Source organism: Mycobacterium sp. SMC-17, from assembly GCF_045310915.1.
Classification (GTDB): Bacteria; Actinomycetota; Actinomycetes; order Mycobacteriales; family Mycobacteriaceae; genus Mycobacterium.
Genome location: NZ_JBJIAK010000009.1, coordinates 1 through 114,150, shown reverse-complemented (window position 1 = coordinate 114,150; position 114,150 = coordinate 1). Strand labels below are relative to the sequence as shown.

Sequence of the window (114,150 nt, the reverse complement as noted above, 5' to 3'; positions counted from 1 at the left end):
GCGGCCCGTTCTTGCGAAGGTCCTTGAGCCACTGTGGCGGATCGGCCTGCAGCGCCGCCAGGTCGGCGCGGGTGATCGCGTTCTCCTGGAACTCGGCAGGTGTCGCGGGCAAGTACACGTCCAGCTTCTTCGCCGCGGTGGCGGGTTTCATGGACTGCGCGTTGGGCCTGCTCATGGGCATCAGCCTATCGGTAGGTCGCTGCGATGACCCCGTACGATCCGCGACGTGGAGTTTTCGACTCTGGATCTCGCGACCCGCAAGTTCTGGCGGGCCACCGGCAGAGGCGTCGACCTCGACGGCGTCGATGCCTGGCTGCAGGCGCCACTCGGGTCCCGGGGCGGCGGGAACAACTGGCTGCGTGATGAAGCGGCCCGCCGCGGTGGCGCGCTGCGCGACGACGACCCCGACGCCGGTTTGCAGCCCGATCTCGAGGGACTGTCCGGGTCCGGATTCGATGCCGCGGCCGTCCACCCGATGATTCACGACTTCTACACCCACACGGCGCGCTGGCGGATGGAGGTGTGGAGCAGCTGGTCACCGTTGTTCTGGCCGGGCGGCGAATTGATATCGCGCATGTTCGGTAAGCGGGTACAGCAACTGGCGCTACCGATGCGTCCCCTTGACGTGGCACGCGGCATCGATGGTCGGGTCTCGGTGATCACCGACGGCACCGGCGCGCAGGTCGCGGCCGGCTGGATCCGGACCTTGCGCGGCAACGGCGACACCGTGTTCAGCGGATGCTATTCGCGCAGAACGCTTCCCGGTGCCGACCGGGCCAGCGTGCACGTGACGTTCCCGTTGGAAGAGGGCAACGTCCAGGTCTTCCTGCGGCCGCAGCACCTGCCGGACGGCGGTCTGCGGTTGTCTTCCCCGGCCGGCCCGTGGGGCGCTGACGGGGCGTACGTCCTGGTGCGCGACCGCGGGCGCTACTTCGCGCGGCGGGTACCCGTGCATGAGACGTTCGACCTCTACGTCGACCGTGAGCAGGTACTTCGCACCGACCATGTGCTGCGGATGTGGAACCTGCCGGCCGTCCGCCTGCACTACAAGCTGGAACGCCGCGGGACGTAACCGGTACGCCCGTCCCAGTAGCCGTGTTCGGACAGCGGCCGGAACCGGTAGGTCGCGAACTCGCGGTGGAAGTCGCGGCGCCGGCGCTCGGCCATCGCATCGGCATGTCGAGCCGGGTCGGCGACCTCGGTCACACCACCCCGGCCGTGCACCATCCCAGTCATCGCCCGCACCGAGGTCCAGATCGAGAAGGTCGAGATCGAACGGGGCGGACGCATCGCGGCCAACGCCAGGGTGGCGTCCGGATGGTCGCGCACCAATCGCTCGACCGGCTTGCCCCACGTGAGGAAGCGCGGGACTTCGGGCAGTCGCATCCGGGCCAGGGTGACGGCGACGACGGGCTCGTCATCGTCGGAAGCCTCGGCCTCCTGCGGTAGATCGGGGAGCGCCACGAGCGTGGACCAGCGCCGCAGAAACGTCATCCGGACATGCCAGCCCGTGGCGAACCGCGCGCCCGCACCGGCCAGGAATGCGTCGATCGCGGCCTCGTCCTCCCACCGGGCGAACATCGCCAGCCGCCGCAACTGCAGCCGGTCGGGGGAGATGGTCGGGGCGCCGAGCCGCATCAGGGACAGACATTCGGCGTAGCGCAGCCCGGCCACCCGGTCGGGCGGCGGTGGTCGCCGCAGCAGCGGCACCGTCGCCGTGACAGGCAGCTCGACGAGATGGAACGTGAAGACGCCGAGCTCGGTCATGCCTCAATTATCGGCGCTGACCACGAACCGCCCGACGCGCGTTTGGGTAGCGTGATCGCCGTGACACCGTCCTCGTCGGCCTCATTGACTCTCGGGTACGTCCCCGGTGGGACGCCCGCGAAGTGGGCGCGGATCTGGGCCGAGCGTCATCCCGAGTCGGCGCTGATTCTGCATCCGGTCTCGGCGGCCGATGCGGCCGACGCGCTGCGGGCCGGCGCCGTCGACGTGGCGCTGCTCCGGCTGCCGGCGGACACGACGGGGCTGGCCGTCATCGCGCTGTATGAGGAGACGACGGTGGCTGTGGTGCCGACCGATCATGTGCTCACCGCGGCCGACGAGATCACCGCCACGGACCTCGACGGCGAGCCGATCCTCGTGCCGCTCGACGACGTCGTCGGCTGGGCGGATGCCCCGGGAAACGCGGTCGAGTACCGGCCCGAAACCACAGAGGGCGCAATAGAACTCGTCGCGACCGGCATGGGTGCCCTCATCGTGCCGCAGTCGCTCGCGCGGCTGTATCACCGCAAGGATCTCACGTACCGGCCGATCACCGACGCGCCCACCTGCCCCGTCGCACTGGCCTTTCCGGAAGGGGAACAGTCGGAACTGGTCGAGGAGTTCATCGGCATCGTGCGGGGCCGGAAGGCCAGTTCGTCGCGGGGCCAGGCCGAGCCGGCGCCGAAACGCAGCGCGCGCGAGAAGACCCTTGCCAAGCAGGCGGCCCGGGCGGCTGCCGGGAAGAGTGCCGTGGGCAAATCGGCCCGAAAGTCAGGCCAGGCCAAGCGCGGTCGGCGCTGACGCCGTTGTAGCCCCTGGCGTTTGCTCAGCGCTACTACACTCCCAGGCCATGAGCAGACCGTCGGCGGGCGCAGGTAAACGCACCACCGCGCCACGATCCGCGACATCACGAGCTCCGCGTACGATCCGTGGTCTCGATGCCGAGCAGCGTCGAGTTCACCGCCGGGAACAACTGCTGGCGTCCGCGTTCGAGTTGATCGCGCGCGACGGTTATGCCAACACCTCGATCGAGCAGATCTGCCAGAACGCGTTCGTGGGAAACAAGGCGTTCTACGAGACATTCGACAGCAAGGAAGACTGCTACATCGAGTTGCTCCGGCAGATCGCCGAGCGAATCGAACGCCAGGTTGTCGAGATCCTCGAGGACACCACCGCTGACAACGACGATATGGTCGAGCGGCTGCTGTCGGCGTTTGCCCACGCCCTGGTCGACGACCCCAGGATCGCGGTGGTGGCGTTCGGGGAATGCGCAGGCATCTCGCCACGGGTCGAGCGGCAGCGCCGCGAGAATCGGCGTTGGACCGCAACGTTTGTCGAAGAGTTGTGGCGGCGTCGCGAGTTCCCAGAGATCGCGGACCTCGCCACGATCGACTTTCATGCGCTGGCGGTCTTGACGGTCGGCGGTCTGTTCGAGGCGGTTGCCGACTGGCTGCACGATTACGAGCCCGACACCGAATCACGGCCGAGCATCGACACTCTCATCGGGAATCTGACGAGCTTCATGGCGGTGGTCCGGGCGGGTATCGCCGCCTCGGTGCGCTGATCGCCGGCCGCGCCATACTCCGGCGCACCCGATCGCGCACCGGTTTGACAAGAGTTCTTGTTTTTGACAAGAGTTCTTGTTCTGAATGAGTGGTTGCTATAACGTCCTGCGGCTATGGGGGTCAATTCAACACAATTGCAATCACCGCGACGGACGACCACGGTCCTGGCGAGGGGTGTCGCGGTCGGTATCGCCGCAGCGGCTGTAGTCGGCGTATCGACGCCGGCCGCGCCGATCGTGTCGCAGGCCGCCGTACGGCTCGTCGACACCACGATCGGCATCGGGGGATCGTTCGACCCCCTCGGGCTGAGCATCCCGATGTTCTTCTACGGAACGGCTGTCCCCCAAGGAGATTCATTCCACGTTGTGCCATACCCGGGGCAGATCAACGTCGAATGGCCGATCATCTCCGCGCTGCCGGGCTTGTCCGGCGTCCCCTACTGGCCGCACTCGCTGAAACAGTCCGAACGCATCGGAGCCGGCTATCTCGAGCAGGACATCGCCAAACAGGCATCTGGCGAGAAGATCACCATCCTCGGCATGTCACAAGGCGCGCAGGTCGCCGAGATCGCGCGCGCCGACATGGCCAAGGACCCGACCTATGTTGCCCACGCCGGCGACTACAGCTTCACCCTCATCGGCGATCCGTACCAACCGAACGGCGGCATCCTGTCACGCTTCACCTCGTGGAGTCGTGTGCCGATCCTCGGTGATCTGTTTCCGCTCGGACGACCGGGGCCGTCCGACAGCCCATTCCAAACCACCGTCTACCAGAACCAGTACGACGGATTCGCTGATTTCCCGGCGTATTTCAACCCGCTGGCCGTCGTCAACGCCTTGCTGGGCATCATGTTCGAACATGTCCTTCCCGGCTATGCGCTGGAGCCCAAGACCAGTTCCAACACCGTCAGCACCACCGTGGGCAACACCACGTACGTGACTTTCCCGCAGCGCCTGCCGCTGCTGGCGCCGCTGCGCCTTGCCGCGTCCCTGATCGGGGCGCAGCGCCTCGTCGACGCCATGGACCCGGTCCTGCGCGTCATCATCGAAAGCGCTTATGACCGCACGGCGGATCCCAGTCAGGTCAAGCAATTCAGCTGGATAACGCCACAGGCCAAGATCTCTGCCGCCCTCAAAGAATTGCCCGGGGCGCTCGCGCAGTCGATGCAGATTCTCCGCACCGGTAAGTACACGCCCACCTTGCCGCAACCCACGGTGGATGCCACCGAACCGGTGACGCCCACGACCGATCACCCGGCGAAGCAGGTGGACAACTCACCGCTGGCCAAGGCGATCCGGCAATCGGTGGTGAATCTGACTGCGGCGCTGACGAATATCACCCGTCCGGTGGCCAAGCTGTTGCAGGTGGTCGGCGGCCAGAAGCCGACGTCGGCGCAAGCGCCGAGCGCCGCCGCAGCCGTCGCCGCCTCGTCGACCACGACCCCGCAGGCGCTACCCAGCGGCGGAACCCGGCTTCCGGTAACGGTAACCACGGCGCCGCAGACGAAAGCGACCACGCTGCAGACGAAGCCGACGGCCGCTGTATCGGAGCGGGCGACGACGCCGGCTGCGCCACCTTCGTCATCTGCCGGGCAAGCGAAACCGGCAAAGTCCGGAAAGCTGCGCCGATCAAGGGCAGATTCCGTCGAGTCCGACCGGGCGCCCCGCGACCAGCGGGAGCAATCCGCCGGCCCCGGCCGTGCGGTATCTGACGCCGACACGTCAGCGCCAAGCATCAAAGCCCCGGCGCCGACCGCCAAAGCCGGCGACCGGAAAAGCGAATCCACCAGGAGCACAACCAAATACGACGCGCCCGCCGGCGCGAAGGCCGATCACACGCCGTCAGGCAAGGGCGCGCGGCCGGCCGCGTAGTCAGGTGTGTGCCGGCCCCTCGGCCTTCTTGTACAGCGACTTGAGCAGCACATCACGAAAGACGCGGCTGTCGACCGCGCGGCGGCCGGCCTCGGCCACCCACGGGATGCCGGCCAGCTTGTGAAAGAACCGGCCACGCCGGTACTCGCGTCCCCACGCCGCCTCGATGCGCTGCTGGTAGTTGGTGAAGTCGTCGGGACCGCCGTTGGTCAACGCGGCGACGGCGCATTCGCCTGCGGCCAAACCGGATTCGAGTGCTTTCGAGATGCCCGCACCGGAGGCCGGCTTGCCGGCGCCCAGCGCGTCACCGGCGAACAGGACGCCGGGCTGCCACGGCGGCCATGCGGTGAACCCCATGGGCAGGCGCCAGGCCCGCACGCTCCGGTTCTTCTTCAACTCGTCGATCGACGGCAGCGCCCAGTCGCGCGGCAGCGTGTGCAGGAAGTCGCCGAGGAACCGGGTGGCGTTGATGGCCTGCCAGTTGCGGTAGCTGTTGACGTAGCCGAGGCCAATGTTGAAGGTGCCGTTGCCCATCGGGAACACCCAGCCGTAGCCGGGCAGCTGGTCACCGTCGAACAGCAGCTTGAGGTAGATCTCCAGCGCGTCGGAGTCGGGACGGTCGGCCGGCATCTCGGCGCGAATGGCGATCGCCGAATAGCCGTGATAACTCGAGTCGACATGCAGCGCTCGTTTGATCGGGGAGTAGGCGCCGTCGGCTGCGATCACGGCGTCCGCGTGCACCGTCTCGCCATCCTTGAGGACCACTCCGGTGACCCGGCCGTCGTCGTTGCGCTCGACACCGGCCACCTCGCCACCCTGGCGGACTTCCGCGCCCGCGGCCGCGGCATGGCCGAGCAACAGCGCATCCAGGTGGGTACGGCTGACGGTGCAGCCGTGGTCGGGCATGCCGGGGCGGCGCGGGAACGACAGCTCCCATTGGTGCGGGCTGAACACCGTGACCCGATTGATCCGGTGGAACCGGGCGACCTCGTCCGCCAGGCCCATCTTCTGCAGGTAGCTGACTCCGCGGGCCGTCAGGCCGTCGCCGCACGGCTTGTCGCGCGGGAAGGTCGCCTTGTCGATGACGAGCACGCTGGCGCCGGTTTGCGCGGCCTGCCACGCAGCCGCCGATCCGGCGGGACCTCCGCCGGCGACGATGACGTCGTACCGCTGCACCATGTGATCAATTCCTTGTCGGGCCGGTACTTTCGGGCGAGGCCTGACGCCGATGCTACGCGTGCAGCCTGTTGATCCGCTGGCTGTGACGAGGCGTCCGAAGGTGTGACATGCGCCGCGCCGGGCAGTCTGAGCAGGTCAGATTTGGCCCGCCCGGTACAGTGGCGGGGTGCGCAGGCCATCTCTTCCACGCACCGGCATCCAGGCCGGGGTGAAAGTTCCTGGTGTGCCGGGCGTGAACGTTCCGTCGGTCACCGTGCAGGTGAAGGTCACTCCGCCCAAGGGTGCGCCCGAGAAGGTCGACGCCCGTAGCGAGCGCTGGCGCGAACACCGGCTCAAGGTCCGCGAGGAGATCGTCGACGCCGCTTTCCGCGCGATCGACCGGCTCGGCCCGAACGTCAGTGTGCGGGAGATCGCCGAAGAGGCCGGCACCGCCAAGCCCAAGATCTACCGGCACTTCGCCGACAAATCCGACATGTTCTCGCAGATCGGCGAGCGGATGCGCGACATGTTGTGGGCGGCCGTCATTCCGTCCATCGACATCGAGCACGATTCGACCGGGCAGATCATCGGCCGCGCCGTCGAACACTATGTGGACCTGGTGGACCAGCACCCCAACGTGGTGCGCTTCCTGCTGCAGGGCAGGTTCGCCGACCAGTCCGCTGCCGCGATGACGACCGTCAACCGCGGCCGCGACATCACCCTGGCGATCGCCGCCATGATCAGCGGCGAACTCAAGGACATGGATCTGGATTCGGCCATCTTCGAGCTGGCGGCGTTCACGCTGTTCGGCGCGGCCGCATCGGCGACCGACTGGTGGCTCGGCGGTAGTGATGAAACTCCGCGCCGGCTGCCCCGCGACCAGTTCGTCGCGCACATGACCACCATCATGATCGGCGCCATCAACGGCACCGCCAGGCTGCTGGGGGTCCGTTTCGACCTGGATCTGCCGGTGCATGACGCGGTCCGCCGCGAATAAAACGTGGGCTGACCACCTCGCTCTAACTGGTGCGTTGACACCTCGATGGTCTGACCGGACACTGTGAAGTATCCGGTACCGCCGTTCCCAGGAAAGAGCAGGTTCATGACGGTTTCCGAACAGTCCGCCGACGTCGAGGTCGCCGCCGAGCCGATCGTGACGCGGGCGGTGATCATCGGGTCCGGTTTCTCCGGGCTGGGCATGGGCATCGCGCTGCGCAAACAGGGCTTCGGTGCGCGCGACTTCCTGATCCTGGAGAAGGCCGACGAGGTCGGCGGCACCTGGCGCGACAACACCTATCCCGGCTGCGCGTGTGACATCCCGTCACACATGTACTCGTTCTCCTTCGAGCCGAAGGCCGACTGGACGCACATGTGGTCGTTCCAGCCCGAGATCCTCGACTACCTCAAGGGCGTCACCGACAAGCACAACCTCCGCCGCAACATCCGGTTCAACACCCACGTCGACCGCGCGCACTGGGACGAAGACGAGCGGCGCTGGCACATCTACGACACCGACGGCCAGGAGTACATCGCGCAGTTCCTGATCTCCGGAGCGGGCGGGCTGCACATCCCGTCGGTGCCCGAAGTTCAAGGTGTCGACGAATACCTCAATGCCGGTGGTGCCGCTTTCCATTCCGCGCAGTGGGACCACAGCGTCGACATCACCGGCAAGCGTGTCGCGGTGATCGGGACCGGCGCCAGCGCCATCCAGATCGTGCCCGCGATCGTCGACCAGGTGTCCGAGTTGCACTTGTACCAGCGCACCCCGGCGTGGGTCATGCCCCGGCCCAACAACGCCTTTCCGGAATGGATGAAGAACACCTTCCGCCGGGTGCCGGGGACCCGGGCGCTCATGCGGGACGCCATCTACTGGATTCACGAAGGCGTCGGCTTCGCGATGACCAAGCAGCCGCGACTGCTCAAAATCGGTGAGCTGCTGGGCAAATGGAACATCAACCGCAGCATCAAGGACCCCGAGCTGCGGCGCAAGTTGACCCCGAACTACGTGGCGGGCTGCAAGCGAATCCTGAACTCCGACACCTACTATCGCGGCATCGCCAACCCGAAGACACAGGTCTTCACCGAGGGTATCGAGCGGATGACCGCGGGGGGCATCGTCACCCGTGACGGCGTCGAGCATCCCGTCGACGTGGTGGTGTGGTGCACCGGTTTCCACGTCACCGACTCGTACACCTACGTCGACATCAAGGGCCTGGGGGGCGAGGACCTGGTCGACCGGTGGAATCGCGAAGGCATGGCGGCGCACCGCGGCATCACGGTGGCGAACATGCCGAACCTATTCTTCCTTCTCGGTCCGAATACCGCACTGGGCCACAACTCGGTGGTGTTCATGATCGAGTCTCAGATCCGCTACGCCGCGCAGGCCATCGCCGCGGCCGACAAGGCGGGCGCCGCCGCGCTCATGCCGAGCCGCCGCGCCCAGGACGAGTACAACGCCGAATTGCAGCAGAACCTGGCCGGCACGGTGTGGAGCACCGGTGGTTGCCACAGCTGGTACATGGACGAGCACGGCGTGAACCGCACCCTGTGGAGTGGCATGACCTGGCAATATTGGCTCGAGACCCGGAAATTCCAGTCGACGGAGTACGAGTTCATCCGCTGAAGTGGCTTCGTGGGCGCGACACGCGAACACAATGTCTAGCGGTCCCTGGTGTGGGTAGATACCAGGGGTAGTGTCTGTGGTGCCGATCCGGCAAACAGAGTTCCAGGCGAAATGGGGTCACGGTGTCTGAAGGTATGAAGCTGATCGACCGGGCCTCCGCGATCAACTGGAACCGCGTGCAGGACGAGAAGGACGCGGAGGTCTGGGACCGTCTCACGGGCAACTTCTGGTTGCCGGAGAAGGTGCCGGTGTCCAACGACATCCCGTCCTGGGGCACCCTGACCGACAGCGAAAAGCAGCTCACCATGCGGGTTTTCACGGGCCTGACGCTGCTCGACACCATCCAGGGCACCGTCGGCGCCGTCAGCCTGATCCCGGATGCGCTGACCCCGCACGAGCAGGCCGTCTACACCAACATCGCCTTCATGGAGTCGGTGCACGCCAAGAGCTACAGCAACATCTTCTCGACGCTGTGTTCCACCGTCGAGATCGACGAGGCCTTCCGCTGGTCGGAGGAGAACCCGAACCTGCAGCGCAAGGCCGAGATCGTCATGAAGTACTACAAGGGTGACGAGCCGCTCAAGCGCAAGGTGGCCTCGACGCTGCTCGAGAGCTTCCTGTTCTACTCCGGCTTTTACCTGCCGATGTACTGGTCCTCGCGCGCCAAGCTCACCAACACCGCCGACATGATCCGGCTGATCATCCGTGACGAGGCGGTGCACGGCTACTACATCGGCTACAAGTACCAGCGCGGCCTGACGATGGTCGACGAGGCCAAGCGGACCGAGCTCAAGGACTACACCTACGAGCTGCTGTTCGAGCTGTACGACAACGAGGTGGAGTACACCCAGGACCTGTACGACGGCGTCGGCCTCACCGAGGACGTCAAGAAGTTCCTGCGCTACAACGCCAACAAGGCGCTGATGAACCTCGGCTACGAAGCGCTGTTCCCGCGCGACGAGACCGACGTGAACCCGGCGATCCTGTCGGCGCTGTCGCCCAACGCCGACGAGAACCACGACTTCTTCTCGGGCTCGGGTTCGTCGTATGTCATCGGCAAGGCCGTGAACACCGAAGACTCGGACTGGGACTTCTAGAAACGCAGTCACGTGCTGTGATGGCGGGGCGCACTCGGGCAACCGGCTGCGCCCCGCAATCAATTGACCGGTGTTCTGGGGCAGGGGCCGTCAGGCCAGCGGCGGCACCGGGTTGATGGTGAACCCGAACTTCGTCAGCGGCTCAAGGGATTTGCGTGCCTCGGGGCTGGCCACCGCGAAGGTGATGATCGCCGTCTGATCGCTGACGGCCGATGCGAACAGCGCCATGAAATTGCGCTGCAGCGCCGAGGTCATGTCGCTGTTGGCGGTCCACTGCGTGATCCACAGGCCGTTGGTCAGGCCGGGATTCACCGCGCTCGCGCAGGTGCCCGCTCGCACCGCGCCGGGCCAGTCACGGGCGGCGATCGCCGGATCGTCCTGGTTGAAACTGCCTGGCGCACAGACGGATTTCTGCCAGTCGTTGAGGACGCCGGTGACGCCGGCGGACACGGGAGCCGGTGCCGGTGCCGGCTCGGGATCGGCCTGCGCGACGCCCGTCGGCAGCAGGGCGATGGCCACGCCGGCAAGGGCCAGCTGGGGCAGCGGAGCACGGCGGCGAGCGGACGTCATGCTCCAAGTATTAATGCGTGACAGTAAATTCCGTCAACAGGGGCAGGTCAGTCCGCGTTGGACTCCCGGTCGCCGACGAAGGCGAGCAGTGCCGCATCGCCGGAGCGGATCACGTCGACGCGCTCACCGCCGTCGCACTGGAACAGCCCGATGGTCAGTTCGTGTGCGCGGCGGCCGATGATCCGCCAGACACCGCCTGCCAGCTCCCAGCGCTGCAGGATGTCTACCGGATCGTCGGGCACAAGGGAGATTGTGGCCGGAACCCCGAGAGCAGACGTGAAAACCCCCGATGTCGGCGCGTCCAGTGGTGGGTTGACCGGGGAGCGGCGAGACTTACCGGGTGTCGACGAAGTCGCTGCTGCTTTCGGTGCTGAACTGGCTGCGTGCCGGTTACCCGGAGGGGGTCCCAGGCCCCGACCGGGTGCCTCTGCTGGCATTGTTGCGGGCCACGCCGCTGACCGAGGAGCAGGTGGCCGAAGTGGTGCGCAATATCGCCGAGGCCTCAGCGCCCGCCGACGTCGACAATCCCATCGAGCGCGACGACATCGCCGAGTTCATCGCCGACGTCACCCACCATGACGCCGGCCCGGAGAACGTCGCGCGGGTGGCTGCCAAACTGGCCGCGGCCGGCTGGCCGTTGGCGGGTATGGACCTGTTGCCTGACGCCGGCCCCGGCACAGACGGCCGATAACGCGTTACGCCGAGGATTGCAGTCACTATTTGACTGCAATCCTCGGCGTTGACGAGAAACCCGCGGCTAGATGGTCGCGGTGTCGATCACGAAGCGGTACCGCACGTCACTGGCGATGACGCGCTCGTAGGCCTCGTTGACGTACGACGCCTCGATGACCTCGATCTCCGGGGTGACGTCGTGCTCGGCGCAGAAGTCCAGCATCTCCTGGGTCTCCGGGATGCCGCCGATCAACGAACCGGCGAGCGTGCGGCGCATGCCGATCAGCGGGAACACCGGCACCTCGAGCGGCTTCTCCGGGGCGCCGAGCTCGACGAGCGTGCCGTCGGACTTCAGCAGGTTCAGGTACAGGCCCATGTTGAGGTTGGCCGACACCGTGTTGATGATCAGGTCGAAGCTGCCGGCCAGCTTCTTGAAGGTGTCCGGGTCATTGGTGGCGTAGTAGTGGTGCGCGCCCAGACGAAGGCCGTCTTCCATCTTCTTGAGCGACTGGCTCAGCACGGTGACCTCGGCGCCCATCGCGACGGCGAGCTTCACGCCGACGTGACCGAGACCGCCGAGACCGACGATGGCGACCTTCTTGCCCGGTCCGGCGTTCCAGTGCCGCAGCGGCGAGTACAGGGTGATGCCGGCGCACAGCAGCGGAGCGGCCTTGTCCAGCGGGATGCTGTCCGGGATGCGCAGCACGTAGTTCTCGTCGACGACGATGGCGGTGCTGTAGCCGCCGTAGGTGGGGGTGCCGTCGCGGCCGGTGGCGTTGTAGGTGCCGATGTTGCCGCCCTTGCCGGTGCAGTACTGCTGCAGGCCGGCCAGGCAATTCTCGCACTCGCGGCACGAGTCGACGAAGCAGCCGACGCCGACGTGGTCGCCGACCTTGTACTTGGTCACCTCGGAGCCGACGGCGGTAACGACACCGGCGATCTCATGGCCGGGTACGACGGGGTAGTTGGCGGGGCCCCATTCGGACTTGACGGTGTGGATGTCCGAGTGACAGATGCCCGCGAACTTGATGTCGAATGCCACGTCGTGCGGGCCGATGTCACGGCGCTCGATGGTGGTCTTGGTCAGCGGGCTGGTCGCTGAGGTCGCGGCGTAGGCGGAAACGGTCGTGGTCATGCGTATCAGTCCTCTTCATTCTCGGCTTGCCTAGCGGCGGTTACCTACTACAAAAGATTAGCGAAGGTAACGAAATGTGGGGCAGTGCGTCAGGCCCTCACCACACTCAACGGCGCCCGGCGCCGAACTAATCCCGGATCCGGCTGTGAATTTCCGGTCAGAGCCCGGCGGCGCGGAAACCGGCGTTGAAGCTCACGCGCTCGTAGGTGGCGACCCCGGCGTGCACGTACGGGTCGCTGGCGGTGAGGGCGTCGGCTTCCTCGGCCGTCATGTCCGAGGCGATGAGTACGGCGCCGCCCTGCGACTCGAGCCGGCCGGCAAGAAGGATGCGGCGCTCCTCGACCAGCTTGCCGAGCCACTCCAGATGCGCGGGTCGCGCCTGGTCGACGACGTCCAAGGGCTGCGTGTAGGTGATGTTCAGTACGTGAAACACGCTAAGAGGTTATCCGGGGCCGGTGTGTTGTTCGATGACCTGCCTGGTGCGCTCGCGTAGGGCGGGTGTTTCGGCGTCGAGGACGCCCAGCACGCGCACGCCGGCATCGGCGACCTGCATGGGCAGATCGCATCGTTCGGGGCCGTGCGGCACCGACCACATGTTGACGAGCGATTCGACCAGCCGGAACGGTAGGTCGGCCGCCGCCGGATGGACGCCGGTGTCCTGCAGGACTGTCCGGCTCAGAGTCAGATAGTACTGTCGCAGGCGCTCGCGGTCGGACCAGAATGGCTCCAGGCGATCGGCGCGCAGTTCGGGAAGCAGGTAGAGCGCGCCCAGATTCCAAGTGCCACCGAGCAATTGGCCACCGTCGAACGCGGCCAGGGCGTGCAGGTGCTCGGTTGCCGACAATGCCGGCGTGGCGCTCTGCAGGCTCGGGATGAACGCCAGTGTCGGGGTGACGGTCTGGCTCAGCACGGCGCACAGGATGTCGTCTTTGGTCTTGAAGTAGTGGTACAACGACGCCTGCCTGATGCCGACCGAATCGGCGATGGTGCGCGTCGACGTACCCGCGTAGCCCAGGGTGGTGAACAATTCGCTTGCGGCATCGAGGATTTCGTCTCGGCCGGTGACGCCCGGGCGCCGCTGGGGCCGCAGTCGAGGCCGTCCTGTGTGGGTGGTCGACATCCATTCATCGTGGTCCACGCCGGCGGGCATCGATACCGGCGGCCAGTATCTGTCACGCGACAGAAACCTACGATATCGGCCGATTACCTGAGGGCCCCGGTTGCTTACATCGTGCTTACTTCGGCGACACCATGCGCGATGGTCCGGGGAGAAAACTGTCAACTGACAGGCCAGCGGTCACGGACGTCCCACGGCATGGCGATCAGAACGCAGGAGAGCACACATGGGCACTGCTGTATCGGTGGTGGACGCCACGCAGGTCGCCACTGTGTCGTCGAACCCGGACGCGGTGGCGACTGTGGCGGGTCTGCATGTCACGTTCCCGCGCAACGGCCGCGAGGTGCACGCGCTGCGCGGCGTCTCGCTGACCGTTCAGCGTGGCGAAATCCTGGGGCTGGTAGGTGAATCAGGTTCGGGGAAAAGCGTATTGGGCTTCGGCATGCTGGGGCTGCTGCCGTCGTCGGCCCGGATCGAGGGCAGCATCTCGGTGGCCGGCTCGGACATGGTGCACGGTGACCCGAAGGCGCTGCGCACGGTTCGCCGCCTCGATCTGGGTGCGGTGTTCCAAGATCCGATGACCTCGCTGAACCCGACCATGCGCATCGGCAAGCAGGTCGCCGAGGCGGCCGGCAGCGACGACGAAGCGCTGCGACTGCTGACCGCGGTCGGCATACCCGATCCAGCGCGGCGGATGCGCGCCTACCCGCACGAACTCTCCGGCGGCCTGCGGCAGCGCGTGATGATCGCCATCGCGATCGCCGGCTCACCGGAACTCATCATCGCCGACGAGCCGACCACGGCGCTGGATGTCACCGTGCAGGCGCAGGTGCTCAAGCTGCTGCAACGGCTCCGCGACGAAATCGGTTGCAGCATCGTCTTCATCACCCACGACCTCGGGGTGGCAGCGCAGATCTCCGACCGCATCGCCGTGCTCTACGCCGGCCGCATCGCCGAAGTCGGCCCGGCCGGTGAGGTTCTCGGCTCACCCGCGCACCCGTACACCCGCGGGCTGCTGCGGTCACGGCTGACGCTGGACACCGTGCGTGGCCGTCGGCTGGCGGCGCTGCCGGGGTCGGTGCCGAGCCCGCTGTCACCGCTCCCCGGATGCGCCTTCAGCCCGCGCTGTGACCAAGCCACCGACGACTGCGAGACATCCTCTCCCGAGCCGACGTCCGTCGGCCCCGGACGGGTCAGCGCCTGTCTGCTCACCCCGGAGCAGTTGGTGCGCGATCCGGCGGCAGAACCCGTCGCCGGGCCGGAACCTGTTGCCGCACAGCCGGTCGGCCCGGCCGCCACAGACCAACCCGCGGCCGTCACGGTGACCGACGTGACCAAGACCTTCACCGTGGCGCCGCACGGCAAGCTCCAGGCGCTGCGCGGCGTGACGCTGCGGGTGGGACATGGCGAGTCGGTGGCACTGGTAGGGGAGAGCGGTTCGGGAAAGTCCACGCTGCTGCGGGTGATCGCCGGTCTGGAGAAGGCGACGACCGGCACGGTCGAGGTGGCCGGGGAGCAGCGCCCACAGATGGTGTTCCAGGACGCGGGCGCCTCGCTCACGCCGTGGTTGTCGGTCGGTGAGTTGATCGCCGAGCGATTGCGCGGCCGGAAACTGTCGCGGGCCGCGCGGCGCGACGCCGTCATCGAGGTGCTCGACCGGGTGGGGTTGCCCGCGGAGGTGGCGAAGTCACGCGCCGGCCAGCTGTCGGGCGGTCAGCGCCAACGGGTTTCGCTGGCCCGCGCCACCGTCGTCCCGCCCGCTGTGTTGTTGTGCGACGAACCGACGAGCGCCCTGGACGTGTCCCTGGCCGCCTCGGTGCTCAACCTGATCGGTGACCTGCGCCGCGGTCTGGACATGTCCGTGGTGTTCGTGACGCACGACCTGTCGGTGGCCCGCGTGGTCGCCGATCGCATCGCCGTGATGTACCTGGGCCGCATCGTGGAGATCGGGCCGGCCGAAGAGGTCATCGGAAACCCGACGCACCCGTACACCCGCGCGCTGGTCGACGCGATCCCCGACCTCGGCCGCGAATCACGGGTCCTGCCAGGCGAACCGGCGAGCCCGCTGTCCCCGCCGACGGGGTGCGCGTTCCATCCGAGGTGCCCGGTGGCCGTCGACGCCTGCAGTGGCGACGAACTCGATGTCCGGCTCGTGGGCAAATCCGGTGGTACACACCAGGTCGCCTGTATCGAAGAGAAGGTGCGCTGATGGCCATCGCGATCCCCGCCCCGAGTCTGACCCGCGGTCGTGGCCGGCTGCGCCTGGCGTTGCCGGAATCTCGGTCGCTGCTCATCAACCGCGTGGGGTTCGCCCTCGTGATCCTGCTGACGATGGCCGTCGTCGCGGTGCCGCTGCTGGCTCCGCACGACCCGCTGATCCCGGTAGGGATGCCGCTGCAGGCGCCGGGCGAGCACGGGTTCCTGCTCGGCACCGACAGTGTGGGACGGGACATCCTGTCCCGGGTGCTCTACGGGGCGCGGTCGAGTTGGCTGGCCGCGCTGGCCGTGGTGGCACTGGGCCTGCTGATCGGCGGGCTCGTGGGCCTGATCGCCGGGGCGGCCGGCGGCTGGATCGATTCGACGCTGATGCGCATCACCGACGGCTTTCTGTCGCTGCCCGCCCCGGTGCTGGCGATCGCCGTGGTCGCGGCGCTGGGACCGAGCTTCCTGCACACCCTGATCGCGGTGTCCATCGTGTGGTGGCCGTTCTACGCCCGGCTGGTGCGCGGTGAGGTGGCGCGGCTGGCCGCACGCCCGCACGTCGAGGCCGCGAAGCTGGCCGGTGTCAGTCGATTTCGGCTCGCGGGCCGGCACCTGCTGCCGGGCGCGGTGCCCAACGCGCTGGTCGCCGCCAGCCTTGATATCGGCACGCTGATCCTGACCCTGGCCGGCCTGTCCTTCCTCGGGCTCGGGCAGGCCGCACCGGCACCGGAGCTCGGCGCAGACTCCGCGCGCAACCTGAGCTACTTCCTGCAGCAGTGGTGGATTCCGGTCATGCCCGGACTCGGGGTGCTCGTGCTGGCCCTGGTCGCCAACATCTCCGGCGACTGCCTGCGCAATCTCATGAAGACGACGTAGGCCGACGATCCGGTGATGAGCGCGTGAAGAGAGGTGAGTGAAAGCATGAAGACCTTCGTGGTCTCGCGGTTGGGGTCGATGGTGGCCATCCTGGTCGCCCTCACGGCAGTGATGTTCGTCCTGCAGAACATCTCGCCACTGGATCCGGTGAAGGCCCAACTGGGCGCTCAGGCCTCGGCCGATGCGGTGGCAACACGGCGCGCGGCGCTGGGGCTGAATGACCCTGTGCTGGTGCAGTTCTGGCACTATCTGTCCGGTGCGGCGACGGGTGATTTGGGCACGTCGTACCGGACCCGGCATGCGGTGATGTCCGACCTCGGCTCGTTCGTCCCGGCAACCCTGGAACTGGCACTCGCCGGCCTGCTGATCGCCGTCGTCCTCGCGGTGCTGCTGGCGTTCAGCACGACCCTGAACTGGCGCGGCGCCAACGTGCTTCGGGCAGTGCTGTTCACGGGTTCGTCGGCGCCGATGTTCCTGCTCGGCATCCTCGGCCTCATCGTCTTCTATCAAGACCTGGGCTGGGTGCCCGCCAACGGCCGCCTCGCCGTGCCGAATCCGCCGACCGGCCCGACCGGCATGCTGACCGTCGACGGTCTGCTCCACGGGCGACTCGACGTCGTCGCCGACGCCGCACACCATCTGATCCTGCCGGCGTTCGTCATCGCGATCGGCCCGGCCGTCGCGATCGGCCGGGTGCTGCGCAGCAGTCTGCTCGCCGACATCGACAGCGACTATGCGCGGACGGCGCGCGCCAAGGGGCTGTCCGAGACCCGGATCCTGGCCAGGCATGTGCTGCGGAACTCGGTCGGCGCCGCGCTGTCGATGACGGGACTCCAAGTGGGCCTGATGTTTTCGGGCGTACTGGTGGTCGAGCAGGTCTTCGGCTGGCCCGGCATCGGGCAGTACGTCGCGCAGAGCATTCCCGTCGCGGATTTCCCGGCGATCGCCGGGGTCACGCTGATGCTCGGCGCGCTCTACGTCGTCATCAACACGGTGGTGGACCTGCTGCAGGCCGCCGCCGATCCACGTATCGCAGTCACAGGAGGTTAGGTGCCGAAACAGCCGCTCATCGTAGGTAATCCCGTCCTCGTCGTCGTCGACATGCAGGAGTCCGGCGACATGCCGGCCGAGTTGGTCGGCATCGAGCACATGGCCGGTTACGGGGACCGGATCGCCCGGGCACAGCGCCTCATCGCGGCTGCCCGCGCCGCGCGAATCCCGATCGTGTTCTTCCAGGAAGTCCACCGCCCCAACGGAATCGACTTCGGTCGCGAACTCGACGGCGCGGAGGGGGAGCATTGCGTGGACGGCCGGCCGGGCACACCGCTGCATCCCGCGCTGCTGCCCGACTTCGACGGGCCCAACCATGAGTTCCACATCGTCAAACGCCGCTATTCCGGTTTCATCGGAACGGATTTCGAGATCGTGCTGTCGGGCCTGCGGGCATCGACGCTCATTCTCATCGGCGGGCTCACCGACGTCTGCGTGCACTACACCTTCGCCGACGCGCACCAGCGGGACTTCTACGTCCGCGTCGTGACCGACTGCGTGGGCGGGTCGTCGACCTATCGCCACGACGCTGCCCTGGATGCCATGGAGTACCTGCAGGCCGGTGCCATGCGCACCACCGAGGAGATCATCACCGCGTTTTCCGAAATGTGTCCGCCCGAACTGTCCAACCCCGCCCTCGAAGGAGCTGCCCGATGATGAAGAGCCACAAGGTCCCCGGCCGTGCGCGCGGAGGCTGGCGGATCGCCGCAGCCGGTGCCGCGGTGATGTTGACGCTGAGCGGTTGCGGTGGTTCGAATTCCGGCGGCGGCACGCCCAACGCCGCGCCGACCGACAAGGTTCTGCACCTGTCGTTCCTGCAGGACCCGGGGCAGCCGCCGGACCCTGACATCTACTACGCGGGCCAGGGCCTGTTGCTCACCACCAACACCTACGAAGGGCTGCTGCAGTACAAGGCCGGTGTCGACAAGGCCGTCCTGGAACCGCTCCTGGCCACCAGCTGGACGGCGTCGCCGGACAACAAGGTGTTCACGTTCAAGCTCCGTGAGGACGTCAAGTTCCACGACGGCACCCCGTTCACGTCAGCGGCGGTCAAGGCATCGTTCGACCGCCGGGTGGCCGTCAACCAGGGCCCGGCCTACATGGTCAAGGACGTGGAATCGGTCACCACGCAAGGTGATTACGGCGTCACCATCACGCTGAAGGCGCCCAACTCAGCGTTCCTCGACTACCTCGCATGTCCGTACGGCCCCCGGATGCTCAGCCCCGAAGGCCTGAAGAAGAACGCCGGCACCGACAACGCGCAGGGTTATCTGACCACCCACGACCTCGGCACGGGTCCGTTCGTGCTGACCGACGCCCAGGTGGGTTCGCACTACGCGCTGGCCGCCTTCCCCGAATACTGGGGCACCAAACCGTATTTCGAGAAGGTCGAGCTTCCGGTCATCACCGACGTCTCGGCGCAGCAGCTGCAGTTCAACAACGGCCAAGTGGCCGCGATCCTGCACGACCTGCCGTCCTCGGCGGTCCAGTCGTACCTGAACAACAAGTCGTTCACCAACTACTCGCTGCCGACCATGATGTCGAACTACGCGTACATCAACCCGCGCAAGGGCATGATGACCGACGCCAAGAACCGCGCGGCGGTGATGCAGGCGATCGACGTCGACGAACTGGTAAAGCAGACGTACTTCGGACGCGGCAAGAAAGCCGAGCAGATCTATCCGCCGAACATGATGGCCGCCGAATACGGCAAGCAATCGGTCCCGCATGACGCGTCGGCGTTGTCCGGCATCGCAGGCAAACTGCCCGCCGATCAGAAGACCGTCACCATCGGCTACGACTCCAGCAACCCCGATAACCAGTTGATCAGCAACCTGATTCAGACACAGCTGGCCGCGGCGGGGCTGACCGCCAAGGTGCAGGCGTACCCCACGTCCGAGATCTACGGCTGGGTCGGCACCGACGGGCAGTCCGCGCCGGAGATCATGACCTATCTCGGCTGGCCCGACGCGCCGTCGCCCTACACGTGGGGCCACATCTCGTGGGACGCCGACGGTGGCTTGAACTTCTTCGGGTGCTCGGCGCCGCCGGTTACCGCCGCACTCGCCGCGGGCCTGCCGACCGACGCCGATGCCGACTTCTCCACCGCTGGTGTGGAAGCCGTCAAGACCGGGTGCTGGCTCAACATCGCTGACGTCAACGACTTCATGGTGGCCCAGCCGTGGCTCAAGGGCGTCGAACAGGCACACGTGGTCACCAACCCGAATTCGCTGCGGCTGAACGCCCTTTCGGTCGGCTGATGGCCACTCTCGTCGGCAAGCCCGGGGTCAGGCGGATCATCCTGCTGACCCTGGGCTGGGAGGAACTGCCGAAATCGGTGTCGGTGTACGGCGCACCGCCGGAGGAGCGCATGCGGGAGCCGGTGCCCGGAGTGTTGCTGCAGACCGACGGCGGCTGGGTGTTGCTCGACACGGGATTCAACACCGCGCTCGTACGGGACCCGGCACTGTACCGGCGGTTCTTCCCGACCGTCGAGTACCGCCCGGTGCTGCCCGGACCCGGTGAGCCGATCGAGCAGCGGCTGGCGGAGGTCGGGGTGGATTTCGACGAGATCCACACCGTCGCCGTCAGCCACCTGCATCACGACCATGCCGGCGGGCTCAAGCTGTTCGCCGGAAAGGTCCCGGTGCACGCCCAGCGCCGTGAACTCGAGTACGGGCTGTCGAATCACCCTGAGCCTGAACGCAACGCGATCAACCGCATCGATTTCGACGACCCGAACATCGAGTGGCACCTGGCCGACGGGGAAGCCGAGATCGCCCCGGGCATCACCGCGGTGCCGACCTATGGGCACACGCCGGGGCACCAGAGCTTCGTCGTCGAACTCGACCCGTCCGTCGGCGGTGACGGCTTCGTCTTCGCGTTCGACGCCGCCGACCTCACCGAGAACATCGAGCACGAGCTCGCCATCGGCGGGTTCATCGACGTCGACCCGCAGGACACCATCGAGCCGATCCGCCGACTCAAGAAGTTGGCCGCCGACAGGGGGTTTCAGCTGATTCCCGGCCATGATCCACACGTGTGGCCCGAGCTCACCGACCATTTCCAGCACAGGTTCGGTGGACTGTGATGGAGTGTGTGCTGCGCGCCGATCGGGTGCTAGTCGACGGTCACCAGATTCCGGCCGCTGTGGGGATCGATAGTGGTCACATCGTCTTCGTCGGTGACGTCGACGCCGATTGCGTTGCGGTGGAAGACCTCCGGTTGCCCGAATCGGTGGTGCTGCTGCCGGGTTTCGTCGATACGCACGTCCACATCAACGAACCTGGTACCGACTGGGAGGGGTTCGCGACCGCCACCGGGGCGGCGGCCGCGGCCGGCATCACCACCGTGGTGGACATGCCGCTGGACTGCGACCCCGTGACCACGAGCGTCGCGGCGCTGGACACCAAAAAGGCCACGGCAGAGGGTAATTGCCACGTCGATGTCGGCTACTGGGCCGGGGTGGTGCCGGACAACCTGGACGGTCTGGCCGATCTGGCGCGGGCCGGGGTCCGCGGTTTCAAGTGCTTTCTCGCGGATTCGGGCAACCCAAACTTTCCGCACCTGAGCCCGCCGCAATTCCGGGATGCCATGCGGCGCATCGCCGAACTGGGCTCGGTGCTGCTGGTCCACGCCGAGAGTCATGGAGTGATCGATGCCGGTCCAGTGCCGGCGGGCCGGGCATACCGGTCGTTCCTCGCGTCGCGACCCGAAGCCGCCGAAGACGATGCCGTGGCATTGGTGATCGACGCCGCGGCGGCGACCGGGGCCCGGGCGCACATCGTGCACGTCTCCAGCGCCACGGTGCTGGCCCGATTGGTCGAGGCCAAGCGGGCCGGCATTTCGGTGACGGCCGAAACCTGCCCGCATTACCTGACATTCGCCGCCGAGGCGGTGCACGACGGTGCCACCGAATTCGCCTGCTGTCCACCCATCCGGGATGGTGCCAACCGCGAACTGCTGTGGTCCGCGCTGCACGACGGCACGCTGGATCTGGTGGTGTCCGACCACTCGCCCTGCGCGCCGCAGCTCAAGGGCGCCGGGGATTTCGGGCAGGCATTCGGTGGGATCAGCTCACTGCAGCTGAGCCCCCGCGCGGTGTGGACCCAGGCCGCCGCACGTGGCTTCGGGCTGGCGGACGTGAGCCGGTGGATGTCGGAACGCCCCGCCGCGCTGGCCGGTTACGCCGATCGGGGCCGGATCGCGGTGGGACTGCGGGCCGACCTGTGCGCCTTCGACCCCGGCGCCCTGGATACGGTGCGGGCGGCGACGCTACGGCACCGCCATCCGGTGAGCCCGTATGACGGGGCCGCACTGCGGGGTTCGGTGCTGCAGACCTGGGTGGCCGGCACGCCGGCGTTGGTGGGGGAGCCGGCATGAGAATCCTGGTGCTCAACCCGAACACCTCGGCGGGGATGACGGCCGAGATCGCGGCCGCCGCTCGATCCGCCGCGCACACTGACACTGAGATCGTCTGCATGTCACCGTATTTCGGCTCGGCGGCAATCGACTCCGCCGCCGAGAGCTACCTTTCCGCGGTCGGGGTGATGGACCTGGTTGCCCGACTGGCCCGGTCGGGCGACTTCGACTTCGACGCCGTGGTCCTCGCCGGTTTCGGTGAGCACGGCCGCGACGCGCTCGCCGAGATGCTGACGGTGCCGGTGTTCGACATCGCCGAATGCGCCGCGCACGTCGCGCATCTGATCGGGCGGCGGTTCTCGGTGATCACCACGCTCGCCCGGTCGATCCCGCCCATCGAGGACCGGCTGCTGCTGGCCGGCCTGAACGCGCACTGCGCCTCGGTGCGCGCCTGCGGCCTCAGCACGGCAGATGTCGACGCCGACGCCGCGGGTGCTGTGCAGGCGATCGTCGACGAGGCAGCGCGCGCCATCAACGAGGACGGCGCCGACGTGATCTGTCTGGGGTGCGCCGGGATGGCCGGAGTGACGGCGGCGATCTCCGCCAAGCTCGGGGTGCCCGCGGTCGACGGGGTCGCCGCCGCGGTGGCCCTCGCACAGGCCGTTGTCGGGCTGGGGCTGTCCACCAGCAAGACCGGCGTGTTCGCGCCAGGACCGGACAACCCACGCAGCCACTGGCCGCTGTCGGAGGCGCTGGGCCTATGACCGACATCGATCTCGCCTCGCGCCTCGTCGGCGGCAGCGTGGTGGCCGCCAGCGACGAATCGTTCGGATTCAAGGAGCGGCTCATCGACCCAGCCGAACCCGCCTTCGTGCCAGGAACCTTCGACCTGCGCGGCGAAGTGGTGGACGGCTGGGAAACCCGCCGCCATGCCGGCCGCGCCGGCGACTGGGCGATCATCCGGCTGGGCACACCCGGCCGGCTGCACACCATCGACGTGGACACCCGGTTCTTCTCGGGCAATCACCCGAGTGGCTGCGCGGTGGACGCCTGCGTGCTGGCGCGCACCGACGATCCGGCAGACCCCGCCGTGGCCTGGACACCGATAGTGGAACCCACTGTGCTCAAAGCGGATTCGCACAATCTTCTGGCCGTCGCGGACCACCGGCGGTGGACGCATCTGCGGCTGCGGCTGCACTCCGACGGCGGTGTCGCGCGGCTGCGGGCATACGGCGAGGTGGTGCCGGACCCCGCATCCTGGAGCGATGTCACCGTCGAGGTTTCCGGCCTGGAGAACGGTGGCCGGGTCGAATGGTGCAGCGACAGCTTCTATTCCAGCGCCACGTCGCTGATCCTGCCGAACCGGCCGCACAACATGGGCGACGGGTGGGAGGCGCGCAGGCGCCGTGATGTCGGACCGGATACCCATGACGCGGTGATCGTCTCGTTCGCCGTGCCCGCCGACCTGCGCCGGATCGAGGTCGACACGTCGTACTTCGTGTTCAACGCCAGCCTGGAGGTGTCGGTGCTGGGCAGCCGTGGCGGTCCCGATCGTGAACATGGTTGGGGGATGGTCGCTTTCGATATCCCGGTGCTGCCCCGGACACGACTGGTCGCCGATGCGCGCCAGGTGTTCTCGGTCGACGTGCCCGACGTGGCGGCACTGCGCGTGCAGGCGTACCCGGACGGCGGGCTCGCCAGGGTGCGGGCCGTGGGGGTGCCCACCACCGACGGGCTGAGGATGCTGCAGCAGCGATGGGAGGAATCGTCATGACACCACTACTGACCGAGTGCGCCGGCCTCTGGCGCCGCACCCTGCTGATCGACACCGACGGCACCCGCGATACCGCACCAGGTGTGCTGTGGCTGCAGGGCCCGACGGCCTACGTGGACTCCCGCGGTTTCGCGGGCGTCCTGCACCAGGAGGCCGACGTCTTCCAGTGGCATCGCGAGTTCGACGCCACGACACCGGGTCCACATCCTGATGCCGGCGTAATGCACTGGGAGGGCGACATTCTCGTCGAGACCGGCGTGCACGAACACTACATCGAGCACTGGGTCCGCGACCCCGGCGAGGCAGGCCCGACAGGCGCGCTGCAGTTGTCCGGGCCCGCCGGGGCCGCGGCGCTACTGGTCCGGGCCGGCGCGACGTTCGGCTGGGCCGACCGCACCGGGGTGATCCTCGGCGCCGTGGGCGGTGCCGAGCAGCGAGCCCTCGGTATCGACTTTGCCGACGTGGCTTCTGTCGGCGACGGAATCCAGGCCAACGGCGTGCGCTGGACGGTGGACAACTCGGAAGGGAATGTGAATTCATGAGTGGCGTAACGTCATTCACGTCGGTGCCGATCATCGATATCAGCGGATTGTCGTCACCCGAGCGTGCCGAGCAGCACCGCGTGGCCGCCGAGCTCGGCCGGGCGGCGGCCGACGTCGGCTTCTTCTACATCAGCGGCACCGGCATCGACGAGTCGTTGTTCGGCGCGATGCTGGCGGCGGTGAAGGAGTACTTCGCGCTGCCGGTCGAAGAAAAGATGCGTGATTACATCGGGCTGTCCCGCTGTCATCGCGGGTATGTGCCGGTCGGCGAGGAGGGCCTGGAGGGCACCGTCCCGGACCTGAAAGAAGCGTTCGACACCGCGCTGGATCTGCCCGCCGACGATCCGGATTATCTGGCCGGCAACCCCATGCTGGGCCCCAATACCTGGCCGGACCTACCCGGTTTCGCCGAGGCGGTGACCGCGTACTACCAGGCCGTGCTGGCCGTGGGGCAGCGGCTCCTGTGGGCGTTCGCCGTCGCCCTCGGCGAGGATCCCGAGGTCTTCTCCCGGCACGCCACCAAGACGCCGAGCCAGCTGCGGCTCATCCACTATCCGTACAACCCGGACGCCCACGACAGCGTCGGGATCGGCGCGCACACCGACTACGAATGTTTCACCCTGCTCAAGCCGACGGCCCCCGGCCTCGAGGTGCTCAACGGCGCGGGCGAGTGGATCGACGTGCCACCGGTGGACGGCACGTTCGTCGTCAACGTCGGGGACCTGCTGGAGCTGTGGACCAACGGCGCGTTCGTGGCCACCAGCCACCGGGTCCGCAAGGTCGCCGAGGAGCGGTATTCGTTTCCGCTGTTCTTCAACGTCGACTACCACACCGAGGTGAAACCGCTGCCGCAGTTCGCGTCGTCAGACGCCAAGCCACGCCCCGCGCTGCGCGCGGGCGAGCATCTGTTCGCCCAGACCGCGCAGACGTTCGCCTATCTGAGACAGCGCATCGAGTCGGGCGAGCTGGTCCTGCCCGACGGCTCGCTGGAACTCGGACAGTTCGGCCAGCAGGCGTTGCAGGACGCGCAATGACTAATTGATGGGCGCGTTGAGCCAGTGCAGGTCGTCGAGCATGCCGCGCGCGGCCACGATGCCCTGGCCGGTCTGCCATACCTCGTTGTTCACCACGAACACCCGGTTGTCGCGGGTGGCGGCGAGCTTCTTCCAGGCCGGGCTGTCGAGCAACGCGGCAGCCTTGTCCTTGGCCGCCGGTGACTCGAACGACATGTAGACGATGTCACCGTCGGCAGTCGAGAAATCGGTGCCGGGCGTCAGCTTCGAGATGTCGATCTCGCGGTACGGCTTGTCGGTGAACCGTTGCGGCGCAGGGCGATCCGCGCCGATCCGGGCCAGCACGCTACCCGGGAAGTTGTTGGCGCCGAAGATTCGCATGGTGCCCTCGGTCAGCTGCACCACCGACACCTGGAAGTGCGAGGCGTCGTTCTGCCCGCCGATCCTGGAGGCGTCGGCGTTGAATCCGTCGACCAGTGCGCCCGCGGCGGCGCCGCGTCCGGTCGCCGCACCGACCATCCGTAGATCGTCCTCCCAGGCCGCGCCGGACGGACCGGTGAGTACCGTCGGTGCGATGGCCGACAGCGCGCCGTAGGTGTCCGACGTCGACGACACCTGCGAGCCGATGATCAGGTCGGGGTTGGCGGCCTTGACCGCCGCCATGTCGGGTGCGCCGCGCGTGCCGGCCGCCGGCACGTTGTGGATGACGGTGCCCAGATACGACGTCTGGCCCGACGAATCCGTCGGGGTCGCCGCGGCGACGACACGGGACTGCAGACCCAGCGCGCACAGCGCATCGAGTGCTGTGCCCGAGAGCACGACGATGCGCTGCGGGTCGGCGTTGACGTCGGTGGCTCCCGCGGCGTGGTGCACCTGACGGATGGGCGGCCCTTCATCGAGCGCTGCCGGGTTGGGCGCGCACGAGTCGTCGGGCCGGCGCTGGTTGCCGAGCACGCCCGCGGTGGCGATACGGGTGGTGCTGGTGATGGGAGCCGAGTTCGCTGCCTGCGGTTCGGCGGTGTGTCCCGAACAGCCCGTCAGGACGGTCGCGGCCGTTGCACACAGCGCGGTGAGAATCGCCGCGCTTGCGCTGGACAGCCGGGTACGGGGAGTCGGAAACTGCACGTGGCCGACGGTAACACCCGCGCGGTCGGGCCCAGATGAGGCGCGGTCGCGAGGGCCCGCGCCACGCCGGGCCCGACGGCTGGTCCAGCCAATTACGACAGTTTGTAGGACCCTCGCCGCAAGGCTGTGCGATGGGGGATAAGATCACCGGCAGACAACATGGGATGCCCCGTGTGCTCGAACCATTCGCCCGGAACATTTGGAGGATCTGTTGGTAGCCGAAGCGCCCCCAATCGGAGAACTCGAGGCTCGTCGCCCGTTCCCGGAGCGTATGGGCCCCAAGGGCAACCTGATCTACAAGCTGGTGACCACGACCGATCACAAGCTGATCGGCATCATGTACTGCGTCGTCTGCTTCGTGTTCTTCTTCATCGGTGGCCTGATGGCGCTGTTCATGCGCACCGAGCTGGCCATGCCGGGACTGCAGTTCCTGAGCAACGAGCAGTTCAACCAGCTGTTCACCATGCACGGCACGGTGATGCTGCTGTTCTACGCGACCCCGATCGTGTTCGGCTTCGCGAACCTGGTGCTGCCGCTGCAGATCGGCGCCCCCGACGTGGCGTTCCCGCGGCTGAACGCCTTCTCGTTCTGGCTGTTCCTGTTCGGCGCCATGATCGCCATCGCCGGCTTCATCACCCCCGGTGGTGCCGCTGACTTCGGCTGGACCGCCTACTCGCCGCTGACCGACGCGATCCACTCGCCCGGTGCCGGTGGCGACCTGTGGATCGTCGGCCTGGCCGTCGGTGGTCTCGGCACCATCCTGGGTGCCGTCAACATGGTCACCACCGTGGTCTGCATGCGCTGCCCGGGTATGACGATGTTCCGCATGCCGATCTTCACCTGGAACATCCTGGTGACCTCGATCCTCGTGCTGCTGGCCTTCCCGCTGCTGACTGCCGCGCTGTTCGGCCTGGCCGCCGACCGCCACCTGGGCGCGCACATCTACGACCCCGCCAACGGCGGCGTCCTCCTGTGGCAGCACCTGTTCTGGTTCTTCGGCCACCCCGAGGTGTACATCATCGCGCTGCCGTTCTTCGGCATCGTCTCGGAGATCTTCCCGGTGTTCAGCCGCAAGCCGATCTTCGGTTACACCACCCTGATCTACGCGACGCTCGGTATCGCCGCCCTGTCGGTCGCCGTGTGGGCGCACCACATGTACGCCACCGGCGCCGTCCTGCTGCCGTTCTTCTCCTTCATGACGTTCCTGATCGCGGTCCCGACCGGTATCAAGTTCTTCAACTGGATCGGCACCATGTGGAAGGGCCAGTTGACCTTCGAGACGCCGATGCTGTTCTCGGTGGGCTTCCTGATCACCTTCCTGCTCGGTGGCCTGTCGGGCGTGCTGCTGGCCAGCCCGCCGCTGGACTTCCACGTGACGGACAGCTACTTCGTCATCGCGCACTTCCACTACGTGCTCTTCGGCACCATCGTGTTCGCCACCTACGCGGGCATCTACTTCTGGTTCCCGAAGATGACGGGCCGGCTGCTCGACGAGCGTCTGGGCAAGCTGCACTTCTGGCTGACCTTCATCGGCTTCCACACCACCTTCCTGGTCCAGCACTGGGTCGGTGACGAGGGCATGCCGCGTCGTTACGCCGACTACCTGCCCACCGACGGCTTCACCACGCTGAACGTGATCTCGACCATCGGTGCCTTCATCCTGGGCCTGTCCACGCTGCCGTTCGTGTGGAACGTGTTCAAGAGCTGGCGTTACGGCGAGCCCGTCGTGGTGGACGACCCGTGGGGCTACGGCAACTCCCTGGAGTGGGCCACCAGCTGCCCGCCGCCGCGGCACAACTTCACCGAGCTGCCCCGGATCCGTTCGGAGCGCCCGGCGTTCGAGCTGCACTACCCGCACATGGTCGAGCGGATGCGCGCCGAAGCGCACATCGGTCGATCGCACCACTAGGAATCAGCCGACCCGCCCGCGCCTAAGGCGCGGGCGGTTCTGCGTTAGGGGACTTGACAGATGACGCAGGCAGGAATGCCAAACGGATCCGTGCTCATCACCGTCACCGGTCTCGACCAGCCGGGCGTGACGTCGACGCTGTTCGGCGTGCTGTCGCGGCACAACGTCGAGCTGCTGAACGTCGAGCAGGTGGTCATCCGTGGCCGCCTGACACTCGGCGTGCTGGTTGCGGTGCCGGCCGAGGTGGCCGGCGAGGTGCTGCGGGCCGACGTGCAACAGGCCATCGGCGAGCTGGGACTCGATGTCGCGATCGACAGCAGTGACGATCAGCCCGTCCTGACGGAACCGTCGACCCACACCATCGTCGTGCTGGGCCGGCCCATCACCGCCGAGGCGTTCACCGTCGTCGCCCGCGAGGTCGCGGCGCTGGGGGTCAACATCGACTTCATCCGCGGCGTCTCCGACTATCCGGTGACGGGGCTGGAGCTGCGGGTGTCGGTGCCGCCGGTGGGCGGGGCGTACACCCAGCTGCAAACCGCGCTGGCGCGCGTCGCCGTCGACGAGGGCGTCGACATCGCGCTCGAGGACTACAGCCTGGCCCGCCGGGCCAAGCGGCTCATCGTGTTCGACGTCGACTCGACGCTGATCCAGGGCGAGGTCATCGAGATGCTGGCTGCCCGCGCCGGCGCCGAGGCCAAGGTCGCGGCGATCACCGAAGCCGCCATGCGTGGCGAGCTGGACTTCGAGGAGTCGTTGCGGGAACGCGTGGCCACGCTCGCCGGGCTGCCGGCCGAGGTGGTCGACGAGGTCGCCGACCAGATCGAGCTGACCCCGGGGGCCCGCACCACGCTGCGCACGCTGCGCCGGCTGGGTTACCACTGCGGTGTGGTGTCGGGCGGGTTCCGTCAGGTGATCGAGCCGCTGGCCGAGGAACTGATGCTCGACTTCGTCGCGGCCAACCACCTCGAGATCGTCGACGGCAAGCTGACCGGCCGGGTGACCGGCCCGATCGTCGACCGCCCGGGCAAGGCCAAGGCGCTGCGGGACTTCGCCAACCAGGCCGGTGTGCCCATGGAGCAGACCGTCGCGGTCGGCGACGGCGCCAACGACATCGACATGCTGTCGGCCGCCGGGCTCGGGGTGGCGTTCAACGCCAAGCCCGCGCTGCGGGCCGTCGCCGACGCGTCGCTGAACCACCCGTATCTGGACACCGTGCTGTTCATCCTGGGCATCACGCGTGGCGAGATCGAGGCCGCCGACGCCGTCGACGGTGTGGTGCGACGCGTCGATATTCCGTAGGGATTCCCTGGCGAGGGCACACCGGGGCCGCTGTCGCGTTACAGTGGTGACTATTGATATTGATTTGCTGCGTAAGCGTGTGGGAGATGGTGACATGAAGCGTGCGGTTCTGGTTGGTGTGAGTGCTGTCGCGTTGGTCGCCGGCCCCTTGTCGGTCGTCTCTGTGACGGCGGCCGCGCCGGCCTACGCGTGCCCCTGGGGGACGGTGCCGAGCCATTTCGAAGGCGTGTGCGTCAAGGGCACGGCGAATGGCAGTGGCCCGCAGGCGGTGCCGCCGCAGACGTCCAACAGTGGGACGGGCGCACAGATCACCCAGTCGGTCGGCGGCCTGCAGACGGTCAACGGCATCCCCTGCACGCCCGAGCACATCGGCACCTGCATCGGCCTGATCCAGAGCCAGCAGTAAGTTCTCAGGGCCCCTCAGACGACGAGGGCGTGCGCGTCCGGCGTACCGGAGCCGGTGACGCTGCGCCAGGCCTGAGCCAGCACCGCAACCGATTCGTGTAGCCGCTCCTCGGGCTGTGTGAAGGGCACCCGGATGAAGCGCTCCAGGGTGCCGTCGACGCCGAATCGTGGACCCGCGGGGATGACGAGCCCCATCCGGGACGCCGCGGCCGATAGCGCTGAACTCATGGGTGCGGGCAGCCGCATCCACATCGACATGCCGCCGTGGCACGGGCTCGCCGTCCAGTCCGGAAGTTGTTCCTGCAGAAGCGAACTCACCAGCTGCCGCCGGGCCCGCAGCATGTCGCGGCGGGCCGGCAGCACGGTGTCGGCCTGGCGGAGCAGATCGGCCGAGGCGAGTTGTTCGACGATGGCGGTGCCCAGGTCGATGGTCGGCCGCACCGCGGCGATGGCGGCCAGGGTGGACCTTTCGGCGCGAATCCAGCCGACCCGCAGTCCACCCCAGAAGGACTTCGACATCGAACCGACGGTGATCACCAGGTCGCGACGGCTCTCCAGGTAGGAGGCCAGTGGCGGCGGCAGCGGCTCGTCCAGCCAGATGTCGCAGATGGTCTCGTCGATGATGGTGCGAGTCCGGGTCTCGGAGATGATGCGCGCGAGGCGCTCGCGTCCCGCGGCCGGCAGGCTCAGCCCGGTCGGATTGTGGTTGTCGACGATCAGGTAGGCCAGATTCGGTGCCAGTTGCCGCATGGCGGCTTGCACGGCATCCAGTTCCCAGCCGTCTTCGGCCATGCTGACGGGCACCGGGCGGGCTCCGGACGCGGCGATGAGCGAGATGGCGCCGTGGTACGTCGGCTGCTCGATGAGCACGCGGTCGCCCGGGCGGGCGTAGGTGGCCAGTATGAGATTGATCGCGTGCAGGGCCCCGGTGGTCACCATGATCTCGTCGGGCTCGGTGGGAAGCCCCCTGGCGCAATATCTTTCGGCGATGGCCTGGCGAAGTTCGGCGACGCCGGTGAGTTCGATGCCGATGTCGTGCAAGTGCGGTGCCAGGCGCTGGGCGGCGCGCGTGAATGCCTCGATGGTGGCGGCCGCCGGCGCCGAGGGGGCGGCGTCGGCCAGGCTCAGCGTGCCGGTCCTGGTGAGGGGGGCCGGACTGGCCGTCGGTGCGGTGGGCGGCAGCGCCGTGGTGCTGCGGGCGCCGCGGCGGGCGTTGAGATAGCCGTCCTCGCGCAGCTGGGCATAGGCCGCGGTGACGGTGGTGCGGGAGACGCGCAGGGCGTCGGCCAGCGCGCGCTCGCTGGGATACCGGGCGCCGACGGGAAGCCGGCCGTCGACGATGAGCAGGCGGATGGCATCGGCCAGGCCCAGATAGGCGGGGCCGCTGAGGCTGGAGGTGCGCCAGTTGCCCAATTCTCGTGCCAGAAGGACTTCGTCAAGTGATCTGGCTGACATCTCGATCGACATTGAAGCCAGTATCAGCCAACTGGCTATTGAATGGCAAGCCAGTTGGCGGGAAAACTGGGGCTATGCGAACGAACTGGCTATCAAAACTGGCTGAGAAGCGCGTCCGGTCGCGGCGCGACAACCGGGCCGATGTCCGCGATCTGGATGCGGCGCGGGTGCGGCACGAACTGGATGCCATCCGCGCTCGCTTCCAGGACCACCGGTGAGGGCTGACGTCGGCGTGAAGACCACGGCCGTCCGCACGGCGCTGCTGCTGGCTGGCCTGAGCGGCTACGGCCTGTCGATGGCGCTGTTCGTGCGGGCCGGCCTGGGCCTGGACCCGTGGGACGTCTTCCACCAGGGCCTGGCCAAGCACACGGGACTGACCATCGGCGGCGCGACGGCGCTCGTCGGCGTCGTCGTGCTGCTCGGTTGGATTCCGCTGCGGAACCGGCCGGGCGTCGGCACCGTCGCGAACGTCATCGTCATCTCCGTCGTGGTCGACGCGGCCCTGCTGGTGCTGCCGCAGCCGACGACGCTGCCGGTGCGCACCGCGATGATGGTCGGCGCCGTCGTGCTCAACGCCGTCAGCACGGTGATGTACATCGGTGCCGGGATGGGGCCGGGGCCACGCGACGGACTGATGACCGGGCTGGTGGCCCGGACCGGCTGGTCGGTGCGGCTGGTCCGCACCGGCATCGAGGTGACGGTGCTGGCCACCGGCTGGCTGCTGGGCGGCACCGTCGGCGTCGGAACCGTCGTGTACGCCTTGGGGATTGGGCCGCTGGTGCAACTGGTGCTGCGGTGCACCCCGACCCGGTGGCTCGCGGCCAGTGGCTGGGCACACGTGGTGGGGGACCGGGCGGCTGAACCGGCCGTGACTACGATGAGCGAGTGCCCGGCGCCCTCAACGACCACCTCGTAGAACCCGACGCCCAGCCCGATCCTGACCTGCTGATCGAATTCTCCGGGGTCACGCTGCGCCGCGGCGGGGCCACCCTGGTCGGCCCCATCGACTGGGCGGTGGAACTCGACGAACGCTGGGTCGTCCTGGGCCCCAACGGCGCGGGCAAGACGTCGCTGCTGCGCATGGCGGCCGCCGTCGAGCATCCGTCGTCGGGCACGGCTTTCGTCCTCGGCGAGCGGCTGGGCCGCACCGACATGTCCGAGTTGCGGTCTCGCATCGGGCTCAGCAGTTCGGCGCTGTCGCAGCGGATACCGGACGACGAAGTCGTGCGGGACCTGGTGGTCTCGGCCGGATACGCCGTGCTGGGCCGGTGGCGCGAACAGTACGACGACGTCGACTACAACCGTGCGCTGGACACCTTGGAGAGCATCGGCGCCGAACACCTCGCCGACCGCCGCTACGGCACGCTGTCCGAGGGGGAGCGCAAGCGGGTCCTGATCGCCCGGTCGCTCATGACCGATCCGGAGCTGTTGCTGCTCGACGAGCCGGCGGCCGGACTGGACCTCGGCGGTCGCGAAGAACTGGTGGCCCGGCTGGCTGATCTGGCCGCCGACGCCGACGCGCCGGCCACGGTGCTGGTCACTCACCACGTCGAGGAAATCCCGGAGGGCTTCACGCACTGCCTGCTGCTCTCCGAGGGGCAGACGGTCGCCGCCGGGCTGCTGCCCGACGTGCTGACGTCCGAGAATCTCTCCCAGGCCTTCGGTCAGTCGATCGCCCTGGAGTACATCGACGGGCGGTACTTCGCCCGTCGTACCCGCAGTCGCGCGGCGCACAGGAGGCGTATATGACCGAACTCGACCCCTTGCATCCCCGGCCGGCCGCGACGGTGATGCTGGTGCGCGACGGTGCGCCTGGCATCGAGGTCTTCCTGATGCGCCGCACCATGTCGATGGCCTTCGCCGGCGGCATGACGGTGTTCCCCGGCGGCGGGGTCGACGAGCGCGACCGCGATGCCGACATCGCCTGGACCGGGCCCGACCGCAGCTGGTGGGCCGAGAGGTTCGGCGTGGACCCGGTGCTGGCCGGCGCGCTGGTGTGCGCCGCCGCCCGCGAGACGTTCGAGGAGTCCGGTGTGCTGTTCGCCGGGCCGGCCGACGATCCCGACGGCATCGTCTCCGACGCGACCGTCTACCACGAGTCCCGGACCGCGCTGGAAAGCCGGGAGCTGTCGTTCGGCGAATTCCTGGCCCGCGAGAAGCTCGTGCTGCGTGCGGACCTGCTGTGGCCGTGGGCCAACTGGATCACGCCCAAAGAGGAACGCACCCGCCGCTACGACACCTTCTTCTTCGTCGGCGCGCTGCCGGCCGGCCAACGGGCCGACGGCAACAACACCGAGAGCGACCATGTCGCCTGGCGGACGCCCACGGCAGCGCTGGAGGAGTTCGCGCAGGGGCATTCGTTCCTGCTGCCGCCCACGTGGACGCAACTGAGCTCGCTGGACGGTCGTACGGTCCCGGAACTGATGAAGGACGAGCGCACCATCGAACCGATCGAGCCGGTCCTCACCATGGGTGAGGGCACCTGGGACATCGAGTTCTTCGACGCCGAGCGGTACAAGGCGGCACGCGGCGGCAGGGCGCAGTGATGGACATCGGCGAATACGTCCAGATCCACGTCACCGACGGCATCGGCACCCTGCTGCTGGCCAGGCCACCGCGCAATGCGCTGACCCGCCAGATGTGCCGGGAGATCGCCGCGGCGGCCGAAGAGCTGGGCCAGCGGTCCGACGTCACCGCCGTCATCGTGCACGGCGGTCACGAGGTGTTCTGCACCGGCGACGACGACCACGAGACCAGCACGCTCGACGCGGCGGAAGCGCGCGTCGCGGGCGCCGTCTGCCGCGCCGCCGTCGACGCCGTGGCGGCCATTCCGCGGCCCACCGTGGCGGCCGTGACGGGTTACGCGCTCGGTAGCGGCCTGACGCTGGCGCTGGCCGCCGACTGGCGGATCAGCGGCGACAACGTCAAGGTCGGGTCGACCGAGATCCTGTCGGGGCGGGCGCCGGCCGAGGGCGCGGCGGCGCGGTTGGCCGCGGCCGTCGGCGACAGCCGCGCCAAGGACCTGGTGTTCAGCGGCCGGTTCGCCGGCGCCGAGGAAGCGGTTTCCCTCGGTCTGATCGACCAACTCGTGGCGCCTGACCACGTCTACGACGAGGCGCAGAAATGGGCGCGCAGGTTTCTGGACTCGTCTCCCGAGGCGCTGGCCACAGCAAAGGCGGCGTTCGCGGTTCGCTGAACCGGTGCTCAGCGGGTGAACAGAAGTGTGGATGTGAACTCCCGGTGACCGGGCAGTTAGGCTGACCTGCATGACGAGTACCGACCAGACGTCCGAGGTCGCCGCAGCCGACGCTGCCGCCAAGGTATCCGACGTAGTTGAGCAGGCTGTTGATCAGGCGCCCAACCCGCACGCGACCGCCGAGCAGGTCGAGGCGGCCCGCCACGACACCAAGCTGGCGCAGATCCTGTACCACGACTGGGAAGCCGAGAGCTACGACGACAAGTGGTCGATCTCGTACGACCAGCGGTGTATCGACTACGCCCGCGGTCGCTTCGACGCCATCGTCCCCGACGAGGTCCAGCGTGAGCTGCCCTACGACCGCGCGCTCGAGCTCGGCTGTGGCACCGGCTTCTTCCTGCTGAACCTGATCCAGGCCGGCGTCGCCCGCCGTGGCTCCGTCACCGACCTGTCCCCGGGCATGGTCAAGGTGGCCACCCGCAACGGCAAGGCCCTCGGCCTGGACATCGACGGCCGTGTCGCCGACGCGGAGGGAATCCCTTACGAGGACAACACCTTCGACCTCGTCGTCGGACACGCGGTGCTGCACCACATTCCCGACGTGGAGCTGTCGCTGCGCGAGGTCGTCCGTGTGCTCAAGCCGGGCGGCCGGTTCATCTTCGCCGGCGAGCCCACCACGGTCGGTAACTTCTACGCCCGGCGCCTGGCCGACCTGACCTGGAAGACCACCGTCGCGGCAATGAAGCTGCCCGGTCTGGAGTCCTGGCGCCGGCCGCAGGAAGAGCTCGACGAGAACTCCCGCGCCGCGGCGCTGGAGTGGATCGTCGACCTGCACACCTTCGATCCCGCCGACCTGGAGCGCATGGCGACCAACGCCGGTGCGGTCGAAGTCGCCACGGCCAGTGAGGAATTCACCGCCGCCATGCTGGGCTGGCCGGTGCGGACCTTCGAGTCGACGGTGCCGCCGGGCAAGCTCGGCTTCAAGTGGGCCAAGTTCGCCTTCGGTGGCTGGACCACGCTGAGCTGGTTCGACGCCAACGTGTGGCGCCGCGTGGTGCCGAAGGGCTGGTTCTACAACGTGATGATCACCGGGGTCAAGCCCTCCTGAGTTGGCTGTTGCCTTCACGCTCGACGATGTTGCCTACCTGACCGGACCCGGTCAGGAGGCGCTCGCCGAGGTGGCCGCGCGGCCTCTGACCGATGCCCGCCGGGTATCCGACATCGCCTGGGCGCGTTCGCGTTTCGGTGACCGCGCGGCGGTGCTGGTCGAGACAGTGCTGCTGCGTCGCCGGGCCGTCGCCAAACTGGCCGAGCTGGGCGATGTCACCGGCTGGCTGTTCACCGACGAGGCGCTGCAGCAGGCCACCGCAGGGGCCGTCGCCGTTCATCGGGCGCGGCGGTTGGCCGGCCGCGTCGTGCACGATGCGACGTGTTCGGTCGGGACAGAGCTTGCCGCCCTGAGTAATTCGGGCGGCGCCGGCGCGGCGGCCCTGCTCGTCGGCAGCGACCTCGACGGCGTCCGGCTGGCCATGGCGCGCCACAACGTGGGTGCCCGCGCGCTGCTGTGCCGCGCCGACGCCCTCCGCCCGATCACACGGGACACGGTGGTGGTCGTCGACCCGGCCCGGCGCAGTTCGGGGCGCCGCAAGTTCGATCCCCGCGATTACGCCCCGCCATTGGACGAGCTGCTCGCGGTCTACCAGGGCCGCGACCTCGTGGTGAAATGCGCTCCCGGCGTCGATTTCGGCCAGCTGTCGGAGCTTGGATTCCGCGGCGAGGTGCAGATCACGTCGCTGGCCGGCAGCGTCCGGGAGGCCTGCCTGTGGTCACCGGGGCTGGCCCCGTCCGGCGTCACGCGCCGGGCCACGGTGCTCGACAAGACCGGCCAGGTGGCGGAGGAATTCACCGATGCCGACCCCGACGACTGTCCCTCGGGGCCTGCGGGGCGGTGGATCGTCGACCCCGACGGTGCGGTGGTGCGGGCCGGCCTGGTGCGGCACTATGCGGCGCGGCACGGCCTGTGGCAGCTGGACCCGGCGATCGCGTATCTGTCGGGCGACGAGTTGCCGCGCGGGACAAGGGGTTTCGAGGTCGTCGAGCAGATCGCCTACAACGAGAAGCGGCTCCGGCAGGCGCTGTCCGCGCACGGGGCGGCGGCCGTCGAAATCCTGGTCCGCGGCGTGGACGTCGACCCGGATGCGTTGCGCGCCAAGCTGAAGCTGCAGCGCTCGGGGGCTCAGCTGTCCGTGGTGATCACGCGCATCGGCGCCGGGGCCGCAGCCCGGCCGACAGCCTTCATTTGCCGGCCGTCGCGCTGAGATCACCTGGTCGCAGTTCATGCTCGGGACCGGCAGGGCCGACAGGTACGCTAGAACCGGTGGCGATGTGCCGCCATTCATTCATCCCTGGAGGATTCACCAGATGCGCCTTCCCGCACTCGCCGCAGTGATCGCTGCAACAGGCGCGGTCGGATGGCTCGGCATGCCTCTTGCGGCCGCGACCCCGGCGAAATGCCCGGAGCTGGGCGGCGTCGTCGACGGCTCGCGGATGTGTCAGATTCGCGACACCACCCGCGGCTACGCGCTCAACATCAGCTACCCCATCGACTACCCGGATCAGCAGGCGGTGGTCGACTACATCACGCAGACCCGTGACGGGTACGTCAACGTCGCGAAGATGCCTGGGCCGCACGAGACCTCGTACGAGCTGGACACCAGCGCGACGCAGTACACAGCGGCGATCCCACCGCGCAACACCCAGTCGGTCGTCTTCAAGACGTTCCAGGATGTCGGTGGGGCGCATCCGCAGACCTTCTACAAGACGTTCACGTGGGACCTGGTCCAGCGCAGGCCGATCACCATCGAGAACCTGTTCGCACCTGGCGCACAACCTTTTCCGGTGATCCTGCCGATGGTTCAGGGTGAACTGATCCGCCAGTCCGCGCAGCCGGTGCTGATGCCGCCCGCGGCCGGGCTGGACCCCGAGACCTACCAGAACTTCGCGATCACCAACGACTCGCTGATCTTCTTCTTCAGCCAGGGGCAGGTGCTACCGGAATCCGCCGGCGCGGTGCAGGTCACGGTGCCGCGAGCCCCGATCGAGGCGATGCTGGCCTAGGGATTCGTGCACGATTTTCCGCGGCCCGCGCGGAAAATCGTGCACAAATCCCTGATCAGGCTGGGGCGAACGCGTAGACCTGGCCGTCGCTCGTCGCGGTGACGACGCGTTTGTCGTGCCCGACGGATACTCCGACCGGCCAGCCCGTGGCGCCCGGCAGCGGATAGCTGTTCACGGTGTGGCCGTCGGCGGGGGAGAAGACCACCAATGCCTGGCCGGCCTGACCGTCGCGGACCACGACGTACCCGACTTCGGTGCCGGCGCGCGTCGACGTCGTCAGCGGCTCGACGTCGCTGCGCGTCCACGCCACCTCACCCTTGTCGCCCTTGTCCTTGACCGCGGTGAGCTTGGTCTGCGGCCCGCCGCCGGCGACCACCAGACCATCCGGCGTCACCGACGGCGGCGTCTGCGGCTGGAAGCCCAGGTTGACCGACCATTTGGCCTTGCCGTCGGCGGAGTTCACCGCCCACAGGTGCTGGTCGCGGCCGTTGACGTAGACGGTCTTGCCGTCGGCGGACAGTACCGGGCTGGCGATGGGACCGCCCCCGACCGCGGTGCTGGTCCATTCGCGCGTCAGCAGCGGCGTCTGGCCCTCGTGGTAGCGCATGCCGACGAGGACGGGGGCATCGGTGCCCGGCTGCCACAGGCCCAGCACCACCATGTTGGTGTCAGGGGAGTAGGCGGGCGCCGCAGAGATGGGGCAGGCCGATTTGGCGGGCTGGCAGTCGGCCAGGCCGCGCGCCGAGTCGGCGGGGTCGACGCCGCTGACGAGGTCCAGCGGGGCGCCGATGGTCTGGCCGCGGTGCGCGTCGAAAACCAGCACCTGGCCCAGGTGCGTCACCACCAGGAGCTGACCGGGGGACAGGATGCGCGGCGTCGTCGGCATCCCGATGACCGGCTGGCGCCACCGGATCCACTGCGTCGGCGGGAACGACATGATCGCGCCCGGTTGGCCGACGTACATGTTGTCGAAGCCATCGAACAGGGGACTCGACATGCCGCCGCCCTGCCACAGGCGCGTGCACCAGCGCTGGCGGCCATGCTGGTCGCTTTCCCACACCATCAGCGAGCAACCATTGGCCGACTGCGCGTTGATGGCCAGAAAGCTGCCCGAGCCGAGGATCACCTGTGCGCCGATATTGCCCTTGGCCGAGCGGGCCCAGTCCTGCTTGAGGCTGCTCGCCCCGGCCAGCGCGGTGTAGCTGCTGTTGGCGGCGTCGCCATACTGCGCCGGCCAGCCGTCCGAGGGGTGCGCCTTGACCCAGGAGTCGGTGTTGCCGCACCCGGCGACGGTCAGGGTGACCGCGGCAACAGCAATGACGGCGAGGCGGCGGATTCGGTGTGCAGGCATCGAGTCCCGAGACTAGCCCGAGACCGGCGAATGTCCGATTTCGCCTCGCGTAGGCTTTCCGGCCATGACGACGATGTGGGGCGCACCGATTCACAAGCGATGGCGAGGTTCGCGGCTGCGCGATCCGCGGCAGGCGCGCTTCCTCACCCGTGAGTCGCTGAAGTGGGTGCTCGACAACAAGGCCTACACACCCTGGTACCTGGTGCGGTACTTCCGGCTGCTCAAGTTCAAGCTGGCCAACCCGCACATCATCACGCGCGGCATGGTGTTCCTCGGCAAGGGCGTGGAGATCCAGTGCACGCCCGAGCTGGCGCAGATGGAGATCGGCCGCTGGGTACACATCGGTGACAAGAACACCATCCGCTGCCACGAGGGCTCGCTGCGGTTCGGTGACAAGGTGGTGCTGGGACGCGACAACGTCATCAACACCTACCTCGACATCGAGATCGGTGAGTCGGCGCTCATGGCCGACTGGTGCTACGTCTGCGACTTCGACCACAAGATGGACAGCATGGAGCTGCCGATCAAGGACCAGGGCATCATCAAGGGCCCGGTGCGGATCGGTCCTGACACCTGGGTCGCGGCCAAGGTGACGATCCTGCGCAACACCAGCATCGGCCGCGGCTGCGTGCTCGGTGCCCACGCGGTGGTCAAGGGCGAGATACCGGACTTCTCCATCGCGGTCGGCGCTCCGGCCAAGGTGGTCAAGAACCGCAAGCTGGACTGGGAGACCTCGGCCGCGGAGCGCGAGGAACTCGCCCGGGCGCTGGCCGACATCGAGCGGAAGAAGAGCTCCCGGTAACTCAGCTCGTGTAGTCGAGCGTCGTCATCATGCCCGCCTCCTGGTGATAGGCGTTGTGGCAGTGCATCATCCAGTCGCCGGGGTTGTCGGCGACGAATGCGACGGTCAGCTTCTGCCTGGGCAGCACGATCAGCGTGTCCTTGCGCGGGCCGCGCCGACCGTCGGGCTGCAGCACCTGGAACGTGTGCCCGTGCAGGTGCATGGGGTGCCACATGGTGGTCGAGTTGGTGAAGGTCATGGTCGCGCGCTGGCCCTGACGGACCGTCAGGACCTGGCGGTTGTCGAAGCCGCGCCCATTGATGCCCCAGTCGTACTTCATCATCGAGCCGGTGAGTTCGGCGGCCAGCGTGACGTCCGGCGTGCTGGGTCCGAGGTCGACGGCCGAGGTGGCCGTGAAGTCGGTGACGGTGCCGACGCGGCGCGTCAGCTCGGCGGGACGGAACGCGGCGTCCGGCGCTGTGCCCGCGCCGGTGGAGAGCAGGGCCCGGGCGGCGCTGTCCTTGCCCTCGGCCACCGCCACCAACGGGAAGACACCGGAGCCTGCCGTGACGATGACGTCGTAGCGCTCGCCCATGCCCAGCAGCAGCGCGTCCACATCCACCGGGTCGACGGGGAAGCCGTCGGTGTGGGTGACGGTCATCCGGTGCCCGGCGAGGGCCACCCGGAACGCGGTGTCGGCGCCGGCGTTGATGATGCGCAGCCGGATGCGCTGGCCGGGCTTGGCATTGAAAACCGTTGGTGCGGCCGGAATCCGGCCGTTGGCGAGGAAGTAGGGGTACTTGACGTCGCCGGCGTCACCGCCGAGCAGCGTGCTCGTCGCCATGGGCATGTCGCCCATGCCGCTCATGTCGTGGCCGCCGCCCATGTGTCCCATGCCGGCCATGGCGCGCAGGCCGTCGTAGATCTGCTGGGGTGACTTGCCGGCGCCCGAGGTCCAATCGTCGAGGACCACAATCCATTCCGCGTCGTAACGGCCGCGGTCCGCGGGGTCGTCGACGATCACCGGCAGGTACAGTCCGTAGTCCGCGTCGAGACCGGTGTGCGGGTGTGCCCAATAGGTGCCGGCGTGCGGGACGGAGAAGGCGTACGTGAAGTCGTTGCCGGGCTTGATGTTCGGCGTCGCGGGTGCCGCGCCGTCCATGTCGTTGCGCAGGGCGATGCCGTGCCAGTGCACCGAGGTGTCGTGGTCGAGCCCGTTGGACACACGGACGGACAGTTCGTCGCCCACCGAAGCGCGGATCAGCGGACCTGGCACCTGGTCGCCGTACGCGAGCGTCTGCACGGTGACCCCGCCGAGGTCGACGGTGGCCGGCTGCGGGCGCAGTGCCACCGAGACGGTGCGCCCGCTGTGTGGACGGGCGGCCTCGGTCGCGGCAATGGCCTTCGGGTCGACGGCGCCGGCTGTGGCGGGGGCCGGCGTCTTGCCGCACGCGGCGGCGCCGGCCAGCGCCGACGCGCCAGTGACGGCAGAGGCGATCAGGAAACTGCGGCGAGTCAACACCCTGCCGTTTGTACCCCCGGGGGGTATATCCGTCAAGTGCCGAAAGTCCGTGAGCAGACGTAAAACTGTCCCTTTTCGTGGGAAAAGGGACAGTTTTACGTCTGCTCGGCAAGCGGGAGGTACCCACGGCTCGCAAGCGGGAGGCACCCCAGCTCGCGAGGACAGTCAGCCGCGGTCGGGCAGCGGCCGTTCGACGATGGGACGACGCGCGTGCGGCAGGCGCTCGCCCCGCTTGGCGGCCAGGTACACGTCCGACGTCTCGGCGGCGACGGTCTGCCACGAGAAGTCGTGGTTCAACCGGTCGCGCGCGGCCAGGGCGCGCTGCTGCGCGCCCGCGGGGTCGTCGAGCACCTTGCGGACCGCCGATGCCAGCGCGCCCACGTTGCGCGGCGGGCAGGAGACACCGGTCTTGCCGTTGATCACCGCTTCGCCGAGCCCGCCGACGTTGGAGGTCACCAGCGGCGTACCGGCCGCGGCGGCCTCCAGTGCCACGATGCCGAACGGCTCGTAGTGGCTCGGCAGCACCGCGGCATCGGCCCGGTGCAGCAGCTCCAGCAGGCCGGAATGATCAACGCGGCCAACGAAATTCACGACCTTGGTGACCTTGGCTTTGCGGGCTTCCTCGACCAGCCAGTCGTACTGGGTGCCGTCGCCGGCGATGGTCAGGGTGGTGCCGGGGTGGGTCCGGCGGATGCGGGGCAGCGCGGCGATGACGTCGTGCACGCCCTTCTCGTACTCGAGCCGCCCGACGAACAGCAGCTCGGCCGGCCCGTCATGCTCGCGGCGCATGGCGAACGGCCAGCCGGCGGTGTCGATGCCGTTGCAGATCACGCTCACGTCGGGCAGCTCGGGTCCGAACAGGTCGGTGATCTCCTCGCCCATGGATACCGAGCAGGTGATCAGCGAGTCGGACTCGTGCACGAGCCACGATTCCAGTGAGTGCACCTGGCGGCTCACCGGCCCGGAGAGCCAGCCGGAATGCCGGCCGGCCTCGGTGGCGTGGATGGTGGAGACCAGTGGCACGTCGAAGAATTCGGCGAGGGTCACGGCGGGGTGCGCGACCAGCCAGTCGTGCGCGTGCACGACATCCGGGGTCCAGTCGCGCAGGCTCAGTCCGGCGCGAATCATGGCGTGGCCCATGGCCAGCGTCCACGCCATCATGTCGGTGCCGAACTTGAACTCGTTCGGGTCGAGAGCCGCGGAGATCACCCACACGCCCTCGTGCACCTCGTTGGTGGTCGGGTGCGTGCTGGGATCGGTGTCGGCGGGACGGCGGCACAGCACCACGACCTCGTGGCCGAGGGCGGCCAGCTCGACGGCCAGATGATGGACGTGGCGACCGAGGCCACCGATGACCACGGGTGGGTACTCCCACGAGACCATGAGGATTTTCATCGCTGCCTTCTGCTCTTCGCGCAAGCGCTCATCGGTGCACTCGGCTCTTCGCGCAAGCGCTCATCGCGGCAACCTCCGCGCGTCCAGGGCGCCGAACAATCCGTCGGCGCGGTTCCAACCGTCCGCGAGCTTCTGGGCCTGATCGCGCCGTCCAGACGCGAGGGCACCGGCAATCTCCCGGGTGGCGTGCGCGTGCAGGTGCGCGCGATAGCGAGCATATTCCGCCGCGGTGTCTTTGCTCACCATGAAGGGCCAGTCGCTCGAGACGGTCAGCAGGGCCTCGCGCAGGATCTGGTCGGCCACGCGGTCGCGTGCCGGGTACGCCGAATCCTGCGCCAGGACCTTGTCCACCGTGGTCAGCGCGGTATCGACGACCTCGGCGTTGAGCGTCACGAAGTCGGCGACCTGCTCGCCGGACCAGACCTGCCAGTCCTTGCCCGAACCCCACGAGCTCGGCGGCAGTTCGACGGGGGAGCCGACGAAGCCGCCCGCGATCGCGTCCGACAGCGTGCCGACCCGGACGCCGGCGGCCGGCAGCGCGCGCAGGACGCGCCCCAGCCACTCCGGTCCCTCGTGCCACCAGTGCCCGAACAACTCGGTGTCGAAGGCGGCGACGACGTGGGCCGGGCGCCCGGTGCGTTCGGCCTCCGAGATCAGCCGGCGCCGAACCGTGTGCACGAAATCCGCGACGTGTGCGTCGATGGCGGCGGCGGCCCGCTCGGGCTCGTACGGGGCCTTCGACTCTGAAGGGACGGTGCGGCCGGTGACCCGTGCCGGCTTGAGGCCGGTGAGGTGGTCGTAGGTGTGGAAGTCGCGGTAGGCCGGGTGCCCCGGGTAGCCGGACTTGGGGGACCACACGCGGTAACTGACCTGCAGGTCGCGGCCGAAGGCCACGACGTCCGACTCGCCGACCGGACGGCCGAGCGCGGTGTCGCCGTGCAGCGACGGACCGTCGACCATGAAGTGGGTGACGCCGGCGGCCGCGTAGCCGGTCTCCATGCCGGGGGCGTAGGCGCATTCGGGTGCCCAGATGCCGCCGGGGGTGTGCGCGAACCGGGCGCCGGCGTCGGCCAGGCCCTCGCGCAGCGCGAACTCGCGCAGCCGGGGGTTGAGCAGCGGCTGGAACGGATGCGCCAGCGGGCCGCCGAGCAATTCGATGGTGCCCGCGCCGATGAGTTGGCGCAGGACCGGGCTGCCGCCGTGCTGCCAGTGCTCGGCGAATTCGGCGAGCGCCGCACCGGCCTGCTGGTGTTCGTGAATACCGAAGGCGCGCAAGGCCTCCGGCGAGTTGAAGGTTTCCGGCGCCCCGCCACCGTCGCGGACGGTCGTCGCCTCCAGCGCGCGCAACTGCCAGTTGGACAGCCACTGCTGCATGCCGGCCAGGCAGTACGGATCGTCGAGCTGGGCGGTGACGACGGGTGTCATGCCCAGCGTCAGGAGGTGGCCGCGACCTTCCTCCGCCAGCTCGCGCAGGACGCGCGTCAGGGGCAGGTAGGCCGTCGCCCACGACTGGTACAGCCACTCCTCGCCGACGGGCCAGCGCCCATGGTGTGCCAGCCACGGCAGGTGCGTGTGCAGCACCAGGGTGAACATCCCCGGTACTGGCGTCGGCGAATCGCTCACGGCCGCACCGCGATTGCCACCAGGTCCAGGCTGTCGTCGATGTCGACACCGGCGGCACCGGCGTCCAGCAGGTCGAAGTCGTCGATCGTCACCGCGGTCACGTCGGCCAGCAGTTCCGCGGGCCAGGGCGCATCGGCCACCGCGCGGTCGATCTGGGCCTGGATGATCGAGCCGCCGTGCTTGGCGTCGAGCTCACGGAGGCCGGCGCCGTGATAGACGCCCAGCATGGCCTCCATGACAAAGCCCTGCTCGGTCAGCAGTTCGGTCATCTCGGCGGCGTTCAGTTCCCGGGTGTGGAACGGGTTCAGCGGGGTGTCGCTGCCGGGGGTGAAGGTGATGCGGTTGGGCGTCGACATCAGCAGCACGCCGCCGGGCCGCAATACCCGCAGGCACTCGGCCACGAATTGTCCTTGGTCCCAAAGGTGTTCGATGACCTGGAAGTTGACCACCACGTCGACGGAGGCGTCGGGCAGCGGCAGTGCGGCCAGGTTGCCGTGCAGCATCTCGACCCGCGGGTAGCGGGCGCGGATGTGCGCCACGGAGGATTCGTCGTAGTCCAGCCCGATCACCCGGTGCGCGACATCGGCGATGAGGTCGGCACCGTAGCCCTCGCCGGCGCCGGCCTCCAGGACGTCACGGTCGCGGCAACGGTCGACCAGTCGCCGATACACCACCTCGTGGCGGCGGAACCAGTAGTTCTCCTCCGCCAGGTCCGGGACCGTGCGCTCGCCGGTCAGTGGCATGACTGGCAGGAGCGATTCAGCCTGCGGCTCGGTTGCCGCCTGCTGAGTTTCGGGAAAAGTGCTCATTAGATAGGCAGGCTAGCTCAGAGTGGTCCAGGAATTCCCAGGCCCGATCGGTTGGGCCGTTCCACCTGCTGGTTCTGCCATGTTGCCGAACCCTCTCAAGTGTGGTCAAGAAAACAAAAGGCGGCATCCTCGGGCCGCGTTCGACCAGCTATGGTGTTCCTGCGCCATGCCACATAAGTTACCGAGTAGTAACATGTTGGTCGTTGCGTTAATCGTGAATGCCAGGCCGACCGCCGGCCTCATCGAGGAGGACGAACCACACCCATGACGAACATCGTGGTCCTGATCAAACAGGTCCCTGACTATGAGTCGGAGCGCAAGCTCAACGACGGCGACTTCACCCTCGACCGCGAGTCCGCGGACGCGGTGCTCGACGAGATCAACGAGCGCGCCGTCGAGGCTGCGCTGCAGATCAAGGAGAAGGAAGAGGCCGCCGGCGGCGCCGGCACCGTCACCGTGCTGACCGTCGGACCGGAGCGGGCCACCGAGGCCATCCGCAAGGCTCTGTCAATGGGCGCCGACAACGCGGTGCACGTGAAGGACGACCAGCTCAAGGGTTCGGACATCGTCCAGACCGGTTGGACCCTGGCCCGCGCGCTGGGCACCATCGAGGGCGCCGAGCTGGTCATCGGTGGCAACGAGTCCACCGACGGTGTCGGTGGCGCGGTTCCGGCCGTCATCGCCGAGCTGCTGGGCCTGCCGCAGCTGACCTCGCTGCGCAGCATCTCCGTCGAGAACGGCAAGGTCACCGGCGAGCGTGAGACCGACGAGGGCGTCTTCGGCCTCGAGGCCACCCTGCCCGCCGTCGTGAGCGTCAACGAGCGCATCGGTGAAGCCCGCTTCCCGTCGTTCAAGGGCATCATGGCCGCCAAGAAGAAGCCGGTCACCGTGCTGACGCTGGCTGAGATCGGTGTCGAGGCCGACGAGGTCGGTGTCGCCAACGCCAGCAGCAAGGTGCTGTCGTCGACGCCGAAGCCGGCCAAGGCCGCGGGCGAGAAGATCGCCGACGAGGGCGAGGGCGGCAACAAGATCGCCGAGTACCTCGTTGGTCAGAAGCTGATCTAGCCCCCACCACACCGAAACTTCCAGAAAGACACAGAGGCAAATACGCATGGCTGAAGTACTTGTGCTCGTCGAGCACGCCGATGGTGCCCTCAAGAAGGTGAGCACCGAACTGATCACCGCTGCCCGTGTGCTCGGTGAGCCGTCGGCAGTTGTGGTGGGTGCCCCCGGCACCGCCGCGCCGCTGACCGACGCCCTCAAGGCCGCGGGTGCGGCCAAGATCTACGTCGCCGAGTCGGCTGACGCGGCGAACTACCTGGTCACCCCGACCGTCGACGTGCTGGAGGCTCTCGTCGAGTCCGCCGGCCCGGCCGCCGTGCTGACTGTCGCCAGCACCGAGGGCAAAGAGGTCGCCGGTCGTCTGGCCGCCCGCCTGGGTGCCGGCCTGCTGGTCGACGTCGTCGACGTCAAGGCCGGCGGCATCGCCGTTCACAGCATCTTCGGTGGCGCTTACACCGTCGAGGCGCAGGCCAACGACGTGCTCCCGGTGATCGCTGTCCGTCCGGGTTCCGTCGAGGCCGCCCCGGCCGACGGCGCCGGTGAGGTCGTCAACGTCGAGGTTCCGGCCCAGGCCGAGAACGCCACCAAGATCACCTCGCGCGAGCCGGCCGTCGCCGGTGACCGTCCGGAGCTCACCGAGGCCAGCGTCGTGGTCGCCGGTGGCCGTGGTGTCGGCAGCGCCGACAACTTCGCGGTCGTCGAGGCCCTGGCCGACTCGCTCGGCGGTGCTGTCGGTGCTTCGCGTGCCGCGGTCGACTCGGGCTACTACGGCGGTCAGTTCCAGGTCGGCCAGACCGGTAAGACCGTTGCCCCGCAGCTGTACATCGCCCTCGGTATCTCGGGCGCCATCCAGCACCGCGCCGGCATGCAGACGTCCAAGACCATCGTCGCGGTCAACAAGGACGAAGAGGCCCCGATCTTCGAGATCGCCGACCTCGGCATCGTGGGTGACCTGTTCCAGGTCGCCCCGCAGCTGACCGACGCCATCAAGGCTCGCAAGGGCTGATTTTTCTCTGCGTGAGCAGAAGCGAAGGTGCCCCAAAACTTCGGTTTTGGGGCACCTTTGTGTCTGGGCAGGACTGCTGACAGCAACCAGAAACGGTGGTGCCGATGGCGAGCCAGGATCGCGCGCCGGTCTTGCGTGGCCGCGACAGAGAGATCACGACGCTGCGCGGCCTGTTGTCGGCCGCGCGCTCGGGCAGCAGTCAGGTCCTCGTCCTGCGCGGCGAGGCGGGGGTCGGGAAGACTGCGCTGCTGCGGCATACGGTGGACGCTGCCGACGGATTCCGCTGTATTCAGGTGACGGGCGTCGAGTCCGATATGGAGCTGGCGTACGCGGGCCTGCAGCAGCTGTGCGCGCCGCTGATGCAGCACCTCGACGAATTGCCGACGCCGCAGCGCGAGGCATTGGACGTGGCCTTCGGCCGCGGCGCCGGGGCGGCGCCGGACCGTTTCCTGGTGGGCCTCGCGGTGCTGAGCCTGTTGGCCGCCGCGACGGCGGACCAGCCGCTGTTGTGTGTGGTCGACGACGCGCAGTGGCTCGATCAAGTATCGCTGCAGACCCTTGCCTTCGTGGCGCGCCGCTTCCTCGCCGAGCCCGTTGTGCTGTTGTTCGCGGCCCGTGACGCCGGAGCAGAGGCGCTGGGGCCGCTGCCGGAGCTGACGGTCACCGGGCTGTCCGATGCCGACGCCCGCGACCTGCTCGACTCGGTGCTGTTGGGTCGGGTCGACGAACGGGTGCGCGACCGGGTGGTCGCCGAGACGCGCGGAATCCCGTTGGCGCTCCTCGAAGTTCCCCGCAGTGTTTCTGCCGCGGAGCTCGCCGGTGGCTTCTGGAACATGGGCACCGGGCGAAGTGTGACGCGGCAGGTCGAGGACGGCTACCGGCGTCGCGTCGAGGCGTTGCCACCGCCGGCCCAGCAACTGTTGTTTCTCGCCGCCGCCGACTCGGTTGGGGATGCGGCGCTGTTCCAGCGGGCCGCAACGATTTTGGGGCTGTCCGTCAGCGCGCTGGCGCCGGCCGAGGCGGCCGGACTCATCGAGTTCGGCGCGCGTGTGCGTTTCGGCCATCCGTTGATGCGGTCGGCTGTCTATCGTGCGGCCGATGTGAACGCGCGCCGATCGGTACATCGGGCGCTGGCCGAGGCCACCGACCCGCGGCAGGATCCGGACCGCCGCGCGTGGCATTTCGCGCACGCGGCGGCGGGGCCCGACGACGCAGTGGCCGCGGATCTGGAGCGATCCGCCGGACGGGCGCAGAGCAAGGGCGGCGTCGCCGCGGCCGCGGCCTTCCTCGAACGTGCGACGGTGCTCACCGCGGACCCGGCCCTGCGTGCGGCACGCGCGCTCGCGGCGGCACAGGCCAAGCGCGACGCGGCGGCACCGGCTGCGGCGTATGAGCTCCTGGCCATCGCCGAACTCGGGCCACTGACGGATCTGCAACGGGCACAAGTGGATCGGTTGCGGGCCGAGATGCAGTTCGCCCGCAGTCGCGGCGGCGGGCCCGGCGTGCCGCCGCTCAGCGACGCCGTGCAGAAGTTGCTCGCCGCGGCACGCGACCTCGAGAGGCTCGACGCCGGGCTGGCCCACGAGACATACCTCGAGGCGCTCGCCGCGGCGATGTATGCGGGCCGGCTCGGTGGGACGGACATGGTGGTGCAGGTGGCCGAGGCCGCAGGCGCGGCGCTCGGTGATGCGGCCGCGTTGCATCGGCCGGTGGACCTGCTGCTGAGCGGGGTGGCGAGCCGGATCGTCACCGGCGGTGGTGCCGAACAGATGCGCGCCGCGCTGGAGCTCATGTGCCGGCACGCACAGGACGCCGACGGTCAGTTCCTGCGGTGGATGCCGTTGGGCCTGGCCATCATTCAGGAGTCGGCCGTCGGCGAGATTTGGGATGACGGCATCCACCGGCTCCTGGCCACCGCCGCGATACGCCAGGCGCGCGACGCCGGCGCCTTGGCCGTACTTCCGCCCGCACTCGCGTTCGGGGCCGGCGTTCATCTGCTCGCAGGCGAATTCGACACGGCGGCAGCACTTATCGCCGAGGCCGCCGTCATCTCGGCGGCGACCGACTATGCCCCGTTGCGGTACCACTCGCTGTCGTTGGCGGCGTTTCGCGGGGTCGCGGTCGACGCCGTGGGCCTCATCGAGTCCGCCGCGGCCGACGCGGCGGCCCGCGGCGAAGGCCGGGTACTCGGGGTAACGGGGTTTCTTTCGGCTGTCGTCTACAACGGACTCGGGCGCTACGCCGAAGCCTTCGCGGCGGCCAGGAACTGTTGCCAATACGACGATCTGGGCTTCTACTGCTGGGGTCTGATCGAGCTCGTCGAAGCGGCAACGCGCATCGGCGACGAGGAAACCGGCCAGTGGGCTGCGCAGCAGCTGGCCGGACGTGCGGGTACCAGCGGCACCGACTGGGGGCTCGGGGCGTTCGCGTACGCGTGCGCCCTGGTGGCCGACGACGAAGACGCCGACGTCCGGTACGCCGAGGCCATCGAACGACTCGGGCGTACCGGCGTCGTGTTCCTGCTGGCCCGGGCCCATCTGTGTTACGGGGAATGGCTGCGCCGCATGAACCGGCGCGTGGCGGCGCGGGAGCACCTCGGCGCGGCGTTCGAGATGTTCAACCGGATGGGAGCCGAGGCGTTCGCGGAGCGCACGCGACGCGAGTTGATCGCGGCCGGGAAGAAGGTCCGCAAGGAGCCGGTCAGTTCGGGTGACGAGCTGACGACGCAAGAGGCCCAGATCGCCGAACTTGCCGCCGCCGGTCTGACCAACCAGGAGATCGGTGCCCAGCTGTTCATCAGCACGCACACCGTCGAATGGCACCTGCGCAAGGTCTTCGTCAAGCTCGGCATCACGTCGCGGCGGCAGTTGCGCACGCTGTTCCCCGCCGGCTGACTCGCGCCACAGACCACGAACTGTCAAGGGTCCGGCGCGGTCCGCCATCGGCCATGCTGATCGCGTTCCGCGAAAACCCTTGACGTGAAATGAGTTCTGTGTCCCGCATCCTGTTGCAGACGACGATCACCGAGTGCGCCGACGATTGGGACGTCAGCCGGTTCTCGATGGTCGCGGACGAACTGAGAGCGTGCGGTCACCACGTGACCGCACGCAATCGGTCATGTCTCACCGACGACCCGGTACTGGCCCGTCTGGACGAGCTCGATTTCGACCAGCTGTGGCTGCTGGCGGTCGACGTCGGCGACGGTCTGACGGCCGCCGACGCCGACGGCATCCGCCGGTTCCGCGAGCGCGGCGGCGGTGTGCTCACCGCGCGCGATCACCAGGACCTGGGGTGCTGCCTGAACCGCCTCGGAATCCTGGGCGTGGTCAACGAATTCCACGACGAGACCGTCGACCCTCGCGAGCTGTGCGACGACCAGGACAATCCGCACATCTCGTGGCCCAACTACCACTCCGGTGCCAACGGCGACTACCAGCCGGTGTTGGTCGACGGCCAGCCGCACGAACTGCTGAGAACGAACCGCACCGCCAGCGGGCACATCGAATGGTTCCCCGCGCATCCGCATGAGGGCATGGTGACTGCGAAAGGTCCGGTCGCCCAGGCAATCGCGAGGGGCCGCAGTACCGCGACCGGCCGGCACTTCAACCTCGCCGTCGTGGTCGACGGTGAACGATGTCCGGCCGGGCGGCCGATGGGCCGCGTGGTCGCCGAGTCCACCTTCCACCACTTCGCCGATTACAACTGGGACCTCGCCGTGGGGGCACCGTCGTTCGTGTCCGATGTTCCCGGCACACAGATCAAGGACGACCCGTCGCGGCTGGCGGTCTTCAAGGACTACGTCGCCAATATCGCCCGGTGGCTCCACCCGGTTTCGACTACGGAGTTCCAAGGGTCCCACCAGGCTGCATCGCGACGAAGCTGAATACCGAGCGTCCTGCCTGTCGGCATTCCGATCGGTCAGGCCCGGATTCAACTGAGGAGCAACAATGTTCGATAGTGCCGACCTGATGAAGGCGATCACCACCATCCAGACCGTGACGCCGCCGTTCATCCCGGCCGACGCCCACGTGATGACGTCGATCATCGAGTGGCCGGCGGGAAGCGCGGGCGCACCGCCACACCGCCACCCTGGAGGACCGTCGTTCGGTTATGTCTTGGAAGGCGAGATGCTCTTCGAGTTGGAGGGTGAAGCGCCGCGGGTGATCAAAGCGGGGGAGGCATTCTGGGAGCCGGGTGGCGACGTCATCCACTACTCGGACGCCAACAACCGCACCGACGTCCGGCTGGCTTTCTCGTGACGATGATCTGCACGCCCGGCGTGCCGATGCTCGTCGTCGTCGATGACGACGAACTCGAAGCCCGCAAGGACCGGCGAGTCCGATGACGACCGGGTTCGGCGACATCGTCCGCTCGCGCCGGTCCGCACGGATGTTCCTGCCGGACAAGCCGGTTCCGCGGGAGCTGCTCGACGAGGCGTTGGAGCTGGCGATCCGGGCACCGTCGAACTCCAACACCCAGCCGTGGCACGTCTACCTCGTCACCGGGGAACGGCGCGCACGATTGGTCGACGCGCTGCTCGCGGCCGTCGATGCGACGCCGCCTGAGGTGGGCTCGGCCGGTCTGCCGCCCCGGTTCGCGCATCTGCGCCGCGAGAGCGGTGCCCTGGTGTACGGCGCAATGGGCATCGAACGCGGCGACGCGGCGGGCCGCTGGGCGGCGCAGCGGCGCAATTGGGAATTCTTCCGGGCGCCCGTCGCCGGGGTGGTGTGCATGCACCGCGATTTCGGCTCGGTCGACGCGATGGGTGTCGGGATGTTCCTGCAGACGCTGATGCTGGCATTGACCGAGCGAGGCCTCGGCAGCTGTGTCCAGGTGTCGATCAGCTTGTATCCCGAGGTGCTGCGTGCGCAGCTCGGCATTCCCGAGGAACTCACGATCCTGTGCGGCATCTCGATCGGCTACGCCGACCCGGCGTTTCCGGCGAACCACCTTGACACGCCGCGCAATCCGATCGGCGACAACGTGGTGTTCCTCGACTGACCGCCGGCGGACTACGGACTTTCCGGGGTTCGCGGGCCTGCGGCGACTGCGAGTGTGGAAGCCGCACAACCGAAACAATTCGAAAGGGTGTGTCTGATGAAGATCACTGTGATGGGTGCCAGCGGCCAGATCGGTTCGAAGGTCGTGGCCCTGCTTAACGAGGCCGGTCACCAGACCGTGGCGGCTTCTCGGGACTCAGGTGCTGATGTCCTCACCGGCGCGGGCCTGACCGAGGCCCTGACGGGCGCCGACGTGCTGGTCGACGTCGTCAACTCGCCGAACTTCGCCGACGGCCCGGTACTGGACTTCTTCACCCGGTCGGCGACCAACTTGGTGGCCGCCGCGAAGGAGACCGGCGTCGGCCACTACGTGGCACTGTCCATCGTCGGCTGCGACGGTCTGCCCGACAGCGGCTACATGCGGGCCAAGGTCGCCCAGGAGCGCATCATCACCGAGTCGGGGCTGCCCTACACGATCGTGCGGGCCACCCAGTTCCATGAGTTCGCCGACGCGATCACCGCATCGCTGACCGTCGACGGCGAAGTGCGGGTGCCCGAGGGCCTCATCCAGCCGATCGCCGGCGCCGACGTCGCCGCCGAAGTGGCCCGCGTCGCCCAGGACGCACCCGCCAACGGGATCGTGAACATCGGCGGGCCGGACAAACTGACGTTCGCGGGCCTGGCCAAACTGGCGCTGGCCCACCGCGGTGAGAGCCTGCCGATCGTCGTCGACCCGGCAGCCACCTACTTCGGCACCAAGGTCGGCGACACCGGTTTGGTCACCAGCGGCGATGCCATCATCTCGGACCTGCACCTGGCGGACTGGCTGGCGGCCCGGTGACAGAGCTGACCGGACTCACCGCGCTCGTGACGGGCGGGACGGCCGGCATCGGGTTCGAGACCGCGCGCCTGCTGGCGGCCGAAGGTGCGACGGTGATCATCACCGGACGCTCCGCCGACCGTGGCGCCGCGGCGGCCGCCGAACTCGGGGTGCGGTTCATCCCCGCGGACCTGGCCGACCTGGAATCAGTGAAAAGCCTTGCCCGCCAATGCGGTGATGTCGACATCGTGGTCAACAACGCCGCCAGCTTCCCGGGTGCACTGACCGTGGAGCAGGACGTGGCGACCTTCGAGTCCACCTTCGACACCAACGTGCGCGGCGCCTATTTCCTGGTGGCGGCTCTGGTCCCGGGCATGCTGCGCCGGGGCCGGGGGAGCATCGTCAATGTCACGTCCATGGTCGCGTTCAAGGGCGTGCCGGGGGCATCCAGTTACAGCGCGTCCAAGGCTGCGCTGGAATCGTTGACCCGCACGTGGGCGACAGAATTCGGGCCGCACGGTGTGCGTGTCAACAGCGTGGCTCCCGGGCCGACGGCGACGCCGGGGGTGGCTGCCGAATGGGGCGACACCAACGACGAACTGGGGCGCATGCTGCCGCTGGGCCGGACGGCACAGCCGGCCGAGATCGCGCAGGCGGTGCTGTTCCTGGCGTCGCCACGGTCGAGCTTCGTCACCGGGTCGACGCTGCATGCCGATGGCGGCGGCGCGGCTGCCTGACCGCCCGCCTCACCGAAAACGGCCCCCGGACAACAGGTCCGGGGGCCGTTCTCGTGCTCAGCGGTCAGTAGTCCCAGGTCGCGGGCACGCACCGGAAAGCGTCGCCGACGGCCGCCACGTGGCACACCGACGGGAACGGCAGGTGCGTGGCGACGAGGGCCTCGCCGGTGGCCGCGATCTCTCGCAGCAGGCGGATGCGGACGCGGGCCGCCTCCTCGGGGTCGTGCTCGAAGCCGTTCTGCCACTCCGGATTATCGAAGCCGGGGGCGAACACGGCGTCGCCGGCGAAGGTCAGCTTCTCGCCGCGCGATTCGAGGCGGACCACGCTGTGCCCGGGCGTGTGACCACCCGTACGCGAGACGAGCACGCCCGGCGCGACCTCGTAGTCCGTCTCGAACGTCCGCAATTGGCCGCTGTAGTCGGTCAGAAACTGCGTGGCCGAGCGCCGCAGCACGTCGGGGATCGGCTGCGGCATGACCGTCCGGGAGAAGTCGGGTGCCGCCCAGAACTCGGCCTCGGCGGTGGCCGCATGCACGCGCAGGTCCGGCCGGAACCGTTCCTTCACGCCCTCGGTGATCAGTCCGCCGACGTGGTCCATGTGCATGTGGGTCAGCACGACGTCGGTCACCGAGGCGAGATCGACACCAGCTGCCTCCAGCCGCTGGACCGTCTGTCCGGCGCGCGGGAAGTCCGGGAACTCCAGCCCGAGTCCGGCGTCGACCAGGATCGTCTGGTCGCCGCTGCGGACCACCACGATGTTCAGTGGCCAGTCGACGATCTCGGGCGGCAGGAAGTTGTCGTCCAGCCACCCCGTCAGTTCGGCGGGCGGGACATTGGTGCCCAGCGTCGACGCCGTGATCGGCAGTACGCCGTCGCTGATGACCAGTACCTCGATATCGCCGACCGGCACCGCGTAACGCGACGGAACCAACTCGTCGAGCCCCGTCTGACCAAGGTGGGAAATGTTGTCCAAGCTCACGTTGTCTCCTTCTCGCACACATTCGGCAGCGTCATGGATTTGACCCTGTGCGGGGTTGAACGCGGACCGGCGCGCGAAGTCATCCATCGCAGGGCGCACCACGGATTCCGGTACCGACCACGAACTTTCAATGGTTCGCCACAGGCGCTTTCCGGCGAGTCTGAGTTCGGCGGCGCACCCTGCGCGGTCACAGGCGAGGGGAGTTTCGATCGTGACGGCAGCGCCGGTGCCGGACGCTGACCTTGCGGCCCGGTTTGTCGCGGATGCCGTGCCGTTGCTCGACGCCCTCGGCCGCGGCGCCCGCCGGCTGACACGCTGCGAAGCCGACGCCGAAGATCTCTTGCAGGACACCTTGTTACACGCGTATCAGGGGTTCGGGTCGTTTCAGCAGGGCACCAATCTCAACGCTTGGCTTTTCCGTATCTTGCACAACCGGTGGGTCAGCAGACATCGCTATCGGGCGTCGCGCCCACCGGAGGTGCCGCTGGAGGTGATCACCGCGGCCGGCCACGAACAGTCGACTGCCCGCCGTTCGGCAGAGGTCGAGCTGCTCGACCTCATGGCCGACGGAGATGTCGAGGCCGCGTTCGGCGAGCTGTCCGAAGGCGCGCGGACCGCGCTGTTCTATGTGGAGGTTCAGGGCTACACCTACGCCGAGACCGCCGGGCTCATGGGAGTGCCCATGGGCACGGTGATGTCGCGGGTCTCCCGCGGCCGGCGGCAGCTGCGCGTTGCGCTGGCACACCGGGACAGTGCCTGAAACCCTTGTCAGAAGCGGCTCCTCATCGCGGCATCACGCGCCGAATGTAACGGACCGTGATGTTTCGCAACCGGTCATCGAAGCGTTACGTGATTGATGCCGCCGCGCCGAACGGCTCCGTCACCGTGCAGAACATGAGCACTAGTTCTGTACTCATCGCCCCTGACGACACCAGTTCATCGACCGGCACCCCGCGCTACACGCTGCTGCTGTCGGCCGACCGGGAACACATCGAGGCCGCGCAACGGCTTCGTCACCACGTGTTCACCTCGGAGCCGGGCTACACCCTCACCGACGACAGCCCCGGTTTCGAAAGTGGCCGGGACGCCGATCGATTCGACGAGTTCTGCGACCACCTCCTGGTTCGGGACGACAACACCGGCGAGTACGTCGGCTGCTACCGCATGCTCCCTCCGCCCGGCGCCATCGCCGCGGGCGGGCTGTACACCGCAACGGAATTCGACGTCAGCGCGCTCGACAGCCTGCGCCCGTCGCTGGTGGAGATGGGGCGCGCCGTGGTGCGTGCAGACCACCGCAACGGCGCCGTCGTGCTGCTCATGTGGGGCGGCATCCTGGCCTACCTGGACCACAGCGGCTACGACTACGTCACCGGCTGCGTGTCGGTACCCATCCAGGGCAGCCCCGACGAGGCCCCGGCCAGTCAGATTCGCGGCGTCCGCGACTTCGTCAACAAGCGGCACGCCTCGGAGTACAAGGTGCGCCCGTACCGCCCGGTGATCATCGACGGCAAGCTGCTCGACGACATCGAGCCGCCGGCCCGCGTGACGGTGCCGCCGCTGATGCGCGGCTACCTGCGTCTCGGCGCCAAGGTGTGCGGCGACCCGGCCTACGACCCCGACTTCGGTGTCGGCGACTTCCCGGCCCTGCTGGACAAGCGCGAAGCCGACGTCCGGTACCTGACCCGGCTGCGTTCGGCGGCTGCCGCGACCGACAAGGCCGCGCAGTGACCACGCCGGTGACGGCGGCGGAACACGCCTGGCTGCCGAAGGCGTCGTGCGACGCCAGCTGCATCCGGGTCGACTCCGTGCACATCAGCCGCCCGATCGTCGTCGTGCTGCGCACGACCGTCCGGCTGATCATGACGATGCTGCTGCTGCCCGCGCTGCCACTGCTCGCCGTGCCGCTGCCCGGCAAGTCCCGCATCCAGCGCCTGTACTGCCGCTTGATGCTGCGGTGCCTGGGCGTGCGGATCACCGTCTCCGGCGGCCCCATCCGCAACCTGAGCGGCGTGCTGGTGGTCGCCGGGCACGTGTCCTGGGTCGACATCTTCGCGATCGGCGCCGTGATGCCCGGCTCGTTCGTGGCGCGCGCCGATCTCATCGAGTGGCCCGCACTCGGGTTCGTGGCCCGGCTGCTCAAGGTCATCCCGATCGACCGGCACAGCCTGCGCGGCCTGCCCGACGTCGTCCGCACCGTCGGGGACCGGCTCGCCGCAGGTCAAACCGTCGTGGCGTTCCCGGAGGGCACCACGTGGTGCGGTCTGGGGCACGGCACCTTCGCGCCGGCGATGTTCCAGGCCGCCATCGACACCGGACGTCCCGTCCAGCCGCTGCAGCTGACCTACCGGCACCGCAACGGCGCGCAGTCCACCATCCCGGCGTTCATCGGTGACGATTCGCTGCTGACGTCGATCAAACGCGTCATCACCGCCAAGCTGACGGTGTGCCACATGCAGGTGCAGTCGCTGCAATTGCCCGGTACCGACCGGCGCGATCTGGCCGGCCGCTGCCAGGCCGCGGTGCACCAGGTGGGTCCGCTGCCCGTCGCCGCTGTTCACGGGCGCGCGCTGGCAGCCTGACCGGTTTGGCCTGGCCGGTATCCTGGACAGGCCATGAGCCCCGCATATCTGGACCACGCCGCCACGACCCCGATGCAGCCCGCTGCCATCGAGGCGATGACGGCGGTCCTGGCGGCCGGCGGCAACGCGTCGTCGCTGCACACGTCGGGGCGGGCCGCGCGGCGCCGGATGGAGGAGGCCCGCGAGTCCCTGGCCCAACAGCTGGGCGCCCGGCCCTCCGAGGTGATCTTCACGGCCGGCGGTACCGAGAGTGACAACCTGGCGGTCAAGGGCATCTTCTGGGCCCGCCGCGACAGCTGTCCGGGACGCCGCCGGATCGTGACGTCGCCCATCGAGCACCATGCCGTGCTCGACGCCGTCGAGTGGCTCGTCGAACACGAGGGTGCGGAGGTGACCTGGCTGCCCGTGGACGCCACCGGCGCCACGTCCGCCCAAGCCCTGCGCGAGATTCTCGAATCCCACGACGATGTCGCGCTCGTCAGCGTGATGTGGGCCAACAACGAGGTCGGCACCATCCAGCCGGTCGCTGAATTGGCCGCTGTCGCTGCCGAATTCGGCGTGCCGATCCACAGTGATGCCATCCAGGCGATCGGTGCGGTGGCCGTCGATTTCGCCGCGAGCGGGCTGTCCGCCATGAGCGTGGCGGCACACAAGTTCGGTGGCCCCACCGGCGTCGGCGCCCTGCTGCTGCGCCGTGATGTCGCGTGCGTGCCGCTGCTGCACGGCGGCGGCCAGGAGCGTGACGTGCGTTCGGGCACACCGGATGTCGCGGGCGTGGTGGCCATGGCGGCCGCCGCACGCGTCGCGGTGGAGGGCCTGGACGGGTACCGCACCCGGATCGGCGCCTTGCGCGACCGGCTGGTCGACGGTGTGCTGTCGGGTATCGACGACGTCGTGCTCAACGGTGGCACCGGCGAGAACCGGCTTCCGGGCAACGCGCACTTCACTTTTCGTGGCTGCGAAGGCGATGCCCTGCTGATGCTGCTGGACGCCAAGGGCATCGAATGCTCGACGGGCTCGGCCTGCACGGCGGGCGTCGCACAGCCGTCACACGTCTTGATCGCGATGGGCGCCGATCCGGCGAGTGCCCGTGGATCACTCCGATTTTCGTTGGGGCACACCAGTTCTGACGCCGACATCGATGCCGCGCTGGCCGTGCTGCCGGCCGCGGTCGAGCGGGCGCGTCAGGCCGCACTGGCCAGTGCCGGGTTGGGAAGGTAGTCATGCGGGTTCTGGTAGCGATGAGCGGGGGAGTCGACTCCTCGGTGGCCGCGGCGCGCATGGTCGACGCCGGCCATGACGTGGTGGGCGTGCACCTGGCGCTGTCCACCGCGCCCGGCACCCTGCGCACCGGGTCGCGCGGCTGCTGCTCGAAGGAGGACGCCGGCGACGCCCGCCGTGTCGCCGACATCCTGGAAATCCCGTTCTACGTCTGGGATTTCGCGGACCGCTTCAAGGAAGACGTCATCGACGACTTCGTCGAGTCGTACGCCCGCGGCGAGACGCCGAACCCCTGCGTGCGCTGCAACGAGAAGATCAAGTTCTCGGCGCTGTCGGCGCGCGCGCTGGCGCTGGGATTCGACGCGGTGGCGACCGGCCACTACGCGCGGCTGGAGGACGGCCGGTTGCGCCGTGCCGTCGACGCGGACAAGGACCAGTCCTACGTCCTCGGGGTGCTGACGGCCGAACAACTCAGCCACGCGCTGTTCCCGATCGGTGACACCCCCAAGCCGCAGATCCGGCAGGAGGCCGCCGACCGCGGGCTGGCCGTGGCGGACAAGCCGGACAGCCACGACATCTGCTTCATCCCGTCCGGTGACACCCGCGCCTTCCTCGGCGCGCGTATCGGTATCCGGCCGGGCGCGGTCGTCGACGCGGGCGGCACGAAGCTCGCCGAACATGACGGCGTGCACGGGTTCACCATCGGCCAGCGCAAGGGCTTGGGCATCGCCGGCCCGGGGCCGGACGGCCTGCCGCGCTACGTCACGGGCATCGACGCCGAGACCGGGACGGTGCATGTCGGCGGTGTCGAGGATCTCGAGATCCACGCATTGACCGGCGAGCGTCCGGTGTTCACCTCGGGTGTGCCGTTCGATGGGCCGGTGGAATGCCTGGTCCAGGTGCGCGCGCACGGCGGGCTGGCCGACGCGGTCGCCGAGTTCGCCGACGGCGCGCTCGACGTGCAGCTGCGCACGCCGCTGCGCGGCGTCGCCCCTGGTCAGACCATGGTGCTCTACCGCCGCGACCCGGACGGCGACGAGGTCATCGCCAGCGCCACGATCACGCGCTGACGCCATCCCAAGGCAACCAAATGGTTGCGTTTCCTGGAGTGCGGTCGTAACGTGATAGGCAACCAGGAGGTTGCTTATGAATTCCGATCGCATCGAAAAAGAAGTCACTCTGCGCGCCCCGCTCGACCGGGTGTGGCGCGCCATCGCCAACTCCGACGAGTTCGGTCGCTGGTTCGGCATCCGGTTCGACGGACCGTTCGTCGCGGGCGAGTCCGTAACCGGGGTGATCACCCCGACCGAGGTCGACGACGAGGTCGCTGCCGCGCAGGAGCCGCACGCCGGTAAATCCTCGGTGTGGCAGATCGTCGCGGTCGAACCGCCGCGTCGTCTGGCTTTCCGCTGGCATCCGTACGCCGTCGAACCGGACGCCGACTACGACGACGAGCCGACCACGCTGGTCGAGTTCACACTCACCGAGACTGCCGACGGTGTGTTGTTGCAGATCGTCGAGTCCGGGTTCGACAACATCCCGGCCGAGCGCCGGGCTGCGGCGTTCGAAGCCAACAGTGGCGGCTGGGAAGCCCAGACGAAACTGGTACGCAAGTACCTGGACGAACTCGTGTGAGTACGGCTGTCGAAGACCGGGCGCCGTTGTTCGACGCGCTCGGCGACCCTAATCGGCTGCGTATCGTCGTGCGCCTCTGCGAGGCCGGCCCGTGCTCGACTTTGCAAGTGACACAGGTGATTCCGGTGACCCGGCAGGCGGCCACCAAACATCTGCTGCTGTTGGAGGCGGTGGGGCTGGTGACCAGCAGCCGGCACGGGCGTGAGCGCATCTGGCGGATACAGCCGGATCCGCTCGCCGAGGCCAGTGAGTACCTGACCGCGTTGTCGAAGCGCTGGGACCGGGCCCTGGACCGGCTGCGGAGCTACGTGGAAGATCCGGCCGCAGACCCCATCGAATAGTGTTGGCTGCGTGACTGTTTTCGCCCAGGCAACCGGTATCGGCTCGTGGCCGGGGACGGTCGCACGGGAAGCGGCGGCAGTCGTGGTCGGTGAACTGCCCGCGCTGCCGCATCTGGTGGAACTGCCCGCACGTGGCGTGGGCGCCGACATCATCGGACGGGCGGGTGCGCTGCTCGTCGACATCGGCATCGACACCGTGCCCCGCGGTTACCGCATCGCGCCCGGCCGCAGCGCCGTCGTGCGGCGCGCCACAGGCCTTCTCGACGAGGACGTCGACGCGCTCGAAGAGGCGTGGGAGAAAGCCGGACTGCGCGGGACCGGACGGACCATCAAGGTGCAGGTCCCCGGTCCGCTGACGCTGGCCGCCGAACTCGAACTGCCCGGAGGCCACCGGGCCATCACCGATGCCGGCGCACTGCGGGACCTGGCCGGCTCCCTCGCCGAGGGCGTCGCACATCACCGCGCCGAGGTCGCGCGGCGCTGCGAGGCCGACGTCGTCGTGCAGTTCGACGAGCCGTCACTGCCCGCCGCACTGGCCGGGCGGCTGGCCGGCGTGACCCGGATGTCGCCGGTGGCGCCGGTCGACGCCCTGTTGGCCGCGAGTCTGCTCGATGAGTGCATCGCGACCGTCGGGGGACAGGCGAGCATTCACGTGTGCGCTGCGGACGTGCCGTGGAAAACCCTGGCGCGCACCGCATTCAGCGCCATCTCCATCGACGTGACCAAGCTGACCGCGGCAGACCTCGACGGTATCGGGGAGTGGGTCGAGGCAGGCCGGACCATCATGCTGGGCGTCCTGCCGGGCGTCGCCCCGGAGCGGCCGGTGCCGGTCGAAACGGTGGCCGCCGCCGCGGCGAGCGTCACCGACCGGCTCGGATTCCCGCGGACGGTGTTGCGCGAGCGCGTCGGCCTGACGCCCGCCTGCGGGCTCGCCGGCGCGACGCAGACGTGGGCGCGCACCGCGTTGACGCTGCTGCGCAAGGCCGCGGACGGCATCGCACAGGACCCGGACGCCGCCTGAACCCTGACCCGCGACGACTGCGGAAATCGTCAACCCCGGCCCGGTGGCATGCCATGATGAGGAACCGGAGTGCGCAGGGGGTTGCCACTCAGCGGAACTGATCGGGGGCAGACATGCGCCGTGACGATGCGCTGCTGACGGTTGCCGGTCTTTCGGTGTCGGCGTTTCTGGTGATGGCCGGCCCCTCGATGGCCGTCGCCGCCGCCGATCCCGGCGGGTCCAACGGCAACGGTGGCAACAGCAGCTCCGGCAAGACTGGTTCCAGCAAGAGCGGCTCGCCGCGCGCCAACGGCGGCGGCAACTCCGGCAACGGTGGCTCGGGTTCACGCGGCAATTCCGGCGCCAATTCGTCGGTGGCCGGTCAGACCAACACCGGCAAATCCTCGAAGGCGAACGGCAAGGGCAACAACACCGCGCCCGGCGCCCAGTCGGGCAGCGGCTCCGACAACCCCGCTGCGGTGCCGGTGTTCACACCCCCGAACCCGGCGGTGCCGGTCGTCGTCGCCGAACAGCACACCGGCACGACGGCCGGGAGTTCGTGGTGGGCGGCCCCGACGGCCCCACCGGCCGTCGAAGTTCAGGCGCCGGCCGCGCCACCTGTGGAGGGCGAAGCGGATCTGCTGTCGGCCGATCACACCGGTGTCCCGGTGTGGGCCGCCGCCGAGCCGATCGGGGTGCGCGGCGATCTGTTCGGACTGGCCGGCCTGGTGTTGATGCCGCTCATCGGGCTCGTGGTCGGATATCGCCAGGCCCGGGCCGCACGCGACGTCGGCCAGCCGATCCCGCACTAGACCTCGCGGATGTCGCGCAGTTCGCGGCGCAGAATCTTGCCGGCTGCGGACTTCGGGATCGCATCGATGAACGCGACCTGCCGCACCTTCTTGTACGGCGCGACCTGGCCGGCGACGAAATCCATGATCTCGTCGCCCGTCAACGCCGACTCCGGTTGCAGCACCACGAATGCCTTGGGCACTTCCTCGCCCGACTCCGGATCACGGACCCCGACCACTGCCGTATCGGCGATACCGGGGTGCGTCAGCAGCACGGCCTCGAGTTCGGCCGGCGGCACCTGGTAGCCCTTGTACTTGATGAGCTCCTTGAGCCGGTCGACGATGTAGATGCAGCCGCTGGCGTCGACGCGGGCCAGGTCACCGGTGTGCAGGAAGCCGTCGTCGTCGATGGTCTCGCGGGTGGCGGCGTCGTTGTTGAGGTAACCGGCCATGACGTTGGGTCCGCGGAAGCACAGTTCGCCGACCTCGCTGAGACCGTGCTCGGGCCGGCCGATCTCGGCGCCCGTATCGGGGTCGACGATCTTGCTGACGGCGTTCGGCACCGTCCAGCCGCACGAGCTCAACGGTGCCACGGCGCCGACGAGTTCGCGGCCGCCGTCGAACGGCATGCAGTGGCTCACCGGGCTCAGCTCACTCATGCCGTAGCCCTGCACGATGGGGCAGCCGAGCCGGTCGGAGACCGCCATGCCGAGGTCGTCATCGAGCGGCGCGGCGCCCGACATGAGCCCTTTCAGGGAATCGAGCCGGTACGAGTCGACCATCGGGTGCTTCGCCAGCGCCACCGCGACGGGCGGCGCGATGAACGCGAACGTGCACTTGTGGTCCTGGATGGTCTTGAGGAAGAGCGCGAGATCGAAGCTGGGCATGATCACCAGGCGGGCCCGGGCATGCAGGACGGAGTTGAGCAGCACCGTCATGCCGTAGATGTGGAAGAACGGCAGCACCGCGAGTACCCGGTCCTCGGGAACCAGGCCCTGGATCGGACGAATCTGCGCCACATTCGCCGCGAGATTCGTGTGGGTGAGCATGACGCCCTTGGGGTTTCCCGTGGTGCCCGAGCTGTAGGGCAGGGCCGCCAGATGCGTCGCCGGGTCGAAGCTGACCTCGGGTGCGGGCAGCGCGGCGTCGAGCAGCTCGGCGGCATTGGGATGACCGTCGGCCGCCGTGCCCGGGCCGTCGAGCACGACGACACGATCGGCGGCCAGCCCGACCTCGGCGGCGGCCTGCAGCGCCTGCGGCGCCAGCGCCGTGACGGTGATCAGCATGGCGGCCCCGGAGTCGGTCAGTTGCTTCGCGACGTCCTTCGCCGTGAACAGCGCGTTGATGGTCGTGGCCGTGGCACCGGACCGGAGGATGCCGTGGAAGGCGACGGCGAACGCGGCACTGTTCGGCGCCAGCAGGCCGACCACGTCGCCGACGCCCAGGCCACGGGCGGCCAGCGCGCCGGCGAACGCCTCGATCCGGCCCGCCAGTTCGCGGTAGGTGTACTCGGCACCGGTCGCGACCTCGGTGATGGCGATGCGATCGGCGTCCGACTCGGCCAGATCACCGAAGATGTACTCGGAGACAGCCGTGGTCGGGATCTGGACCTCGGGGAAAGGGCTCGCGATAGTCATGGCGTCTTAGATCGAACCATGCCCGGGTGACGTGCGTCATGCCGGTTGGTTGCCGTCGGCGGGCCGGTTGTGGTGCCGCGTTACACGTCGTCGGCCATGCGCAACGCACCCGTCGGACACGCCGCCACGGCCCGGCGCAACACCACCGGGTCGACATCGGCGGTGTCACCGATGTCGACCGTGCCGCCGTCGCCGACCCGGAACGCTGCGCTGATGCCCTCGCACATGCCCATGCCGATGCAGATCTCGGGGTCGACCTCCACCCGGCTCATGACCCCGCCGTGAACGGAAGGTGCGTGGGGCGGCGCACATAGCTGCCTTCGGCGTACTCGACCGCGTCGGCGTCCACGTCGAAATCCGGGCACCGGGTCAGGAGCTCCTCGAGCGCGACGCGAGCCTGCATGCGGGCCGCCGCTGCGCCGAGACAGTGGTGGTTGCCGTGGCTGAACGTGAGGATTTGAGCGGGGCGGCGCAGCACGTTCAGCTCCTCGGCATCGGGTCCCCATTGCCGGTGGTCGCGGTTGCCCGAGCCGTACAGCAGGAAGGTCTTGCGGCCGGCCGGAATCGTGGTGCCCTCGATCTCGACGTCACGGGTCGTCATCCGGGCCAGGCCCTGCACCGGCGAGGTGAGCCGCAGCAGTTCCTCCACGGCATCCGGGATGAGTGCCGGGTCGTCGATCAGGAGCTGTCGCTGATCGCGGCGGGCGGTGAGCAGTTGCACTGCGCCACCGAGCATTCCGGTCGTGGTGTCGTTGCCACCGGTGATCATCGTGAACGCGAAGCCCAGGATGGACAGGATTCCGGACATGTCGCCGTCGGCGCCGAAGCCGGCTGCCACCAGGTGCGAGACGGTGTCGTCCTCGGGATGCTCCTGGCGGTAGGCGATCAATTCGTTGAAGTAGGTGAACAATTCGGCGATGGCGGGGGCGGCCGCGGGCTGGTGCCCGGTGGAGTTTGCGGCGACGATGGCATCGGTCCAAGCGTCGAACCGATCCCAATCCTTTTCCGGGACACCGAGATAATGCGCGACCACCATGGTGGGCATGGGTTTGAGAAACTCGGTGATGATGTCGCCGCCGCCCTTGGCGCGCAACTTCTCGATGCGGTCCACCACGAATTCGCGCACCTTGGGTTCGATCGCGGTGACCTGCCGCGGGGTGAATCCCTTGGCCACCAGCCGCCGGAAGGTGGTGTGGACCGGCGGGTCCTGCATCACCATGGGCGGATTGTCTTTGATGCCAACGGCTTCCATGTCGTCGTAGTTGAAGGTGAGACCCTCGGCCGACGAGAAGGTCTCGTGGTCCTTGGCCGCCGCGGAGATGTCGGCGTAACGCGACAGCACCCAGTAGTCCTTGTCGGGGGCGTGCGCGGGGACCACGTGGTGAACCGGATCATGTTCGCGCAGTGCGGCATACATGGCCCAGGGGCTGCGCCAGGTGGCAGCGGAACCGGGGGTGAAGGTGACGGCGGTGGCGGTCATGCGGACTGTGCTCCTGTGGTGATCTGCGGGAAGGGGCCGAAGCGGTCGTTGTAGCCGTCCTGGCGGGCGGCGAGCTGGGCCTGTCGTTCGGCGTCGGTCACGTACTTGGTGCCGGCCGGCAGCACGGTGCCGAGCTGATCGAGGGTGACGACCTGCTGCGAGACGATCATCGGCACGGCCGACGAGGTGGCGTCGAGTGCCTGGAACCGGATGTAGAGGGTGCCCTGGTTGAGGCCGCCGGTGGAGACCCAGTTGGCCACACCGGGGTCGTCGGGGGAGATGACGAGGGTGTAAGTGCCGTCCGGGTTGGCGATGGACTGCGCGTTGTTGAGGCTCGTCTGCGCGGTGCCGTCACCGGGTGACAGTTCCCAGTCGTTGGTCACCGGCACCACGAAGTATCCGGCGTTGCCGGGGTTGATCGTGATGACGAGAGCCTGGTTGTCGGCCAGTTGGAAGTAGCCGAGGCTCTGCTTCTGTGACACCAGCGTGCCGGGGAAGTTGAACGGCTGCGTCAGGGTGTTGGGCGGCTTGAGCTGGCCGGTCTGCAGGTTGAGGGTGACGATGTCGAGCGCCGTATTGTGCGCGCTCGTCTGGAAATTCTGGACGATGCTGACGGTGTGGGCGACCATCTCGTCGAAGCTCTCCGCGGGGGCGCCCGCCGGACCGCCCGTGCGGGTGACCGTGAGGCTCGGTGCTGATTCGGTGGTCCAGTCCGCCATCGTGTACCGGACGAAGATCTGCTGGGCCTCCGGCGGTAGATAGATGTGGTTGGTCTGTCCCGGCTGGGTGGGATTGCCGTCCGCTGTGATGGTGAACGTGCCGTCGGCGTTGACGACGAGGTCCTTCGCCGCCAGGTTGCCGATCGGCAGAGCGTCGCTGATGTCGGCGTAGACGCCGAAGTTGCCGTCGACAGGGACACCGCCGAGGTACTTGCCGCTGATGACGTACGTCGAACCGCTGCGCACCGGGATGGTGCGGTAGATGGTGTCGGGGTTGTCGTAGATGAACCGGCCGCCGGGGGTGTCGGTGCCGTACCAGCTGTGTGCCCGCATATCGACGGCCATCACCAGTGGGTTGTCGGGGTCGTTGTTGACGACCGTCATCGCGGCATTGAGTGCATGTTCCCGGGCGGCTGCGTCCAGCAATGCGAGGTTCTCGGCATCGACGCCGCCGACGAGGCCGAACCGCTGCTGCGCATGCGCCAGCCAGGCCTGCTTGAGTGCCTCGATGGCGGCCTGCACCTGCTGGGTGTTGACGATCTCCTGGGCCTTCTGTTCCAGCGCGATCTGGTCGGCGGTGCCGAGCGGACTGGTCGGCTTCACCGTGACGGTGACGGTCTCGGTGGTGGTGGCGCCGGCGTTCGGCTGGAACAGCTTCAGCAGGTTGATGTGGAACGGATTGCCGGGCCGGTCGTCGACGGTGACCGTGAACGAGTCGGTGCCGCCGCTGAATGCCAGTGCGTCGCTTGGGGTGTACGTGAAGGTGCCGTCCGGACGGACCGTCACGCTGCCCTTCGTCGGGCCCTTGTCGACGGTGTAGGTGAGCTTGTCGCCGTTGGCGTCGGTGGCTTTCAAGTCACCCTTGATGACACCACCGAAAGTCTGGCTGGTCTCGGTCTGCTTGTAGTTGATGAGCGGCGAGGAGTTGAAGAAGGTGTTGCCGATCTCGCGGCGAATCCAGCTGAACAGGGTCCACAACACCGGCGCCTGCGGCGGAGCGGCGGGGCTGGTTCCGGCGTGCGGGACCAACCCGATTGCGCCCAGCAGGCTCGACACCACGTGCGTGACGAAGTTGCCGCCGGTGGCCGCCGTGGAGACGGGATGCGTTGTCGCCGTGAGGGTGTTGATCTCGGTCGCGGCGGCGGACAGGGCCGTCGAGACGGTGTTGGCGGCGGAATCCACTGAAGGTGCCTGCGCGGCAGCTGGTTTCGCGGCGGTGACCGCCGCGGTCGAGGTGGGTGCCGGGTTCGTCTTGGGTTTGGTCTGGCTCGTCGCGGCGGTCGGCTGGGGGACCGACACGGCAGGTTTGGGTATCGCGTTGCGAAGTTGGTTCTGCCGGGATTTCTTGATCGTCGGCTTCGCGGTTTCGGCCGGGTTGCCGGACCCGGGCTTCGTCGTGGCCGGCTTCTGTTCGGCGGTGTCGCTGTCGCCGGGCTTCGGGGTCTCGGTGTCCCCGGGCTGGTCCGGTGTCGTGGCGGAGGCTGCGTCCCGATCGCTCTTGGCCGCCGAATCCTTCTGGCGCTTGGGCTTTTTCGCCTTCTTGGTGGGCTTCTCCGCCTTCGGCTTGGTGGCCGGCGACGGTTTGTCGGTCGACGACGCGGAGGTGCCGGTGCTGGTGCCGGTGTCGGCGAGGCAGATGGCAGGACTGTTCGCGACGGCGATGCCGATGCCGAGGGCAACGGCCAGTGCGCCTACGCGGCCGATGAACCGGGCGTGACCCGATCCGGCCGAGCTACCAATGCGATGCAGCGTCGTCGCTGTGTCCATACATGCTCCCGATATAGTGACGAATAGTTGTCAGTTGAGTGCCAAATAATTGGCGACGGGCAGATGGTAAGCATCCCGGCGACAGCCGCGCAAGCATTGATTTCCGGTGAGTGGGTCGCGAAAGTGCCCGCCGGTTGACCGGCGGGTGGCGCAGTGGTGATGACTAGTGCTGGCTGAGCTTTGCTGCGGCCGAGCGCAATTCGTGGATGTACCGCGCGCGATCGGCGGCGCTCACCGACGGATCCAGCGGCCCGAGCTGTATCTCGTAGGCGGGATGGCCGGCCGCGTTGTCCACGGCGGTGCTCAGATAGCTCACGGCCAATGGCTCGGGGGACTCGAGCTGCGCTGTGCTGTAAGGCTTACCGCCGAGGCTGACCAGTGTCTCGAAAACGCGCTGCCGGAGCGCACTGCGCCGGGGGTGCTCGGAGAGCAGTTCGGCGACATCGCCCAGTACGCCCAGCACCTCGGGGCTGGAATCGCCGAAATTGAATATCGCGACGCCGTCCCTGCGGAGTTGGTCGAGCAGGTTGCCGAACTCGGCGCGCTGCTCCTGTGCTGCCCCGGCCAGCCACTGTTGTTGGCTCGCCGCGTCGCGGCGCGCGATCACCGTCGCACCGGCCGGCGGCGTCAACGGTAGGCGGACGCCGACACTCACACCGCCCGGGATGTGGCCGACGCCGCGCACCACGCTGACGAACGTCATCTCGGTGGTGCCGACCATGGCCAGCGACACGCCACACTTGGTGGCATGTGCCAGGTCCTGCAGGACCTCGGTGTGGTTGTCCGGCAGGGGCAGGGCATTGCGCACGGCCTCGGCGACACCGAGCATGCCCGGTCCGAGCGTGTAACTCCGATCGGCAAGGCGCACAACCCAACCCGCGCGCTCCAGCGCCAGCAGGATCGAGGTGACGGTCGCTCGGTTGAGGTCGAGTCGGGACGCGATGGAGGCCACCGAACTCGGTTCGGACTGCTGCGCCAGGAGTTCGATGATGCTGACGACGCGGTCGGTGGGCGGTGAGCCTGCGCGTGCGCTGTCTTCCAGCGGAGTGCCGCGTGCCATCGATGCTCCTGCCGGTCTGGGGACGCTGAGCATCTTATGACGAATAGTTGTCGCAGTTGTGGACCGTGGCCGTCTGGTGGTCGGTTTTGCTGATGGCTGCAGTCTCGGTGTCGCGTCTGCGGACATCTCGCCGACCGAGTGCTGGCCGAACAATCAGGTTGCTCTTGTCCTGAGTCGTCGTGCGCCAAAAAACTTTGGTCACTTTGTTTGCGCTGGTCACGCTGGGCAACTAGGGTCTCTTTCGTCACACCGAATTGTCGGCGAGTCGAACTATTGTTCGAATATGCCTTCCGGTCGTGCCGCTGTCCTGACCGCCTACGCGGCGCTCGAGGACGCGGTCGTGGCGGTCAACAATCTCGACTACACCGGCCTGGACGTGCGGACGCTGTTGGAGGTGCAGTCGCGCCGCGAAACCCTTAAGTGCGCGGCCGAGGCGGTCGATCACCAGATTCTGGCGGCGGCACAGACCCAGGCCGCGGCCAAGGGGATCGGGGCCAAGGATTGGCCTGAGGTGTTGCATGTGCGGTTGCGGATCAGTCGGGAGGAGGCCCGCCGCCGGGTCCGCGATACGGATAATCTGGGCCCGCGGTCAGCGATCACCGGGGAGCCGTTGGGTCCGGTGTGGGAGCTGGTCGCCGCCGCGCTCGGTGAGGGTGCGATCAACGGTGAGCATGTGCAGGTGATCACCTGGTTTTTCGGGAAGTTGCCGTTGTGGGCGGCCGACCCGGTCACTCTCGCCCAGTGTGAGGCGGATCTGGTGGCCGATGCCCGAATCAAAACCCCCGAGGACCTCCGCAAAGTCGCTGCTGATCTGTTGTATCGGCTGGATCAGGACGGGCCCGAGCCTGACGACTCTGAACCCGACCCGAAACGCGCCATCAACCATGGCAAGCAGCGCTCCGATGGCACCTCCGAGGTCAGCGGCACCATCGACGCCGAGACCCGTGCTTACTGGGATGCGATCTACGACAAATGGGCCGCCCCCGGCATGTGCAACCCCGCCGACGCCGTGCCCTGCATCTCGGGTACACCGACCCAGGAACAGATCGACAACGACACCCGTACCGCCGCCCAGCGCCGCCATGACGCGTACAAGATGGTCGGCCGCATGATCCTGAAGACCGGCATGCTCGGCGAACACAACGGATTTCCTGTCGCGGTGATCGGCACCTGTACCGTCACCGACCTCGAGAAGCGCACCGGCATGGCGCTCACGCACACCGGCACGAAACTCCCGGTCAAAGACCTGGTTCAGATGGCCGCCGCCGGAGCCGACCACTACCTCGTCGTCTTTGACGACCACACCGAACAACCGCTGTACATGGGCCGAGCACGTCGTACCGCCACTGTCGCCCAACGTTTCGCTTTGTTCGCCCGCGACCTGGGCTGCACCAAACCCAACTGCACCGCCCCCGCATCGCGCTCTCAGGCCCATCACGTCAACACCAACTGGCGCGATGACGGACCCACCGACATCACCAACCTCACCCTGGCCTGCGGGCCCCACAATCGCCTGGCCGACACCGGCGGCTGGACCACCACCATGGGCCCCGACGGCCGCATCCACTGGACCCCACCACCACTCTTAGATGTGGGCCAGCCAAGAACCAACCACTACTGGCATCCGACGCTCTACCCGGCGGAGAGCGGAGACGAGGGTGGCGAAAGTGACAGTCCCGCAAGGTGATACAGCGTCACTGACGCTCAACGGCACGACACCACGTCGCGCCGGCGGTGCCGCATCCGCTGCGGCACCTGCACACGTGTCACCCGGAACCGTTGAAATCAGAGCGATTGCGCTGGGCGTCGGACCGTCACCACAATCGGCAGGTCTCCGGAGCCGAGACTGAAAAGCGGACTACGCCTCGCCGCGGTCCAGCAGCTCGCTGGAGCCGAGGACGCGTTCGATGCGGACCTCGATCACCACGCGCCGCGGGTTCACCCGCGGCGTGCGGTAGCGCTGGGCGTAGCGCAGTTCGGCGTCGCGGACGTCGTCGGCGTCGTTGCTGACGGTCGACTTGCCTTCGAGGGACAGCCACCGGGCACCGTCGACCTGACTCAGCACGGCGACACCGCGCTGGGCGGCGTTGAGGGCCTTCTGGGAACCGCCGGTGGTGATGACGCGCGCGATGTGGGTCTTCGGGTCGAAGGTGAAACCGACCGCCACCACGTGCGGGGAATTGTCCGACCGCAGGGTGGTCAGCATCGCCAGATGACGCTCGGTGAGGAATGCCAGCGCGTCACTGGTGAGCCGTGTCGTTGCCTTCGCCATCATCACCAAAAGTAGCGCAGGTGATAATCGCAGCCGTGAACGACACGGCGGATACCGGCGGCGAGGTGGTCGTCGTCTTCGGCGGCCGCAGTGAGATCGGCCTGGAACTGGCCGTCCGGCTGGCGCCGGGCAACACGGTGGTGCTGGCCGCGCGCCGGGCCGATCAACTGGTGGACGAGGTGCAGGCGGTGCGCACGGCCGGCGCCGCGGAGGTCCACACCTGCGAGTTCGACGCCGACGACCTGACCTCGCATGCCGCGCTGGTCAGCGCGATCGAAGCCGGGCACGGGCCCATCGGTACCGCGGTCCTGGCCTTCGGCGTCCTCGGTGACCAGGCCCGGGCCGAGGACGATGCCGCGCACGCGGTGGCCGTCGTCCACACCGACTACGTGGCCCAGGTGAACCTGCTGACGCTGCTGACGCAGCGCATGCGCGCCGCCGGCCGGGGACGGCTGGTGGTGTTCTCGTCGATCGCCGGCGCACGGGTCCGCCGGGCCAACTACGTCTACGGTTCGGCCAAGGCGGGCCTGGACGGCTTCGCGTGCGGGCTGGCCGACGCGCTGCACGGCACCGGCATCCAGTTGCTCATCGTGCGACCCGGCTTCGTGATCGGCCGGATGACCGAGGGCATGGACCCGGCACCGATGTCGAGCACGCCCGCGCAGGTCGCCGAAGCTGCCGCGACGGCGCTGCGCAAGGGCAAGGCCGCGGTCTGGGTGCCGTGGGGTATCCGCCCGCTGATCTTCGCGACTCGTTTTGTGCCGAACGCCATCTGGCGGAAGATGCCGCGATGAGCGCTTGCGCGAAGAGCAGAGGGCACCGATGACCGGGAACGAAGGCAAGATCACCGTCGTCGGCATCGGCGCCGACGGGATGGCCGGACTGGGCCAGGCCGCCCGGGGCGAACTACACAGCGCGACAGTGATTTTCGGCGGTCCGCGACAGCTGGACCTGCTGGACGCCGACGTCACCGCCGAGCGGCGGGCCTGGCCGTCGCCGATGCTGGCGGCCCTGCCCACGTTGTTCGACGGGCTGGGGGACGTGCACGTCGTGGCGTCCGGCGACCCGATGCTGCACGGCATCGGCGCCACGCTGATCCGGCTGTTCGGCCGGGACCGTGTGACGGTGCTGCCGCACGTGTCCTCGGTGACGCTGGCGTGCGCGCGACTGGGCTGGAGTGTGCAAGACACCGAGGTGATCAGCCTCGTCAACGCCGCACCGCACACCGCCATCCGCCCCGGTGGTCGCGCGGTGGTGTTGTCCAAAGGAGCCGACACGCCGCGAGCGTTGGCCCGGCTGCTCACCGAAACCCGTCGTGGCCAATCGGAGTTCACGGTTTTGGAACAGCTCGGCGGCCCGGCCGAACGCATCACCACGATGACGGCAGGGGAGTGGGACGCCAGTGACCCGCACGTCGACGCGCTCAATGTCATTGCCGTGCGGTACGCACCCGACCTGCGCATCGGGACGGTCGTGGCGGACACGGCCTTCGATCACGACGGGCAGATCACCAAACAGACCATTCGGGCGCTGGCGCTGACCGCGTTGCAGCCGCGCCCCGGCCGCGTGCTGTGGGACATCGGCTCGGGGTCGGGCAGCATCGCGATCGAATGGTGTCGCGCGTCGGGCGGCCGGGCCGTCGCGTTCGAGCGCGACGAGGTGCGCCGCGAGCGGATCGTCAATAACGTCACCAAGTTCGGCGTCACCGTGGACGTGCGCGGCGCGGCGCCGGAAGGATTCCAGGATGTGGCCGGCCCGGACACCATCTTCATCGGTGGTGGCCTCACCCAACCGGGGCTGTTCGACGCCTGCTTCGACGCGCTCGAATCCGGCGGCCGGCTGGTCGCCAACGCGGTGACGGCAGAGTCGGAAGCCTTTGTGGTGCAGCTCTATTCGGAACTGGGCGGCGAACTGCGCCGCTTCCAGCACTATCACGGCGAACCGCTCGGTGGCTTCACCGGTTGGCGCCCGGCATTGCCGATAACCCAGTGGACGGTGGTCAAGAAATGACGGTGTACTTCATCGGCGCGGGACCCGGCGCCGCCGATCTCATCACCGTGCGCGGGCAGCGGCTGCTGCGGTCGTGTCGGGTGTGTCTGTACGCCGGCTCGATCATGCCCGACGACCTGCTGGCGGAATGCCCGCCCGACGCGCGCATCGTCGACACCGGTCCGCTCAACCTGGAGCAGATCATCGGCGAGTTGGTCGCCGCACACGAAGCCGGACTCGACGTGGCGCGCCTGCACTCGGGGGATCCGTCGATCTACAGCGCGGCGGCCGAACAGTGCCGCCGTCTGGACGAGCTCGGTATCGACTACGAAATCGTGCCCGGTGTACCGGCTTTCGCCGCTGCCGCCGCGGCACTCGGGCGAGAGCTGACGGTGCCCGGCGTGGCCCAGACCGTCACCCTGTCCCGGGTCGCGACGCTGTCGACCGCGATGCCGCACGGCGAGGATTTGGTGACCCTGTCCAAGCCCGGTGCCACGTTGGTGCTGCACCTGGCGGCTGCGCAGATCGACAACATCGTTCCCCAGCTGCTCGAGGGTGGGTACTGCCCCGAAACCCCCTGCGCGGTGGTGGCTTTCGTCAGTTGGCCGAGCGAGCAGGTCATCACCTGCACCCTTTCCGAGCTGGCCGAGCGGACCAAAGCGGCGGGCATCACCAAGACCGCGGTGATCTTCGTCGGCGACGCGCTGGGTGCCCAGGGGTTCACCGACAGCTACCTGTATTCGAGCGGCCGGCGCCGCGGGGCGACACATTGATGGCGGAGCCGCCACTGGCAACAACCCGCGAGGTAGACGTTCGGCACGCCGCCGACGGCGTGTCGCGGGCGGAACGTCCGTGTCGCGGGCACTGGGAAGGTGACCGGTGAAGCTGCTGCTCCTGGGCGGGACGTCGGAGGCGCGGGCATTGGCCAAGCGGCTGCACCCCGGCATCGAGCTGATCAGTTCCCTGGCCGGTCGCGTCCCCGACCCGGCGCTGCCGGTCGGCCCGGTGCGGATCGGTGGCTTCGGTGGCGTCGACGGCCTGCGGACCTACCTGCAGGACAACGAGATCACCGCCGTCGTCGACGCCACGCACCCGTTCGCCGCCACCATCACCGCCAACGCCGCCCAGGCCTGCGCAAGCCTGCGGCTGCCGCATCTGGTCCTGGCGCGGCCGGCGTGGCCGCACGGTGACGCCATCGTCGTCGCCGATGACCGGCAGGCCGCGCAGACCGTCAAAGACCGTGGCTACCAACGGGTCTTCCTCACCACGGGACGTTCGGGCACGACGGCCTTCCGCGCGTCGGACGCCTGGTTCCTGATCCGTGCCGTCACGCCGCCGGACGCCGATACGCTGCCGCCGCAGCACCACATCCTGTTGTCCCGCGGCCCGTACGACTACGACAACGAGCTGGCGCTGCTGCGTGACCACCGCATCGATGCCCTGGTCACGAAGAACAGCGGTGGCGGCATGACGCGCGCGAAGCTGGATGCCGCTGCGGCGCTGAATGTTCCGGTGATCATGGTGGACCGGCCGGCGCTGCCCGGCGGCGTGGCGACAGCCGCCAGCGTCGACGAAGCCGAAGCGTGGGTCAGGGCGCGTCGATGAGCCGCTGGAGTTCGTCCCAGGCGGCCCGCCGGTGCGCTTCCGCGTCGTCGCGGAGCTGACGGACCTTCTCGCCCTGCGCGGTGCTGCGGTCCCGCAGCGCCTCGAGGTCCACGATGAGCCGGCGCCGTAGCTCGCCTTCGGGGCCGTCGGTGCCGAGGACGTTGAGCTGCTCGGAGATTCGGCTCTGCGCCTCGTAGTCACCCGAGCGCGCGGCCTCGACCTGCTCGGCGCCCGACTCCAGCCGCTCGGCGGTCGCCCACTTGTCCAGGACTTCGCCGAGCGCGGTGATGGTGGCGGCGTCGAGGGACCGGTCGGCCAGCCATTCTTCGAGTTGACCCGGCGCGAGGTGCTCGTAGTCGATCTCGCTGGACAGCGGCCAGCTTTCCAGCACCGTGGCTTCGACGGCGCCGTGGCCGGCCGCGGTGACCGTGATCCGGTGGTTGGTCCCGTCGTCGGCGATCGCGGTGACGTTGTCCCGCGCTTCCACGCGGTGTCCCTGAAAACGGACGATCTCGAAGATCACCTCGACCGGTTCGGCATGGTCGTTCTCGACCCGCAGGGTATGGAGTCGCTCGCGCCGCTGCTCGTGGACCAGCGCGGCGCGGGCCAGGCGCACGCGGGCGGTGACGTCGCTGACGGTCGAGGTGTGCCGGCACCGCACCGCAAGGTCTTTCGCGAACGGCAGCCGCACCTTCGCGTCGCGGGCGGTGAAGGGCACCATCGCTTCGCCGGCGTAGGCATCCTGCTCGTAGATGACGGCGGGGCCTTCCTCGAGCACGATGCCCGCGGTGTTGGTGAAGACGAGGACGATCTCGGGGGAGCGGTCATGGCCGGTCCAGACCAGTTCGCGCCGGACGCCGTCCACGGCCTGTACCGCCAGGGGAATCATCGACGCGCCGCCGCGTTTGAGTGACACCGGGGTACTCAGCCGGTACTCGAAATACTCACCGCGATCGGCGGTTTCGACATCGTCGACGGCGTCGGCATACGCATCGAAAAACCCGGCGCCGGCAGGTGCGGGCATCGCCATCGCCGCCGATACCTCAGCCGGCGACCGGGTTTTCGCGGCGGCGGCCACGGGCACCGCACCGCGGCGGCTTTCCTCGACGACCTCCCGATACGCGTGCTTGCTCTCGTACAGGTCGATGTCGAAGGAGACCGGTTCGCCGGTGGTCAGCGTCAACGCGATGTCGGTGAGGTCCTCGTCGACGGGGTTGTGCACGATGCCCATCGCGGTCAACACCAGGCCGTCACCATCGCGCACCAGCCGGTACGACAGCCGCCACAGCGGCGCCGGCACCACGTAGGACACCTGGACGGTCCCGCTGCCCCGAACCTGTACGCCCAGTTGGCAATTCTGGCCCGCGGTCAGCGCGCGGGACCGGTCCAGCAGGTACTCGAGGTTGTCGCGCGATGGTTCCTCCGCCAGCGTGACGGCAGCGACGTCGGCCAGTTCGATCAGGCTGACCGACCCCGCGTCGGTGCGCAGGACCAGCACCTGGCGGTACTTCGCCGATTCGTCGACGCCGATCACCTCGCCCCGATGGCGCGTGGCGCCGCAGTCGACTTCGACGGTGCGGCCGCGCAGGCCGTCGAACAGTCCGCGCAGCGCGTTGCCGGACTCGATCTGCACCCCGCGGCCACCCAGTTGGCTGTGCGGGTCGGTGGGGGTGTCGAACGAGACCGCGCCGACCGCCAGGTCGGTACCGGTACCCACCACTGACAGCGACTTGAGCACGTCCTTCATCTGGGCGTGGCGGAACGTCAGGGCGAAATCACCGTCGACCGGGCCACTGCGTTCGACCAGCGCCATGCCGTGCTTGTACATGACCAGGCGCGTGACTCGAGGGCTTTCGCTCATGTCCGGAAACCCTAGTGGCCCAATCGAATCAGTGGGGGTAATACCGCGGGGTGAACACCCGGTCGCCCTCGGGGGTGCTGTGCCACACCGTCTGCGACGAGCCGACGATCAGCAGGCAGCGCATGTCGATCTCGGCCGGCTTGAGGTCGGCCAGGCGCACCACGCGCACGGTTTCGTTCGGCCCGGCCACGTCGCGACCGATGATCACCGGCGTGTTCGGGTCGCGGTACTCCAGCAGCAGATCCTGCATCGCGGCCACCTGCCAGGTGCGGGTCTTCGAGGCCGGGTTGTAGATCGCGAGCACGAAGTCGGCGCGGGCGGCCGCGGTGACGCGCTGGGCGATGATGTCCCAGGGCTTGAGCCGGTCGGACAGCGAGATCACCACGTAGTCATGGCCGAGCGGGGCACCGACGCGGCTGGCCACGGCCTGCGCGGCGGTCATCGCCGGGACCACCCGGACCTGGACGCCCGGCCACTGCTGGGCCTCCTCGAGCACCGCGGTCGCCATCGCGAACACGCCGGGGTCACCGGAGGACACCACGGCGACGGTCCGGCCCTGCTGGGCCAGCCTGCAGGCCAGTTCGGCGCGGGCACGTTCGTCGGTGTTGTCGCTCGGGTGCCGCTGCTGGCCGGGACGATCCGGGACGCGGTCCAGGTACGGTCCGTAGCCGATCAGGTCGGTGGCGGCCGCCAGCTCGCGGCGGGTCTGCGTCGTCGTCCACTCCGGATCGCCCGGGCCCAGGCCGACCACGACAACACTGCCGCCAGTGCGGGCCGCACGTTGTCCGCCCGGAAGGATCGCGATGGAGAAGTACGGCACCGTCGTCTCGTCGACGTCGGCGGCCGGCAGCACCCGCTGCGCCTCGGTGCTCGCGCGCTCGACGTAGAACGCCTCATCCAGCCGTCCGGCCGATGAAAGCGCCTGCCGCACAGCCGGGTACGAGCGGCCCAACTTCATCACGACGGCGGCGTCGGTGTCGGCGAGGCGGCGTTGCAGCTCGCCGGCCGGCAGCGTGCCGGGCAGGATGGTGAGCACCTGCTCGCCCTGCACCAGCGGCGTCGAGATGGCCGCCGACGCGGCACTGACGGACGTCACGCCCGGCACGATGACGGCGTGGAACCGTTCGGTGAGCCGCGTGTGCATGTGCATGTAGGAGCTGTAGAACAGCGGGTCGCCCTCGGCCAGCAGCGCCACGTTGCGGCCCGCGGCCAGGTGGGTGGCGATGCGCTCGGCGGCCTCGGCGTAGAAGTCCTCGATGGCGCCGTCGTACCCGCCCGGATGCGACGTGGTCTCGGTCGTCACCGGGTAGACGAGGTGCTCCTCGATCTGGCCGGGGCGCAGATACGGCTCGGCGATGCGGCGCGCGATGCTGTGGCCGTGGCGCGCACTGTGGTACGCCACCACGTCGGCCTCGCCGATCACACGCGCGGCCTTGACCGTCACCAATTCCGGGTCGCCCGGACCGAGGCCGACGCCGAAGAGAGTTCCCGTTGTCATCGTCCACCTTCTGCTCGTTCGGCGAGCCTCACTCGCGTTCACTCGCAATCGCGTTCACCGCGGCGGCAGCCATGGCACTACCGCCACGCCGCCCCGTCACCACCAGATAGTCCATGCCGCGCGGTCGCGCGATCAGTTCGTCCTTCGACTGCGCCGAGCCGACGAAGCCCACGGGGCCGCCCAGCACCGCGGCGGGCACCGGCGCGCCCTCGTCCAGCAGCTCGAGCAACCGGAACAAGGCCGTCGGCGCGTTGCCGATGGCCAGCACGGCGCCCCCGAGCCGGTCGGCCCACAGATCGACGGCCGCCGCGGACCGGGTGCTGCCGAGTTTCGCGGCCATCGCGGGTGCGCCCGGGTCGGCGACCAGCGACACCACGTCGTTGTTCGCGGGCAGGCGTGAGCGCGTGATGCCCGCAGCCACCATCGACGAATCGCACAGGATCGGCGCCCCGGCGGCCAGCGCGGCATGCGTGCGGGTCACCACGTCGTCGGTGTAGGCGACGTGCTCGGTGACGTCGACCTGGCCGCAGGTGTGGATCAGACGGACGACGACGCGCGAGACGTCGTCGGGAAATCGCGCCAGATCCGCCTCGGCGCGGATGGTCGCGAACGACTGTCGGTAGATCTCCGCAGCGTCGCGGACGTAGTCGAGCACGCGATAACCCTACGGGTGGCGCGGTTCGTACCCCGAGTTGGTCGCCACCAGCACCTCACCGACGGACGGGCTGCCGCACGCGCGCTCGCAGCCGACGAAATGCCGGCGGCCGCCGGGCTCGCCCGACTCCGCCGCGGCGGCCGCGTCACTGCGCACGTCGGTCAGTGACTTGGCGCACCCGGGGCTGCCGGTGCAGGAGCTGATCGACAGCCAGGGGGAGTGCTCGTCGAAGATCAGGCCCATGGGCGCCAGCACCCGCAGGGAGGTGTCGGCGATGCCCTCTTCGAGGTCACAGATGAGTAACGAGCGCCATGGTGTGACCACCACGGGAGCGGTGATGGCGGCCACAAACTCGGCGGTGCGGGCCCGCAGCACACCCAACGGGACGGCGGCACCCAATGTGATCCGGCCGTCGTCCTGGGTGATCCAGCCGACCGGCGGAACGTCGACGGGCGCCCAGGTCGCGCCCGCCGGCTCGGTCGGGTTCAGCCCGGCCGCGTCCAGGAGGACGTCAGCGTGCTCCAATTCGCTTGTTCGCCAACGATTCCCGCGAATGTTCTGGAAGCTGTGGGCCAGGTTCAGCAGGGTCTCCGAGGCCTGCGTGGCGGCGATCCGCACCCCGGTGTCGCGGCCCGCCACCAGTACGGCGGCCGTCTCGGCAGAGACCAGATGGGTGCTCACGTCGGGCGCCAGGCCCGAGATGTCACCGCGGCCGTCGTCGACGCCGAACCAGAACCTGCCGGGCAGTTCGGCCAGGTCAGGGCGGTTTTGCAGGCCGGAATCGAGGTCGCGCACGACGGCGCGGACGTCGCCCAGCCCGCCGCTGCGGCCCGACAGCGGGGACGCCACGATGTTGCGGACGCGTTCGTGAGTGGCCGAGGGCAGCAGGCCCGCCGCCTGGACCGCCGCGGCCAGCCCCGCGGCATCGTGGATTCCGCGCACCTGGATGTTGCCGCGCGAGGTCAGTTCCATTGCCGGCGAGCCGAATTCGGGCGCCGCGAGGGCCAGCGCCTCCAGCTGTGCAGCAGTGATCATGCCGCCGGCCAGGCGGATGCGGGCCAGGTCACCGTCGGCCGCCTGGTGCACCTGCAGGGCGCCCGGGCAGGCGTCGTCGTCACGGCTGCGAATCACCTTGTCCACGTTACGTTGTGCCGCAAATTGTGAAGTGGGCCACTGCCGTTTCCGGGCTGTTCCGTGCCTTACAAGTCCCTTGTAATCAGGGCATCGGCCCGTACCGTTGAACGCGAACTTCCGCTTGCTACATCGCATTCGGATGACCTAAGGAGGGACGCAATGTCCGATTTCGCTCTGTACGTTGGTGGCGTCTTCGCTCTCATCGTGGCCGCGGGCCTGCCCTACCAGGGCAAGACGTGGTACCAGCGGTGGGAGACCAACCAGCGCTGACCACAGCGAGGTAGATGAGACCGCCGGCGGGCGGGTTGCACAGCAACCCGCCCGCCGTTGCTTTTTCCGCACCCCGGTTCGGTCTGATCGGCGCAGGCCGTGACGTTAGGCTGCTGGCCAAGTGGCCCGTCGCGACAGGGGAGGCGCAGTCCATGTGGTCGGCGATGGTCAACGGGGTTCGATTCAGCGAACCCCTTGAGTCCGAGTTCCAACTGACCTTCGGTCAGTCGGGCCGCAAGGCCCGCCACGAGATGTGGGCCGTCCTGCTGATCGTCATCACCGCGGGTATCGCTTTTCATCACACGCTGCTGCGGGTGCCGCCCGAAGTGATGCCACTGGGCCGTTCTTTGTTGGTGGCCGTCGTCGTGCCCATGGTGCTGCGCTGGCTCAGTGGAGACCACAGCCCACTGCAGCGGTGGTCCTCGTTGCTCTACATCGCATCGGTGTATATCGACGTCGCCTGCTTCATGGTGCTGCGCATCGCGTGCATCCGGCACGGGCTGGACGTCGTGCCGCTGGCCATGCCCGTGGCGATCTTGATGAGCCTCATCGTCGTGCAGATCCGCTTCGTGCTGCTGGCCCCGGCGATTCTCGCCGGGCTCGCCGGCATCGTGGCGACCGAGCTCTCGGCGTTCGAGCCCACGAGCAACGAAATGTTCGACATCGTCGCCTTGATCGGGATGGTGACCGTGGCGCTCAGCGCTGCCTACGAGCTCGAACGGTCGACCCGAACCGGCTGGCTGCGGGCCCGCACGCTGGCTCGCCTCACCCGCACCGACGCGCTGACCGGAGTGCCGAACCGGCGCTACTTCGACGAGCAGCTCACGGAGGTGGCGCGGGCCGCGCAGCGCACCGGCGGCAGCCTGGCCGTGATGGTGCTCGACGTCGACGACTTCAAGGGCTTCAACGACCGCAACGGTCACCTGGCCGGTGATGACTGCCTGCGGCGGGTCGGCGCCTATCTGGGCGACTCCTTGACCGGTGTGGACGAGTTCTGCGCCCGCCTCGGTGGTGAGGAGTTCGTCGCGGTGTGGTGTGCGGCCGACCCGGCCACGATGGCCACCCGCGCCGAGGAGATCCGGTCCGGAATCTCCGCACTCGCGATCGCTCACGACGCCGACGGGCGCGTCGTCACCGCGTCGGCCGGCCTGGCGCACGATCCGGAACCCGGCGCGGCCACCATCAACGCCGTCGAACTGCTCCGCCGCGCGGACTCCGCCCTGTACCGGGCCAAGCGTGAGGGCCGGGACCGGCTCGCCGTCGCGGACCCGCAGCTGCCCGTCATGCCGAGCCGCGACAGGCACCGCGGCCCCCGTCGCTCGACGGCCCCGGCCCCGGCTGTAGCCGAACTGCAGCCCGCGCCCACGCACGAGCAGGAAGCAGAGTTCCGGAAGGTGTACGACCGGCAGGGGCGCATCTCGCGGGCCGCGATCATGCTGGGCTTGGACGCGGTGTGCCTCGCGATGCTGTCGTCGTACAAGACCGTGCTCAAGATGCCGCCCGAATCGCAGGCACTCGGTGTGTACACGCTGGTCTACGGGATCATGCCGATGGCGACGCTGGCTGCCCTGACCGCGTTGGTGCCGCGGCTCTACCGGTTCTCCGCTCCCACGTACATCGCGGCCGTCGGCGTCATCACCAGTGCCCAGATGTACGAGCGGGTGGTCCAGCTGCCGCAGGGCTACGACGTCGTCCCGTACCTGATGCCCACGGCGGTGCTGCTGAGCCTGTGCGTGGTGAAGATCCGGTTCCGGCTGCTGGCCCCTTCGGTGCTGGCGATCCTGCTGTTCGTGTCGGCGCTGGAGCTGTGGGTGTTCCCGTGGACCAGCAACAGGTTGCTCACCGTGGGCACGTCGATCTTCATGGTCGCCGTGACCATGCGGTTCTCCTACAAGCTCGAGCGATCGGTGCGGCTGGCGTGGCTCGATGAGCGCAAGCTCGACGAACTCACCAGAACCGACCCGCTGACCGGATTGGCGAACCGGCGGTCCTTCGACGAGGCGCTTGACGGACTCGACGCGGCCGTGGAGACCCGGTACGCGGCGGTGATGGTGCTCGACGTCGACGACTTCAAGGGCTTCAACGACCGGTACGGCCACCCGGCGGGCGACGATGCGTTGCGGGCAATCGGCACGTACCTGCGGCTCGCGACCGCAGGTGAGGACGTCGTCGTGGCTCGCGTCGGCGGCGAGGAGTTCGCGGCGCTGTGGCGCGGTCCCGACAACAGCGACGGCGCCGGCAGGCGGCGCGCCGAAGAACTGCGCAGCGGCATCGCCGGGCTGGGCCCGGTAGCGGGTACGCCCACGACGCTGACCGCCTCGGCCGGATTCGCCGGGATGTCCCGGTCGGATTGGGCCGCGGCGGGCGGTTTCGCCCGCGAACTGCTGGCCCGCGCGGACCGGGCCGTCTACGACGCCAAAGCCGGGGGCCGAAACCAGCTGGTCGCGGCGCCGTCCGACACCGCGGAGCAGCCGGCATCGCCGGTGGGGTACGAATAGTCGGTGCCGACCGTACTGCTGCTCTCGACGTCCGACACCGATCTGATCACGGCCCGCGCCAGCGGCGCCGAGTACCGGTGGGCCAACCCGTCCCGGTTGATCGACGGGGAACTGGCGGACCTCCTCGCGGGTTCGGATCTGGCGATCGTCCGGGTGCTGGGCGGCTATCGGACCTGGCAGGACGACATCGATGCCGTCGTCGCCAGCGGTATCCCGACCGTGGTGCTGTCGGGGGAGCAGACGCCCGACGCCGACCTGATGAGCCACTCGACTGTCCCGGCCGGTGTCGCGCTGCAGGCGCACATCTACCTGGCGCACGGCGGCGTCAGCAACCTGGTGAATCTCCATTCGTTCCTGTCGGACACGGCGCTGATGACCGGGTTCGGCTTCGGTGAGCCCGAATCCACGCCGAGCTGGGGGCTGCTGGACCGCCAGACGGATGCGGCGGGACCGACCATTGCGGTGCTCTACTACCGCGCCCAGCAGCTGGCCGGCAACACTGCCTACATCGACGCGCTGTGCGGCGCCATCGAGCAGGCCGGCGGCCGTCCGCTGCCGATCTTCTGCGCTTCGCTGCGCACCGCCGAGCCCGAGCTCATCGAGCTGCTGGGCACCGCCGACGCGCTCATCACGACGGTGCTGGCGGCCGGCGGCGCGACGCCGGCCCTCGCGAGCGCCGGCGGCGATGACGACAACTGGAACGTCGCGCACCTGGCGGCGCTCGACATCCCGATCCTGCAGGGTCTGTGCCTGACCAGCTCGCGTGCCCAGTGGGACGAGAACGACGACGGCCTGACGCCGCTCGACGTGGCGTCACAGGTGGCGGTGCCGGAGTTCGACGGCCGGATCATCACCGTGCCGTTCTCGTTCAAGGAGATCGACAGCGAAGGCCTGATCTCGTATGTCGCTGACCCCGAGCGCTGCGAGCGCGTCGCGCGGCTGGCCGTCCGGCATGCCCGGCTGAAGCACATCGCCCCGGCCGACAAGCGCGTCGCGCTGGTGTTCTCGGCGTACCCGACCAAGCACGCCCGCATCGGCAACGCCGTCGGCCTCGACACGCCGGCCAGCGCCGTCGCGCTGCTGCGGGCCATGCGCGACGCCGGCTACCGCATCGGTGACATCCCCGGCGTCGACGCCGAAGATGGTGACGCCCTCATCCACGCGATGATCGAGCGCGGCGGCCAGGACCCCGACTGGCTCAGCACCGAAGCGCTCGAAGCCAACCCGGTGCGCGTCTCTGCCAAGGACTACCGGGCCTGGTTCGCCACGCTGCCCGCCGAACTCACCGATGCCGTCACCGAACACTGGGGCGAGGCGCCGGGCGACCTGTTCGTCGACCGCTCACAGGACCCCGACGGTGAGATCGTCATCGCCGCAATGGTTTCCGACAACATCGTGCTCATCGTCCAGCCGCCCCGCGGCTTCGGTGAGAACCCCGTCGCGATCTACCACGACCCCGACCTGCCGCCGAGCCACCACTACCTGGCCGCCTACCACTGGATCAACAAGCACTTCGGTGCCGACGTGATGATCCACCTGGGCAAGCACGGCAACCTGGAATGGCTGCCCGGCAAGACCCTCGGCATGTCCGCCGCATGTGGCACCGACGCCGCGCTCGGCGACCTGCCGCTGGTCTATCCCTTCCTGGTCAACGATCCGGGTGAGGGCACGCAGGCCAAGCGCCGCGCGCATGCCGTCCTGGTCGACCATCTGATCCCGCCGATGGCCCGCGCCGAGACCTACGGCGATATCGCCCGCCTGGAACAACTGCTCGACGAGCACTCGACCATCTCGGCGCTCGATCCCGGCAAGCTGCCGGCCATCCGTCAGCAGATCTGGACCCTGATGCGCGCCGCCAAGATGGACCACGACCTCGGGCTCGAGGACCGGCCGGACGAGGACGTGTTCGACGACATGCTGCTGCACGTCGACGGCTGGCTGTGCGAGATCAAGGACGTCCAGATCCGCGACGGCCTGCACATCCTGGGCCAGGCGCCCGACGGCGAGGCCGAACTGGACCTGGTGCTGGCCATCCTGCGGGCCCGCCAGCTGTTCGGCGGCGAGCAGTCCGTGCCGGGGCTGCGTGAAGCCCTGGGGCTCGCTGAAGACGGCTCTGCCGAGCGGGATGCCGTCGACGCCGCCGAAGGCCGGGCCCGCGAACTGGTTGCGGCACTGCAGAAGTCGGGCTGGGACGCTGCCACCGTCGACGGCATCACCGACAACGCCGAGGTCGCCAAGGTGCTGCGGTTCGCCGCCACCGAGGTGGTGCCGCGGCTGCGCGCGACCAGCCGCGAGATCGACCAGATCCTGCACGCCCTCGGCGGCGGCTTCATCGCGGCCGGGCCGTCAGGATCGCCGCTGCGCGGCCTGGTGAACGTGCTGCCCACGGGACGCAACTTCTACTCGGTCGACCCCAAGGCCGTCCCGTCGAAGCTGGCGTGGGAAACCGGTGTGGCGATGGCGGATTCGCTGCTGGAGCGGTACCGCACCGACCACGGGCGCTGGCCCGAGTCCGTCGGGCTCTCGGTGTGGGGCACCTCGGCCATGCGCACCGCGGGTGACGACATCGCCGAAGTGCTTGCGCTGCTGGGTGTTCGGCCCATCTGGGACGACGCGTCACGGCGCGTGGTCGGACTGGAGCCGATCGCGTTGGCCGAACTGGGCCGCCCGCGCATCGACGTCACGGTCCGCATCTCCGGCTTCTTCCGGGATGCCTTCCCGCACGTGGTGACCATGCTCGACGACGCCGTCCAGCTGGTCGCCGGGCTCGACGAGCCGGCCGAGGACAACTACGTCCGCGCCCACTCGCAGGTCGACATCGCCGACCACGGCGACCAGAGGCGCGCCACCACAAGGATTTTCGGTTCGAAGCCGGGCACCTACGGTGCCGGCCTGCTGCAGCTCATCGACAGCCGCAACTGGCGCGACGACGCCGATCTGGCCCAGGTGTACACCGCGTGGGGTGGCTTCGCGTACGGTCGCGGCCTCGACGGCGCCCCGGCCACCGACGACATGAACCGGGCCTACCGGCGAATCTCGGTGGCGGCCAAGAACACCGACACCCGCGAGCACGACATCGCCGACTCCGACGACTACTTCCAGTACCACGGCGGCATGGTCGCGACCGTCCGCGCGCTGACCGGCAAGGACCCCGCCGCCTACATCGGCGACAACACCCGGCCCGACGCCGTCCGCACCCGCACGCTCTCGGAAGAGACCACGCGCGTGTTCCGGGCCCGCGTCGTCAACCCGCGCTGGATGACGGCCATGCGCCGGCACGGCTACAAGGGCGCCTTCGAGATGGCGGCCACCGTCGACTACCTCTTCGGGTACGACGCCACCGCGGGCGTCATGGCCGACTGGATGTACGAGCAGCTGACGCAGAGCTACGTGCTGGACCCCGAGAACCGCAAGTTCATGAGCGAGTCCAATCCGTGGGCGCTGCACGGCATGGCTGAGCGGCTCCTGGAGGCGGCGGGCCGCGGCATGTGGGCCGAGCCGGAGTCCGAGACCCTCGACGGGCTCAAGCAGGTACTGCTGGAGACCGAGGGGGAGTTGGAGGGCTAGCTGGGAGCTCCTTGGCCGGGAGAAATCCGGCGCTCGCAGTTATCCTGGCCCGGTGTTCGAGATCGGTGCGGTGGTCGCCGGTTACGTCATCGAAAGCCGCGTCGGCACCGGCAGCAGCGCTGACGTGTATCGGGCTCGCCGGCCCGCCGAGTCGGTTCCGGTGGCGCTGAAGATATTTCACAACCGGGATGCCGATGACCGGGTGGCCTGGCGGCTCGAGCGGGAGTTCAGCATCGCCTCCCGGCTGCGGCACCCGCATATCGTGGCGATGTACGAGCACGGAGAGCTGCGGGCCGGCGGCGGTGGGGCAGACGAAGATGGTGCGCAACCCTCCCGGCTGTGGCTGTCCATGCAGTACGTCGATGGCCCCGAGTCGACGGTGTTGATTCCCGGACCGGACGAGGAGCCGGATGTGGATGCGGTCGTTCGGGTATCGGCGCAGATCGGCTCGGCCCTGGACTATGCGCATCAAATGGACGTGATACATCGGGATGTCAAGCCCGCCAACATATTACTGAGCTCCGATCGGCGCTCGGCGTTCCTGACCGACTTCGGCATCGCACAGTTGTTGGACGAGGCAAAACCGCTGGCCCGCAATGGCCGGGTCCGTGGGTCGATTGCCTACGCGGCGCCGGAACTCCTCACCGCTCAACAGTTGTTGCCGCAAACGGATGTATATGCGTTGGCGTGCACCATGTTCGAGTGGTTGACCGGTCTGCCGCCGTATCCACGCCCCACCACGTTCGCCATCACGTACGCCCACCTGCACGACGAGGTGCCGACGCTCACCTCACGCCGCTCCTGGTTGCCCACCGCGTTGAATTCGGTGTTCGCAAAAGCACTCGCGAAAGATCCGTCTGCGCGCTATGGCTCGTGCGCCGAGTTTGTCGCCATCGTCGCGAAGATAATGCGAGACGTTGCGCCGCCGCGGCCCCGCCGCCGACGGTGGCCGGCACGGTCGCGTCGCTGAAATTCATGGTTCACACAGTGTTTACCGTCTGAGCCGACGCGTGCGGAGCATCCGACTTAGGGTTTTTGTGTGGGGCTGAGCGCAGGAGTCTGAGGGCGGTATCGGGCCGACCTCTCGTGCGGACGACATCGATGTAACCCCGCGCAACTGGGTCCATCCGACGCCGACGGGAACCGAATGACCACTGAATCAACGAGTTACGACAATTCGGCGCTGGCGCACGAAGAAGAGGGATATCACAAGGCCCTCAAGCCGCGTCAGATCCAGATGATCGCCATCGGTGGCGCCATCGGCACTGGTTTGTTCATGGGCGCGGGCAGCCGACTGCACTCGGCCGGCCCGGGCCTGTTCCTGGTGTATGCCTTCTGTGGCGTCTTCGTCTTCTTCATCCTGCGGGCCCTCGGTGAACTTGTGCTGCACCGGCCCTCCTCCGGCTCATTCGTGTCATACGCGCGCGAATTCTTCGGTGAGAAAACAGCTTTCGTCACCGGATGGCTCTACTTCTTCAACTGGGCGGCCACCGCGATCGTCGATGTCACCGCGGTTGCGCTGTACATGCACTACTGGGGCATGTTCAAGGCGATACCGCAATGGTTGATCGCACTCATCGCGCTGGGGATCGTGGTGACCCTCAACATGATCTCGGTGAAGCTGTTCGGTGAAATGGAATTCTGGGCCTCGATCATCAAGGTCGCCGCGCTGGTCACGTTCCTGGTGGTCGGTGTCGTATTCCTCGGCGGCCGCTTCGAAATAGCGGGCCAGACAACCGGATTCGGTGTGATCGCCGACAACGGCGGACTCTTCCCGACCGGCCTGTTCTCGTTGGTGATCGTCACCTCCGGCGTCATCTTCGCTTACGCCGCAGTCGAACTCGTCGGCATCGCCGCAGGGGAGACCGCAGAGCCCGCCAAGGTGATGCCGCGGGCGATCAACTCCGTGGTCGCGCGTATCGGAATCTTCTATGTCGGTTCGTTGGTGGTGCTGGCGCTGCTGCTGCCCTACACGGCCTACCACAAGGGCGAAAGTCCCTTCGTGACATTCTTTTCCAAGATCGGCGTTCCCGCCGCCGGTGGCATCATGAACATGGTGGTGCTCACCGCCGCGATGTCCAGCCTCAACGCCGGCTTGTACTCGACCGGCCGCGTGCTGCGCTCGATGGCGATGAACGGCAGCGGCCCCGGGTTCACCGCGAAGATGAACCGCAACGGCGTGCCGTTCGGCGGGATCGCGCTGACCGCCGCGCTCACGCTGCTGGGCGTCATCCTCAACCTGTTCGTACCCGAGGATGCGTTCAACATCGCCCTCGACCTGTCGGCGCTGGGCATCATCTTCACGTGGGGCATGATCGTCGCCTGCCAGATTCAGCTGTACCGCTGGGCAGCCAAGGGCATCCTGCAGCGACCCAGCTTCCGGTTGCCCGGTACGCCGTACACCAGCTACGCGACGCTGCTGTTCCTCGTCGCCGTCACCGCGCTGATGTGCTACGAGAACTACTGGAATCTGATCGCCATCATCTTGCTGTTCCCGTTGCTGATCGGTGGCTGGTATGCGGTGCGGGGCAAGGTCCTGGCGATCGCGGCGCAGCGTGTCGGATACACCGGTGACTACCCGGTGATTCCACAGCCGCCGATCCCGACCGCGCCGCACCTGCCGCACGACGAGACGTAGCGCTTGCGCGGGTTGTGTGTCAGCGGTCACGTATTCCTCGGTGTGGGGGAAGGCCGGGTGATCACGCAGTCCGCGGCCAGAACTCCTCGAGTCGACGTTCGATGACTGTCCCGGTCGCAAATGCTGCAGCCATGGCGAGGTTCTCGTCGGCGATCTCTTCAGCCCAGTGGGGCGGCCATCCGCCGTCCGTGAGGCTGGTCCGCATTGCGAGGACCAGTTCTTCTCGGGTCATGTCCGCATCCACGACCTGAGCAGTGGTGGTGGCGCGATGTGATGCAAGACCGGCAAAACCCCGGCCGCATCCGCATCCGCCTTCAGGGTCGAGACGGTCACGGTCGCATGGGTCCTGAACCCACACGAGTTCCCCTGGGACGCAGTAGTTGTAATCGTTTCCGCGAACACCTTGAGTAAGGGCTGTCGCTACGAGGATTTTCATTCGGCCGGCCTCCTGATCGGTTTGTACCGGACGCTACGACTGGCCACCGACAAGAGCGGCGATCGACATTGACGCAGTGATCGAACGCAACTGGGTGGCGGAAAATCGGCCGTGGAATCGCCGTGTGGTTGCATTCGGGACTGGCCTAACCCGTGGCCGCGTGTGACAGCTGTGGCCCGCCACGCGTTTCGCAGCCGGCGAGACCATCTCAGAGCGCTGGGCGCACCACGCCGGACTAACCTGATCGCCATGGCCCTCACCTTCGCCGATGTCGCCACCGCGAATTACATCCTGCTGACCACCTTCACCAAGGACGGCCGGCCCAAGCCCACCGCGGTCTGGGCGGTACCGGACGGTGACCGGCTGCTGGTCATCTCCGAGGCCAAGGCCTGGAAGGTGAAGCGCATCCGGAACACCCCGCGCGTGACGGTCGCCAAGTGCGACATGCGCGGCAACCCGAAGAGCGAGGCCGTCGAGGCCACGGCGGCCATCTTGGACAAGTCGCAGCTGGGCGCCGTCTACGACGGCATCGGCAAGCGCTACGGGTTGATCGGCAAGGCCTTCAACTTCTTCTCCAAGCTGCGCGGCGGCATGGAGAACAATGTCGCGCTGGAGCTCCGGGCCGCGTAGTGACTCAATTCCCCGCCGGCGCGCCAAAGCTGCCGCGCCACAAGGACATCGGCCGGCTGCTGCTGAACTGCCCGGACCGTCGCGGCGTCATCGCCGCGGTGTCGACGTTCCTGACCCGCTCGGGCGCCAACATCATCTCGCTGGACCAGCACTCGACGGCTCCGGAAGACGGCGTCTTCCTGCAGCGCACCGTCTTCCATCTGCCTGGGCTGGCCGCCGCCCAGCCCGATCTGGAGCGCGAATTCCAGGCAGTGGCAGACGAATTCGACATGGACTACCGGTTCACCGACGCCTCCAGACCCAAGCGCGTGGCGATCATGGCGTCGACCGCCGACCACTGCCTGCTCGATCTGCTGTGGCGCAACCGCCGCGGCGAACTCGACATGACCGTGGTGATGGTGATCTCCAATCACGCCGACCTCGCCGAGCAGGTCCGGGCGTTCGGGGTGCCGTTCGTGCACATCCCGGCCAGTCGCGATATCCGGGAGCAGGCCGAACAGCGTCAGCTGGAGCTGCTCAAGGGCAACGTCGACCTGGTGGTGCTGGCCCGCTACATGCAGATCATCACGCCCGAGTTCCTCGAGGCCATCGGCTGTCCGCTGATCAACATCCACCATTCCTTCCTGCCGGCGTTCGTCGGCGCCACGCCGTACCGGCGGGCCAAGGAGCGTGGCGTGAAGCTCGTCGGCGCCACCGCGCACTACGTGACCGAGGACCTGGACGAGGGCCCGATCATCGAGCAGGACGTCGTACGCGTCGACCACACGCACAGCGTCGAGGAGTTGGTGCGCCTCGGCGCCGATGTGGAGCGGGCGGTGCTGTCCCGGGCGGTTCTGTGGCACTGCCAGGACCGGATCCTGCGCCACGGCAACGAAACCGTGGTCTTCTAGAGACATGGCTCCGACGTTCGAAGACGTGTACCGCGAGAAGTACCTGCTGCTGACCACCTTCACGAAGGACGGCCGGCCCAAGCCGACACCGGTCTGGGGCGTGCCCCACGAGGGCAAGCTGCTGATCAGCACCGACGACGGCTCGTGGAAGACCAAGCGGATCAAGAACACGCCGCGCGTGACCATCCAGAAGTGCGGCGCGCTGGGGAAGGTCAAGGGCGAACCGGTCGAGGCCATCGCCCGCAACCTGCCGAAGTCCGAGACCAAGCGCGTCTTCGACATGGTGACCAGGCGCTACTGGTGGCACGCCTGGTGGTGGATTCCGCAGGCCATCATCCGCGGCGGTGTGGAAAAGGTGCACGCGGCCATCGAGGTCGAGCCGCTTCCCGGCGGCTAGGAACCAATTCCGGCGTTCCGGCGTTGTCCAGGGCATGGCGATGCGACTATTTCTGGTTTATGCCTTGGTCGAGGTCGCGGTGCTGGCAGCCCTGGCCTCGACCATCGGTGTGGCTTGGACGTTGCTGGCGCTGTTGGCCACTTTTGCTGCCGGCCTGGCCATCGCCGGTACGCAGATCACCCGGCATTTCAGCAGGCTGTCCGAGGCGCTGAGCGCGCGATCGGCCGACCCGACGCTGGCCACCGACAGCCTGCTGGTCGCTCTCGGCACGGTTCTGGTCGTCGTCCCCGGGCTCGCCAGCTCGGTGCTCGGGGCACTCATGCTGGTGCCGTTCACCCGGCGCGCCGTGCGGCCGGTCGCGAACGCCGTGTTCGGCCGTCGGCTCACGCCGATGGACTTCCCGACCCAGGTGATCTACATCAACCACGATGAGCGCTACCGCGGCCGCGGCGAGTACATCGACGGCGAAGTGATCGAGGTCATCGACAGCTCACCGGTCGCTGTGCACCGGCACGCCGGCTGAACGGACTAACCTGTCACCTTCGTGACCACCTTTGCGACGACGCTGCTGCTGGGCGGTCGTATTCACAGCCCCGCGGCGCCCGACGCCACCGCCATCGCGATCCGTGACGGCGTGGTGGCCTGGCTCGGTTCCGACGACGTCGGCCGGGCGCTGCATCCGGACGCCACCGTCGTCGATCTCGAGGGCGCGTTCGTGGCGCCCGCGTTCGTCGACAGCCACGTGCACCTGACCGCCACGGGACTCACCGTGGTCGGGCTCGACCTGCGGACCGCGACGTCGCTGCCGCATCTGCTGACCTTGCTGGCAGAACACGCCGCGGACCACCCGGACGGCGTCATCTGGGGCCACGGCTGGGACGAATCCGGGTGGCCCGAGCGCGTCACCCCGACCACCGCGGACCTCGACGGCGTGCTCGGCGCGCGACCCGCCTACCTGGCCCGGGTCGACGTGCACTCGGCCGTCGCGACCACCGGCCTGCGGCAGCTGGTGCCCGGCCTCGCCGACACCGCGGGCTTCTCCGCGCAGGGACCGCTGACGGCCGACGCCCACCACCGCGTCCGGGCCGCGGCCCGTGACCTGCTCAGCGCGGCACAACGCCGCGACGCCCAGCGCGCCGCGCTCGACCTCGCCGCCCGCAACGGCATCGTCGCGGTGCACGAGTGCGCGGGCCCCGAGATCGGCGGTCTCGACGACTGGGCCGACCTGCGCGCCACCGAACACGGCGTCGACATCGTCGGCTACTGGGGCGAGGCCGTCGCCGACGCGGCCGCGGCCCGCGACCTGATGGCCGCCACCGGTGCCCACGGTCTGGCCGGTGACCTCTTCATCGACGGTGCGCTGGGCTCGCGCACCGCCTGGCTGCAGCAGCCCTACACCGATGCACCCGGCTGCTGCGGCAACACCTACCTGGACACCGACGCCGTCACCGCACATCTGCTGGCCTGCACCGAGGCCGGCATCACCGCGGGCTTCCACGTCATCGGTGACGCCGCGGTCGCAACCGTCGTCGAGGCCCTCGACCGGACCGTGGCGGCGTTCGGGGCGCCTGCGGTCGCGCGCTGTGGACACCGGCTGGAGCACCTCGAGATGGTGGACGCCGAACAAGCGCGCAAGCTCGGTTCCTGGGGCGTCGTCGCCAGCATGCAGCCCAATTTCGACGCGCTGTGGGGCGGCGCCGACGGCATGTACGCCCAGCGTCTCGGTGTCGATCGAGCACAGGGTTTGAACCCGTTTGCGCTGTTAGCATCGCAAGGCGTGCCCCTCGCCTTCGGTTCGGACAGTCCTGTCACCAGCATCAATCCGTGGGAATCGGTGCGCGCGGCCATCAGCCACCGCACGGCGGGCAGTGCCATCTCGGCACGGTCGGCGTTCCTGGCGGCCAGCCGCGGCGCCTGGCGGGCCGCCGGCGTCCGCGACGGGCTGACGGGGACGCTGGTGCCCGGTGCCGTCGCGTCGTACGCCGTGTGGCAGGTGCCCGGCGGCGCCGACGCCCTCGACGTCACCGCACCGGCCGACGCCGTGCAGCGCTGGTCCACCGATCCACGGTCGCGGGTACCGGCGCTACCGCCGCTCGGACCCGACGACGAGCTGCCGACCTGCCTGCAGACCGTCCACCGCGGTGAGCTGATCCATGGCTGAGAGCATGGAAGGCACAGCAGAGAGCGAAGGCGCCGAAGACACCGAGGCGCCCCGGGAAACCGCGGCGGAGCCCGAGACCCCCGCAGAACCGGAGCCGGCGCACGGCCCGGGACGCGGCGCGCGCATCGTCACCGGCGTGAGGCGGTTCTTCGAGCCCCGATTGATCCGGCTCGCCGCGGCCGTCGTGGCCGGTCTGTTGCTGTGCGCGAGCTTCCCGCCGTTCGATCTCTGGTACCTGTCGTTCGTCGCACTGGCATTGCTGGCCTGGGTTCTGATCGACGAACGCACCACGCCCGCAGGCGGTTTCGGCTACGCCATGCTGGCCGGCCTGGTGTTCTACGTGCTGCTGCTGCCGTGGATCAGCAACTTCGTCGGCCCGGTGCCATGGCTGATGCTGTCGGCGCTGGAGGCGTTCTTCACCGGGGTGTTCGGCCTGACCGCGGTCATCGTGCGGCGCCTGCCGGCCTGGCCGCTGTGGTTCGCCGCGCTGTGGGTGGCGGCCGAATGGCTCAAGTCGACGGTGCCGTTCGGCGGCTTCCCGTGGGGCGTCGTGGCCTTCGGCCAGACCGACAGCCCGCTGCTGCCGCTCGCGCAGCTGGGCGGTGCGCCGCTCGTGTCGTTCGCGGTGGCGCTCATCGGTTTCAGTGCGACGGCCATCGTGCTCGAGGCGGTCAGGCACTGGCGTCACGATCACCGCACGGGTGCCGCGGCGCCGCCGGAGGTCTTCATCCCGGGCATTTGCATCGCCGTGGTCCTGCTGCTCACCGTGCTGGCCTGGCCGCACGTCCGCAAGGCCGGCGCCGGCGCGGGTGATGATCCGGCGATCAACGTCGCCGCCGTCCAGGGCAACGTGCCGCGTCTCGGCCTGGACTTCAACGCCCAGCGCCGCGCGGTGCTCGACAACCACGTGCGCGAAACCAAGCAGCTGGCCGAGGACGTCCGCGCCGGCCGCGCGCCGCAACCGACGGCGGTGATCTGGCCGGAGAACTCGTCGGACATCGACCCGCTGGTCAACGCCGACGCCGCGGAACTGATCTCGGCGGCGTCCGCGGCCATCCACGCCCCGATCCTGGTGGGCACCGTGCTGGCGGCGCCGGAGTACACCCCGGAGCACCCGGTGACCACCAACTCGGTGATCGTGTGGAACGGGACCGACGGGCCGGGGGAGCGCCACGACAAGGCCATCGTCCAGCCGTTCGGCGAGTATCTGCCGTGGCGCAGCTTCTTCCGGCTGCTGTCGCCGTACGCCGATCGGGCCGGCTACTTCGTACCGGGCCACGGCACCGGCGTCGTCACCGCCGCGGGCGTGCCGATCGGGGTGACGACGTGCTGGGAGGTCATCTTCGACCGTGCCGCCCGGCAGTCGGTCCTGGGCGGCGCGCAGTTGCTGGCAGTGCCCGCCAACAACGCGACGTTCGACGAACCGATGAGCGTGCAGCAGCTGGCGTTCGCCCGGCTGCGGGCCGTCGAACACGACCGCTACGTCGTCGTCGCGGGCACCACGGGCATCAGTGCGGTCGTCGCGCCCAACGGCCGGGTCCTCGAGCGCACGGAGTTCTTCCAGCCCGGTTACCTGGACCGGCAGGTGCGGTTGAAGACCGATCTCACGCTCGCCACGAGATGGGGACCGGTCATCAACAGTGTGCTCATCGGGGTCGGCGTTTCGGCTCTTGTGGCAGCCATGTTGCACAATAGGAAGCTCGTGCGCCGCCGCCAGGCGGCTGCGGAACGTCAGGACGGCAGTGCGGCCGGGTCTGATGCCGACACCGACACCGAGAGCGAACAGGGGTAATGACCATGGGCGACGACCGTCCGAGTCAGCGCACGCTGGTCATCATTCCGACCTACAACGAGCGCGAGAACCTGCCGTTGATCGTCGGCCGGGTGCATGCCGCCCGTCCGGACGTCCACGTGCTCGTCGTCGACGACGACAGCCCCGACGGCACCGGTCAGCTGGCCGACGAGCTGGCGCTGGCCGATCCCGACCGCGTGCATGTCATGCACCGCGCGGGCAAGGGCGGGCTGGGCGCCGCGTACCTCGCCGGATTCGCGTGGGGTCTGGGCCGCGGCTACAGCGTGCTGGTCGAGATGGACGCCGACGGCAGCCATGCGCCCGAGGAGCTGTACCGCCTGCTGGACGCCGTCGATGCCGGCGCCGATCTGGCCATCGGCTCGCGCTACGTCCCGGGCGGCGCCATCCGCAACTGGCCGCATCGCCGGCTCGTCCTGTCGCGCACCGCGAACACCTACGCCCGGGTGCTGCTGGGCGTCAAGATCCACGACATCACGGCCGGTTACCGTGCCTACCGGCACGACGTGCTTGAGAAGATCGGCCTCGACGACGTCGATTCGAAGGGCTACTGCTTCCAGATCGACCTGACGTGGCGCGCCATCAACGCGGGCTTCACTGTCGTCGAGGTGCCCATCACGTTCACCGAGCGCGAACTGGGTGTGTCGAAGATGAGCGGGTCGAACATCCGCGAGGCCATGTCGCAGGTGGCGAAGTGGGGTATCCGCGGCCGGCTGGACCGGGCCCGCGGCGTCGTCCGCTAGTCACGCAGACAAAGCCGCTAGTCACACAGACAAAGAAAGCCCCGCCTCACGGCGGGGCTTTTCTGTTGGCGCGATCAGCCGCGGCGGCGGGTCTTGATCAGCTCCAGGCGCTCCTTGAGCAGCTCTTCGAGCTCCTCGATGGAACGACGCTCGAGCAGCATGTCCCAGTGGGTACGCGGCGGCTTGACCTTCTTGGGCTCAGGAACGTCACCCTCGATCAGGGTGCCTTCCATGCCGTTCTTGCACGCCCAGGTGCCGGGGATCTCCGCGTCGTCGGCGAACGGAACTTCGAATTCCTCGCCGTTGTCGGTGCGGTAGCGGGCCACCTGCCGCGGTGCCAGGTCATGGTTGCGGTCGGTCTCGTAGCTCACAGCTCCGAGGCGACTGCCTCGCAGGACACGATCAGCCATCGAAAATCACTCCCTTGGTATAGCGACAGGGAATCAACGCAGGCCAGCGCCGTGAAGTTCCCGACTCGATTGTCCATGATACCGGGGTTCGGCCGCCCGCCGGATACAGTCACGATCGTGAGGCGGACATGAAGCGCTCGAAGGCCCAGCCGTGCCGGTGGTGTGGCCGGGAGGTGGCCGACGCGGGCATGGGCCGTCGTCGCCAGTACTGCCGTCAGTCGTGCCGGCAGCGGGCCTACGAGCAGCGGGCGATGGTCAAGGGCACCAACCTGGCCGAGGACTCGGTGGTGCTCAGTGCAGAGGAAGCGGCGGCGCTCTCCGACCGCGTTTATCAGGTACGGTGTGCGGCCGAGGACGTTGCGACCGCAGTTGCCGAAGGCGCCGGACCCACGGAATTGAAAGAGCTGTGTGAGGTGCTGCTGCAGGCCGCCAAAGACGCCGACGGATGGCGCTGACGGCGCGCACCGCGGCGGGAAAGAAATAGTGCATGACTGACGACCGTCGGCGGGTACACAAGCCGACCAAGTTCCTGGGCCGCGGCTTCGAGGCGTTCCACGACGTCGAGGATCCCGTCCAGGACAGTCGCGTCGCCCACGAGACCGCGGCGGCGCTGCTGGAACGTGTGCGCAGCTATCCGGACCCTGACGTGGTCTCCCGGCTCGTGGCGTACACCGATGAGCACGGCATCGAGACCATCGCCGAGTTGTGGGCGGGTGCCGGGGCACGCAGCCTGCCCGGTGCGCTGTGGCGCGTCTATCTGCTGCGGCTGTCGATCCGCACCGACCCCTACTCGGCCAGCCTGATGTTCGGCCGCGGCACGGAGGTGCTGCATTCGATCGACCCCGTGGTCGCGGGTGCGGAGACGCCCGTCGGGCCGACCGAGATCCGTGAGCTCGCCGACCGGATCCTGCGCGGCGTCTTCGAGGGTGATTTCGCCGTGGCGCTGGAGCGCGCGGCAGCCTATTGCCGCGTCAGTGCGGCCGGCTGCACGAGCCTGGCCGAGGACGCGACGACGACGGCGCCGGAGCGCGCCGCAGAGCTGACCGACCGCGCGGTGACGTTCACCCGGATCGCCAACGAGCTGCATGCCGCAGCCGGTTTGTGGCGCACCGATTCGCTGGATTGACGCTGTCGCCGACACTGTCGGCCGAAGGCGCTGGAGAAGTTAAAGCCAGACCGCAGAACGCCTCTCGGCGGTAGGCCGCTCGTGGCGGCGAAATTTGGGGCCCGGGGTTACTGCGGCCTGGCGCTGTTCACTCTAGCGGATGTTCCGGTGGGGTGAGCAATTCCGTGACGGGCGCCACGGGGCGTCGACGCCTCCGGTGCGGGACCGCGAATGACGCAGATGGGATTGACCCGAATGACCGCGGCACATCGGCCCGGCGGGCTTAGTGTGTCGGCGTGACAGACGTCGGTGATGACCTGCAGCAGTGCCTACCCGAGGAGCTGAAGGCACTGTTCCTTTTCGAGTCGTTGTCGGACGAGCAGTTGGCGCAGCTCTGTCGCGCCGGTCATGTCGAGGTCTTCGGCCCGGGCCCGGTCATCACCGAAGGTGACCCCGTCACGCCGCTGCGGGTCCTGATCGACGGCGAGTTGGTGCTCTCGAAGCGCGCCGGCGACCGGGAACTGGAGATCGACCGAACGTCGCAGCCCGGCGTCTACTTCGGTGCCCGGTCGGCGTTCAGCCCCGTCGGGCACGGCCGGAACCGGTTCTCGGTGCGGGCCACCCGGCGGACGCGCTTCTTCGTCATGCCCGCCGACGAATTCGGCGATTTCGTCAAGACCCAGTTTCCGATGGCTGTTCATCTCATCGATGGACTGGCGGAGACCGCGGAGAAGCAGCACCGCGTCGCCGACGAACGGGACCGGATGCTGGCGCTCGGACAGCTGTCGGCCGGACTGACGCACGAACTCAACAACCCGGTGGCGGCCGTCGTCCGCGCCGCAACCGACCTGCGCAGCCGGCTGGATGCTCTCCTGGTGCCCCTGATGAACGGCGAATTCGGCAGCGCGGCAACGGCTTTCCTGGTCGGTGCGCAGACCGACGTGATCGCGAAGGTCGCTGCTGTGTCGGCCCGGCCGCTGTCGGCGATGCAGGCCAGCGACCTCGAGGACGAGGTCGGGGACTGGTTGTCCAGCCAGGGCATAACGGACGCCTGGGACATGGCGCCGACGTTCGTCGAGGCCGGACTGGATTGCGACTGGCTCGAACAGCTGGTGCCGGCCGGCCAACGACCGGACTGGTTGCCGCGTGCGGTGGCGTGGCTGCGGCACCGGGTCGAAACCGAACTGTTGACGCATCAGATTCATGAGGCGGCCCAACGGATTTCCGGCCTGGTCGCCGACGTCAAGCAGTACACCCAGCTGAACAGCGCGCCGTTCCAGTTCGCCGACGTCGACGCGCTTCTGACCAGTACCCTGCGGATGTTCGCCGGGCGGATCGGCGCGGGCACAGCGGTCGAGGTGATCACGGACTTCGGCCCGTCGATACCCGAATTGCTCTGCTATCCAGCCGAACTCAATCAGGTGTGGACGCACCTCATCGAGAACGCCATCGCCGCCATGCGGCCGGCCGGCTCGGGCAGACTCACGGTGCGCAGCCGATTCGAGGACGATGCGGTCCGGATTGAGATCAGTGACACCGGCAGCGGGATTCCGGCCGACATCCGCGGGCGCATTTTCGACCCGTTCTTCACCACGAAACCGCTCGGCGAAGGGACCGGCCTGGGCCTGCACCTGGCCCGGCAGATCGTCGTCGACCGGCACCGCGGGGAGCTGTTCGTGGCCTCACAACCGGGCGACACCACGTTCGTCGTGCGGCTTCCGTTACGACCCGCGCCGGAGGACGGAGAGGGACCATGACGACGGCGTTCGTGCTGTCCGGCGGTGGCAGCCTGGGGTCCATCCAGGTCGGCATGCTGCTGGGGCTCGCCGAGGCCGGCATCAAGCCGGATCTGATCGTCGGCACCTCCGTCGGTGCCCTCAACGGCGGCTGGATCGCCGGGCGGTCCGACCACGACGGTGCCCTGGCGCTGGCCGACCTCTGGCGGACGCTGTCGCGCCGCAAAGTGTTCCCGACCAGCCCGAGTATGGGACTGCTGGGGTTCCTCGGGCGCCGGCCGCATCTGGTCTCCGACATCGGGATCCGCACCCTGCTGCGGCAGAATCTGCGGTTCCGCCGGCTGCAGGACGCGCCGACGCCGCTGCACGTGGTGGCCACCGACGTGCTCTCCGGGCAGGACGTCCTCCTGTCGTCGGGCGACGCCGTAGACGCGATCGTCGCCAGCGCCGCCATCCCGGCGGTCCTGCCGCCGGTGCGGATCGGCGGACGCGATCTGGTCGACGGTGGCGTGGTGAACAACACACCGCTGTCCTATGCGGTGGAACTGGGCGCGACCGAGGTGTGGGTGCTGCCGACGGGTTACTCGTGCGCCATGCCACAACCGCCCCGGGCGGCGCTGGCGATGGCGATGCACGCGTTCACGCTGGCGATCAACCGGCGGCTGGCGACGGACGTCGAGCGGTTCGAGGCATTGGTCGAACTGCATGTGGTGCCGCCGTTGTGTCCGGTGCGGGTGTCGCCGATCGACTTCTCCCGCTCGGGTGAACTCATCGAACGGTCGCTCGAGTCGACGCGACGCTGGTTGCCGACCACCCGCCCCGAGGTGGGGCAGGCCGAGCTGCTGGAACCGCACCGCGACTGCGGCTGAATCCGGCGTACCGGGGCCCTACTTCAGCACGTTGACCGCACGCGCGATGACGAGCGCGGTCGTCGAGATCGAGACCAGCGACTGCAGCGTCATCATCATCTTGGCCCACCGGGACAGCGGCATGGTGTCTGTGGGCGAGAACGCCACGACGTTGGTGTAGCTGACGTACAGGTAGTCGACAAATGTTGGGCGCCAACCGGGTTCGGCGTTCTGCGGATCGCTCATCTGGGGGAACTGGAAGTCCGGGTACGGGTCGTCGCCGGACCGCCGGGCGAACGGCCCACCGCGGTCCAGCTCCCAGAACCAGATGCCGAACACGATGACGTTGGTGATGAAGATCGCCGCGCCGCTGCCCAGCAACAGCCCGGCATTGTTGGAGACCTGACCGGACAGGATGTGGACGTCGAGGACGATCGCCGACGTCGTGTTGTCGGCGGTGATGGCCGCCGTCAGCAGCCACATCGCCCACTTGCCGACGGTGGTCTCCCGGGACATCCGCACCGGGTTGATGATCAGCAGCACGACCACGAGCAGGAGTTCCAGGCCGATCAGCGGCCAGCGGGGCACCACGGTGTACTGCTCGGGGACGGACCATTGCAGCAGGACCGCGCCGAGGATGGCGGCGATCACCGGTAGCCGGTTCTCGGGCGCGCCGGGCCGCAGCCAGGACGGCACGTGGTGTTCCGCGCTGCTCGTCAGGCGGTGGGTGCGCTCGACGAATGTCCTGACCGCCGGCGGCAAGGGTTCTGGAGTGGGGTCCATGCGCTCAGTTTTGCACCGAGATGACACCATTAGACGGTGTCTGCCGAGCTGAGCCAGGGAACCCACAGGACGTCGCCGCTTGCCGCGGCCGACATCGATGCGGCTGCCCGGCGAATTTCCTCGGTGGTCACCCGCACCCCGCTGCAGTACAGCGATCGGCTGTCGGCGCTGACCGGCGCCCAGGTGTACCTCAAGCGTGAGGACCTGCAGGCGGTGCGCTCGTACAAACTGCGGGGTGCCTACAACCTGCTGATGCAGCTCTCCGACGAGGAGAAGGCCGCCGGCGTGGTGTGCTCGTCGGCGGGCAACCACGCCCAGGGTTTCGCGCTGGCCTGCCGCTCGATGGGTGTGCACGGCCGCGTCTACGTCCCGGCCAAGACCCCCAAACAGAAGCGGGACCGCATCCGCTACCACGGCGGTGACTTCATCGAGCTGATCGTCGGCGGCGCCACCTACGACCTGGCCGCCGAGGCCGCGCTCGAGGACGTCGCCCGGACGGGGGCCACGCTGGTCCCGCCGTACGACGACCTGCGCACCATGGCCGGGCAGGGCACCATCGCCGTCGAGATCCTCGAGCAGCTGGACGGCGAGCCCGACCTGGTGATCGTGCCGGTCGGCGGCGGCGGCTGCATCAGCGGCATCACCACCTACCTGACCGCGCACACCAAGGCGACCGCCGTGCTCGGCGCCGAGCCCGCCGGTGCGGCGTCGATGATCGCGGCGCTGGCCAAGGGCGAGCCGGTCACGCTGGAGCACGTCGACCAGTTCGTCGACGGCGCGGCGGTGGCGCGGGCCGGGGAGCTGACCTACGCGGCGCTCGCCGCGGCCGGCGACATGGTGTCGGTGACGACCGTCGACGAAGGCGCGGTGTGCACCGCGATGCTCGACCTGTACCAGAACGAGGGCATCATCGCCGAGCCCGCGGGCGCGCTGTCCGTGGCGGCGTTGATGGAGAACGGCGTCGAGGCCGGCTCGACGGTCGTGTGCCTGATCTCCGGTGGCAACAACGACGTCTCGCGCTACGGCGAGGTGCTCGAGCGGTCACTGGTGCACCTGGGTCTCAAGCACTACTTCCTGGTGGACTTCCCGCAGGAGCCCGGCGCGCTGCGGCGGTTCCTGGACGAGGTGCTCGGGCCCAACGACGACATCACCCTGTTCGAATACGTCAAGCGCAACAACCGGGAGACCGGCGCGGCGCTCGTCGGCATCGAACTCGGGTCGGCCGCCAACTTCGACGGACTGCTCGAGCGGATGCACAATTCGGGCATCCACGTGGAGCCGTTGGAGCCGGGGTCACCGGCTTACCGTTACCTGACCTAGGGGCGTCGACGGAGGACCGCGAAGCTGTGGCCGGGCAGTGTCGTGGCGGTTGTCCCGATCTGAGGCTCGGCCGAGGACAGGACCGACTCACCGGTGATGGGTACGGCGACGGGCTGTTCGCCGAGGTTGCACGCCACGGCGAACGCACCGCGGTGCATGACGATCCAGCGGTCGGCCTCGTCGAACTCGACGCGCAGGTGGTCCAGCCACGGGTCGGCGAAGTCGGGTTCGGTGCGCCGCAACGTGATCAGGTCGCGGTAGAGCTGCAGCAGGCGGGCGTGCTCGCCAGTGCCGACCTCGTCCCAGTCGAGTTTGGAACGCTGGAACGTCGCCGGATCCTGCGGATCGGGGATGTCGTCGGCGGCCCAGCCGTGATCGGCGAACTCGGCCTTGCGGCCCTCGGCCGTCGCGCGCGCGAGTTCGGGTTCGGGATGTGAACTGAAGAACTGGAACGGTGTCGACGCGCCCCACTCCTCGCCCATGAAAAGCATTGCCGTATAGGGCGATCCGAGGACCAGCGCGGCCTTGATCGCCAGCTGCCCGAAGTCGAGGTTCTGCGACGGGCGGTCACCGATCGCCCGGTTGCCCACCTGGTCGTGCGTGCAGGTGTAGGCCAGCAGCCGGGTGGCCGGAATGCTCGTGGTGTCCAGGGCCCGGCCGTGGCGCCGGCGCCGGAACGACGAGTAGGTGCCGGCGTGGAAGAAGCCGCGGGCCAGGGTGGTGGCGAGCGTCTGCATGGATCCGAAGTCGGCGTAGTAGCCCTGTCGTTCTCCGGACACCGCGGTGTGGATGGCGTGGTGGATGTCGTCGTCCCACTGAGCGGCGAGTCCGTAGCCGCCCTGGTCCCGCGGGGTGATCAGCCGCGGGTCGTTGAGGTCGCTTTCGGCGATCAGTGCCAGTGGGCGGCCGAGTTCGGTTGCCAGCGCATCGGTTTCGGCGGCCAGCTCTTCCAGCAGGTGAACGGCTGTGGTGTCGACCAGCGCGTGTACCGCATCCAGCCGCAGGCCGTCGATGCCGAAGTCCCGCATCCAGCGCAGGGCGCAGTCGATGATGTACCGGCGCACCGGATCGGAGTCGGCGGCGGCGATGTTGATCGCCTCGCCCCACGGCGTCCGGCCCACGGTCAGGTACGGCCCGAACTTGGGTAGGTAATTCCCCGATGGGCCGAGGTGATTGAACACCGCGTCGAGCAGCACGCCCAGGCCCCGCTGGTGGCAGGCGTCGACGAAGCGCACGAGACCCGAAGGGCCGCCGTAGGGTTCGTGCACGGCGTACCACAGCACGCCGTCGTAGCCCCAGCCGTGGCTGCCGCTGAAGGCGTTGACCGGCATGAGTTCGACGAAGTCCACGCCGAGGCCGACGAGGTGGTCCAGCCGTTCAATGGCGGCCTCGAACGTGCCGGCCGGGGTGAACGTGCCGACGTGCAGTTCGTAGATCACCGTGCCGTCGATGGTGCGGCCGGGCCAGGGGGCCGGCGGCGCGGACGTCCACAGCTGTGAAAGTCCGTGTACGCCATCGGGTTGCCGCGGCGAGCGGGGGTCGGGCAGCGGTTCGGAGTCGTCGACGACGAAGCCGTACCGGGCGTCGGCCGGCACGTCGACGGTGACGCGCCACCACCCGTCGTCGGAGCGGGTCATGGGGTAGCGGGCCCCGTCGACGTCGAGAGTCACGTTGTCGGGCGTAGGCGCCCAGACCGAGAATTCGTGGTCAGCCACGGGCTTTCTCCAGAAGTGCGCCCGGCAGTTCGGCGAACAGTGCGTCGGCGGTGACGGTGCCCGACCAGGTGCGGCCGGTCAGCCGGTCGGTCCACTCGCCGGCGGGCAGTGCGAGAGTGGTTTCGGCGCAATCGGATTCGTTGAGCTTCAGTGTCCAGCGGGGGACGACAACCAGGACATCGGTACCCCGCTGGAACGCGATCACGTGGTCGGCGGCGGGACCGTCGGCGGTGACGGGCGTGTACTCGCCCGACAGGTACGTCGCCGGCCGCTCCCGGCGTGACCGCAACGCTGCCGCGACCACCCGAATCTTGGGGTGGCTCAAGGCCGTCAGTTCCGTCTGCCGGCGTGCGAAATCCACCGGACGACGATTGTCGGGGTCCACCAGGCTGTCGTCGAACAGTTCCGTGCCTTGGTAGACGTCGGGGATACCCGGCACAGTCAGGGCCAGCAGCTTCTGGGCCACGGCATCGCAACGCGCGGCCTCATCGAGCTGTCGGACCAGCGCGGTCACCTCATTGGCCACCGGTCCGTCGAGCAGGGCGTCGATCCAGTCGCGCACGGCCCCTTCGAACTCGTGGTCCGGCTGCTCCCAATCGGTATGCAGCTCGGCCTCCCGGATGGCCTTCTCGGCGTAGGCGTGCAGTCGCTCCCGGACGGTGTCGTCGACGTCGCCGGACACCGGCCACACGCCGATGATGTTCTGCCACAGGAACAATCCGGTGCCCTCGTCGGGCGGTAGGCACACCGTGTTCCAGCGGCGGACGCGCCGCGCCCATCGGTCGGCGCACTGCGACAGCACCGTGATGCGGGCCCGCACATCCTCACTGCGCTTGGTGTCATGCGTCGACAGCGTCACCATCGTGGCCGGCCAGTCCCGTCGGCGCGCGGCGGCCCGCTGGTGAAATTCGGCCGTGCTCATCCCGAACCGTTCGGGGGTGCCCCCGACCTCGTTGAGCGACACGAACCGGGCGTCGCGGTAGAACTGGGTGTCCTCGACGGCCTTGGCGGTCACCGCGCCGCACAGCTGCTGCAGTCGCGCGGCAGGCTCGGGCTGCTGCAGTGCCGTGATAACCAGCTGTAGAGCAGGTGCCAGTTCCGGTGCTGCGCCGGTGGTTTCGCTGATGGCCTCGGGCAGCACCGCGGACAACACCCGGTAGTCGGTGCGATACACGCCGACGCGGCTGACCACTTGGGCGATGGCGGTCGGTAGCGCGGGATCGTCGGTCCCGGTCACCCGAACGATCGCGCGACACAGCCGGGACAGCTCACTGGCCAGGGTCTCGGTGGCGACCTTGACCTTCAATTCCCGGACGTCGCAGCAGGTCTCGCGAGCCAGCTCCGTCAGCACATCGGCGCCGTCCGGGTCGACGAACAGCCCGCCGATCTCCCGCAACACGTCATAACCGGTGGTACCGCCGATGGGCAGGCTGGGTTCCAGCGGCTCGTCGGCGGCGAGGATCTTCTCGGCGACGATCCACGCGTCGGGTCCGGTCAGCTCGCGTAGCCGACTGAGATAGCCCGCGGGATCGGTCAATCCGTCGATGTGGTCGACGCGCAGTCCGTCGACCAGGCCTTCACGGAACCAGCGGCCGATCTCGGCGTGGCTGGCGTCGAACACGTCCGGGTCCTCCTGGCGCACCGCGGCCAGCGAGGTGATCGAGAAGAACCGCCGGTAGCCGCAGAAACCGGACTGCCAGCCCGTCAACCGATACGCCTGCCGGGCGTAGACCTCGGCGGCCGTGCCCGCGCCGGTGCCGGGCCGGATCGGCCAGGACCGGTCACCCAGCCGGAGCACGTCACCGTCGACGGCGAGGTCGTCGACGTCGGCGTCGGAACCCAGCACCGGCAACACGATTCGGCCGTCGGGGTCCAGGTCCCAGTCGATATCGAAGTATGCGGAGAACCGAGACGAACGACCGTGCGCCAGGACGTCCCACCACCACGGGTTCTGCTCGGGCCGTTCGACGCCCACGTGGTTGGGCACGATGTCGACGACGAGCCCCATGCCGCGCGCGCGTGCCGCCGCGGAGAGCCGGGCGAAGCCCTCGGGCCCACCGAGCTCCGCCGAGATGGCCGTCGGGTCGGTGACGTCGTAGCCGTGCGTCGACCCGGCGACGGCGGTCAGCACCGGTGACAGATAGAGATGCGAGACGCCGAGATCGTCGAGATAGGGCAGCAGGGCCAGCGCGTCGTCGAAAGTCATGCCGTCGCTGCGCATTTGCAGTCGGTATGTCGATGAAACAGGCACGGCGTTCACGCCGTCTTACGCAACACCAGCAGCGAGCGGGCCTGTAGCGAGATCGTCGCGCCGGCCTCGGCCACCAGTTCGGTGTGACCGTGCGGATCCGCGGTATCCAGGGCCGCCGCCCAGCTCGCGCCGTAGTCCTCTCCCGGCATCACGAAATCGAGGGCCTCGTCGTGGGCGTTGAAGCACAGCAGGAACGAGTCGTCGGTGACCCGCTCACCGCGGGCGTTGGGTTCGGGTATCGCATCGCCGTTGAGGAACACCGAGATGCTCTTGCCGAAGCCGGAATCCCAGTCCTCCAGCGTCATTTCCTCGCCGGCCGGGGTCAGCCACGCGATGTCGCGCACCTGCCCGGTGCTGCGCACCGGTTGACCGGCCAGGAACCGGCGGCGCCGGAAGACGGGATGCTTGCGCCGGAACGCCACCACGGTGCGGGTGAATTCCAGGAGCGCGGCGTTGGTCTCGCACATCGTCCAGTCCATCCACGACAGCGGGTTGTCCTGGCAGTAGACGTTGTTGTTGCCCTGCTGGGTGCGCCCGATCTCATCGCCGTGACTGATCATCGGGGTGCCCTGCGACAGCATCAGTGTCGCGAAGATGTTGCGGCGCTGGCGTTCCCGGAGCTCGAGGATCTCGGGGTCGTCGGTCGGGCCCTCGACGCCGCAGTTCCAGGACCGGTTGTGACTCTCGCCGTCCCGGTTGTCTTCGCCGTTGGCCTCGTTGTGCTTCTCGTTGTAGGACACCAGATCGGTCAGCGTGAAGCCGTCGTGGCAGGTGACGAAGTTGATGCTCGCGCTCGGCCGGCGGCCGGTCGCCTCGTACAGATCCGAGGAACCGGTCAGCCGCGAGGCGAACTCGCCGAGGGTCGCGGGCTCGCCCCGCCAGTAGTCGCGCACAGTGTCGCGGTATTTCCCGTTCCATTCGGTCCACAAACCTGGGAAGTTGCCGACCTGGTAGCCACCCTCGCCGACATCCCACGGCTCGGCGATCAGCTTCACCTGGCTGATCACCGGATCCTGTTGCACCAGATCGAAAAACGCCGACAGCCGGTCCACGTCGTAGAACTCGCGGGCCAGGGTCGAGGCGAGGTCGAAGCGGAAGCCGTCGACGTGCATCTCCAGCACCCAGTACCGCAGCGAATCCATGATGAGCTGCAGCGTGTGGGGATGGCGGGCATTGAGGCTGTTGCCGGTGCCGGTGAAATCCTTGTAGAGCGACGGGTCGTCGTCATCGAGGCGGTAGTAGGCGGCGTTGTCGATGCCGCGGAAGTTCAGCGTCGGGCCGAGGTGATTGCCCTCGGCGGTGTGGTTGTAGACCACGTCCAGGATGACTTCGATGCCCGCTTCGTGGAACGACTTCACCATGGTCTTGAACTCGGCGACCGCGCTGCCGGCGTGCTGGTTCCACGAGTACTGGTAGTGCGGCGCGAAGAAGCCGAACGTGTTGTAGCCCCAGTAGTTTCGTAGGCCCAGGTCCAGCAGCCGGTGGTCGTGCAGGAACTGGTGCACCGGCATCAGCTCGATGGCGGTGACACCGAGGGAATTCAGGTGCTCGATGATCGCGGGGTGGGCGAGCCCGGCGTAGGTGCCGCGCAGTTCCTCCGGGATGGCCGGGTGCGTCTGCGTCATGCCTTTGACGTGGGCCTCGTAGATCACCGTCTCGTGATACGGTGTCCGCGGTAGCCGGTCGTTGTCCCAATTGAAGAATGGGTTGATCACCACGCTCGTCATGGTGTGCCCCAGCGAATCGATGCCGGGTGGCTCGCCGGTGGCCGACGGCGCCGCCATGTCGTAGGAGTACAGCGCCTGGCCGAAGTCGAAATCGCCGTGGAACGACTTGCCGTAGGGGTCGAGCAGCAGCTTGCTCGGATCGCAGCGGTGTCCGTGGGCCGGGTCCCACGGCCCGTACACCCGGAATCCGTAGCGCTGCCCGGGCGTCACGGCCGGCAGGTAGCAATGCCACACGTAGCTGTCGACCTCATCGAGGTTGACGCGTTCCTCCGTGCCGTCCTTCGCGATCAGGCACAGCTCGACGCGCTCGGCGACTTCGGAGAACAGCGAGAAATTCGTGCCGGACCCGTCGTAGGTCGCACCGAGGGGATAGGCGCTACCCGGCCAGACGCCAACAACCATGAAGGCAGCTCACCACCAGCCGGTGGCAGCCCCGACCTGGCGGCCGAGCTCGGCGGTCATGGTGCGCATGTACGTGGCGGACAGATGATGAGAGTCGTGATACAGCAACACATTTCCCTCCACAGCGCGGCAGATGTCAGGGCGGCACACCGCGTCACTCATGTCGAGCGGTTTCAGCAGTGGGAACTGCGCGACGAAATCGAGGGTCGGGTTGTGGTCGGACAGTACCTCGGAGCGGGCGATACCGCATGACGTCGAATTGCCGCCGCTGGCAAGGCAGTCCGCCGGGAAGAACGGCTTACCGTCCCGCACCAGCCACGGGGTGTCGCGCATGGCGAGGATCGGGATGTTCGCATCCGACAGGCGCTGCCAGATTCCGATGTACGTGCCCGGCATGACGTCACCGGACTTGATGTTCCAGGGCCGCGTGGAGGTGGTGAAGACGAAACTCGGGTGGTCGGCCACGAGCTTCGGCATGACCAGCTCGTTCCACTCGTAGCACTTCGGGTACGGCCGGTTGTCGCCCATCACCAGCGGGTTCTGCTCGGTCGACAGTGGGCAACCCATCTTCAGATAGGTGACCACCTTGAAGTGGTAGCGCTTGCCGAGCAGGTCCAGCGCGGTGATCCAGTGCTCGGCATGCGAACCGCCGGCGAGCGCCACGGTGCGGGTCGCGGCGACGTCGCCGTAGGAGCAGTTGCGGATGGACAGGTCGTCGAAGTCCGCGATACAGCTGTCGGCCGTCGTGGCCGGTACGTCGTCCTTGGCTTCGAGCACGGTCGGGCGGAAGGGCAGCTTCGGCACCTTGAGGTGCCGCAGCAGCGACCGCGCGCCCGGGTAGTCGACCGGGTTGAGCGTGGCGAGCTCCTTGCCGTTGGCCCGCTCGATGTTCATGTGCTCGCGCCAGGTGAATGCGGTGGCGGTGAGCGCCACGCCCAGCACGGCGACGAGCGTCCCCAACACGGCGGTGGGACGCCGCAGCCCGGCCAGTCCGGCGGAACTTGCCGTCGTCGACGGCCGGCGTAGCGGGTTCTCGACGTAGCGGGTGGTGAGCCAGGCCAGCACCCCGGAGACGAGCAGCACGATGGTGCCGTCGACGAAATGGGCCCGGCTGTGGCCGCTGTAGGCCAGCCAGAAGATCAGCAGCGGCCAGTGCCACAGGTACAGCGAATACGCCATGGTGCCGAGCGACAGGAACGGGCCCGTGGCCAGGAGCCGGTTCGGCGCGGGCAGCCGCTCGGTGTGATTTGCGGCACTGAGGATGAACAGCATGGTCGCGCCGACCGGAACCAGCGCCCAGGGGCCGGGGAATTCGCGGACACCGTCGAGCAACGCGCCGCACGACAGGATGGCCGCCAGTGCGACCATCGACACCACGTTGCGCAGCCACATCGGCCACCGGACCGACGGCACCAGCGCGCCGACGAGCGCGCCGAGCAGCAACTCCCAGGCGCGGGCGAAGCTGTCGTAGTAGGCGCTGACCTGGTCGGCCTGGTGCGCGAAGATCGCGTAGCCGAACGACGCGACGGTCAGCACGCTGAGCAGCGCGATGAACGCCGGCCGTAGCCGGTCGCCGAGCCGGCGCCGGAACAGATATGCGAAGCCGAAGATCAGCGCGAGGAACGCGACATAGAACTGGCCCTGCACCGACATCGACCAGAGGTGCTGCAGGGGGCTGACGGATTCGCCGGCCCGCAGATAGTTCGAGGCGGTCTCGGCCAGCTCCCAGTTCTGGTAGTAGCCGAGGCTGGCCAGGCTCTGGTCGGCGAACGTCTCCCAGCGCGTTTCGGGCTGGATCACGATGGTCAGCACGGCGCCGGCGGCCAGGACGACGATCAGGGCGGGCAGCAGGCGACGGACCAGCCGGCGCAGTTGCGGTCCGGGGGACAGCGGCGCGTCGGGCGTCAGCGCGATGCGCAGAAGTTTGCCGCCGAAGAAGAAACCGGACAGCGCCAGGAAGACGTCGACACCACCGGAAACGCGGCCGAACCAGACGTGAAAGGCGGCGACCATGGCGATGGCGATGCCGCGCAGACCGTCCAGGTCGTGGCGGTAGAACCCGCTGGGCGCGTTGCCCGCAGCGGAGTCCGCACCGCTGTCGGTGACGTGCACGGCGTTGCCCGACCCGGGCTGCGACGCCGGCCGCGGTGCTGCAAGAGTCGTCATGGTCGGATGTCAATCTACCCAAGATCCAGGTCTGGTTCATGTAACGGCGAGTCGCCCGCCCGCTGAGTAGGCCGGTTTCGACGTGCCTGCGGGGCGATTAGGCTCGGTCCTCGTGCCAGCGCTGAACCCTGCCGAAATCTCGGCGATCGACACCGCCCACATCTGGCACCCGTACAGCACCATCGGCGCCGAGGCTTTGCCGGCGGTGGTTGCCACCGAGGCGCACGGCATCATGCTGACCCTCATCCACGAAGGTCGCCCGGTCCAGGTCATCGACGCGATGAGCTCGTGGTGGACGGCGGTGCACGGGCACGGGCACCCCGTGCTCGACGCCGCGATCACGCGGCAGCTGAGCCGGATGAACCACGTGATGTTCGGCGGCCTCACGCATGAGCCCGCGGCGCGGCTGGCGCAGCTGCTCGTCGAAATCACCCCGGCCGGTCTCGACACGGTGTTCTTCTCGGACTCGGGCTCGGTGTCCGTCGAGGTCGCCGCGAAGATGGCGCTGCAGTACCAGCGCAGCCTCGGCCGTCCCGGCCGGCACAAGCTGATGACGTGGCGGGGCGGGTACCACGGCGACACCTTCACCCCGATGAGCGTCTGCGACCCCGACGGCGGCATGCACTCCATCTGGACCGATGTCCTGATGCCGCAGATCTTCGCGCCGCGGGTACCCACCGAATTCGACCCCGCCTATGTCGAGGCCTTCGAGGCCCAGCTCGCTGCGCACGTCGACGAGCTCGCCGCCGTCATCGTCGAGCCGGTGGTCCAGGGCGCCGGTGGCATGCGGTTCCACGACCCGCGCTACCTCACGGCGCTGCGCGACATCTGCACGCGGCACGGCGTGCTGCTGATCTTCGACGAGATCGCGACCGGTTTCGGGCGCACCGGGGAGCTGTTCGCCGCGGATCACGCCGGCGTCAGCCCCGACATCATGTGCGTCGGCAAGGCGCTGACCGGTGGCTATGTCACGCTGGCGGCGACGCTGTGCACAGGGGAGATCGCGCGGGTGATCAGCTCCGGCGAGCCGGGCGCACTGATGCACGGGCCGACGTTCATGGCCAACGCGCTGGCGTGCGCGGTGTCGGTGGCAGCCGTCGAGCTGCTGCTGGGACAGGACTGGAAGGCCCGGGTCGCGGAGATCTCGGAGGGGCTGCGGCGAGGTCTCGCGCCGGCGGCCGAATTGCCGTCGGTCGCCGATGTGCGCGTGCTGGGCGCCATCGGCGTGGTCGAGATGCGCGAACCGGTGAACATGGCACTCGCCACGGTCACCGCGATCGAGCACGGCGTGTGGCTGCGGCCCTTCGGCAAGCTGCTGTACGTGATGCCGCCCTTCATCTGCACACCCGCCGAGATCGACCAGGTCACCTCTGCTGTGGTCGCCGTTGCCCGTGCGTTAACCTGAACACCGTTCAATAGCACTGGAGTCAGGAGCGCGCCGATGACCGAGCACTCGCCGCTGGCCTGGCTCGCCGATGTCGAACGCCGGCGCCGGGCCGAGGGGCTGCGCCGGTCGCTGCGGGTCCGGCCCGCGGTGGCCACCGAACTGGACCTGGCGTCCAACGACTATCTCGGCCTGACGCAGCATCCCGACGTCATCGCAGGCGGCGTGACGGCGCTGCACACCTGGGGTGCGGGCTCCGGCGGATCGCGGCTGGTGACCGGCAACACCGAATTGCACGAGGACTTCGAGGCCGAGCTGGCCGAATTCATGGGTGCCGAGTCGGCGCTGGTGTTCTCGTCCGGTTACACCGCCAACATCGCCGCGGTGGCGGCGCTGTCGGGCCCCGGTTCTCTGGTCGTCTCCGACGCCTACAGCCACGCGTCGCTGGTGGACGCCTGTCGGCTGTCCCGGGCGCGGGTGGTGGTATCCCCGCACAACGACGTCGGCGCCGTCGAGACCGCGCTGATCAGCCGGTCCGAGGAGCGCGCCGTCGTGATCACCGATTCGGTGTTCTCCACCGACGGCGCCCTCGCCCCGCTGCGCGCCCTGCACGAGGTGTGCCGCCGGCACGGTGCGCTGCTGATCGTCGACGAGGCCCACGGCCTCGGCGTCCGCGGCACCGGTGGCCGTGGCCTGGTGCACGAGGTGGGTCTGGCCGGTGCCCCCGACATCGTGGTGACGACGACGCTGTCCAAGTCGCTCGGCAGCCAGGGCGGCGCGGTGCTCGGCCCGGCCGCAGTACGGGCCCACCTGATCGACGCCGCGCGCACCTTCATCTTCGACACCGGGCTGGCCCCGGCGGCCGTCGGCGCCGCGCAAGCCGCGCTGCAGGTCCTCATCGCCGAGCCGTGGCGGGCACAGGCCGTGCTTACCCACGCCGCGACGCTGGCCCGGTTCGGCGGCGCCGTCGATACGCCTGATTCCGCCGTCGTGTCGGTGATCCTGGGCGACCCCGAGGTCGCGCTGGCCGCCGCGTCGGCCTGCCTGGACCGCGGCGTTCGGGTCGGCTGTTTCCGCCCGCCGTCGGTGCCGGCCGGCACCTCGCGGCTGCGCCTGACCGCGCGCGCGTCGCTCGACGATGCCGAGCTCGACCTGGCCGGGCGGGTGCTCGGCGAGGTGCTCGCGCTGGTGCAGTCGTGACGGTGCTCCTGGTCGCCGGTACCGATACCGGAGTCGGCAAGACCATCGGCACCGCGGCGCTGGCCAGTGCCGCCCGCCAGGCCGGGCTGGACGTGACGGTCTGTAAACCGGTGCAGACCGGCATCGCGCCCGCGGCCGGGCACGGCGACGACGATCTCGCCGAGGTGGCGCGGCTGGCCGACATCACCTCGCTCGTGCCGGGCTGGCGCTACCCCGAACCGCTGGCGCCCCTCGCGGCGGCCGAGTTGGCCGGTCTTACGCTGCCGGCGCGCGACGAGCTCGTCGCTCTGGTCCGGAACGTCGATCGGCCCCGTCAGCTGACGCTCGTCGAGGGTGCCGGGGGACTGCTCGTCCAACTCGGCGCCGACGGCACGACGCTGCGCGACCTGGCCGTCGAGCTCGGGGCCGCGGTCCTGGTCGTCGTCGCACCGGGCCTCGGCACTCTCAACCACACGGGCCTGACCGTCGAGTCGCTGGCCGCGCACGGCATCGCCTGCGCCGGACTGGTGATCGGCAGCTGGCCGCACGAACCGGGGCTCGCGGAAACCTCCAATCGGAGTGCGCTCGCGGACATCGCTCCGGTGCGCGCCGTGCTGCCCGACGGCGCGGGCCGGTTGTCGCCCGCGGAGTTCGCTGCCGTCAGTGCGAAAGCATTTGATCCGCAATGGGTTTCGAGCCTGGTCGGCTGACATGGTGCACTCGGTCGAGCTGTTGTTCGACCTCGACACCGAGGCCGTGATCAGGCGCGCCTGGGATGACCTTAGCCTCGATCCACCGATGAACTGACTGTTTGGTCGGGTGTCGTAACGAGGAAAGTGCCTTCTGAGCTGGGATGAT

104 protein-coding genes and 1 pseudogene (1 of these 105 only partly in view) are annotated in these 114,150 nt (G+C 68.5%); 72 read left to right on the top strand and 33 right to left on the bottom strand.

Annotated elements, in window-relative coordinates:
• Positions 1-175 carry the 5' end (the start) of a DUF5997 family protein gene (locus tag ACJH7A_RS08840; RefSeq protein ID WP_138249832.1) on the bottom strand. Its footprint begins 212 nt before the window's first position, so the window shows 175 of its 387 coding nt (coding positions 1-175); its start codon is at positions 173-175; its stop codon lies off the left edge, out of view.
• A gap of 51 nt (positions 176-226) precedes the next feature.
• Between ACJH7A_RS08840 and ACJH7A_RS08835 the strand changes: the two genes are divergently transcribed.
• The gene (locus ACJH7A_RS08835) at positions 227-1,072 is read left to right on the top strand and encodes a hypothetical protein (protein WP_406801793.1); all 846 of its coding nucleotides are present in this window, start codon (positions 227-229) and stop codon (positions 1,070-1,072) included.
• On the opposite strand, the gene ACJH7A_RS08830 is transcribed toward ACJH7A_RS08835, so the two are convergent.
• On the bottom strand, positions 1,045-1,767 hold the full coding sequence (locus tag ACJH7A_RS08830) for a hypothetical protein (protein WP_406801792.1): 723 nt from the start codon (positions 1,765-1,767) through the stop codon (positions 1,045-1,047). The two genes, ACJH7A_RS08835 and ACJH7A_RS08830, sit on opposite strands and share 28 nt — an antisense overlap.
• A gap of 51 nt (positions 1,768-1,818) precedes the next feature.
• Between ACJH7A_RS08830 and ACJH7A_RS08825 the strand changes: the two genes are divergently transcribed.
• From ACJH7A_RS08825 to ACJH7A_RS08815, 3 genes are all read left to right on the top strand, one after another.
• Positions 1,819-2,565 (top strand): LysR family substrate-binding domain-containing protein, encoded by a 747-nt coding sequence (locus ACJH7A_RS08825; protein ID WP_406801811.1) that lies wholly within the window; start codon positions 1,819-1,821, stop codon positions 2,563-2,565.
• A 49-nt stretch (positions 2,566-2,614) separates the two neighbouring features.
• Positions 2,615-3,328 carry a TetR/AcrR family transcriptional regulator gene (locus ACJH7A_RS08820; RefSeq protein WP_406801791.1) on the top strand — a complete coding sequence of 238 codons (714 nt, stop codon included), beginning with the start codon at positions 2,615-2,617 and terminating at the stop codon, positions 3,326-3,328.
• A gap of 114 nt (positions 3,329-3,442) precedes the next feature.
• Positions 3,443-5,200, top strand: a complete 1,758-nt coding sequence (locus tag ACJH7A_RS08815; protein ID WP_406801790.1) for a PE-PPE domain-containing protein — start codon at positions 3,443-3,445, stop codon at positions 5,198-5,200.
• On the opposite strand, the gene ACJH7A_RS08810 is transcribed toward ACJH7A_RS08815, so the two are convergent.
• Positions 5,201-6,379 carry a geranylgeranyl reductase family protein gene (locus ACJH7A_RS08810; RefSeq protein ID WP_346416768.1) on the bottom strand — a complete coding sequence of 393 codons (1,179 nt, stop codon included), beginning with the start codon at positions 6,377-6,379 and terminating at the stop codon, positions 5,201-5,203.
• A gap of 253 nt (positions 6,380-6,632) precedes the next feature.
• Here ACJH7A_RS08810 and ACJH7A_RS08805 point away from each other — a divergent pair, with 253 nt between their 5' ends.
• The 3 genes from ACJH7A_RS08805 (at position 6,633) to nrdF (ending at position 10,078) form a co-directional block, all read left to right on the top strand.
• On the top strand, positions 6,633-7,355 hold the full coding sequence (locus ACJH7A_RS08805; RefSeq protein WP_406801810.1) for a TetR/AcrR family transcriptional regulator: 723 nt from the start codon (positions 6,633-6,635) through the stop codon (positions 7,353-7,355).
• Between the two features lie 105 nt (positions 7,356-7,460).
• On the top strand, positions 7,461-8,981 hold the full coding sequence (locus tag ACJH7A_RS08800; RefSeq protein WP_406801789.1) for a flavin-containing monooxygenase: 1,521 nt from the start codon (positions 7,461-7,463) through the stop codon (positions 8,979-8,981).
• Between the two features lie 134 nt (positions 8,982-9,115).
• Entirely contained in the window at positions 9,116-10,078 is a 963-nt protein-coding gene (gene nrdF, locus ACJH7A_RS08795) for a class 1b ribonucleoside-diphosphate reductase subunit beta (protein WP_138249861.1), read from the top strand.
• A 90-nt stretch (positions 10,079-10,168) separates the two neighbouring features.
• Here nrdF and ACJH7A_RS08790 read toward each other — a convergent pair whose 3' ends face one another.
• Positions 10,169-10,648: a hypothetical protein gene (locus tag ACJH7A_RS08790; protein ID WP_133427146.1), complete on the bottom strand. Its 480-nt coding sequence runs from the start codon at positions 10,646-10,648 to the stop codon at positions 10,169-10,171.
• Positions 10,649-10,695: 47 nt separating this feature from the next.
• Positions 10,696-10,890 carry a hypothetical protein gene (locus ACJH7A_RS08785; RefSeq protein WP_110767288.1) on the bottom strand — a complete coding sequence of 65 codons (195 nt, stop codon included), beginning with the start codon at positions 10,888-10,890 and terminating at the stop codon, positions 10,696-10,698.
• A 98-nt stretch (positions 10,891-10,988) separates the two neighbouring features.
• Here ACJH7A_RS08785 and ACJH7A_RS08780 point away from each other — a divergent pair, with 98 nt between their 5' ends.
• A complete protein-coding gene (locus ACJH7A_RS08780; protein ID WP_064859061.1) occupies positions 10,989-11,339 on the top strand; it encodes a DUF3349 domain-containing protein in 351 nt (116 codons plus the stop codon).
• A gap of 66 nt (positions 11,340-11,405) precedes the next feature.
• On the opposite strand, the gene ACJH7A_RS08775 is transcribed toward ACJH7A_RS08780, so the two are convergent.
• From ACJH7A_RS08775 to ACJH7A_RS08765, 3 genes are all read right to left on the bottom strand, one after another.
• On the bottom strand, positions 11,406-12,455 hold the full coding sequence (locus ACJH7A_RS08775) for an NAD(P)-dependent alcohol dehydrogenase (RefSeq protein WP_064859062.1): 1,050 nt from the start codon (positions 12,453-12,455) through the stop codon (positions 11,406-11,408).
• Between the two features lie 157 nt (positions 12,456-12,612).
• Complete coding sequence (locus ACJH7A_RS08770) at positions 12,613-12,888, bottom strand: YciI family protein (protein WP_064859063.1); 276 nt, start codon at positions 12,886-12,888, stop codon at positions 12,613-12,615.
• Between the two features lie 9 nt (positions 12,889-12,897).
• Positions 12,898-13,575: a TetR/AcrR family transcriptional regulator gene (locus ACJH7A_RS08765; protein ID WP_064859108.1), complete on the bottom strand. Its 678-nt coding sequence runs from the start codon at positions 13,573-13,575 to the stop codon at positions 12,898-12,900.
• A gap of 223 nt (positions 13,576-13,798) precedes the next feature.
• Here ACJH7A_RS08765 and ACJH7A_RS08760 point away from each other — a divergent pair, with 223 nt between their 5' ends.
• Genes ACJH7A_RS08760 through ACJH7A_RS08710 form a run of 11 tightly spaced genes read left to right on the top strand, consistent with a single transcriptional unit; the run spans position 13,799 to position 25,412 of the window.
• Entirely contained in the window at positions 13,799-15,781 is a 1,983-nt protein-coding gene (locus tag ACJH7A_RS08760; RefSeq protein WP_406801788.1) for a dipeptide ABC transporter ATP-binding protein, read from the top strand.
• Positions 15,781-16,650 carry an ABC transporter permease gene (locus ACJH7A_RS08755; RefSeq protein ID WP_406801787.1) on the top strand — a complete coding sequence of 290 codons (870 nt, stop codon included), beginning with the start codon at positions 15,781-15,783 and terminating at the stop codon, positions 16,648-16,650. The genes ACJH7A_RS08760 and ACJH7A_RS08755 overlap by 1 nt, the downstream gene beginning before the upstream one ends.
• A 45-nt stretch (positions 16,651-16,695) precedes the next feature.
• Entirely contained in the window at positions 16,696-17,700 is a 1,005-nt protein-coding gene (locus tag ACJH7A_RS08750) for an ABC transporter permease (RefSeq protein ID WP_406801786.1), read from the top strand.
• Positions 17,701-18,357 (top strand): cysteine hydrolase family protein, encoded by a 657-nt coding sequence (locus ACJH7A_RS08745; RefSeq protein WP_406801785.1) that lies wholly within the window; start codon positions 17,701-17,703, stop codon positions 18,355-18,357. It abuts the gene before it with no gap.
• Positions 18,357-19,961: an ABC transporter substrate-binding protein gene (locus tag ACJH7A_RS08740; RefSeq protein WP_061004109.1), complete on the top strand. Its 1,605-nt coding sequence runs from the start codon at positions 18,357-18,359 to the stop codon at positions 19,959-19,961. The genes ACJH7A_RS08745 and ACJH7A_RS08740 overlap by 1 nt, the downstream gene beginning before the upstream one ends.
• Positions 19,961-20,791: an N-acyl homoserine lactonase family protein gene (locus ACJH7A_RS08735; RefSeq protein ID WP_406801784.1), complete on the top strand. Its 831-nt coding sequence runs from the start codon at positions 19,961-19,963 to the stop codon at positions 20,789-20,791. The genes ACJH7A_RS08740 and ACJH7A_RS08735 overlap by 1 nt, the downstream gene beginning before the upstream one ends.
• Positions 20,791-22,083, top strand: coding sequence for an allantoinase AllB (gene allB / locus ACJH7A_RS08730; protein WP_406801783.1), 1,293 nt, complete (start codon positions 20,791-20,793; stop codon positions 22,081-22,083). Before ACJH7A_RS08735 ends, allB begins: the two co-directional genes overlap by 1 nt.
• Positions 22,080-22,826, top strand: a complete 747-nt coding sequence (locus tag ACJH7A_RS08725) for an aspartate/glutamate racemase family protein (protein ID WP_406801782.1) — start codon at positions 22,080-22,082, stop codon at positions 22,824-22,826. Before allB ends, ACJH7A_RS08725 begins: the two co-directional genes overlap by 4 nt.
• On the top strand, positions 22,823-23,836 hold the full coding sequence (gene alc, locus ACJH7A_RS08720; RefSeq protein ID WP_406801781.1) for an allantoicase: 1,014 nt from the start codon (positions 22,823-22,825) through the stop codon (positions 23,834-23,836). The genes ACJH7A_RS08725 and alc overlap by 4 nt, the downstream gene beginning before the upstream one ends.
• Complete coding sequence (locus ACJH7A_RS08715) at positions 23,833-24,378, top strand: hypothetical protein (protein ID WP_133427153.1); 546 nt, start codon at positions 23,833-23,835, stop codon at positions 24,376-24,378. Before alc ends, ACJH7A_RS08715 begins: the two co-directional genes overlap by 4 nt.
• Complete coding sequence (locus tag ACJH7A_RS08710) at positions 24,375-25,412, top strand: isopenicillin N synthase family dioxygenase (protein ID WP_406801780.1); 1,038 nt, start codon at positions 24,375-24,377, stop codon at positions 25,410-25,412. The genes ACJH7A_RS08715 and ACJH7A_RS08710 overlap by 4 nt, the downstream gene beginning before the upstream one ends.
• On the opposite strand, the gene ACJH7A_RS08705 is transcribed toward ACJH7A_RS08710, so the two are convergent.
• On the bottom strand, positions 25,413-26,516 hold the full coding sequence (locus tag ACJH7A_RS08705) for an ABC transporter substrate-binding protein (RefSeq protein WP_406801779.1): 1,104 nt from the start codon (positions 26,514-26,516) through the stop codon (positions 25,413-25,415).
• A 211-nt stretch (positions 26,517-26,727) separates the two neighbouring features.
• Here ACJH7A_RS08705 and ctaD point away from each other — a divergent pair, with 211 nt between their 5' ends.
• The 3 genes from ctaD to ACJH7A_RS08690 all read left to right on the top strand — a co-directional run bounded on the left by ctaD (position 26,728) and on the right by ACJH7A_RS08690 (position 30,130).
• Positions 26,728-28,425 (top strand): cytochrome c oxidase subunit I, encoded by a 1,698-nt coding sequence (gene ctaD / locus ACJH7A_RS08700; protein WP_061004131.1) that lies wholly within the window; start codon positions 26,728-26,730, stop codon positions 28,423-28,425.
• 75 nt (positions 28,426-28,500) lie between these two features.
• On the top strand, positions 28,501-29,724 hold the full coding sequence (serB, locus tag ACJH7A_RS08695; RefSeq protein WP_110767291.1) for a phosphoserine phosphatase SerB: 1,224 nt from the start codon (positions 28,501-28,503) through the stop codon (positions 29,722-29,724).
• Between the two features lie 94 nt (positions 29,725-29,818).
• The gene (locus ACJH7A_RS08690; RefSeq protein ID WP_020103125.1) at positions 29,819-30,130 is read left to right on the top strand and encodes a hypothetical protein; all 312 of its coding nucleotides are present in this window, start codon (positions 29,819-29,821) and stop codon (positions 30,128-30,130) included.
• A gap of 14 nt (positions 30,131-30,144) precedes the next feature.
• Here the strand turns inward: ACJH7A_RS08690 and ACJH7A_RS08685 are convergent, their stop codons facing one another.
• Positions 30,145-31,596, bottom strand: a complete 1,452-nt coding sequence (locus ACJH7A_RS08685; protein ID WP_133427156.1) for a PLP-dependent aminotransferase family protein — start codon at positions 31,594-31,596, stop codon at positions 30,145-30,147.
• Between the two features lie 62 nt (positions 31,597-31,658).
• Between ACJH7A_RS08685 and ACJH7A_RS08680 the strand changes: the two genes are divergently transcribed.
• The 8 genes from ACJH7A_RS08680 (at position 31,659) to ACJH7A_RS08645 (ending at position 37,897) form a co-directional block, all read left to right on the top strand.
• The gene (locus tag ACJH7A_RS08680) at positions 31,659-31,802 is read left to right on the top strand and encodes a hypothetical protein (RefSeq protein WP_165605527.1); all 144 of its coding nucleotides are present in this window, start codon (positions 31,659-31,661) and stop codon (positions 31,800-31,802) included.
• Between the two features lie 77 nt (positions 31,803-31,879).
• Complete coding sequence (locus tag ACJH7A_RS08675; protein ID WP_406801809.1) at positions 31,880-32,500, top strand: YczE/YyaS/YitT family protein; 621 nt, start codon at positions 31,880-31,882, stop codon at positions 32,498-32,500.
• A complete protein-coding gene (locus tag ACJH7A_RS08670) occupies positions 32,470-33,333 on the top strand; it encodes an ABC transporter ATP-binding protein (RefSeq protein WP_061001297.1) in 864 nt (287 codons plus the stop codon). Before ACJH7A_RS08675 ends, ACJH7A_RS08670 begins: the two co-directional genes overlap by 31 nt.
• Positions 33,330-34,130: an NUDIX hydrolase gene (locus ACJH7A_RS08665; protein ID WP_406801778.1), complete on the top strand. Its 801-nt coding sequence runs from the start codon at positions 33,330-33,332 to the stop codon at positions 34,128-34,130. Before ACJH7A_RS08670 ends, ACJH7A_RS08665 begins: the two co-directional genes overlap by 4 nt.
• Entirely contained in the window at positions 34,130-34,780 is a 651-nt protein-coding gene (locus ACJH7A_RS08660) for an enoyl-CoA hydratase (protein ID WP_267323474.1), read from the top strand. Before ACJH7A_RS08665 ends, ACJH7A_RS08660 begins: the two co-directional genes overlap by 1 nt.
• Positions 34,781-34,850: 70 nt before the next feature.
• Entirely contained in the window at positions 34,851-35,888 is a 1,038-nt protein-coding gene (locus tag ACJH7A_RS08655) for a class I SAM-dependent methyltransferase (protein WP_064859072.1), read from the top strand.
• A 1-nt stretch (position 35,889) separates the two neighbouring features.
• Entirely contained in the window at positions 35,890-37,098 is a 1,209-nt protein-coding gene (locus ACJH7A_RS08650; RefSeq protein ID WP_267323473.1) for a THUMP-like domain-containing protein, read from the top strand.
• A gap of 103 nt (positions 37,099-37,201) precedes the next feature.
• On the top strand, positions 37,202-37,897 hold the full coding sequence (locus ACJH7A_RS08645) for an esterase (protein ID WP_061007022.1): 696 nt from the start codon (positions 37,202-37,204) through the stop codon (positions 37,895-37,897).
• A 55-nt stretch (positions 37,898-37,952) separates the two neighbouring features.
• On the opposite strand, the gene ACJH7A_RS08640 is transcribed toward ACJH7A_RS08645, so the two are convergent.
• The gene (locus tag ACJH7A_RS08640; RefSeq protein WP_406801777.1) at positions 37,953-39,248 is read right to left on the bottom strand and encodes a PQQ-binding-like beta-propeller repeat protein; all 1,296 of its coding nucleotides are present in this window, start codon (positions 39,246-39,248) and stop codon (positions 37,953-37,955) included.
• 64 nt (positions 39,249-39,312) lie between these two features.
• Here ACJH7A_RS08640 and ACJH7A_RS08635 point away from each other — a divergent pair, with 64 nt between their 5' ends.
• The gene (locus ACJH7A_RS08635; protein ID WP_061007020.1) at positions 39,313-40,050 is read left to right on the top strand and encodes an acyltransferase; all 738 of its coding nucleotides are present in this window, start codon (positions 39,313-39,315) and stop codon (positions 40,048-40,050) included.
• A 1-nt stretch (position 40,051) separates the two neighbouring features.
• Here the strand turns inward: ACJH7A_RS08635 and ACJH7A_RS08630 are convergent, their stop codons facing one another.
• From ACJH7A_RS08630 to ACJH7A_RS08615, 4 genes are all read right to left on the bottom strand, one after another.
• Positions 40,052-41,551 (bottom strand): multicopper oxidase family protein, encoded by a 1,500-nt coding sequence (locus ACJH7A_RS08630; RefSeq protein ID WP_110784178.1) that lies wholly within the window; start codon positions 41,549-41,551, stop codon positions 40,052-40,054.
• 165 nt (positions 41,552-41,716) lie between these two features.
• A complete protein-coding gene (locus tag ACJH7A_RS08625) occupies positions 41,717-42,946 on the bottom strand; it encodes a glycosyltransferase family 4 protein (RefSeq protein ID WP_061007019.1) in 1,230 nt (409 codons plus the stop codon).
• A gap of 60 nt (positions 42,947-43,006) precedes the next feature.
• Positions 43,007-44,539 (bottom strand): 1,4-alpha-glucan branching protein domain-containing protein, encoded by a 1,533-nt coding sequence (locus tag ACJH7A_RS08620; protein WP_406801808.1) that lies wholly within the window; start codon positions 44,537-44,539, stop codon positions 43,007-43,009.
• Positions 44,540-44,565: 26 nt separating this feature from the next.
• Positions 44,566-45,312: a class I SAM-dependent methyltransferase gene (locus ACJH7A_RS08615; protein ID WP_406801807.1), complete on the bottom strand. Its 747-nt coding sequence runs from the start codon at positions 45,310-45,312 to the stop codon at positions 44,566-44,568.
• Positions 45,313-45,642: 330 nt separating this feature from the next.
• Here ACJH7A_RS08615 and ACJH7A_RS08610 point away from each other — a divergent pair, with 330 nt between their 5' ends.
• The 8 genes and pseudogenes from ACJH7A_RS08610 to ACJH7A_RS08575 all read left to right on the top strand — a co-directional run bounded on the left by ACJH7A_RS08610 (position 45,643) and on the right by ACJH7A_RS08575 (position 54,003).
• Positions 45,643-46,443: an electron transfer flavoprotein subunit beta/FixA family protein gene (locus tag ACJH7A_RS08610; protein WP_212813842.1), complete on the top strand. Its 801-nt coding sequence runs from the start codon at positions 45,643-45,645 to the stop codon at positions 46,441-46,443.
• A gap of 46 nt (positions 46,444-46,489) precedes the next feature.
• A complete protein-coding gene (locus ACJH7A_RS08605) occupies positions 46,490-47,446 on the top strand; it encodes an electron transfer flavoprotein subunit alpha/FixB family protein (protein ID WP_135356585.1) in 957 nt (318 codons plus the stop codon).
• Positions 47,447-47,550: 104 nt separating this feature from the next.
• The gene (locus ACJH7A_RS08600; protein WP_346416763.1) at positions 47,551-50,340 is read left to right on the top strand and encodes an AAA family ATPase; all 2,790 of its coding nucleotides are present in this window, start codon (positions 47,551-47,553) and stop codon (positions 50,338-50,340) included.
• A 98-nt stretch (positions 50,341-50,438) separates the two neighbouring features.
• A complete protein-coding gene (locus ACJH7A_RS08595) occupies positions 50,439-51,329 on the top strand; it encodes a hypothetical protein (RefSeq protein WP_346416871.1) in 891 nt (296 codons plus the stop codon).
• 64 nt (positions 51,330-51,393) lie between these two features.
• A pseudogene (locus tag ACJH7A_RS08590) lies at positions 51,394-51,791 on the top strand (cupin domain-containing protein).
• On the top strand, positions 51,788-52,447 hold the full coding sequence (locus tag ACJH7A_RS08585) for a nitroreductase (RefSeq protein ID WP_346416762.1): 660 nt from the start codon (positions 51,788-51,790) through the stop codon (positions 52,445-52,447). Before ACJH7A_RS08590 ends, ACJH7A_RS08585 begins: the two are co-directional and overlap by 4 nt.
• 96 nt (positions 52,448-52,543) lie before the next feature.
• The gene (locus ACJH7A_RS08580; RefSeq protein WP_346416761.1) at positions 52,544-53,287 is read left to right on the top strand and encodes an NAD(P)H-binding protein; all 744 of its coding nucleotides are present in this window, start codon (positions 52,544-52,546) and stop codon (positions 53,285-53,287) included.
• The gene (locus tag ACJH7A_RS08575; RefSeq protein WP_212813855.1) at positions 53,284-54,003 is read left to right on the top strand and encodes an SDR family NAD(P)-dependent oxidoreductase; all 720 of its coding nucleotides are present in this window, start codon (positions 53,284-53,286) and stop codon (positions 54,001-54,003) included. Before ACJH7A_RS08580 ends, ACJH7A_RS08575 begins: the two co-directional genes overlap by 4 nt.
• Before the next feature lie 64 nt (positions 54,004-54,067).
• Here ACJH7A_RS08575 and ACJH7A_RS08570 read toward each other — a convergent pair whose 3' ends face one another.
• Positions 54,068-54,982: an MBL fold metallo-hydrolase gene (locus tag ACJH7A_RS08570; RefSeq protein WP_244872857.1), complete on the bottom strand. Its 915-nt coding sequence runs from the start codon at positions 54,980-54,982 to the stop codon at positions 54,068-54,070.
• Positions 54,983-55,193: 211 nt separating this feature from the next.
• On the opposite strand from ACJH7A_RS08570, the gene ACJH7A_RS08565 reads away from it, so the two are divergent.
• The 9 genes from ACJH7A_RS08565 to ACJH7A_RS08525 all read left to right on the top strand — a co-directional run bounded on the left by ACJH7A_RS08565 (position 55,194) and on the right by ACJH7A_RS08525 (position 62,570).
• Positions 55,194-55,742 carry a sigma-70 family RNA polymerase sigma factor gene (locus ACJH7A_RS08565; RefSeq protein WP_346416759.1) on the top strand — a complete coding sequence of 183 codons (549 nt, stop codon included), beginning with the start codon at positions 55,194-55,196 and terminating at the stop codon, positions 55,740-55,742.
• Positions 55,743-55,876: 134 nt separating this feature from the next.
• Positions 55,877-56,710 carry a GNAT family N-acetyltransferase gene (locus ACJH7A_RS08560; RefSeq protein ID WP_212813860.1) on the top strand — a complete coding sequence of 278 codons (834 nt, stop codon included), beginning with the start codon at positions 55,877-55,879 and terminating at the stop codon, positions 56,708-56,710.
• Entirely contained in the window at positions 56,707-57,561 is an 855-nt protein-coding gene (locus tag ACJH7A_RS08555; protein WP_346416758.1) for a lysophospholipid acyltransferase family protein, read from the top strand. Before ACJH7A_RS08560 ends, ACJH7A_RS08555 begins: the two co-directional genes overlap by 4 nt.
• A 33-nt stretch (positions 57,562-57,594) precedes the next feature.
• Positions 57,595-58,782, top strand: coding sequence for a cysteine desulfurase family protein (locus ACJH7A_RS08550; protein WP_212813862.1), 1,188 nt, complete (start codon positions 57,595-57,597; stop codon positions 58,780-58,782).
• Between the two features lie 2 nt (positions 58,783-58,784).
• Positions 58,785-59,852: a tRNA 2-thiouridine(34) synthase MnmA gene (gene mnmA, locus ACJH7A_RS08545; protein WP_212813864.1), complete on the top strand. Its 1,068-nt coding sequence runs from the start codon at positions 58,785-58,787 to the stop codon at positions 59,850-59,852.
• Between the two features lie 76 nt (positions 59,853-59,928).
• The gene (locus tag ACJH7A_RS08540) at positions 59,929-60,417 is read left to right on the top strand and encodes an SRPBCC family protein (RefSeq protein WP_346416755.1); all 489 of its coding nucleotides are present in this window, start codon (positions 59,929-59,931) and stop codon (positions 60,415-60,417) included.
• Positions 60,414-60,758 (top strand): helix-turn-helix transcriptional regulator, encoded by a 345-nt coding sequence (locus ACJH7A_RS08535; RefSeq protein ID WP_020103162.1) that lies wholly within the window; start codon positions 60,414-60,416, stop codon positions 60,756-60,758. Before ACJH7A_RS08540 ends, ACJH7A_RS08535 begins: the two co-directional genes overlap by 4 nt.
• Positions 60,759-60,768: 10 nt before the next feature.
• Positions 60,769-61,779, top strand: coding sequence for a methionine synthase (locus ACJH7A_RS08530; protein ID WP_406775188.1), 1,011 nt, complete (start codon positions 60,769-60,771; stop codon positions 61,777-61,779).
• A 113-nt stretch (positions 61,780-61,892) separates the two neighbouring features.
• Positions 61,893-62,570 (top strand): hypothetical protein, encoded by a 678-nt coding sequence (locus ACJH7A_RS08525; RefSeq protein ID WP_406801776.1) that lies wholly within the window; start codon positions 61,893-61,895, stop codon positions 62,568-62,570.
• On the opposite strand, the gene ACJH7A_RS08520 is transcribed toward ACJH7A_RS08525, so the two are convergent.
• The 5 genes from ACJH7A_RS08520 to ACJH7A_RS08500 form a co-directional block, all read right to left on the bottom strand.
• On the bottom strand, positions 62,567-64,186 hold the full coding sequence (locus ACJH7A_RS08520) for an AMP-binding protein (protein ID WP_212813873.1): 1,620 nt from the start codon (positions 64,184-64,186) through the stop codon (positions 62,567-62,569). The genes ACJH7A_RS08525 and ACJH7A_RS08520 overlap by 4 nt on opposite strands.
• A gap of 80 nt (positions 64,187-64,266) precedes the next feature.
• The gene (locus ACJH7A_RS08515) at positions 64,267-64,458 is read right to left on the bottom strand and encodes a ferredoxin (RefSeq protein ID WP_212813875.1); all 192 of its coding nucleotides are present in this window, start codon (positions 64,456-64,458) and stop codon (positions 64,267-64,269) included.
• Complete coding sequence (locus ACJH7A_RS08510) at positions 64,455-65,666, bottom strand: cytochrome P450 (protein WP_212813877.1); 1,212 nt, start codon at positions 65,664-65,666, stop codon at positions 64,455-64,457. The genes ACJH7A_RS08515 and ACJH7A_RS08510 overlap by 4 nt, the downstream gene beginning before the upstream one ends.
• Positions 65,663-68,152: an Ig-like domain-containing protein gene (locus ACJH7A_RS08505; RefSeq protein WP_406801775.1), complete on the bottom strand. Its 2,490-nt coding sequence runs from the start codon at positions 68,150-68,152 to the stop codon at positions 65,663-65,665. Before ACJH7A_RS08505 ends, ACJH7A_RS08510 begins: the two co-directional genes overlap by 4 nt.
• Positions 68,153-68,315: 163 nt before the next feature.
• On the bottom strand, positions 68,316-69,212 hold the full coding sequence (locus ACJH7A_RS08500; protein ID WP_406775190.1) for an IclR family transcriptional regulator: 897 nt from the start codon (positions 69,210-69,212) through the stop codon (positions 68,316-68,318).
• Positions 69,213-69,495: 283 nt separating this feature from the next.
• Between ACJH7A_RS08500 and ACJH7A_RS08495 the strand changes: the two genes are divergently transcribed.
• Positions 69,496-70,899, top strand: coding sequence for a DUF222 domain-containing protein (locus tag ACJH7A_RS08495; protein WP_318986172.1), 1,404 nt, complete (start codon positions 69,496-69,498; stop codon positions 70,897-70,899).
• A gap of 171 nt (positions 70,900-71,070) precedes the next feature.
• Here the strand turns inward: ACJH7A_RS08495 and ACJH7A_RS08490 are convergent, their stop codons facing one another.
• Positions 71,071-71,487 (bottom strand): F420-dependent biliverdin reductase, encoded by a 417-nt coding sequence (locus ACJH7A_RS08490; protein WP_020103170.1) that lies wholly within the window; start codon positions 71,485-71,487, stop codon positions 71,071-71,073.
• A 32-nt stretch (positions 71,488-71,519) separates the two neighbouring features.
• Between ACJH7A_RS08490 and ACJH7A_RS08485 the strand changes: the two genes are divergently transcribed.
• The 4 genes from ACJH7A_RS08485 (at position 71,520) to ACJH7A_RS08470 (ending at position 75,078) form a co-directional block, all read left to right on the top strand.
• Positions 71,520-72,278: an SDR family NAD(P)-dependent oxidoreductase gene (locus ACJH7A_RS08485; protein WP_212813883.1), complete on the top strand. Its 759-nt coding sequence runs from the start codon at positions 71,520-71,522 to the stop codon at positions 72,276-72,278.
• Positions 72,279-72,306: 28 nt separating this feature from the next.
• Positions 72,307-73,494 (top strand): precorrin-6y C5,15-methyltransferase (decarboxylating) subunit CbiE, encoded by a 1,188-nt coding sequence (cbiE, locus tag ACJH7A_RS08480; RefSeq protein ID WP_406775191.1) that lies wholly within the window; start codon positions 72,307-72,309, stop codon positions 73,492-73,494.
• Positions 73,491-74,246: a precorrin-4 C(11)-methyltransferase gene (gene cobM, locus ACJH7A_RS08475; RefSeq protein WP_406775192.1), complete on the top strand. Its 756-nt coding sequence runs from the start codon at positions 73,491-73,493 to the stop codon at positions 74,244-74,246. The genes cbiE and cobM overlap by 4 nt, the downstream gene beginning before the upstream one ends.
• A gap of 106 nt (positions 74,247-74,352) precedes the next feature.
• The gene (locus ACJH7A_RS08470; protein ID WP_406775193.1) at positions 74,353-75,078 is read left to right on the top strand and encodes a cobalt-precorrin-6A reductase; all 726 of its coding nucleotides are present in this window, start codon (positions 74,353-74,355) and stop codon (positions 75,076-75,078) included.
• Here the strand turns inward: ACJH7A_RS08470 and ACJH7A_RS08465 are convergent.
• Genes ACJH7A_RS08465 through cobG form a run of 4 tightly spaced genes read right to left on the bottom strand, consistent with a single transcriptional unit; the run spans position 75,062 to position 80,223 of the window.
• A complete protein-coding gene (locus tag ACJH7A_RS08465) occupies positions 75,062-76,939 on the bottom strand; it encodes a hypothetical protein (protein ID WP_406801774.1) in 1,878 nt (625 codons plus the stop codon). The two genes, ACJH7A_RS08470 and ACJH7A_RS08465, sit on opposite strands and share 17 nt — an antisense overlap.
• A 28-nt stretch (positions 76,940-76,967) precedes the next feature.
• Positions 76,968-78,437, bottom strand: a complete 1,470-nt coding sequence (locus ACJH7A_RS08460) for a precorrin-2 C(20)-methyltransferase (protein WP_406775195.1) — start codon at positions 78,435-78,437, stop codon at positions 76,968-76,970.
• Between the two features lie 28 nt (positions 78,438-78,465).
• Complete coding sequence (locus tag ACJH7A_RS08455; protein ID WP_212813894.1) at positions 78,466-79,092, bottom strand: precorrin-8X methylmutase; 627 nt, start codon at positions 79,090-79,092, stop codon at positions 78,466-78,468.
• A gap of 9 nt (positions 79,093-79,101) precedes the next feature.
• Positions 79,102-80,223: a precorrin-3B synthase gene (gene cobG / locus ACJH7A_RS08450; RefSeq protein WP_318986178.1), complete on the bottom strand. Its 1,122-nt coding sequence runs from the start codon at positions 80,221-80,223 to the stop codon at positions 79,102-79,104.
• Between the two features lie 287 nt (positions 80,224-80,510).
• On the opposite strand from cobG, the gene ACJH7A_RS08445 reads away from it, so the two are divergent.
• The 4 genes from ACJH7A_RS08445 to ACJH7A_RS08430 all read left to right on the top strand — a co-directional run bounded on the left by ACJH7A_RS08445 (position 80,511) and on the right by ACJH7A_RS08430 (position 89,199).
• Positions 80,511-82,994, top strand: coding sequence for a diguanylate cyclase (locus ACJH7A_RS08445; RefSeq protein WP_406775196.1), 2,484 nt, complete (start codon positions 80,511-80,513; stop codon positions 82,992-82,994).
• A gap of 3 nt (positions 82,995-82,997) precedes the next feature.
• Positions 82,998-86,561 carry a cobaltochelatase subunit CobN gene (gene cobN, locus ACJH7A_RS08440; RefSeq protein ID WP_406801773.1) on the top strand — a complete coding sequence of 1,188 codons (3,564 nt, stop codon included), beginning with the start codon at positions 82,998-83,000 and terminating at the stop codon, positions 86,559-86,561.
• Positions 86,562-86,613: 52 nt separating this feature from the next.
• Positions 86,614-87,531 carry a serine/threonine-protein kinase gene (locus ACJH7A_RS08435; protein ID WP_406775198.1) on the top strand — a complete coding sequence of 306 codons (918 nt, stop codon included), beginning with the start codon at positions 86,614-86,616 and terminating at the stop codon, positions 87,529-87,531.
• Positions 87,532-87,708: 177 nt separating this feature from the next.
• Positions 87,709-89,199 carry an amino acid permease gene (locus ACJH7A_RS08430; protein ID WP_406775199.1) on the top strand — a complete coding sequence of 497 codons (1,491 nt, stop codon included), beginning with the start codon at positions 87,709-87,711 and terminating at the stop codon, positions 89,197-89,199.
• Positions 89,200-89,260: 61 nt separating this feature from the next.
• Here the strand turns inward: ACJH7A_RS08430 and ACJH7A_RS08425 are convergent, their stop codons facing one another.
• Entirely contained in the window at positions 89,261-89,431 is a 171-nt protein-coding gene (locus tag ACJH7A_RS08425) for a hypothetical protein (protein ID WP_318986288.1), read from the bottom strand.
• 453 nt (positions 89,432-89,884) lie between these two features.
• Here ACJH7A_RS08425 and ACJH7A_RS08420 point away from each other — a divergent pair, with 453 nt between their 5' ends.
• Genes ACJH7A_RS08420 through ACJH7A_RS08390 form a run of 7 tightly spaced genes read left to right on the top strand, consistent with a single transcriptional unit; the run spans position 89,885 to position 96,266 of the window.
• Positions 89,885-90,265: a PPOX class F420-dependent oxidoreductase gene (locus ACJH7A_RS08420; protein WP_406775200.1), complete on the top strand. Its 381-nt coding sequence runs from the start codon at positions 89,885-89,887 to the stop codon at positions 90,263-90,265.
• Entirely contained in the window at positions 90,265-91,155 is an 891-nt protein-coding gene (gene purU, locus ACJH7A_RS08415; protein WP_318986290.1) for a formyltetrahydrofolate deformylase, read from the top strand. Before ACJH7A_RS08420 ends, purU begins: the two co-directional genes overlap by 1 nt.
• A 4-nt stretch (positions 91,156-91,159) precedes the next feature.
• Positions 91,160-91,552 carry a PPOX class F420-dependent oxidoreductase gene (locus tag ACJH7A_RS08410; protein WP_064859104.1) on the top strand — a complete coding sequence of 131 codons (393 nt, stop codon included), beginning with the start codon at positions 91,160-91,162 and terminating at the stop codon, positions 91,550-91,552.
• A gap of 34 nt (positions 91,553-91,586) precedes the next feature.
• Positions 91,587-92,075, top strand: a complete 489-nt coding sequence (locus ACJH7A_RS08405; protein WP_318986291.1) for an FxsA family protein — start codon at positions 91,587-91,589, stop codon at positions 92,073-92,075.
• 21 nt (positions 92,076-92,096) lie between these two features.
• Positions 92,097-93,713, top strand: coding sequence for an amidohydrolase (locus tag ACJH7A_RS08400; protein WP_406801772.1), 1,617 nt, complete (start codon positions 92,097-92,099; stop codon positions 93,711-93,713).
• The gene (gene lnt / locus ACJH7A_RS08395; RefSeq protein ID WP_406801771.1) at positions 93,706-95,505 is read left to right on the top strand and encodes an apolipoprotein N-acyltransferase; all 1,800 of its coding nucleotides are present in this window, start codon (positions 93,706-93,708) and stop codon (positions 95,503-95,505) included. Before ACJH7A_RS08400 ends, lnt begins: the two co-directional genes overlap by 8 nt.
• A complete protein-coding gene (locus ACJH7A_RS08390) occupies positions 95,505-96,266 on the top strand; it encodes a polyprenol monophosphomannose synthase (RefSeq protein WP_020103190.1) in 762 nt (253 codons plus the stop codon). The genes lnt and ACJH7A_RS08390 overlap by 1 nt, the downstream gene beginning before the upstream one ends.
• A 74-nt stretch (positions 96,267-96,340) precedes the next feature.
• On the opposite strand, the gene rbpA is transcribed toward ACJH7A_RS08390, so the two are convergent.
• Entirely contained in the window at positions 96,341-96,676 is a 336-nt protein-coding gene (gene rbpA, locus ACJH7A_RS08385; RefSeq protein WP_155898818.1) for an RNA polymerase-binding protein RbpA, read from the bottom strand.
• A 128-nt stretch (positions 96,677-96,804) separates the two neighbouring features.
• Here rbpA and ACJH7A_RS08380 point away from each other — a divergent pair, with 128 nt between their 5' ends.
• The 4 genes from ACJH7A_RS08380 (at position 96,805) to ACJH7A_RS08365 (ending at position 100,386) form a co-directional block, all read left to right on the top strand.
• Positions 96,805-97,131, top strand: a complete 327-nt coding sequence (locus ACJH7A_RS08380) for a hypothetical protein (protein WP_029119937.1) — start codon at positions 96,805-96,807, stop codon at positions 97,129-97,131.
• A gap of 32 nt (positions 97,132-97,163) precedes the next feature.
• The gene (locus tag ACJH7A_RS08375) at positions 97,164-97,802 is read left to right on the top strand and encodes a DNA-directed RNA polymerase subunit beta (RefSeq protein WP_318986294.1); all 639 of its coding nucleotides are present in this window, start codon (positions 97,164-97,166) and stop codon (positions 97,800-97,802) included.
• Between the two features lie 275 nt (positions 97,803-98,077).
• Positions 98,078-99,538, top strand: coding sequence for an ATP-binding protein (locus ACJH7A_RS08370; protein WP_406801770.1), 1,461 nt, complete (start codon positions 98,078-98,080; stop codon positions 99,536-99,538).
• Complete coding sequence (locus ACJH7A_RS08365; protein ID WP_318986296.1) at positions 99,535-100,386, top strand: patatin-like phospholipase family protein; 852 nt, start codon at positions 99,535-99,537, stop codon at positions 100,384-100,386. The genes ACJH7A_RS08370 and ACJH7A_RS08365 overlap by 4 nt, the downstream gene beginning before the upstream one ends.
• Positions 100,387-100,404: 18 nt before the next feature.
• On the opposite strand, the gene ACJH7A_RS08360 is transcribed toward ACJH7A_RS08365, so the two are convergent.
• Positions 100,405-101,148 (bottom strand): hypothetical protein, encoded by a 744-nt coding sequence (locus tag ACJH7A_RS08360; RefSeq protein WP_244872863.1) that lies wholly within the window; start codon positions 101,146-101,148, stop codon positions 100,405-100,407.
• Between the two features lie 36 nt (positions 101,149-101,184).
• Between ACJH7A_RS08360 and ilvA the strand changes: the two genes are divergently transcribed.
• Positions 101,185-102,468 carry a threonine ammonia-lyase IlvA gene (gene ilvA, locus ACJH7A_RS08355; protein WP_212813916.1) on the top strand — a complete coding sequence of 428 codons (1,284 nt, stop codon included), beginning with the start codon at positions 101,185-101,187 and terminating at the stop codon, positions 102,466-102,468.
• On the opposite strand, the gene treZ is transcribed toward ilvA, so the two are convergent.
• From treZ to ACJH7A_RS08335, 4 genes are read right to left on the bottom strand one after another with little or no spacing between them, the layout of a single operon-like run.
• On the bottom strand, positions 102,465-104,183 hold the full coding sequence (gene treZ, locus ACJH7A_RS08350; RefSeq protein WP_406801769.1) for a malto-oligosyltrehalose trehalohydrolase: 1,719 nt from the start codon (positions 104,181-104,183) through the stop codon (positions 102,465-102,467). The genes ilvA and treZ overlap by 4 nt on opposite strands.
• A complete protein-coding gene (gene treY / locus ACJH7A_RS08345) occupies positions 104,176-106,434 on the bottom strand; it encodes a malto-oligosyltrehalose synthase (RefSeq protein ID WP_406801768.1) in 2,259 nt (752 codons plus the stop codon). Before treY ends, treZ begins: the two co-directional genes overlap by 8 nt.
• Before the next feature lie 5 nt (positions 106,435-106,439).
• Positions 106,440-108,563, bottom strand: a complete 2,124-nt coding sequence (glgX, locus tag ACJH7A_RS08340) for a glycogen debranching protein GlgX (protein WP_406801767.1) — start codon at positions 108,561-108,563, stop codon at positions 106,440-106,442.
• Between the two features lie 9 nt (positions 108,564-108,572).
• Positions 108,573-110,729, bottom strand: coding sequence for an acyltransferase family protein (locus ACJH7A_RS08335; protein WP_406801766.1), 2,157 nt, complete (start codon positions 110,727-110,729; stop codon positions 108,573-108,575).
• Positions 110,730-110,841: 112 nt separating this feature from the next.
• On the opposite strand from ACJH7A_RS08335, the gene ACJH7A_RS08330 reads away from it, so the two are divergent.
• From ACJH7A_RS08330 to bioD, 3 genes are read left to right on the top strand one after another with little or no spacing between them, the layout of a single operon-like run.
• Positions 110,842-112,134 (top strand): adenosylmethionine--8-amino-7-oxononanoate transaminase, encoded by a 1,293-nt coding sequence (locus ACJH7A_RS08330; RefSeq protein WP_406801765.1) that lies wholly within the window; start codon positions 110,842-110,844, stop codon positions 112,132-112,134.
• Positions 112,135-112,170: 36 nt separating this feature from the next.
• Positions 112,171-113,313 carry an 8-amino-7-oxononanoate synthase gene (locus ACJH7A_RS08325; protein ID WP_061002348.1) on the top strand — a complete coding sequence of 381 codons (1,143 nt, stop codon included), beginning with the start codon at positions 112,171-112,173 and terminating at the stop codon, positions 113,311-113,313.
• Positions 113,310-114,002, top strand: coding sequence for a dethiobiotin synthase (gene bioD, locus ACJH7A_RS08320; RefSeq protein ID WP_061002346.1), 693 nt, complete (start codon positions 113,310-113,312; stop codon positions 114,000-114,002). Before ACJH7A_RS08325 ends, bioD begins: the two co-directional genes overlap by 4 nt.
• Positions 114,003-114,150: the final 148 nt, after the last annotated feature.

Bases quoted from the DNA above. Each gene is read 5' to 3' on its own strand.
- ACJH7A_RS08830 (WP_406801792.1), bottom strand. From the start codon at position 1,767: ATGACCGAGCTCGGCGTCTTCACGTTCCATCTCGTCGAGCTGCCTGTC.
- ACJH7A_RS08820 (WP_406801791.1), top strand. From the start codon at position 2,615: ATGAGCAGACCGTCGGCGGGCGCAGGTAAACGCACCACCGCGCCACGA.
- ACJH7A_RS08815 (WP_406801790.1), top strand. From the start codon at position 3,443: ATGGGGGTCAATTCAACACAATTGCAATCACCGCGACGGACGACCACG.
- ACJH7A_RS08810 (WP_346416768.1), bottom strand. From the start codon at position 6,379: ATGGTGCAGCGGTACGACGTCATCGTCGCCGGCGGAGGTCCCGCCGGA.
- ACJH7A_RS08800 (WP_406801789.1), top strand. From the start codon at position 7,461: ATGACGGTTTCCGAACAGTCCGCCGACGTCGAGGTCGCCGCCGAGCCG.
- nrdF (WP_138249861.1), top strand. From the start codon at position 9,116: ATGAAGCTGATCGACCGGGCCTCCGCGATCAACTGGAACCGCGTGCAG.
- ACJH7A_RS08790 (WP_133427146.1), bottom strand. From the start codon at position 10,648: ATGACGTCCGCTCGCCGCCGTGCTCCGCTGCCCCAGCTGGCCCTTGCC.
- ACJH7A_RS08775 (WP_064859062.1), bottom strand. From the start codon at position 12,455: ATGACCACGACCGTTTCCGCCTACGCCGCGACCTCAGCGACCAGCCCG.
- ACJH7A_RS08765 (WP_064859108.1), bottom strand. From the start codon at position 13,575: ATGTCGACCACCCACACAGGACGGCCTCGACTGCGGCCCCAGCGGCGC.
- ACJH7A_RS08760 (WP_406801788.1), top strand. From the start codon at position 13,799: ATGGGCACTGCTGTATCGGTGGTGGACGCCACGCAGGTCGCCACTGTG.
- ACJH7A_RS08755 (WP_406801787.1), top strand. From the start codon at position 15,781: ATGGCCATCGCGATCCCCGCCCCGAGTCTGACCCGCGGTCGTGGCCGG.
- ACJH7A_RS08750 (WP_406801786.1), top strand. From the start codon at position 16,696: ATGAAGACCTTCGTGGTCTCGCGGTTGGGGTCGATGGTGGCCATCCTG.
- ACJH7A_RS08740 (WP_061004109.1), top strand. From the start codon at position 18,357: ATGAAGAGCCACAAGGTCCCCGGCCGTGCGCGCGGAGGCTGGCGGATC.
- ACJH7A_RS08735 (WP_406801784.1), top strand. From the start codon at position 19,961: ATGGCCACTCTCGTCGGCAAGCCCGGGGTCAGGCGGATCATCCTGCTG.
- allB (WP_406801783.1), top strand. From the start codon at position 20,791: ATGGAGTGTGTGCTGCGCGCCGATCGGGTGCTAGTCGACGGTCACCAG.
- ACJH7A_RS08725 (WP_406801782.1), top strand. From the start codon at position 22,080: ATGAGAATCCTGGTGCTCAACCCGAACACCTCGGCGGGGATGACGGCC.
- alc (WP_406801781.1), top strand. From the start codon at position 22,823: ATGACCGACATCGATCTCGCCTCGCGCCTCGTCGGCGGCAGCGTGGTG.
- ACJH7A_RS08715 (WP_133427153.1), top strand. From the start codon at position 23,833: ATGACACCACTACTGACCGAGTGCGCCGGCCTCTGGCGCCGCACCCTG.
- ACJH7A_RS08710 (WP_406801780.1), top strand. From the start codon at position 24,375: ATGAGTGGCGTAACGTCATTCACGTCGGTGCCGATCATCGATATCAGC.
- serB (WP_110767291.1), top strand. From the start codon at position 28,501: ATGCCAAACGGATCCGTGCTCATCACCGTCACCGGTCTCGACCAGCCG.
- ACJH7A_RS08690 (WP_020103125.1), top strand. From the start codon at position 29,819: ATGAAGCGTGCGGTTCTGGTTGGTGTGAGTGCTGTCGCGTTGGTCGCC.
- ACJH7A_RS08685 (WP_133427156.1), bottom strand. From the start codon at position 31,596: ATGTCGATCGAGATGTCAGCCAGATCACTTGACGAAGTCCTTCTGGCA.
- ACJH7A_RS08680 (WP_165605527.1), top strand. From the start codon at position 31,659: ATGCGAACGAACTGGCTATCAAAACTGGCTGAGAAGCGCGTCCGGTCG.
- ACJH7A_RS08675 (WP_406801809.1), top strand. From the start codon at position 31,880: ATGGCGCTGTTCGTGCGGGCCGGCCTGGGCCTGGACCCGTGGGACGTC.
- ACJH7A_RS08665 (WP_406801778.1), top strand. From the start codon at position 33,330: ATGACCGAACTCGACCCCTTGCATCCCCGGCCGGCCGCGACGGTGATG.
- ACJH7A_RS08660 (WP_267323474.1), top strand. From the start codon at position 34,130: ATGGACATCGGCGAATACGTCCAGATCCACGTCACCGACGGCATCGGC.
- ACJH7A_RS08655 (WP_064859072.1), top strand. From the start codon at position 34,851: ATGACGAGTACCGACCAGACGTCCGAGGTCGCCGCAGCCGACGCTGCC.
- ACJH7A_RS08645 (WP_061007022.1), top strand. From the start codon at position 37,202: ATGCGCCTTCCCGCACTCGCCGCAGTGATCGCTGCAACAGGCGCGGTC.
- ACJH7A_RS08640 (WP_406801777.1), bottom strand. From the start codon at position 39,248: ATGCCTGCACACCGAATCCGCCGCCTCGCCGTCATTGCTGTTGCCGCG.
- ACJH7A_RS08635 (WP_061007020.1), top strand. From the start codon at position 39,313: ATGACGACGATGTGGGGCGCACCGATTCACAAGCGATGGCGAGGTTCG.
- ACJH7A_RS08625 (WP_061007019.1), bottom strand. From the start codon at position 42,946: ATGAAAATCCTCATGGTCTCGTGGGAGTACCCACCCGTGGTCATCGGT.
- ACJH7A_RS08620 (WP_406801808.1), bottom strand. From the start codon at position 44,539: ATGTTCACCCTGGTGCTGCACACGCACCTGCCGTGGCTGGCACACCAT.
- ACJH7A_RS08615 (WP_406801807.1), bottom strand. From the start codon at position 45,312: ATGCCACTGACCGGCGAGCGCACGGTCCCGGACCTGGCGGAGGAGAAC.
- ACJH7A_RS08610 (WP_212813842.1), top strand. From the start codon at position 45,643: ATGACGAACATCGTGGTCCTGATCAAACAGGTCCCTGACTATGAGTCG.
- ACJH7A_RS08605 (WP_135356585.1), top strand. From the start codon at position 46,490: ATGGCTGAAGTACTTGTGCTCGTCGAGCACGCCGATGGTGCCCTCAAG.
- ACJH7A_RS08600 (WP_346416763.1), top strand. From the start codon at position 47,551: ATGGCGAGCCAGGATCGCGCGCCGGTCTTGCGTGGCCGCGACAGAGAG.
- ACJH7A_RS08585 (WP_346416762.1), top strand. From the start codon at position 51,788: ATGACGACCGGGTTCGGCGACATCGTCCGCTCGCGCCGGTCCGCACGG.
- ACJH7A_RS08580 (WP_346416761.1), top strand. From the start codon at position 52,544: ATGAAGATCACTGTGATGGGTGCCAGCGGCCAGATCGGTTCGAAGGTC.
- ACJH7A_RS08560 (WP_212813860.1), top strand. From the start codon at position 55,877: ATGAGCACTAGTTCTGTACTCATCGCCCCTGACGACACCAGTTCATCG.
- ACJH7A_RS08550 (WP_212813862.1), top strand. From the start codon at position 57,595: ATGAGCCCCGCATATCTGGACCACGCCGCCACGACCCCGATGCAGCCC.
- mnmA (WP_212813864.1), top strand. From the start codon at position 58,785: ATGCGGGTTCTGGTAGCGATGAGCGGGGGAGTCGACTCCTCGGTGGCC.
- ACJH7A_RS08540 (WP_346416755.1), top strand. From the start codon at position 59,929: ATGAATTCCGATCGCATCGAAAAAGAAGTCACTCTGCGCGCCCCGCTC.
- ACJH7A_RS08525 (WP_406801776.1), top strand. From the start codon at position 61,893: ATGCGCCGTGACGATGCGCTGCTGACGGTTGCCGGTCTTTCGGTGTCG.
- ACJH7A_RS08520 (WP_212813873.1), bottom strand. From the start codon at position 64,186: ATGACTATCGCGAGCCCTTTCCCCGAGGTCCAGATCCCGACCACGGCT.
- ACJH7A_RS08515 (WP_212813875.1), bottom strand. From the start codon at position 64,458: ATGAGCCGGGTGGAGGTCGACCCCGAGATCTGCATCGGCATGGGCATG.
- ACJH7A_RS08510 (WP_212813877.1), bottom strand. From the start codon at position 65,666: ATGACCGCCACCGCCGTCACCTTCACCCCCGGTTCCGCTGCCACCTGG.
- ACJH7A_RS08505 (WP_406801775.1), bottom strand. From the start codon at position 68,152: ATGGACACAGCGACGACGCTGCATCGCATTGGTAGCTCGGCCGGATCG.
- ACJH7A_RS08500 (WP_406775190.1), bottom strand. From the start codon at position 69,212: ATGGCACGCGGCACTCCGCTGGAAGACAGCGCACGCGCAGGCTCACCG.
- ACJH7A_RS08495 (WP_318986172.1), top strand. From the start codon at position 69,496: ATGCCTTCCGGTCGTGCCGCTGTCCTGACCGCCTACGCGGCGCTCGAG.
- ACJH7A_RS08490 (WP_020103170.1), bottom strand. From the start codon at position 71,487: ATGATGGCGAAGGCAACGACACGGCTCACCAGTGACGCGCTGGCATTC.
- cbiE (WP_406775191.1), top strand. From the start codon at position 72,307: ATGACCGGGAACGAAGGCAAGATCACCGTCGTCGGCATCGGCGCCGAC.
- cobM (WP_406775192.1), top strand. From the start codon at position 73,491: ATGACGGTGTACTTCATCGGCGCGGGACCCGGCGCCGCCGATCTCATC.
- ACJH7A_RS08465 (WP_406801774.1), bottom strand. From the start codon at position 76,939: ATGAGCGAAAGCCCTCGAGTCACGCGCCTGGTCATGTACAAGCACGGC.
- ACJH7A_RS08460 (WP_406775195.1), bottom strand. From the start codon at position 78,437: ATGACAACGGGAACTCTCTTCGGCGTCGGCCTCGGTCCGGGCGACCCG.
- ACJH7A_RS08445 (WP_406775196.1), top strand. From the start codon at position 80,511: ATGAGACCGCCGGCGGGCGGGTTGCACAGCAACCCGCCCGCCGTTGCT.
- ACJH7A_RS08430 (WP_406775199.1), top strand. From the start codon at position 87,709: ATGACCACTGAATCAACGAGTTACGACAATTCGGCGCTGGCGCACGAA.
- ACJH7A_RS08425 (WP_318986288.1), bottom strand. From the start codon at position 89,431: ATGACCCGAGAAGAACTGGTCCTCGCAATGCGGACCAGCCTCACGGAC.
- ACJH7A_RS08420 (WP_406775200.1), top strand. From the start codon at position 89,885: ATGGCCCTCACCTTCGCCGATGTCGCCACCGCGAATTACATCCTGCTG.
- ACJH7A_RS08410 (WP_064859104.1), top strand. From the start codon at position 91,160: ATGGCTCCGACGTTCGAAGACGTGTACCGCGAGAAGTACCTGCTGCTG.
- ACJH7A_RS08405 (WP_318986291.1), top strand. From the start codon at position 91,587: ATGGCGATGCGACTATTTCTGGTTTATGCCTTGGTCGAGGTCGCGGTG.
- lnt (WP_406801771.1), top strand. From the start codon at position 93,706: ATGGCTGAGAGCATGGAAGGCACAGCAGAGAGCGAAGGCGCCGAAGAC.
- ACJH7A_RS08390 (WP_020103190.1), top strand. From the start codon at position 95,505: ATGACCATGGGCGACGACCGTCCGAGTCAGCGCACGCTGGTCATCATT.
- rbpA (WP_155898818.1), bottom strand. From the start codon at position 96,676: ATGGCTGATCGTGTCCTGCGAGGCAGTCGCCTCGGAGCTGTGAGCTAC.
- ACJH7A_RS08380 (WP_029119937.1), top strand. From the start codon at position 96,805: ATGAAGCGCTCGAAGGCCCAGCCGTGCCGGTGGTGTGGCCGGGAGGTG.
- ACJH7A_RS08375 (WP_318986294.1), top strand. From the start codon at position 97,164: ATGACTGACGACCGTCGGCGGGTACACAAGCCGACCAAGTTCCTGGGC.
- ACJH7A_RS08365 (WP_318986296.1), top strand. From the start codon at position 99,535: ATGACGACGGCGTTCGTGCTGTCCGGCGGTGGCAGCCTGGGGTCCATC.
- ACJH7A_RS08360 (WP_244872863.1), bottom strand. From the start codon at position 101,148: ATGGACCCCACTCCAGAACCCTTGCCGCCGGCGGTCAGGACATTCGTC.
- glgX (WP_406801767.1), bottom strand. From the start codon at position 108,563: ATGGTTGTTGGCGTCTGGCCGGGTAGCGCCTATCCCCTCGGTGCGACC.
- ACJH7A_RS08335 (WP_406801766.1), bottom strand. From the start codon at position 110,729: ATGACGACTCTTGCAGCACCGCGGCCGGCGTCGCAGCCCGGGTCGGGC.
- ACJH7A_RS08325 (WP_061002348.1), top strand. From the start codon at position 112,171: ATGACCGAGCACTCGCCGCTGGCCTGGCTCGCCGATGTCGAACGCCGG.